General features: G+C 54.2%; 87 protein-coding genes, 1 tRNA gene, 1 other RNA gene, 2 pseudogenes and 1 riboswitch (1 of these 92 running past the window's edge). Of the genes and pseudogenes, 39 read left to right on the top strand and 52 right to left on the bottom strand.

Going from position 1 to position 97,978, the window contains the following annotated elements; all coding sequences use genetic code 11:
• Positions 1-745: 745 nt before the first annotated feature.
• Positions 746-1,126: a transfer-messenger RNA gene (ssrA, locus tag DCH402_RS21635) on the bottom strand.
• Between the two features lie 50 nt (positions 1,127-1,176).
• A complete protein-coding gene (smpB, locus tag DCH402_RS16445) occupies positions 1,177-1,659 on the bottom strand; it encodes an SsrA-binding protein SmpB (RefSeq protein ID WP_040002292.1) in 483 nt (160 codons plus the stop codon).
• Positions 1,660-1,814: 155 nt separating this feature from the next.
• Here smpB and DCH402_RS16440 point away from each other — a divergent pair, with 155 nt between their 5' ends.
• Positions 1,815-2,249, top strand: coding sequence for a type II toxin-antitoxin system RatA family toxin (locus DCH402_RS16440; RefSeq protein ID WP_040002291.1), 435 nt, complete (start codon positions 1,815-1,817; stop codon positions 2,247-2,249).
• Positions 2,242-2,535, top strand: a complete 294-nt coding sequence (locus tag DCH402_RS16435) for an RnfH family protein (RefSeq protein ID WP_040002290.1) — start codon at positions 2,242-2,244, stop codon at positions 2,533-2,535. Before DCH402_RS16440 ends, DCH402_RS16435 begins: the two co-directional genes overlap by 8 nt.
• Positions 2,536-2,590: 55 nt before the next feature.
• Here the strand turns inward: DCH402_RS16435 and bamE are convergent, their stop codons facing one another.
• The 3 genes from bamE to nadK form a co-directional block, all read right to left on the bottom strand.
• Positions 2,591-2,935 carry an outer membrane protein assembly factor BamE gene (gene bamE, locus DCH402_RS16430; RefSeq protein ID WP_012770966.1) on the bottom strand — a complete coding sequence of 115 codons (345 nt, stop codon included), beginning with the start codon at positions 2,933-2,935 and terminating at the stop codon, positions 2,591-2,593.
• Positions 2,936-3,046: 111 nt separating this feature from the next.
• On the bottom strand, positions 3,047-4,708 hold the full coding sequence (recN, locus tag DCH402_RS16425) for a DNA repair protein RecN (protein ID WP_040002289.1): 1,662 nt from the start codon (positions 4,706-4,708) through the stop codon (positions 3,047-3,049).
• 83 nt (positions 4,709-4,791) lie between these two features.
• Positions 4,792-5,670, bottom strand: a complete 879-nt coding sequence (gene nadK, locus DCH402_RS16420) for an NAD(+) kinase (RefSeq protein ID WP_040002288.1) — start codon at positions 5,668-5,670, stop codon at positions 4,792-4,794.
• 153 nt (positions 5,671-5,823) lie between these two features.
• On the opposite strand from nadK, the gene grpE reads away from it, so the two are divergent.
• From grpE to nudK, 3 genes are all read left to right on the top strand, one after another.
• Positions 5,824-6,411: a nucleotide exchange factor GrpE gene (gene grpE, locus DCH402_RS16415; RefSeq protein ID WP_040003675.1), complete on the top strand. Its 588-nt coding sequence runs from the start codon at positions 5,824-5,826 to the stop codon at positions 6,409-6,411.
• A gap of 355 nt (positions 6,412-6,766) precedes the next feature.
• Positions 6,767-8,002: an Nramp family divalent metal transporter gene (locus tag DCH402_RS16410; protein WP_071604729.1), complete on the top strand. Its 1,236-nt coding sequence runs from the start codon at positions 6,767-6,769 to the stop codon at positions 8,000-8,002.
• Positions 8,003-8,150: 148 nt separating this feature from the next.
• The gene (nudK, locus tag DCH402_RS16405) at positions 8,151-8,735 is read left to right on the top strand and encodes a GDP-mannose pyrophosphatase NudK (protein ID WP_040002286.1); all 585 of its coding nucleotides are present in this window, start codon (positions 8,151-8,153) and stop codon (positions 8,733-8,735) included.
• Positions 8,736-8,801: 66 nt separating this feature from the next.
• On the opposite strand, the gene tal is transcribed toward nudK, so the two are convergent.
• Complete coding sequence (gene tal, locus DCH402_RS16400; protein ID WP_040002285.1) at positions 8,802-9,752, bottom strand: transaldolase; 951 nt, start codon at positions 9,750-9,752, stop codon at positions 8,802-8,804.
• Positions 9,753-10,158: 406 nt separating this feature from the next.
• Between tal and maeB the strand changes: the two genes are divergently transcribed.
• A complete protein-coding gene (gene maeB, locus DCH402_RS16395) occupies positions 10,159-12,438 on the top strand; it encodes an NADP-dependent oxaloacetate-decarboxylating malate dehydrogenase (RefSeq protein WP_040002284.1) in 2,280 nt (759 codons plus the stop codon).
• 66 nt (positions 12,439-12,504) lie between these two features.
• On the opposite strand, the gene DCH402_RS16390 is transcribed toward maeB, so the two are convergent.
• Together DCH402_RS16390 and hemF are read right to left on the bottom strand one after the other, a co-directional pair.
• Positions 12,505-12,957: a YaiI/YqxD family protein gene (locus tag DCH402_RS16390; RefSeq protein ID WP_040002283.1), complete on the bottom strand. Its 453-nt coding sequence runs from the start codon at positions 12,955-12,957 to the stop codon at positions 12,505-12,507.
• Complete coding sequence (gene hemF / locus DCH402_RS16385; protein ID WP_040002282.1) at positions 12,954-13,892, bottom strand: oxygen-dependent coproporphyrinogen oxidase; 939 nt, start codon at positions 13,890-13,892, stop codon at positions 12,954-12,956. Before hemF ends, DCH402_RS16390 begins: the two co-directional genes overlap by 4 nt.
• Positions 13,893-14,092: 200 nt before the next feature.
• Between hemF and DCH402_RS16380 the strand changes: the two genes are divergently transcribed.
• From DCH402_RS16380 to DCH402_RS16350, 7 genes are all read left to right on the top strand, one after another.
• Positions 14,093-14,518 (top strand): GNAT family acetyltransferase, encoded by a 426-nt coding sequence (locus DCH402_RS16380; RefSeq protein ID WP_012770957.1) that lies wholly within the window; start codon positions 14,093-14,095, stop codon positions 14,516-14,518.
• Positions 14,519-14,868: 350 nt separating this feature from the next.
• A complete protein-coding gene (locus tag DCH402_RS16375; protein WP_226053221.1) occupies positions 14,869-15,732 on the top strand; it encodes a TonB family protein in 864 nt (287 codons plus the stop codon).
• 59 nt (positions 15,733-15,791) lie between these two features.
• On the top strand, positions 15,792-18,362 hold the full coding sequence (locus tag DCH402_RS16370) for a TonB-dependent receptor plug domain-containing protein (protein ID WP_040002280.1): 2,571 nt from the start codon (positions 15,792-15,794) through the stop codon (positions 18,360-18,362).
• Between the two features lie 99 nt (positions 18,363-18,461).
• On the top strand, positions 18,462-21,236 hold the full coding sequence (locus DCH402_RS16365) for a M16 family metallopeptidase (RefSeq protein ID WP_040002279.1): 2,775 nt from the start codon (positions 18,462-18,464) through the stop codon (positions 21,234-21,236).
• A complete protein-coding gene (locus tag DCH402_RS16360; RefSeq protein ID WP_040002278.1) occupies positions 21,233-22,894 on the top strand; it encodes an ABC transporter ATP-binding protein/permease in 1,662 nt (553 codons plus the stop codon). Before DCH402_RS16365 ends, DCH402_RS16360 begins: the two co-directional genes overlap by 4 nt.
• Before the next feature lie 243 nt (positions 22,895-23,137).
• Positions 23,138-23,731 carry an RpoE-regulated lipoprotein gene (locus DCH402_RS16355; protein WP_040003673.1) on the top strand — a complete coding sequence of 198 codons (594 nt, stop codon included), beginning with the start codon at positions 23,138-23,140 and terminating at the stop codon, positions 23,729-23,731.
• 427 nt (positions 23,732-24,158) lie between these two features.
• On the top strand, positions 24,159-25,433 hold the full coding sequence (locus DCH402_RS16350; RefSeq protein ID WP_200864858.1) for a glycosyltransferase: 1,275 nt from the start codon (positions 24,159-24,161) through the stop codon (positions 25,431-25,433).
• Positions 25,434-25,522: 89 nt separating this feature from the next.
• Here DCH402_RS16350 and DCH402_RS21630 read toward each other — a convergent pair whose 3' ends face one another.
• Positions 25,523-25,810: a helix-turn-helix domain-containing protein gene (locus DCH402_RS21630; protein WP_071604728.1), complete on the bottom strand. Its 288-nt coding sequence runs from the start codon at positions 25,808-25,810 to the stop codon at positions 25,523-25,525.
• A 295-nt stretch (positions 25,811-26,105) separates the two neighbouring features.
• Here DCH402_RS21630 and DCH402_RS16345 point away from each other — a divergent pair, with 295 nt between their 5' ends.
• From DCH402_RS16345 to cysM, 4 genes are all read left to right on the top strand, one after another.
• A complete protein-coding gene (locus tag DCH402_RS16345; RefSeq protein ID WP_040002277.1) occupies positions 26,106-26,783 on the top strand; it encodes a helix-turn-helix transcriptional regulator in 678 nt (225 codons plus the stop codon).
• Between the two features lie 14 nt (positions 26,784-26,797).
• Positions 26,798-28,093, top strand: a complete 1,296-nt coding sequence (locus tag DCH402_RS16340) for a cytosine permease (RefSeq protein WP_040002276.1) — start codon at positions 26,798-26,800, stop codon at positions 28,091-28,093.
• A gap of 234 nt (positions 28,094-28,327) precedes the next feature.
• Complete coding sequence (locus DCH402_RS16335; RefSeq protein ID WP_012770946.1) at positions 28,328-29,227, top strand: Dyp-type peroxidase; 900 nt, start codon at positions 28,328-28,330, stop codon at positions 29,225-29,227.
• Between the two features lie 88 nt (positions 29,228-29,315).
• Complete coding sequence (cysM, locus tag DCH402_RS16330) at positions 29,316-30,197, top strand: cysteine synthase CysM (RefSeq protein WP_040002275.1); 882 nt, start codon at positions 29,316-29,318, stop codon at positions 30,195-30,197.
• 169 nt (positions 30,198-30,366) lie between these two features.
• On the opposite strand, the pseudogene DCH402_RS22920 reads toward cysM, so the two are convergent.
• A pseudogene (locus tag DCH402_RS22920) lies at positions 30,367-30,597 on the bottom strand (HlyD family efflux transporter periplasmic adaptor subunit); the annotation flags it as partial.
• A 234-nt stretch (positions 30,598-30,831) separates the two neighbouring features.
• Here DCH402_RS22920 and DCH402_RS16320 point away from each other — a divergent pair.
• Both DCH402_RS16320 and DCH402_RS16315 read left to right on the top strand, forming a co-directional pair.
• Positions 30,832-31,512: a response regulator transcription factor gene (locus tag DCH402_RS16320; protein ID WP_040003670.1), complete on the top strand. Its 681-nt coding sequence runs from the start codon at positions 30,832-30,834 to the stop codon at positions 31,510-31,512.
• A gap of 2 nt (positions 31,513-31,514) precedes the next feature.
• A complete protein-coding gene (locus DCH402_RS16315) occupies positions 31,515-32,912 on the top strand; it encodes an ATP-binding protein (protein WP_040002273.1) in 1,398 nt (465 codons plus the stop codon).
• A 104-nt stretch (positions 32,913-33,016) separates the two neighbouring features.
• On the opposite strand, the gene DCH402_RS16310 is transcribed toward DCH402_RS16315, so the two are convergent.
• A complete protein-coding gene (locus DCH402_RS16310; RefSeq protein ID WP_040002272.1) occupies positions 33,017-33,982 on the bottom strand; it encodes an enoyl-CoA hydratase-related protein in 966 nt (321 codons plus the stop codon).
• Positions 33,983-34,461: 479 nt separating this feature from the next.
• On the opposite strand from DCH402_RS16310, the gene DCH402_RS16305 reads away from it, so the two are divergent.
• Positions 34,462-35,022: a winged helix-turn-helix transcriptional regulator gene (locus tag DCH402_RS16305; RefSeq protein ID WP_040002271.1), complete on the top strand. Its 561-nt coding sequence runs from the start codon at positions 34,462-34,464 to the stop codon at positions 35,020-35,022.
• 179 nt (positions 35,023-35,201) lie between these two features.
• Here the strand turns inward: DCH402_RS16305 and crr are convergent, their stop codons facing one another.
• From crr to cysZ, 5 genes are all read right to left on the bottom strand, one after another.
• Positions 35,202-35,711, bottom strand: a complete 510-nt coding sequence (crr, locus tag DCH402_RS16300) for a PTS glucose transporter subunit IIA (RefSeq protein ID WP_012770940.1) — start codon at positions 35,709-35,711, stop codon at positions 35,202-35,204.
• Between the two features lie 41 nt (positions 35,712-35,752).
• Entirely contained in the window at positions 35,753-37,480 is a 1,728-nt protein-coding gene (gene ptsI, locus DCH402_RS16295) for a phosphoenolpyruvate-protein phosphotransferase PtsI (protein ID WP_040002270.1), read from the bottom strand.
• A 47-nt stretch (positions 37,481-37,527) separates the two neighbouring features.
• Positions 37,528-37,785 (bottom strand): phosphocarrier protein Hpr, encoded by a 258-nt coding sequence (gene ptsH / locus DCH402_RS16290; protein ID WP_012770938.1) that lies wholly within the window; start codon positions 37,783-37,785, stop codon positions 37,528-37,530.
• A 405-nt stretch (positions 37,786-38,190) separates the two neighbouring features.
• Complete coding sequence (gene cysK, locus DCH402_RS16285; RefSeq protein WP_040002269.1) at positions 38,191-39,159, bottom strand: cysteine synthase A; 969 nt, start codon at positions 39,157-39,159, stop codon at positions 38,191-38,193.
• A gap of 175 nt (positions 39,160-39,334) precedes the next feature.
• Complete coding sequence (cysZ, locus tag DCH402_RS16280) at positions 39,335-40,105, bottom strand: sulfate transporter CysZ (protein WP_040002268.1); 771 nt, start codon at positions 40,103-40,105, stop codon at positions 39,335-39,337.
• Between the two features lie 223 nt (positions 40,106-40,328).
• On the opposite strand from cysZ, the gene zipA reads away from it, so the two are divergent.
• Both zipA and yjeH read left to right on the top strand, forming a co-directional pair.
• Positions 40,329-41,273 (top strand): cell division protein ZipA, encoded by a 945-nt coding sequence (gene zipA, locus DCH402_RS16275; RefSeq protein WP_040002267.1) that lies wholly within the window; start codon positions 40,329-40,331, stop codon positions 41,271-41,273.
• A 162-nt stretch (positions 41,274-41,435) separates the two neighbouring features.
• A complete protein-coding gene (gene yjeH, locus DCH402_RS16270; RefSeq protein WP_040002266.1) occupies positions 41,436-42,689 on the top strand; it encodes an L-methionine/branched-chain amino acid transporter in 1,254 nt (417 codons plus the stop codon).
• Between the two features lie 56 nt (positions 42,690-42,745).
• On the opposite strand, the gene ubiK is transcribed toward yjeH, so the two are convergent.
• On the bottom strand, positions 42,746-43,030 hold the full coding sequence (gene ubiK / locus DCH402_RS16265; protein WP_040002265.1) for a ubiquinone biosynthesis accessory factor UbiK: 285 nt from the start codon (positions 43,028-43,030) through the stop codon (positions 42,746-42,748).
• A gap of 160 nt (positions 43,031-43,190) precedes the next feature.
• Positions 43,191-43,351: riboswitch (FMN riboswitch) on the top strand.
• 128 nt (positions 43,352-43,479) lie between these two features.
• On the opposite strand from ubiK, the gene ribB reads away from it, so the two are divergent.
• Positions 43,480-44,133 (top strand): 3,4-dihydroxy-2-butanone-4-phosphate synthase, encoded by a 654-nt coding sequence (gene ribB, locus DCH402_RS16260; RefSeq protein ID WP_040002264.1) that lies wholly within the window; start codon positions 43,480-43,482, stop codon positions 44,131-44,133.
• An 85-nt stretch (positions 44,134-44,218) separates the two neighbouring features.
• Here ribB and tehB read toward each other — a convergent pair whose 3' ends face one another.
• The 3 genes from tehB to DCH402_RS16245 all read right to left on the bottom strand — a co-directional run bounded on the left by tehB (position 44,219) and on the right by DCH402_RS16245 (position 48,261).
• Positions 44,219-45,091, bottom strand: coding sequence for an SAM-dependent methyltransferase TehB (gene tehB, locus DCH402_RS16255; RefSeq protein WP_040003669.1), 873 nt, complete (start codon positions 45,089-45,091; stop codon positions 44,219-44,221).
• 221 nt (positions 45,092-45,312) lie between these two features.
• On the bottom strand, positions 45,313-46,956 hold the full coding sequence (gene fumA / locus DCH402_RS16250; RefSeq protein WP_040002263.1) for a class I fumarate hydratase FumA: 1,644 nt from the start codon (positions 46,954-46,956) through the stop codon (positions 45,313-45,315).
• A 438-nt stretch (positions 46,957-47,394) separates the two neighbouring features.
• Positions 47,395-48,261 (bottom strand): LysR family transcriptional regulator, encoded by an 867-nt coding sequence (locus tag DCH402_RS16245; RefSeq protein ID WP_040002262.1) that lies wholly within the window; start codon positions 48,259-48,261, stop codon positions 47,395-47,397.
• Positions 48,262-48,367: 106 nt separating this feature from the next.
• Here DCH402_RS16245 and DCH402_RS16240 point away from each other — a divergent pair, with 106 nt between their 5' ends.
• The gene (locus tag DCH402_RS16240) at positions 48,368-48,832 is read left to right on the top strand and encodes a multidrug/biocide efflux PACE transporter (RefSeq protein ID WP_040002261.1); all 465 of its coding nucleotides are present in this window, start codon (positions 48,368-48,370) and stop codon (positions 48,830-48,832) included.
• Between the two features lie 68 nt (positions 48,833-48,900).
• Here DCH402_RS16240 and DCH402_RS16235 read toward each other — a convergent pair whose 3' ends face one another.
• Complete coding sequence (locus DCH402_RS16235) at positions 48,901-49,575, bottom strand: DNA-3-methyladenine glycosylase family protein (RefSeq protein ID WP_040002260.1); 675 nt, start codon at positions 49,573-49,575, stop codon at positions 48,901-48,903.
• Positions 49,576-49,673: 98 nt separating this feature from the next.
• Here DCH402_RS16235 and alkB point away from each other — a divergent pair, with 98 nt between their 5' ends.
• Positions 49,674-50,327, top strand: coding sequence for a DNA oxidative demethylase AlkB (gene alkB / locus DCH402_RS16230; RefSeq protein WP_040002259.1), 654 nt, complete (start codon positions 49,674-49,676; stop codon positions 50,325-50,327).
• A 63-nt stretch (positions 50,328-50,390) separates the two neighbouring features.
• Here alkB and DCH402_RS16225 read toward each other — a convergent pair whose 3' ends face one another.
• The 6 genes from DCH402_RS16225 to DCH402_RS16200 all read right to left on the bottom strand — a co-directional run bounded on the left by DCH402_RS16225 (position 50,391) and on the right by DCH402_RS16200 (position 57,228).
• On the bottom strand, positions 50,391-51,962 hold the full coding sequence (locus DCH402_RS16225; protein ID WP_040002258.1) for an FAD-dependent oxidoreductase: 1,572 nt from the start codon (positions 51,960-51,962) through the stop codon (positions 50,391-50,393).
• A gap of 62 nt (positions 51,963-52,024) precedes the next feature.
• Positions 52,025-52,369, bottom strand: a complete 345-nt coding sequence (locus DCH402_RS16220) for an FMN-binding protein (RefSeq protein ID WP_027712966.1) — start codon at positions 52,367-52,369, stop codon at positions 52,025-52,027.
• Between the two features lie 56 nt (positions 52,370-52,425).
• Positions 52,426-53,799 carry an MFS transporter gene (locus DCH402_RS16215; protein WP_040002257.1) on the bottom strand — a complete coding sequence of 458 codons (1,374 nt, stop codon included), beginning with the start codon at positions 53,797-53,799 and terminating at the stop codon, positions 52,426-52,428.
• 2 nt (positions 53,800-53,801) lie between these two features.
• The gene (nrfD, locus tag DCH402_RS16210) at positions 53,802-54,758 is read right to left on the bottom strand and encodes a cytochrome c nitrite reductase subunit NrfD (protein WP_040002256.1); all 957 of its coding nucleotides are present in this window, start codon (positions 54,756-54,758) and stop codon (positions 53,802-53,804) included.
• A complete protein-coding gene (locus DCH402_RS16205) occupies positions 54,751-55,449 on the bottom strand; it encodes a 4Fe-4S dicluster domain-containing protein (protein WP_040003667.1) in 699 nt (232 codons plus the stop codon). Before DCH402_RS16205 ends, nrfD begins: the two co-directional genes overlap by 8 nt.
• An 804-nt stretch (positions 55,450-56,253) precedes the next feature.
• Entirely contained in the window at positions 56,254-57,228 is a 975-nt protein-coding gene (locus tag DCH402_RS16200) for an alpha/beta hydrolase (protein WP_040002255.1), read from the bottom strand.
• Positions 57,229-57,419: 191 nt separating this feature from the next.
• On the opposite strand from DCH402_RS16200, the gene DCH402_RS16195 reads away from it, so the two are divergent.
• Positions 57,420-58,322, top strand: a complete 903-nt coding sequence (locus tag DCH402_RS16195; RefSeq protein WP_040002254.1) for a LysR family transcriptional regulator — start codon at positions 57,420-57,422, stop codon at positions 58,320-58,322.
• Between the two features lie 59 nt (positions 58,323-58,381).
• On the opposite strand, the gene DCH402_RS16190 is transcribed toward DCH402_RS16195, so the two are convergent.
• From DCH402_RS16190 to DCH402_RS16160, 7 genes are all read right to left on the bottom strand, one after another.
• A complete protein-coding gene (locus DCH402_RS16190) occupies positions 58,382-59,368 on the bottom strand; it encodes a LacI family DNA-binding transcriptional regulator (protein ID WP_040002253.1) in 987 nt (328 codons plus the stop codon).
• Positions 59,361-60,128, bottom strand: a complete 768-nt coding sequence (locus DCH402_RS16185) for an MBL fold metallo-hydrolase (protein WP_040002252.1) — start codon at positions 60,126-60,128, stop codon at positions 59,361-59,363. The genes DCH402_RS16190 and DCH402_RS16185 overlap by 8 nt, the downstream gene beginning before the upstream one ends.
• Positions 60,118-61,206, bottom strand: a complete 1,089-nt coding sequence (locus tag DCH402_RS16180) for an ABC transporter ATP-binding protein (RefSeq protein ID WP_040002251.1) — start codon at positions 61,204-61,206, stop codon at positions 60,118-60,120. The genes DCH402_RS16185 and DCH402_RS16180 overlap by 11 nt, the downstream gene beginning before the upstream one ends.
• A gap of 9 nt (positions 61,207-61,215) precedes the next feature.
• Positions 61,216-62,043: a carbohydrate ABC transporter permease gene (locus DCH402_RS16175; RefSeq protein ID WP_081642175.1), complete on the bottom strand. Its 828-nt coding sequence runs from the start codon at positions 62,041-62,043 to the stop codon at positions 61,216-61,218.
• On the bottom strand, positions 62,040-62,912 hold the full coding sequence (locus tag DCH402_RS16170; RefSeq protein ID WP_040002250.1) for a carbohydrate ABC transporter permease: 873 nt from the start codon (positions 62,910-62,912) through the stop codon (positions 62,040-62,042). The genes DCH402_RS16175 and DCH402_RS16170 overlap by 4 nt, the downstream gene beginning before the upstream one ends.
• A 58-nt stretch (positions 62,913-62,970) precedes the next feature.
• Positions 62,971-64,266, bottom strand: a complete 1,296-nt coding sequence (locus tag DCH402_RS16165) for an ABC transporter substrate-binding protein (protein WP_040002249.1) — start codon at positions 64,264-64,266, stop codon at positions 62,971-62,973.
• A gap of 143 nt (positions 64,267-64,409) precedes the next feature.
• Positions 64,410-65,603: a multidrug efflux MFS transporter gene (locus DCH402_RS16160; protein WP_040002248.1), complete on the bottom strand. Its 1,194-nt coding sequence runs from the start codon at positions 65,601-65,603 to the stop codon at positions 64,410-64,412.
• Positions 65,604-66,709: 1,106 nt separating this feature from the next.
• Here DCH402_RS16160 and azuC point away from each other — a divergent pair.
• The 3 genes from azuC to DCH402_RS16150 all read left to right on the top strand — a co-directional run bounded on the left by azuC (position 66,710) and on the right by DCH402_RS16150 (position 67,971).
• Entirely contained in the window at positions 66,710-66,796 is an 87-nt protein-coding gene (azuC, locus tag DCH402_RS23425) for a stress response protein AzuC (RefSeq protein WP_152486968.1), read from the top strand.
• 204 nt (positions 66,797-67,000) lie between these two features.
• Positions 67,001-67,711 carry a hypothetical protein gene (locus DCH402_RS16155; protein ID WP_233276291.1) on the top strand — a complete coding sequence of 237 codons (711 nt, stop codon included), beginning with the start codon at positions 67,001-67,003 and terminating at the stop codon, positions 67,709-67,711.
• Complete coding sequence (locus tag DCH402_RS16150) at positions 67,711-67,971, top strand: type 2 periplasmic-binding domain-containing protein (protein ID WP_040002247.1); 261 nt, start codon at positions 67,711-67,713, stop codon at positions 67,969-67,971. Before DCH402_RS16155 ends, DCH402_RS16150 begins: the two co-directional genes overlap by 1 nt.
• On the opposite strand, the gene queF is transcribed toward DCH402_RS16150, so the two are convergent.
• The 5 genes from queF to DCH402_RS16125 all read right to left on the bottom strand — a co-directional run bounded on the left by queF (position 67,946) and on the right by DCH402_RS16125 (position 73,396).
• Positions 67,946-68,788, bottom strand: coding sequence for an NADPH-dependent 7-cyano-7-deazaguanine reductase QueF (gene queF / locus DCH402_RS16145; protein WP_040002246.1), 843 nt, complete (start codon positions 68,786-68,788; stop codon positions 67,946-67,948). The two genes, DCH402_RS16150 and queF, sit on opposite strands and share 26 nt — an antisense overlap.
• Before the next feature lie 5 nt (positions 68,789-68,793).
• On the bottom strand, positions 68,794-69,663 hold the full coding sequence (locus DCH402_RS16140) for a queuosine precursor transporter (RefSeq protein ID WP_012770904.1): 870 nt from the start codon (positions 69,661-69,663) through the stop codon (positions 68,794-68,796).
• Positions 69,664-70,278: a helix-turn-helix domain-containing protein gene (locus DCH402_RS16135; protein WP_040002245.1), complete on the bottom strand. Its 615-nt coding sequence runs from the start codon at positions 70,276-70,278 to the stop codon at positions 69,664-69,666.
• A 502-nt stretch (positions 70,279-70,780) separates the two neighbouring features.
• Entirely contained in the window at positions 70,781-71,527 is a 747-nt protein-coding gene (locus tag DCH402_RS16130) for an SDR family oxidoreductase (protein WP_040002244.1), read from the bottom strand.
• Between the two features lie 126 nt (positions 71,528-71,653).
• Positions 71,654-73,396, bottom strand: a complete 1,743-nt coding sequence (locus DCH402_RS16125; protein ID WP_040002243.1) for a polysaccharide lyase family protein — start codon at positions 73,394-73,396, stop codon at positions 71,654-71,656.
• Positions 73,397-73,727: 331 nt separating this feature from the next.
• Here DCH402_RS16125 and DCH402_RS16120 point away from each other — a divergent pair, with 331 nt between their 5' ends.
• Positions 73,728-74,261 (top strand): TIGR00645 family protein, encoded by a 534-nt coding sequence (locus DCH402_RS16120; RefSeq protein WP_040003662.1) that lies wholly within the window; start codon positions 73,728-73,730, stop codon positions 74,259-74,261.
• A 75-nt stretch (positions 74,262-74,336) separates the two neighbouring features.
• On the opposite strand, the gene DCH402_RS16115 is transcribed toward DCH402_RS16120, so the two are convergent.
• Positions 74,337-76,598: a molybdopterin-dependent oxidoreductase gene (locus DCH402_RS16115; protein ID WP_040002242.1), complete on the bottom strand. Its 2,262-nt coding sequence runs from the start codon at positions 76,596-76,598 to the stop codon at positions 74,337-74,339.
• A 511-nt stretch (positions 76,599-77,109) separates the two neighbouring features.
• On the opposite strand from DCH402_RS16115, the gene DCH402_RS16110 reads away from it, so the two are divergent.
• Complete coding sequence (locus DCH402_RS16110) at positions 77,110-77,934, top strand: hypothetical protein (protein ID WP_040002241.1); 825 nt, start codon at positions 77,110-77,112, stop codon at positions 77,932-77,934.
• 119 nt (positions 77,935-78,053) lie between these two features.
• On the opposite strand, the gene DCH402_RS16105 is transcribed toward DCH402_RS16110, so the two are convergent.
• Together DCH402_RS16105 and DCH402_RS16100 are read right to left on the bottom strand one after the other, a co-directional pair.
• Positions 78,054-79,163: an SDR family oxidoreductase gene (locus DCH402_RS16105; RefSeq protein WP_040002240.1), complete on the bottom strand. Its 1,110-nt coding sequence runs from the start codon at positions 79,161-79,163 to the stop codon at positions 78,054-78,056.
• Between the two features lie 458 nt (positions 79,164-79,621).
• On the bottom strand, positions 79,622-80,407 hold the full coding sequence (locus DCH402_RS16100; RefSeq protein WP_027712943.1) for a MipA/OmpV family protein: 786 nt from the start codon (positions 80,405-80,407) through the stop codon (positions 79,622-79,624).
• A gap of 154 nt (positions 80,408-80,561) precedes the next feature.
• Between DCH402_RS16100 and DCH402_RS16095 the strand changes: the two genes are divergently transcribed.
• The 4 genes from DCH402_RS16095 to DCH402_RS16080 all read left to right on the top strand — a co-directional run bounded on the left by DCH402_RS16095 (position 80,562) and on the right by DCH402_RS16080 (position 86,753).
• Entirely contained in the window at positions 80,562-81,257 is a 696-nt protein-coding gene (locus tag DCH402_RS16095; protein ID WP_040002239.1) for a response regulator, read from the top strand.
• On the top strand, positions 81,254-82,423 hold the full coding sequence (locus DCH402_RS16090; RefSeq protein WP_040002238.1) for a sensor histidine kinase: 1,170 nt from the start codon (positions 81,254-81,256) through the stop codon (positions 82,421-82,423). Before DCH402_RS16095 ends, DCH402_RS16090 begins: the two co-directional genes overlap by 4 nt.
• A gap of 122 nt (positions 82,424-82,545) precedes the next feature.
• Entirely contained in the window at positions 82,546-83,691 is a 1,146-nt protein-coding gene (locus DCH402_RS16085; protein WP_081642174.1) for an efflux RND transporter periplasmic adaptor subunit, read from the top strand.
• Positions 83,691-86,753: an efflux RND transporter permease subunit gene (locus DCH402_RS16080; RefSeq protein ID WP_040002237.1), complete on the top strand. Its 3,063-nt coding sequence runs from the start codon at positions 83,691-83,693 to the stop codon at positions 86,751-86,753. Before DCH402_RS16085 ends, DCH402_RS16080 begins: the two co-directional genes overlap by 1 nt.
• A 51-nt stretch (positions 86,754-86,804) precedes the next feature.
• Here DCH402_RS16080 and DCH402_RS16075 read toward each other — a convergent pair whose 3' ends face one another.
• Entirely contained in the window at positions 86,805-88,052 is a 1,248-nt protein-coding gene (locus tag DCH402_RS16075) for a conjugal transfer protein TraF (RefSeq protein ID WP_040002236.1), read from the bottom strand.
• Positions 88,053-88,863: 811 nt separating this feature from the next.
• On the opposite strand from DCH402_RS16075, the gene DCH402_RS16070 reads away from it, so the two are divergent.
• Positions 88,864-89,259 carry a winged helix-turn-helix transcriptional regulator gene (locus tag DCH402_RS16070; protein ID WP_040002235.1) on the top strand — a complete coding sequence of 132 codons (396 nt, stop codon included), beginning with the start codon at positions 88,864-88,866 and terminating at the stop codon, positions 89,257-89,259.
• Between the two features lie 330 nt (positions 89,260-89,589).
• On the opposite strand, the gene DCH402_RS16065 is transcribed toward DCH402_RS16070, so the two are convergent.
• From DCH402_RS16065 to DCH402_RS16055, 3 genes and pseudogenes are all read right to left on the bottom strand, one after another.
• Positions 89,590-90,117, bottom strand: a complete 528-nt coding sequence (locus tag DCH402_RS16065) for a P-loop NTPase family protein (RefSeq protein ID WP_040002234.1) — start codon at positions 90,115-90,117, stop codon at positions 89,590-89,592.
• Positions 90,118-90,348: 231 nt separating this feature from the next.
• On the bottom strand, positions 90,349-90,567 hold the full coding sequence (gene ccdA / locus DCH402_RS16060) for a type II toxin-antitoxin system antitoxin CcdA (RefSeq protein WP_040002233.1): 219 nt from the start codon (positions 90,565-90,567) through the stop codon (positions 90,349-90,351).
• A gap of 58 nt (positions 90,568-90,625) precedes the next feature.
• Positions 90,626-90,913, bottom strand: a pseudogene (locus tag DCH402_RS16055) (MobC family replication-relaxation protein); the annotation flags it as partial.
• 457 nt (positions 90,914-91,370) lie between these two features.
• On the opposite strand from DCH402_RS16055, the gene DCH402_RS16050 reads away from it, so the two are divergent.
• Entirely contained in the window at positions 91,371-92,513 is a 1,143-nt protein-coding gene (locus DCH402_RS16050; RefSeq protein WP_040002232.1) for a Fic family protein, read from the top strand.
• A 534-nt stretch (positions 92,514-93,047) separates the two neighbouring features.
• Here the strand turns inward: DCH402_RS16050 and DCH402_RS16045 are convergent.
• The 5 genes from DCH402_RS16045 to DCH402_RS21620 all read right to left on the bottom strand — a co-directional run bounded on the left by DCH402_RS16045 (position 93,048) and on the right by DCH402_RS21620 (position 96,415).
• Positions 93,048-93,455 (bottom strand): hypothetical protein, encoded by a 408-nt coding sequence (locus DCH402_RS16045; protein WP_040002231.1) that lies wholly within the window; start codon positions 93,453-93,455, stop codon positions 93,048-93,050.
• A gap of 289 nt (positions 93,456-93,744) precedes the next feature.
• Positions 93,745-95,043: a DUF3644 domain-containing protein gene (locus DCH402_RS16040; protein ID WP_040002230.1), complete on the bottom strand. Its 1,299-nt coding sequence runs from the start codon at positions 95,041-95,043 to the stop codon at positions 93,745-93,747.
• Positions 95,044-95,147: 104 nt separating this feature from the next.
• Positions 95,148-95,735, bottom strand: coding sequence for a hypothetical protein (locus DCH402_RS16035; protein WP_040002229.1), 588 nt, complete (start codon positions 95,733-95,735; stop codon positions 95,148-95,150).
• A gap of 55 nt (positions 95,736-95,790) precedes the next feature.
• Positions 95,791-96,051, bottom strand: a complete 261-nt coding sequence (locus tag DCH402_RS16030) for a helix-turn-helix domain-containing protein (RefSeq protein WP_040002228.1) — start codon at positions 96,049-96,051, stop codon at positions 95,791-95,793.
• Between the two features lie 103 nt (positions 96,052-96,154).
• Positions 96,155-96,415, bottom strand: coding sequence for a helix-turn-helix domain-containing protein (locus DCH402_RS21620; protein ID WP_071604726.1), 261 nt, complete (start codon positions 96,413-96,415; stop codon positions 96,155-96,157).
• Positions 96,416-96,535: 120 nt separating this feature from the next.
• Between DCH402_RS21620 and DCH402_RS16020 the strand changes: the two genes are divergently transcribed.
• Positions 96,536-96,778, top strand: coding sequence for a helix-turn-helix domain-containing protein (locus tag DCH402_RS16020; RefSeq protein WP_040002226.1), 243 nt, complete (start codon positions 96,536-96,538; stop codon positions 96,776-96,778).
• Positions 96,779-96,851: 73 nt separating this feature from the next.
• Here DCH402_RS16020 and DCH402_RS16015 read toward each other — a convergent pair.
• Positions 96,852-96,927: transfer RNA gene (locus tag DCH402_RS16015), tRNA-Phe, on the bottom strand.
• Positions 96,928-97,585: 658 nt separating this feature from the next.
• Here DCH402_RS16015 and DCH402_RS16010 point away from each other — a divergent pair.
• Positions 97,586-97,978: the 5' portion of an ornithine decarboxylase gene (locus tag DCH402_RS16010; protein ID WP_040002225.1), read on the top strand. 1,761 nt of this gene lie beyond the right edge of the window; the window shows 393 of its 2,154 coding nt (coding positions 1-393); the start codon lies at positions 97,586-97,588; its stop codon lies off the right edge, out of view.

Here is a 97,978-nt window from a genome sequence, read left to right as displayed (position 1 = left end):
AGTCTTGCTCCTTGTTGTTGAACGGTTAGTGTGACTTCACCGTTTACAAAGCAATGACTGTGCCAGTTTTTATTCTATTGTTTTTAAAGAAAAAATAATATCGCCATTTTCCCTAAGTCAAACTTGAGCAAAAAATTGCGCAGACCTCCCGAAAAAACGGCATCCATTGCGCAAACAGGGATTTATGCTGGAAAGTGAGCAAGAAATTGCGCAGATTTTGCATTTATTCTGTTGGTGGTTGTTTTATGAGCGGGGTGTGTTTGGTTTTTTGTGATTTTTATCACGTTTTTGGTTTTTGCGACCGCTGTGGGTGGAGTGAAACAGAAAGCGGGGAGCAGGGCATTCCACGCCGTTACAGTTATCGGGTAACGGTGAAGTTTTGCTGCTGAGGTAGGAAGAGCGGCCGGTTAATCCTGAATAAACCGGTAGGGGGAAATGATGATGCCAGTGTGTTTAGCACATTGTTGTGCCGTGAGATATCCCGCCAATAGTTAGAGGAGGGCTAGCCGTCATGGGAAAACAGCACCTAACTAACGCTAGTAATCATCGAGGAGCGGGATTTCTTATTTCATTTTCTTACAAACAGAAAACCCCTGATGGTGATTCAGGGGTTGTCGGGAGAGACATGAAATGCACGTGCAGTTCACGTGCATAATTTAGTCCTTTTATAGTCCAGTCGCTGTCAGGCTTGTGTCTTTAACTGATTGTATTTAAAGACGCTGTCCTGCTGCTGTCCTATCAAATGTGGTGGAGCTGGGGGGATTTGAACCCCCGTCCGAAATTCCTACACCGTCGGTACTACATGCTTAGTCTGGTCTTTACATTCGCTTGTCAGCTGCGGACAGACACGCCACTAACAAACTAGCCTGATTGGATTTAACGCTTCAACCCCAGGCAGGGCATCCACGCGATCTCTTTTAGGTTTGACCTCTCTTGATCCCCGTCCTAAGAGCGGAGGCTAGGGAGAGAGGACACCTTCAGTTTCTTAGGCTGATTAAGCTGCTAAAGCAGCAGGTGCGAAGTTTTCGTCGTTTGCGACTATTTTTTTGCGGCTTTTTACGAGGCCAACCGCCCCTCGGCATGCACCTTGGGTTTCGCGAATCCCGTCGAATCCAGAATCAGCCCCAAGATATTGTGCCATTATAACAGAAAGAGGGTTCGCTATGCTAGCAACTGTTAGCGTGAGGCCTTTTTCATGATGCGCGCTTTATCCAGCTTCCATTCACGCTCTTTGATGTCTTCACGCTTGTCGTGTTCTTTTTTGCCTTTTGCTACGCCAATCTTGACCTTGCACCAGGCGTTTTTCCAGTACAACGATAGCGCAACTACCGTATAACCTTCACGGTTAACGCGACCGTAGAGTGAATCCAGCTCGCGCTGATTCAACAATAGTTTACGGGTTCGGGTCGGGTCACACACGACATGGCTGGAAGCACCGTGCAGAGGCGTGAATGTGGCACCGAACAGGTAGGCTTCACCGTCACGCATCAGGACATAGCAGTCACTGATGTTGGCTTTGCCCGCACGCAGTGATTTGACTTCCCACCCCTGAAGAGCCAGCCCTGCTTCAATCTCTTCTTCTATGAAGTATTCATGGCGGGCGCGCTTGTTGAGCGCAATGGTCGCTGAACCGGGTTTATGTGCTTTTTTCTTTGTCATAGTGTCGTCATTATACTGGTTGTTGCTGTGAATGAAATCCCTCGTTGGTGTTGATGCCGTTCTTTGTGAACGGGTGCGATGTTCCTCGCAGAATGGTTGTCTGACTGCTCATCGATGGTATGATTTTGCGCGTTTTATGAATCACGGAAAATTGTATGCCTAAAATCAGCCGGTCTGCGCTGGTCCCATTCAGTGTCGAGCAGATGTATAAATTAGTGAATGATGTTTCCTCTTATCCAGCTTTTTTGCCAGGGTGTACCGGTAGCCGGGTGCTGTCTTCCTCCGAAAATGAAATGACCGCCGCGGTTGATGTATCCAAAGCCGGTATTAGCAAGACATTCACTACCCGCAATACGCTCATTGATAACCAATGCATTTTAATGCAGTTGGTGGATGGCCCGTTCCGTAAACTGCGCGGGGACTGGCGTTTTACGCCGTTGAGCGATGATGCCTGCAAGGTGGAACTGAATCTGGATTTTGAGTTCAAGAATGCACTGATTGAACTGGCATTCGGTAAAATTTTCAAAGAGTTGGCCAACAACATGGTGCAGGCATTCACCCAACGCGCCAAAGAGGTCTACTGTGGCTGATATTCATGTTGAAGTGGTTTACGCATTGCCGGATCGGCAGTATTTACGACCACTAACGTTGGAAGCCGGGAGCACGGCAGAGCAGGCCATTCAGGCATCCGGCTTGCTAGCGTTGCGACCGGATATTGATCTGGGCGTCAATAAAATCGGTATTTTTAGCCGACCGGCGAAATTAAGCGATGTACTCAATGATGGCGACCGGGTGGAAATTTATCGGCCGTTGTTGGCTGATCCTAAAGAGCTGCGGCGTCAGCGAGCGGAGCGTTCAAAAAATAAGGCACGGTGACGTGCCTTATTTTTTGTGCCGATCATTTGGGAATAACAGTGGCGAGCTTATTCACTTACTGCGCTTGCAACGTGGGTTTGTTATCCACATTAGCCAGTACACCTTGACTGTTGAAAGTCAGTGTCAGCGTTTGTTGCTTCACGGCTTGATGGCCCGGTTGCTGACGGAAGACGTAATACCAGGTATCTGATCCAAACGGATCCTGCAGCATGGGGGTGCCCAGCGTGTAGATGACTTGCTGTTTGGTCATTCCGTTATGAATTTTGGCAACGTCAACGGAGGAAAGGTAATTCCCCTGGTTGATGTCAGGCCGATAGACGACTCGCTCCAGTGTGGAACAACCGGCAGTCAACATAACAACAACCACCGCAGCGACGACAGTCAGCGTTTTACAGCGCATAGTGATTACATTCCTTAAGGGCATAGGTTGCAGATGATAATAGACCTTGCCTGACTTGAAAACCTGCAAGACGTCTGTAAGACCGCGGGAATTCGAAAAAGTTGACCTCCACTAAGCTGCGAGCAATTCTCTGGCGTTTGCCAGGGTATTTTTGGTAACGGCTGAGCCGCCAAGCAGACGCGCCAGTTCCTGCAGTCGTTCACGTTTAGCTAATGGCTGCATCAGGGTTTCCGTGGCGGCGCCATCGGTGTGTTTGCTGACAAAGTAGTGGTGGTGACCACATCCGGCCACTTGCGGAAGGTGGGTCACGCACATGACCTGAGTCGATTGCCCAAGTTGGCGCAGCATTTTGCCGACAATCGCCGCCGTCGGGCCGCTGATACCCACGTCCACTTCGTCAAAAATAAGCGCTGGGGTATCCATCTTGCGGGCGGTGATCACCTGAATGATAAGTGCGATGCGTGACAGCTCGCCCCCCGAAGCCACTTTTACCAGTGGCTGGTGAGGTTGACCGGGGTTGGTGGTGACACAGAATTCAATGTGATCAGCACCGGTAGCGGTCAGTGAGTCTGGAGAGAAGGTCACCTCAATCGTGAAATGGCCGTGCGGCATCGCCAGTTCATGCATATTGGTGGTGATCAGTTGCGCCAGCTCGATGGCGTGCTGGCTGCGCCGGATGTGAAGCTGTTCGGCCACATGCAGCGCCTGTTGATGAAATTCCTGTACTGCGCGGCTCAGGGTTTCATGATCGCTTTCTTGCTGCTCCAGCAGTTGTTGTTCCTGTAATAACTGTTGATGAAACGCGGGAAGTTCTTCCGGAGTGACGTGATGTTTACGTGCCAGCGTTAATTGACGCGACAGGCGCTGTTCCAGTTCGTACAGTCGGATTGGGTCCAAATCCATACGGTCACAGTAATGACGCAACTCGTCGCCGGCTTCGCTGATGTGAATGCTGGCTTCTTCTAGCATGGAAAACACGCCGGAGAGTTTTTCATCCATGCTGACCAACTCCGATAACTGATGTTTGGCGTTGTGTAACATGCCAAGCACATTCTGGTCTTCGTTTTCGCTGAGAATCTGCAGCGTCTGCTGGCTGAGCGACATCAGTTGCCCGCTGTTGGCGAGCCGCTTGTATTCGACGTCGATTTGCTCGTATTCACCCGGCTGGGGGGCGAACTCGTTAAGCTCCTTGAGCTGATACTGCAGCAATTCCCGACGCGCTTCCCGCTCGATGGTCGCTTGCTGGTGTTGCGCCAGCTCACGGCAACTCTGGTGCCATTGCTGCCAAACCTGACGCATGGCGCAAAGCAGCTGAGATTCGTCGGCGTAGGCATCCAGCAGGTGGCGTTGATGTTCTGGTTTGAGCAACAACTGGTGAGCGTGCTGACCGTGGAGTTGAATCAGGTGCTGACCCAGTTCACGCAGTTGCGACAGCGGCACCGCCGTCCCATTGATGAATGCACGGGAGCGGCCGTCTGCACCGATGACGCGACGCAACAGGCATTCGTTGTTGTCATCAAGCTGATTGTGCTCCAGCCAGCGCAACGCGGCTGGCGTATCCGCTAGCGAGAAACGAGCGCAGATGTCGGCGCGACCGGCGCCGGGACGCACCATGCTGGCATCGGAGCGGTTGCCGAGACAAAGACCCAGAGCATCGATAGCAATGGATTTCCCCGCCCCGGTTTCACCGGTAATGACGCTCATCCCTGCCTGAAAATCAATTTCCAGTTCGCGCACTATGGCGAAATTACTGATTGTGAGTTGCGCCAGCATGATAATTTCCTGTATGTAATAACACCTGTTATTGCATACAGTATAGACTGGTTTTTTGTACAGTAAAGTAGCCAGCGCGACTTTCAGAATAATTTTTTAGACCAACCGAGCTTGCTGCTTAATGTATTGAAATAGCTATAATTTTCAGGATGAATGAGATTCAGGTGATACTGGCTGCGCTGAATACACACCTCTTCACCTTCCTGAACCGGCAGAGCAATCTGGCTGTCGCAGCTGATTTCCAGGTCCTGGGTGATATGGGAAAACTTCAGCCGGATGGAGCTGCTGCTGTTGATCACCAGCGGCCGTGCCGACAAGGTGTGCGGGAACATCGGTACCAGTGCGATCGCATCCAGCGATGGGGTCAGGATCGGGCCGCCGCCGGATAGCGAATAGGCCGTGGAGCCGGTGGGGGTGGAAATAATCAGGCCGTCGGAGCGCTGGGAGAAAGCGAACTTGTCATCAATATAGACTTCAAATTCAATCATGTGCGCCACTTTACCTGGGTGCAGCACCACTTCGTTGATGGCGGTGCTGCTGCTGTTGGGATGGTTGGCGCGGCACACTTGTGCTTCCAGCATGAAACGTTGTTCACGGATGTAGCGGCCGGCCAGCACTTCGCTCAGTTGCTGCTGGGTGTGATCCGGGTCGAGATCGGTGAGAAAGCCGAGATTACCGCGGTTGACGCCAATCACGTTGATATTGTATCGCGACAGGACGCGCGCGGCACCCAGCATGTTGCCGTCGCCGCCGACAACCACCGCCAGGTCGGCCTGTTGGCCGATTTCCGACAGGCTGCCGGTATCGGCCTCTGTCAACTGCAGTTCGCGGGCTACTTGTTGTTCAACCACCACGCGGTAACCCTGGGCGCGTAGCCAGTGATACAACATTTCATGGGTGGTCAATGCATGCGGGTGACGCGGATGGCCAACAATGCCAATGCAGTTAAACGGTCTGTTCATTTGGGTGCTTTATCCTCATGAGAACACCGGCCGCTCACGGTTTTCGGACCGAAAATCGGACCAACAATATGTGAGTGGTTCCCTTGAAACCCCGGTTTTGATCCCCATAATAAGCGAACTAGCGAGATGAATGCGAAAAACGCGGAGAATTTCATGAGTAGTAAAGAACAGAAGTCGCCTGACGAGCAAGTCTTGGATCAAAAGGAAACGGAGCAAGGTCAGCAAGCGGGTGCCGTGCCGGAGACGACGGATCTCGCTGACCCGCGTGAAGAACGTATCGCCGAATTGGAAGCGCAACTGAACGATCTCCAGCAGCGTGAACGTGAAAACGCATTGCGTGCCCGCGCCGAGATGGAAAACGTCCGTCGCCGTGCCGAACTGGATGTGGAAAAAGCGCATAAATTCGCCCTGGAGAAGTTTGCCGGTGAAATGCTGCCGGTGATTGATAACCTGGAGCGGGCGCTGGAAATGGCGGATAAATCCAACGAAGCGCTTTCCGGCATGATCGAAGGGGTTGAGCTGACGCTGAAGGCGATGCTTTCCGCGGTGAGCAAGTTTGGCATTGAGGTTGTGGCTGAGGTGAATGTGCCGTTTAATCCGGAGATTCACCAGGCGATGACGCTGATCGAATCAGCCGATCATGAACCGAACCATGTGATGATGGTAATGCAAAAAGGCTATACCCTGAACGGCCGCTTGCTGCGTCCTGCAATGGTTGCCGTTTCCAAAGCCAAAGAGTAATGCTTTGGATTACCTCGGGGAGTCGTCTGCGGACGCCTTCCCGGCGGATTCAGCGGCTCTTCTTTTTTCTGCTTTATTTTCGCCTCGTTACGCTCAATAAACAGTTATGCCTGCCGTGTAAGCCTTCTTTTCCCTGCGTCGTCCTGTAAAGCGGTGAGTTAGTCCGTTATTTATTGTTCGTTTTTATGTTTATATTTTGTTAATCTTTATGTGTCGAAACATGTGTCGCTTGTCAAGCAGATGCATCATTATCATTACCTATCAGAGCAATCATTTCTTTCACTCCAAATGCACTTGATAATCATTATCAACTTTGCGAGAGTAATAAAACAATAGCGTTAGAAGGGTTACTCATATGCCGGGGAGTCGTGTAGTGGAGTCAGTCAGCCGAACATCAAGAAAGCTCAAGCTTTCGCTGATGGGGCCGGCCTTTATCGCGGCGATCGGTTATATCGATCCCGGTAATTTCGCCACCAATATTCAGTCGGGCGCATCCTATGGCTACCAACTACTGTGGGTGGTGGTGTGGGCTAACCTGATGGCGATGTTGATCCAGTTACTTTCCGCCAAACTGGGGATTGCGACGGGTAAAAACCTGGCAGAGCATATTCGCGATCGCTTTCCTAAACCCGTTGTCTGGGCTTATTGGGTACAGGCTGAAATCATCGCCATGGCGACGGACCTGGCGGAGTTCATCGGCGCGGCGATCGGCTTTAAATTATTGCTGGGGGTATCGCTGCTGGAAGGGGCGATCCTCACCGGTATCGCTACATTCCTGATACTCATGTTGCAACAACGTGGGCAAAAACCGCTGGAAATGGTGATTGGCGGTTTGTTGTTGTTCGTGGCGGCGGCGTACATCGTCGAATTGATATTTTTGCGGCCTGAACTGGTTTCTCTGGCCAAAGGCATGGCGATGCCCAGTTTGCCGAATTCCGACGCCGTATTACTGGCGGCCGGCGTTTTGGGCGCCACCATCATGCCGCATGTGATTTATCTGCATTCGTCGCTGACGCAGCAGCAGAGCCACATAACCCGTGCCGAGCGCTATTCCGCCACCAAGGTGGATGTGGCGGTGGCGATGACCATTGCCGGGTTTGTCAATCTGGCGATGATGGCGACGGCAGCGGCGGCATTTCACTTTAGCGGCAACACTTCAGTTGCCGAACTGGACGAGGCGTATCTGACGCTGAAACCACTGCTGGGGCAGGCCGCGGCGACCATTTTTGGCCTGAGCCTGGTCGTGGCAGGGCTGTCTTCCACGGTGGTGGGGACGTTAGCCGGGCAGGTGGTGATGCAAGGTTTTGTGCGTTTCCATATTCCGCTGTGGGTTCGCCGAGTGGTGACCATGCTGCCGTCGTTTATCGTGATTTTGTCCGGCATGAATCCTACCCGCGTGCTGGTGTTAAGCCAGGTGCTGTTAAGCTTCGGTATCGCGCTGGCGCTGATCCCGCTACTGGTTTTTACCGGTAATCGTGAGTTGATGGGAAATCTGGTGAATAGTCGCCGGGTGCAGAATACGGGTAAGGTCATTGTTTGTCTGGTGATTGCTCTCAATTTGTATCTGGTGCTGGATACGCTGTTGGGATAAGTGCCGCCTGCTTTTCGTTGCGCCTCCGCTGGTCGGGGGCGTTTGTTTTTTTATGGTTTCGACTTGCCGCCTTCATCGTTTGATCACGTGCAATTCGACGGTGCCCGGCCTATTATCTGAAGCTGATTTTTGATACAGAGATGCAATTATGTCGGCGCCGATTACTATCGTTGAGAAAAAGCTGTTATCCGATCACTGGTTTGTCTTGCATAAATACGTGTTCGATTTGAAGCGGAAGAATGGCGGCACCGTGCGTCAGATGCGGGAAGTGTATGATCGTGGCAACGGTGCGACCATCTTGCTGTACAACCGGGTAAAAGGCACGGTTGTTCTGACGCGTCAGTTCCGGATGCCGACGTATCTGAACGGTAATGAAAGCGGGATGTTGCTGGAGGCTTGTGCCGGTCTGCTGGACGATCAATCGCCGGAACAGTGTATTCGTAATGAGGCGATTGAAGAAACCGGCTACCGGGTCGGCCAGGTGGAGAAGTTGTTCGAAGCCTATATGTCGCCGGGCGGAGTGACCGAACTGCTGCATTTCTTTGCGGCGGAATATGATGAGGCGCAAAAACGGACTTCCGGCGGTGGCGTGGAAGACGAAGATATCGAAGTGTTGGAATTGCCGTTTAGTGAAGCGATGGCGATGGTCAAAGATGGCCGTATCAAAGATGGTAAAACCATCATGTTGTTGCAGCATGCACAGATTAACGGCTGGTTTGCCGATGCACGCTAACCGCGTGATAAAACCGTAGATGACAAGGGGCCGACAGGCCCCTTTTTGCTGAGGGCGAAACCGTGGTTAAAGCTGAGCGGCTAACAGATCTTCCTGTTTCTGTTGGTCTGCCGCAAACAAGCGGATGCCCTCAGAGAGTTTTTCCACCGCCATCGGGTCCTGATTGTGCTGCCAGCGGAATTCGGTTTCCGACAGCGGCGTCGGCTGATGGAAGCCTTCGGTCGACGGGCTGAGAATGCGCTTCACCGGTGCGGTGCTGTTTTTCAACTGTTCCAGTAGCGGTGGGGCGATAGTCAGGCGATCGCACCCGGCCAGCGCCAGAATTTGTTCCACCTTGCGGAAGCTGGCGCCCATCACGATGGTGCGATAGCGATGCTGTTTGTAGTATTCGTAAATACGCTGCACCGACAGTACGCCGGGGTCCTGTTCGGCATCGTAGTTGGCGGAAGGTTGCCTGGCTTGATACCAGTCGTAGATGCGGCCGACAAACGGCGAAATCAGATAGACGCCGGCTTCCGCGCAGGCACGAGCCTGTGCAAACGAAAACAGCAACGTCAGATTGCAGTTGATCCCTTCTTTTTCCAGCTCTTCAGCGGCGCGAATTCCTTCCCAGGTGGCGGCCAGCTTAATCAGAATACGCGAGCGATGTACGTCTTTTTCCTCATACATCGCGATCAGTTTGCGGGCTTTTGCCACACACATGCCGCGATCAAACGACAAACGGGCATCCACTTCGGTGGAGACTCGCCCAGGAATGCTATTGAGTATTTCCGTACCGATGTTGACCGCTAGGCGGTCGCTGGCATTGATGAGCTGGGTTTCTCTGGAGCCGCCTTGTTGACGGGCATACGCCAGCGCATCGGTAAACAGCGGCTGATAAGCGGGCAGGCTGGCGGCTTTCAGAATGAGTGACGGGTTAGTAGTAGCATCCTGCGGTAAAAAGTGGCGAATCGACTCGATGTCGCCGCTGTCTGCCACTACCACGGTAAATTGTTTCAATGCGTCTAGCTGGTTCATGGCCTGGCTCCCTGAAGAGAAATTTAGCGGAATCACACTGCAGGATTTTGAGGTGGAATGACATGCGTTTTTTCTGATTGCGCAGTCATCAGCAGGTGTGATCCTCTATGCTGTCATAAAGGCTAAGCATAGCTAATTTGTCATAAGTCTGCCGTTAAGGCGGGATAAATAGAGACAGTCGTGCTTATTTCCCGGCATTTTTCTCTGCGTGCTGCTTTGTGTTTTTCCGGTGTTTTCGCCGGAAAGCGGGCGTTGCGGTGAGTGATTTTCACTCTCATTAATTAACTATATTAAGCGGTATTCCGTTGCGGATTTTGTAATGCTTCATGGTTTCGCAAATCACAGACACGATAAACTGGGTGGCCCGCTACCCTACTAACAAAGCGATAAGACAAGGTAATTAGCTATGGATGAACAACTGAAACAAAGCGCACTGGACTTCCATCAATATCCGGTGCCGGGAAAAATCCAGGTCTCCCCGACCAAGCCTCTGGCCACGCAGCGCGATCTGGCGCTGGCTTATTCTCCAGGCGTCGCCGCACCTTGTCTGGAAATTGCTGAAGATCCGCTGGCCGCTTACAAATATACCGCGCGCGGTAATCTGGTGGCCGTCATTTCCAACGGTACTGCGGTGCTGGGGCTGGGTAACATCGGCGCACTGGCCGGTAAACCGGTAATGGAAGGCAAAGGGGTACTGTTCAAGAAGTTTTCCGGCGTCGATGTGTTTGATATCGAAGTGGATGAACAGGATCCGGACAAACTGATCGACGTGATCGCGGCGCTGGAGCCGACTTTCGGCGGCATTAACCTGGAAGATATCAAAGCGCCGGAGTGCTTCTATATTGAGCAGAAGCTGCGTGAACGCATGAAGATTCCGGTCTTCCACGACGACCAACACGGCACCGCCATCATTTGTACCGCCGCGGTGCTAAACGGTCTGCGCGTGGTGGAAAAACAGATTTCCGACGTCCGGCTGGTGGTGTCGGGTGCGGGTGCCGCATCCATTGCCTGTCTGAACCTGCTGGTGGCGCTCGGTTTGAAGCATGAAAACATCGTGGTATGCGATTCCCGCGGCGTGATTTACAAAGGTCGTGAAGCCAACATGGCGGAAACCAAGGCGGCGTACGCTATTGATGATAACGGCAGCCGTTCGCTGGCCGATGTCATTCCGAACGCGGACATTTTCCTCGGCTGTTCCGGCCCCGGCGTGCTGACGCAGGATATGGTGAAAACCATGGCGCCGCGTCCGCTGATCATGGCGCTGGCTAACCCGGAGCCGGAAATTCTGCCGCCGCTGGTAAAAGAAGTGCGCCCGGACGCCATCGTGTGTACCGGTCGTTCCGACTACCCGAACCAGGTCAACAACGTACTGTGCTTCCCGTTCATTTTCCGCGGTGCGCTGGATGTAGGGGCGACGACCATCAATGAAGAGATGAAGCTGGCCTGCGTGCATGCGATTGCCGACCTGGCGCTGGCGGAGCAGAGTGAAGTGGTGGCGTCCGCCTATGGCGATCAGGATCTCTCCTTTGGGCCGGAGTACCTGATTCCGAAACCGTTTGATCCGCGTTTGATCATCAAGATCGCGCCGGCGGTAGCGAAAGCGGCGATGGAGTCCGGCGTGGCGACCCGCCCGATTGAAAACTTCGACGATTACATCGAGAAGCTGACGCAGTTCGTCTACAAAACCAACCTGTTCATGAAGCCGGTCTTCTCTCAGGCGCGCACCCAGCCGAAGCGTGTGGTGCTGGCGGAAGGGGAAGACCCGCGCGTGCTGCACGCAACGCAGGAACTGGTTTCGCTGGGGTTGGCGTTCCCGGTGCTGATCGGCCGTCCTGGAGTGATCGAGAAACGCATTCAGAAGCTGGGCTTGCAGATAGCCATCGGCAAGGATTTCGAGGTGGTTAATAACGAATCCGATCCGCGCTTCAAAGCCTACTGGACCGAATACTTCGAGATGATGAAACGCCGCGGCGTATCGCAGGAACAGGCGCAGCGCGACATGCGTGCCAACCCGACACTGATTGGTTCTATCATGGTGCATCGCGGTGAAGCGGATGCGATGATCTGCGGTACGGTCGGTAATTATGAAGAGCACTTCGGTGTGGTGGAGAAAGTGCTCGGCTACCGTGAAGGCGTACATGTCGCGGGGGCGATGAATGCACTGCTGCTGCCGAGCGGCAACACCTTTATCGCTGATACCTATGTCAACCCGGACCCGACGCCGGAACAATTGGCGGAAATTACCCTGATGGCAGCCAGCACCGTGCGCCGTTTTGGTATTGAGCCTAAAGTGGCGTTGCTGTCGCATTCCAGCTTCGGCACCTCCGATTCGCCGACAGCGAAGAAAATGCGCGCCACGCTGGCGCTGGTTAACAAGATGGCTCCGGATCTACAGATTGATGGCGAGATGCACGGCGATGCCGCGCTGGTGGAAGCCATTCGTCGTGAGCAGATGCCGAACAGCCCGCTGAAAGGGGCGGCTAACATCCTGATCATGCCGAACATGGAAGCAGCGCGTATCAGCTATAACCTGCTGCGCGTTTCGTCTTCCGAGGGGGTGACCGTCGGGCCGGTGCTGATGGGTGTGGCGAAACCGGTACACATTCTGACGCCGATCGCCTCTGTGCGCCGTATCGTCAACATGGTGGCGCTGGCCGTGGTGGAAGCACAGACAGCACCGCTGTAATGGCGTTGATTGTCGGCAAAATTGCGGGCAAAAAAACCAAACCGGCAGATCTCTCTGCCGGTTTTTTTACGCCTGTTGCTGGCGTAACCACTTTTCCAGTTCGTTGGCGAACTGCTGGCGGTCACGCTGGTTTAATGCGGCCGGGCCGCCGGTTTGCACGCCGCTGGCGCGCAGCGTATCCATGAAGTCCCGCATGGTCAGCCGCTCACGGATGGTATCCGGGGTGTAGCGCTCACCGCGCGGGTTGAGGGCGATGGCTTGTTTTGCCAGCACTTCTGCGGCGAGTGGAATATCGGCGGTGATCACCAGATCGCCCGGCTGAACACGGCGCACAATTTCGTTATCCGCCACATCAAACCCTGCTGCAACGCGCAGGCTGTGGATGTGTGGTGAAGGCGGCGTTCTGAGCGGCTGGTTGGCAACCAGCGTCAGGCGGGTTGCGGTACGGTCGGCGGCACGGTAAAGCACCTCTTTTATGACGTTGGGGCAGGCGTCGGCATCCACCCAGATGGCGGTCATTCGCGCGGCTCCGACGGCGTATTCAGGCCCAGCCAGTCTCGCGGCGGCAGGAAGTCGCGGTAGAGCGCCGCTTCCGGGCTATCGGGTTCCGGCTGGTACTGGTATTCCCAGCGCACCAGCGGCGGCATTGACATTAGAATCGATTCGGTACGCCCGCCGCTTTGCAAGCCGAACAGCGTGCCCCGGTCCCATACCAGATTGAATTCCACATAACGCCCCCGGCGGTAAAGCTGGAACTGGCGTTCCCGTTCGCCCCATGGAATGTCTTTGCGGCGATTGACGATTGGTAAATAGGCATGTTGGAACCCTTCGCCCACCGCACGCATGAAAGCGAAACTGGTGTCGAAATCCGGCGTGTTGAGATCATCGAAGAACAGGCCGCCGACGCCGCGTGCTTCATTGCGGTGTTTGAGGAAGAAGTAATCGTCGCACCATTGCTTGTAACGTGGGTAAACGTCATCGCCGAATGGCCGACATAAATCAAATGCGGTTTGATGCCAGTGAACGGCATCCTCTTCAAAACCATAAAACGGCGTGAGATCAAAACCACCGCCGAACCACCATACGGCCGGCTCACCCGGTTTTTCGGCGATGAAAAAGCGAATGTTGGCGTGGCTGGTCGGCACATATGGATTGAGCGGATGGATAACCAGCGATACGCCCATCGCCTGAAAACTGCGCCCTGCCAGTTCCGGGCGATGAGTACTGGCTGACGGCGGCAGCGAGGCGCCGGAAACGTGAGAAAAATTCACGCCTGCCTGTTCAAACACCCGTCCCTGACGCAGAACACGGCTGCGTCCGCCGCCGCCGGATGCGTGTTGCCAGGCATCTTCGATAAACGTTGCGCTACCGTCGGCCAGTTCCAACTGTCGGCACAGGGTGTCCTGTAGCTTGAGCAGGAAGTGCTTGATCGCGTTGATATCAGGTGAGCTCATAATGTCCCTTATGATGTTGAAAGGCGGTTGGGCTTATTTCTGCCCTAGTATATCGGAATTCGGCAGGTCGCCCATTGCCCGAAGATGTCGCGGGCGTGAATCGCCAGTCATTGCGGAAAAGTGTATGACGGAGATATTGCGTCTGCGATGAATCACGGGATAATCAGGGATGACCGATTGACTCTAGATGGCGAGCCGTGATGGAAATCCGCATATTCAGGCAAGATGACTTTGAAGAAGTGATCACCCTTTGGGAACGCTGCGATTTGTTGCGCCCCTGGAATGACCCGGAAATGGATATTGAACGCAAGCTCAACCATGATCCCGACCTGTTTCTGGTGGCGGAAGTGGGCGGTGAAGTCGTCGGCTCGGTGATGGGCGGATATGACGGACATCGCGGTTCCGCTTACTATCTGGGGGTTCACCCCGACTATCGCGGACGCGGCATCGCCAATGCGTTGATCAGCCGTCTGGAGAAAAAACTGATCGCGCGCGGTTGCCCGAAGATCCACCTGATGGTGCGCCAGAGCAATACCGCCGTTATCAGTATGTATGAAAAGATGAATTACGATATGGTCGATAGTATTACGCTGGGCAAGCGGTTGATTGAAGACCAGGAGTATTAAACCCTGCTGATACGCCGCCGGCTGATGACGGAGAGACCCCGCCTCGCCTCCGTCTGAACCCGGTGTCTTACTCCGGCCCATCGGCCATGTTTTTCCTTTCCGTTGCTGTATACGCATCGTTGCGACCTTTCCCAACAGTCGTTTTTCCACCTGTCCAAAAGATCAGGTTTGACTGACGCCATGTAAATATTTATTGATAATGGATATCATTTGTAAAATAATTCTCATTATCTGGAAAAGGATGTTTCCGCTTGTTTGGATGGGTAGGGGATTACGGCGGCTTTACCGTGGTCCCGTCCATGATTTGATACTTATTTTTATAAATAAAACATGGTATTACTTTGAAAGTTATGCATTCTTTCCTGTTGTCCGTCGTGGTGCATCTGTCGGTAATCTGGGCCTTATTGTGGGGGTTCTCACCTCGTGAGCAGATGCTGCTGCAGGCCGGACGTGCCGGGGAAAGTACGACGGGTATGCATGTCACGTCGTTTTCCGCCCATTCTGTGCGGCTGTTTTCCGCACACACTGAAACACCTTCTGTTGTTGAACCTGTTGCGGCTCCCAGAGAGACACCTGTTGCTGTGGCACCGACGGCGATGCCCGCGCTGCCTGTCAATGAGCGGGCGGTAGTGACGACGGCGTCTTCCGATTCAACGACGAAAACACGCCCGCCAAAACCCGCAGAAAAACCCCGTGAACTACCGCGTACGCCAAAAGAGCCCACGGCGGTGCGAACGAACGAAACAGCAGACGTCAGAAAAATATCAACCGCACCACGCAGCGAAACCCGTGATGCGCCGGCGGCAGACGAGGCTCGCCCGGCGGAGCAGGGAAATAGCGCGATGGCGTCGGCGTCCGCCAGTGCGTCGGCAGGCGGTCAGGCTGCACCGGCGGGTGAAAGCGTGCAAGGGCAGGCTAGCCGCGGCGCGGGAAGTAGCCAGAGTGATGTGCTCAAGGCGTTGCAACGGCGAGTGAATTATCCGGTTCGAGCACGTTCGATGGGTGTGGAAGGACAGGTGCGATTGCGCTTTGACGTCACGGCCAGCGGTACGGTGACCAACATTCGGGTACTCGCGGAAAATCCCGACGGCATGTTCAGCAGCGACGTTCTCAAAGACATGGCGCGCTGGCGTTATCAGGCAGGATCACCTGCCGTCGATCAGACCGTGTCCGTCATTTTTCGGCTGAATGGCCATATTGAACTTCAAAATTGATTGAACTTCAAAATTGATTGTTTTCTTTTCAATATCTCAGGGATACAGGAAATAACTGCATGAATAAGCATCTCTATTTGATGATGATACTTAGCGTATCATCAACGGCTACGGTTGCCGGGCAGACAGATCAAACAGAAAATACTGCTACCGATAAACCGGCGACGGCAGAAAAGAAACACGCCGATGAAGATACCATTCTGGTCCGTTCTACCCCCACCAGCCAGAGTATGGGTACGCAGATTATTAACAGCGAGCAGATTCAGCGTCGGCCGACCCGTAACGGCAGCGTTACTGAATTATTGCGCTCCAACCCAAACGTCCGTTTCTCAAATGATCTTGACAGCAGTATGACGCCGGGTGAATTAGCGCCGGAAAATGTGTCTTTTCATGGTGAAAAGTTTTACCAGAATAACTACATGATTGACGGGCTATCCAATAATAATGTGATTAACCCCGGAGCCAATAACGGCCAATTGACTAATACGCCGGACGGTTATTCCCCAACAGACCTGCCCGCCGGCGGTGCGCAATCATTCTGGATTAACTCAGAGTTGATCGAGCAGTTACAGGTATTCGACAGCAATATCTCCGCGAAATATGGCGATTTTACCGGCGGCGTGGTTGACGCCAAATTAAAAGACCCAAAATTGGATCGCGCTTCCGGCAAGATTTCTTACCGCACCACCCGCGACAGCTGGGCCCGTTATCATATTGACGACGATATTGAAGGCGATTTTTATTCCGCCAGCCAGCTCTATTATCAGCCGAAATTCCGTAAGAATTTTTATTCCGCAACCTTTAATCAGCCATTAAGCGACAAGGCCGGATTTATTTTTGCCTATAACCGTCAGCAGTCGACCATTCCGTTTTACAACAGTGTGATGGATGAATGGGTAAAACAGACCCGTGAAGCGGAAACCTACTTGCTTAAAGGGACTTATCTGGCCGATAACGGCGATATTTTTCGCCTGACCGGGATGTACGCACCGCATGAATCCGGCTATTACAAAAAAGACATTAAAAACGGCGGTTATACCAATACCGGCGGCGGCTATCGCGGCAATATCGAATGGGAACACAACGCAGACTGGGGGAAAGTCAGCAGTCTGGCGGGGTATCAGTTTGAGGAAAACCGCATTGAACACGAATCGGATACTTATCAGTCCTGGTATCGCTATAACCGGACATCCCGGTTTGTGTCCAATGTGGTGGATTGGGGAACCGGCGTGGCGGGAAATACCTCGCAGCTATCGGGGATTGGCGGCTATGGCAAGTATGCCACCGAGAAACGGACCTTCACCTTCAAACAGGATTATGAATTAAACCCGTTGGCTTTATGGGGAACCAGCCATCAGTTCGATATGGGCTGGCAGGTGGATTCTTACCACGCCCAATACCGCCGTTTTAGCGATGTGTATACCAGCCGCAACACGCCGACCATCAGCACCAGCGTCGTGTGCCAGACCGGCGATGCCTTCTGTATCAACCGTGAACAGTATTTCCGCAGCCGCACGCTGTATCCAGCGCGTCAGGTGGAAGGCAACTACGTGAATTATGCGGTGTATTTGCAGGATAGCGTCAGTTACAAGAATCTGGAGGTGACGCCGGGTGTGCGCCTGCAATATGACGACTACCTGAAAAACCTGAATCTCGCCCCGCGTCTGGCGGCTTCTTACGATGTGTTTGGCGATCGCGCTACCCGTGTTTTCGGTGGAGCCAATCGTTACTACGCCCAGAATATGCTGGCGTACAAACTGCGTTCCGGAATCAACGAGTCGGTGGTGCAGAATCGAACCAACGCCGGCAGCGCCTGGACTAGCAGCGCGACCAGCTATGGCAGTAATGACTACGATATTTCCGACCTGAAAACGCCGTACAGTGACGAGTTGTCGCTGGGGCTGTCGCAGCGGGTGTATGACACCGTCTGGACGCTGAAATGGGTGAACCGTCAGGGTCGCGACCAGTTTGGCCGCGCCAACAGAACCGATGACAGCGGTCAGCGTTATTACTACCTGACCAACGACGCCCGCACCGAAGGCAACACAGTGTCGCTGACGGTAGAGCCCATCAGCCCGTATAAACTGAAATACGCCGACATTCGCTGGGGTCTCAGCGCCAGCATGGCGGATAACAAGACCAGCTCACAGACTTATTACGACCAGAGCAACATGGACGACAACAAGGTGATCTTTAAAGGACGCCTGACCGATCGCCGGGACATGGACGCACTTGACTACAATACGCCGTGGTCGGTTGCGCTGAACATCAACACCTATTTCCCGGCCGTTCGTCTGAACTGGGATCATAACCTCACCTATACCTCGGGCTACAAAGGCTACCGCACCACCAGCGTGACCTGCTCCGGCAGTACCAGCAGCGTCAGCGCCTGTGGCGATTACAGTGGCAGCGCTACGTTGTATACCGAGCGCAAATATCAGGACTACCTCTCCTATGACTGGCGTTTCAACTACTCGCTGCCGACTTACAAAAACCAGTCGCTGGACCTGACGCTGGATGTGATCAACGTGCTCGACAACGTGATCGCCACCTCGCAGGAGTCTACCGGCAATACGGTGACCTACAAGCTGGGTCGTCAGTTCTGGCTGGGCGTGGCTTACAACTGGTAATGGCCTGAAGCCGGGAGCGGGCAGGTCTCGCTCCCGGCAATAACGCCATGTTTTCCTGAGATATCCCGTCTGTTTTATGTATCCATGATTGAGTGATTAATGAGAAAAATGACTTCCCGCTGGATAGGCATAATCGGTTTTTGTCTATTCAGTACGCTGGCATCAGCGCAAACCGTCACCAGCCCGTTACCGGTGATCACTGAAGGGCAACTGGACAACGGTCTGCGTTACACCATTGTGCCGCTGTCCGGGCAACAGCAACGGCTGGACATCCGGCTGCTGGTCGAATCGGGTTCGCTGGATGAGCAGGACGGCGAATCCGGCGTGGCGCATATGGTAGAGCACATGGTGTTTCGCGCGACCCGAGATTATCCGGCTGGATTAGCGAAAACGCTGGGTCAACAGGGCTGGATTCGTGGTCAACACTACAATGCCATGACCAATTACGAGCGCACGGTGTACATGTTGAGTCCGCCGGCCGGCAAGCCATCGTTGGGACTGGCTCTGAATGTTTTGGCGCAGATTGCCGGACACGCGCGTTTCGAACCGGAAGACTGGCAGCGCGAGCGTCAGGTGATTCTGGAGGAGTGGCGCGGTAAGCTCGGGGTGGCGGAGCGCATGAATCAGCAGCGGGTCGCCGCCATCAGGCATGGTTCCCGTTATCCCGATCGCCCGGTCATCGGCACTGAAGCCTCGATTCAGAACACGCCGGTGACGGTGCTGCACCGTTTTTATGACCGCTGGTATCACCCCCGCAATATGCGCTTGATGGTGATAGGCGACCTGCAGCCCGAACAGGTAAAACAGGCGATTTCGCAGGCGATGGGGAACCTGCCGGATACGCCGATCCCTGCGCGGGAGTCGTATGAGCCGGCGTTGCGCCAGCAATTGCACGTGGTGCGCTTGCAAGACAGCCAGAGCAGCGTCAGCCAGATATCGTTTGTGTTTCGCTTTGATGACGCAGCGGCCAAAGCGACGGGAGAGGAGGGCATGCGCCGTCGCCTGATTAACCAGGTAACGCTGGATGCCCTGAGCAAGCAGGTGCAGCGTCAGCCGCTCTCTTCGTCCCCGGCAGTCAGCAGTCTGGTGGTACGCAAGTCCGATATCGGTAACACCACGGTAGCGCTGGGGCTGTTTGCTTCGGTGCTGCCGGACGGCCATCAGCAAGGGGTCAACGCCGTGCTGCAGGAAATTGCCCGTCTGCAGCGCTATCCGCTCCATGAGCCGGATATCATCGCCATCAAGGAGACGCTGCGCCAATCGGCAGAGAAGCTGGCGGCGACGCCGGAACAGCGCGAGTTCTCTGATTGGGTGCGACAATGGGTGACATCCTGGGAACAAGATCGTCCTTACATCGGCAAGCAGCAGGTGGCGCAACAGGCGCTGGCCGTACTGAAAACCATCACGACCGATGATATTAACGCTTGCCTGCAGCGCTGGTTGTCGTCGCCGGATCAACTGGTTCAGTTCAGTGTTCCCGGTAGCCTGCCGTTCACGCTGCCGTCAGCGGCGGCGATTGAGCAGCAGCGCCAGTTGGCCGCGCAAAGCGAGCTGGCGCCGCTACAGCCGCCGGTGGCGCTGGTCACGCCGGTACTGCCGCCGGCCGAAGGCCACGGCGAAGTCACCGCTGTGCGTCCGTTCCCGCAACAGAAGGTAGAAGAGTGGCAACTGGCGAACGGTGATCGTCTGGTGTGGCTGCGTACGCATCAGGCCGGCAAAACGGTATCGCTGACCGTGCTGTCGCCTGCCGGTTTTATGGCGCCGGGGCGCGAGCCGTGGCTGTCTCAGCTTGCCGCCCAGTTGTTCAGCAAAAGCGGGCCGGCAGGCTGGAAAGGCCGCGATTTGAACGAGTGGGAAAAAGCACGCAAATTGGCCCTCAGTCTGGATTATCAGCCGGATGAGCTGCGCTGGAGCGGGAGCGTCAGTCCGGACAAGCTGGAAGCGTTGCTGCATTTGTATCACGTGATGAACCGCTCGGCGGGGATCGACGAAGGCGATCTGCGTGAGAGCCTGGCGGAACTGAAACGTCAGCAGGTCACTCGCGAGCAGAGCATTAGTGAGCTGCGGGAGCGGGAGAGTGCCGAATTGCAGTTTGGCAAAACCGGTATGCCTTTCCCGACCCCGGAACAACTGGATGCCGTGACCAGAGAACAGCTGACGCAACAGTGGCGGCAGACGGTGGCGGCACCGGTAACCTATTACCTGCTGGCGGACTTACCGGCAGACCAATTGCGGCCGCTGGTGGAGCGCTATCTGGCTTCGCTGCCTCGTCAGGCCGGCGGGGAAAGCCCCCAGCATCTGGCGTTGGAAGGGAAACGCGAGCGTATTTCCGCCATCAATCTGGAACCGAGGGCGGATGTTTATCTGTGGAGTTTCTCGCCGCAGACATGGACGCCGCAGCAGGCGGTGCAGGTGAATATCGCTTCCCGGCTGGCGGCGCGTTATCTCAAGGCCAGCCTGCGGGATGATGCGCAGGGAATTTATAACCTGAAAATGGAAAGCCGCCTGAATGATAAGAGCCAGCGTATCGAAACCGTGCTGCGTTTTACCACCTCGCCGCAGCGTGTGCAGGAGTTGAGACGCAATGCCCAGCAGGTGCTGGAAACGCTGGCGACACGCATCATGCCGCAGGATGTCGAACAGGAACGTAAGCAGTTTATTCACAGCGAACGTGCCCGTCAGCAGGACAGCACCACCCTGATGTCCCGGCTGATACTGAGTTACCGCCATTATCACGATCCCCGCTATCTGACCCAACTGGACAGCCTGGTGCCGGCGATCACCTTTGATGCGGTGCGCGATGCGGCGTCGCGGTTGTGGCATCCGCAAAATCAGATGTTGTATATCACGCTGCCGCAGGAGAAAAAATCGTGAGAACGTTCCTGCAGGCGTTTGCCCTGTTATGCCGTCCATTCTGGCTTGACCGGCGTTACTGGCAATGCTGGTTGTTGCTGGCGGCAATCGTGGCGATGGGCGGCGGTATTGTGTACCTCAACGTCCGCATCAATGACTGGAGCAAAACCTTTTATGATGCGCTGGGAGCATTCGATAGCGGCCTGCTTTACCGCCTGATCAAAGAATATTGCCTCTATATCCTGATTTATATCGGCATCTTTGTGTATCAGGAGTGGCTGACCAAATTGTTGATTATTCGCTGGCGTGAGCAGATGACGGCGGCGTTTATCGACGGTTGGCTAGCGAAGCGTGCCTTTTATCGCCTGTCGTTAAGCGGCCGGGTGGATAACCCGGATCAGCGTATCGCGCAGGATGTCGACCTGTTCGTCACCCAAACGGTGCGGTTGTCGGTGTCGTTTATCATCACCTTCGCCCAGTTGTGCTCGTTCCTGTTAATCCTGTGGGATTTGTCCGGGGTGCAGCAGTTTACGCTGTGGGGGCACAGCATCACCGTCAGCGGCTATCTGGTATGGGTCGCCGTGCTCTACACCCTGCTGGGAAGTTTGATTACCCAGTGGATCGGCAAACGGCTACACGGCATCAATTACCATAAACAGCAGGCGGAAGCGGATTTCCGCGCCTCGTTGCTGCGTAAGCACGATAGTGCGGAGCAGATTGCACTGTACGGCGGCGAGCGGCAGGAGAAACGCCAGCTCGGCAGCTATTTCTCTTCGATTGTCAGCAACTGGCGCTCATTGATGAACGCCGAGCGTAATCTGGGCCTGTTCACCGTCGGTTATACCCGCGTTAGCCTGATTGTACCGGTGTTTGCCGCGCTGCCGGCGTTTCTCAGCAAGACGGTCACGCTGGGCGGGTTGATGCAGATTCGCAGCGCGTTCGGGCAGGTACATAGCGCACTGAGCTGGTTTATTCGGGTGTACTACTCGTTGGTGGAGCTGTCTGCCAGTATGACGCGTCTGGATCAGTTCCGGCGGGAAATCGAGGCGCATCAGGATACGGCGATGCCGCAGGTGAGAGGAGAACGGCTACATGTCGAGCAGCTCAGTTTCTCCACGCCGCAGGGGCAACCGCTGTTGCGTAACGTCACCTTCCAGTGCGCTCCCGGCAGTTGGAACCGCCTTTCCGGTCACAGCGGGCTGGGAAAATCGACCCTGTTGCGTACGCTGGCCGGGTTGTGGCCCTATTACGAAGGCGGCTGGCAGGTTGGACGCGGTACGCCGCTGTTGTTGCCGCAGCAGAGCTATCTGGGACAGGGGACGCTGGCGGAGGTGATTTGTTATCCGCGCGCGCCGCTGGATGATGAAGCGGCGTTGCGTCAGGTGTTGGATCAGGTTGGATTAAGCGACTGGGGCGACCGGTTGCAGCAGCAGATGAACTGGGATCGGGTATTTTCCGGCGGCGAGCGTCAACGGCTGGCGCTGGCGCGGGCACTGATCAATCGCCCGGACCATCTGTATCTGGATGAGGCCACCAGTCATCTCGATCAGCAGGCTGCACGGCATTTGCTGGGAGTCATCCGTCAGGCATTGCCGGATTGCACCGTGATTGCGGTCACTCACCAACAGGAACTGGCCGATTTGTTTCACTACCACATTGATCTGGCGGCGTTTCGCTGATCGTTCACCCACTGGCCGGCGGCGTTTTTATCTGACGAACGTTTTATTCAGGAACGTTTTATTCAGGCGGAAATGGTCCCCGGCCAGCCTGAACAATGGTAATCTTGGCGCCCATCTGTGCGCCGTGGCGTAACCCGCGCAAATTTTCACGGCACTTTCTGCCTGAGGCGGACTCAAACAGCCGGCGTGATGATCGCGCCGGCCCAGGGTGAGTCGGCACCGTTTTATGTTGAGGAGTCGAGAGTGACAAAAGTGCGTCCGTTGTTTCTGGTTTTCCCGCTGTTGCTGGCAGGGTGCAGCACCCTTTCCAGTTTTTCCTGGTCCAGTTTGTCGCCGTTCAACTGGTTCGGTCATCGGTTGACGGTGTCGGATGCGGGCGTCGGCGAGATTAATGCCGCAACACCGATGCTGGAGTCGGCATTGGAGCAGGCGCTGGACGGCGATTATCGCCTGCGCGGCGGCATGGAAACCCGCAACGGCAAACTGGTCTCGATCTATGAAGCGCTGAAGGATGACAGCGTTCGGCTGGAAATCAGCGGCGCGCCGAAGGGCCAGGTAAAACAGGTGGCGGTGATGGACAAGGCAATCGCCAGCGAGTGGGGCGTAAAAATCGGCGATGAGTTCAGTTCGCTTTACAGTAAGGCGTTTGGCGTTTGCCAGCCGGGGCAAGGGTTAGCCGATGCCCGCAGCGTAGAATGCGTGGCGCCGCAAGGGAAACACGTCAGTTACCTGTTCTCCGGCGACTGGAACGGCCCGGAAGGATTGATGCCGCCTGATGACATTCTCAAGAGCTGGAAGGTCAGCAAGATTGTCTGGCACGCGCAGGGACGGGAATAATTCATAAGAATCATTTTTAAATTCAGGAGCCGGTGTGAGGCTATCCCGGCTCCCGTTACCATTCTGTTCTGCTTGCAATGCAATGTTCATCAGATTTATTGTTGAATTTTGTTAAAGAATTTGGTGCTTTATCTGTGCTGGGTTACTGAAAAATTTCCTGATCATTCACTGCTTTTATGACTTATCGTCATCGTTTTATCCACTCTTCCCCTGCTGATTTTTCATTTCTTCTGAATATGATCCGGATCGTATCCGGTACTGTATCTGTGCCCGCCTGACGCTAACATAGCAATATGCATACAGATTTGTGTGTGGCAGGCAGCCGATGGCGGCGCTGTTGGCTGCGAATATCATTTGTACAGGAAGTTTGGTGTGTACATCCGTAGGGGGTTTGGGTCCACGCCGAGATGATCTATAAGGAGTTTTAATGTCCCATATTCTGATGGCCGCGGTGGCAACGCCGGGGCATGTTTATCCTATGCTGACCATCGCTCGTCATCTGCTAACCAAAGGGCACCGGGTAACCCTGTTCAGCGGCGCGCTGTTTCGCGAGCAGGCGCAGGCCGCGGGTGTTGGTTTTATCGCCTTCGACGAAGAGATCGATTTTGACTACCGTTATCTGGAACGCCATTTTCCCAAACGCGCTACCCTGCCGCCCGGCAACGCGCAGATGGCGTTGGCATTGCGTGAATTCTTCTCTGCGCCTATCCCGTTAATCGACCGCCAGTTACGTCAGGTGCTGGCGCAAACTCAGGCGGACGTGGTGATGGCGGAAAACTGTTTCTACGGCATTCTGCCGTTGTTGGCCAGTGAAGATCGCCCACCGGTGATCGGCATCGGCGTGACGCCGCTGTCCTTCTCTTCCCGCGATTCGATCTTTTACGGGCCGCGTATTCCGCCGGCGTTGTTGCCGCCGGATTTGACCCGCGAGCAACTGATCGATAAGGAAACCCGCGAGCTGATCGCCGGCGTGAAAGAGGCGTTTGATACAGTGATGGTGCAGTCGGGGAAACCGCCGCTAACCGTCCCCTTTGCCGACGCGCTGATCAGCGGCTGTGACCGTTTCCTGCAACTGTCTACCACCGAACTGGAATATCACCGTGATGATTTGCCGTCGTGTGTACGCTTTGTGGGGCCGTTACCGCTGAAAGTGACCGAAGAGGAGGCGGAACAAGCGTGGTGGCCACCTCAGGATACCCGGCCGTTGGTTATTGTGTCGCAGGGAACGCTGGCGAATGTGGACCTACAACAGTTGATTGGCCCGACGTTGCGCGCGCTGGCCGACCTGCCCGTTCGGGTGCTGGCGACCACCGGCGGCCGGCCGGTAGAAGAGCTGGCCGCTTCGGCACCGGAAAACGCACGGGTGTGCCGTTTTGTTTCGCTGGAGCACTGGTTACCGCGGGCGGCGCTGCTGATCACCAATGGGGGATACGGTTCACTTAACGCGGCCTTGTCTCACGGTGTGCCGTTGATTGTGGCCGGTACGGGAGAAGACAAGCTGGAAACTGCGGCAAGAGTGGTGTTTGCCGGCTGTGGGCTCAATCTCGGCACCAGCACGCCGGGCGAGCAACTGATTGCCGACGCGGTGATGCGCATCCTCGAACAACCCGGCTATACCCAGCGGGCAGGTTGGGTTCAGGCGGATTGCGCGCGTCATGATGCGCTGGAGGCGATCGCAGAGGAGGTTGGGGCCATTAAGTAAGCGTTTTTACACTGCAATGTATACCCGTCATACCTGCAACGTGAAGTATGACGGGGATAGCGAATTATCGAGTCGGCATTGACGAATATTCAGGCGGGTACTCGGGATTTGCCGGCTGAATTGCGCATCAGTTTTTTACGGTCAACCAACGTATTAGTTTGAGGGTCATAATAACGGCTTGGCCATATTTCTTCCGCATTAACGCCTAATGCAGCGGCGATCAGCAATTCTCCTTTCGGCCAGGGGCGATATAAGGCGTTTGCCAATGTACTGGAACTTAATCCGGCTTCTCGCGAAACCGCTGAGAGTGATGTCCCTTTCTTCCTTAATGCAGCGATAATGTCGGCTGAGTGCCAGTCTGTTCTCCTTACGCGCATTTTCTATCCTCGGTAGTTGTGACTGATTGCTATTTTTTGTGACAGATACTTACTATTACATATTTATATAGGTAAAAAATACTCTTGAATTAAAAATTATTTTATAAATTTTCGTTATCATGTGGTTTTCTATGATAAGTGAAGGGATTGGGTTTCTTAATAACCGATCTTATTAATAGTTTTTGATGTTATTATTTTTGTGTTTTATTTTATTTTGTGAAATTACAATATGAATTTAATTCCCTTGTTGATTTTTATATTTAATTGAGTGTTTTATATACAGGATGTTTTTGTAATGAATAATACGCAGGATTATCTTCGCTCGTTAATTCCCGTTCTGGATGGGCTCAATGAACCGTGGGGAATCAAGGATCTGGCGTCTCGTCATGTGTATATGAACATGCCCGCGTACAGTTACACCAATACGCCGGTGCGTTTTGATATTGAAGGCAAAGCCGATGAGGAGTTTCCGCTCGCCTGGGCGGAATTGTCCGGTGATTTTATTGAGCACGATCGTCGAACGGAGACCTGTGCCGAGCGGGTTACCGTCATTGAAACCCATTACTGGTTTGGCAAAACAGAACTGTCGCCGTATATCAGTGAAAAAATTCCGCTGTTTAATCCAGAAAAAGAGTGCGTGGGCATTTTATGGAATGCCCGGCCGATGACCACATTGTCGCCGCTGGTTCATATTGACCGGCGTAAACCCACGGTACTGAAAACCGACATAACGACCGAACTGTTCACCCGCGCTGAACTGGATACGCTCTTTCTGGTGTTGCGGCGTTTTTCCAGCAAGGAAATAGCGAAGAAGTTCAACCTGTCCAACCGGACGATCGAAAACAGGATCCAAAATATGTATCAAAAAGCTGGCGTACATTCGTTCAATCAGTTTGAAGAGTTTTGCTATCAACAAGGACTGGATGGCTTTATACCTCACTCATTGCTGACCAAGGGCATCTTATTCATCTAGCAAGAGACGGGTATATGGAAAACCTTGAGGATTATCCGGTAAGCCGGGTGCCGACATCGGTTCGGTTGCCGTTTTTCACTGTTGCGTTGGTGCATATTGGTATGTTGACCGCGCTGGACCAGTTCATGCTGGGAGCGGTGCTGGGGCATTCGATGACGCTCGGCGACGCGTTTCTGGCGATTACCATCGGCAGTGCGATTTTTGGCGTGGTGACGCTGGGGCTGGGTTATGCGGGCATGAAGGAAGGGCTATCCGGTAGTTTGCTGGCGCGCTGGTGTGGTTTTGGCCGGCTCGGCGCGGTATTTATCGGTGCCATTATCGCCGTCAGCCTGCTGGGGTGGTTCGGCGTACAAAACGCGGTGTTTGCCAAGTCACTGAATTTTGCGTTGGGCGATCGCCTGGGGTTCGGCTGGTCCGCGGCCCTTTCCGGTTGTGCGTTGACGCTTCTGGTCACCTTTGGCTTTAGCGCCTTGCGTTATACCGCCAGAATTGCGGTGCCGCTGTTTATCATGGTCGTAGGCTATATTTCGACCATGACGCTCACCGGGCACAATATTACCGACTTACTGCAAACCGGGGGAGCGGGCGAGGCGATTTCGGTGAGCGCCGGGGCGACTATGGTGGTAGGGGGATGTATTGTAGCCAGCCTGATCACGCCTGATATGACGCGTTATTCCCGTCGCGGACGGCATGTTTTTTGGGTAACGATGCTGTCGATAATTATCGGCGAGTTCGTCGTTAATGGGCTGGCGATTTTGATTGCCAGAGCGCTGAATACGGCGGATATCGTCACCATCATGTCGCAGACGGCAGGGGGAATCGGGCTGGTTACCGTGATTTTTTCCACCTTGCGCATCAATGACATTAATCTGTACTCCTCGTCATTAGGTATCGCCAATGCCGTAGAAGGCGTCACCGGCAGAAAACTCAGCTACAAAGCCATCACGTTGTTGATCGGGCTTATCGGTACCTTTTTATCGGTGATCGGCATTCTGGATCGGTTTGTGGATTTTCTGACTTTACTGGGCGTGTTTTTCCCGCCGATCATCGGGGTGATGCTGGTGGATTACTATATCTTGCGTACCAGCCGGGCGCAGTTGGACGAAAGTCGCCGACGTGGCGAACTGCCGGATGCAGATAGCACGCCGGATGTCGGGTGGTCTGCGATATTGGCAAGTCTGGTGGGAAGTGCGGTCGGATTATTCACCGCATGGGGGATCCCGGCATTGAATTCGCTGCTGGCGGCCAGTGTGCTGTACGGGCTAATCATGGTGACATTCCCGGCCATGAAAGCGAATCGCGGCGAGTGATGTGCTGCAGGTAAGCTTGTATCCGGTTACTCAGGCGTTGCCAAAACAGTCGCCTGCGCTTTCCACCTTTATTGGTAAGGTTATCCTGTTATCGTCAACATCGTTTGATATCATGTGAATCCAATTGGGGCGTGGTGACCACGCCTCGCGTTTTTATTGATATCGCAGCATTGAGATAGCAGCCCGGCATCATTGCCGGGGTGGAAAAAACTGCACCGAGTGAGGAAGCAACAGATGACACAAATTCAAAGCGGTATTTTGCTGGAGCATCGCCGTTTTGCCATTTTCATGGAGGCTATGGTACAGGGTGAATTTGATGCCATCCGCCAGGGGTGCAAGAAGTTTTGCCAGGCGCTGAGCGAGTTGCAGCAACGTTTCCCCGATGCGGGGCTCGGTGCGGTGATTGCTTTTGGCTATGACGTTTGGTGCGAGCTGGATTGCGACCACAGCGCGCAGGAGCTCAAACCCTTCACACCGCTGGGTAACGGGTTGGCGCCGGCAACGCAGCGCGACATGCTGATTCATATCCAGTCGCTGCGCCATGACGTCAACTTTTCGCTGGCGCAGGCGGTGTTGGCGTCGTTCGGCAATACCATCAACATCGAAGAGGAAACCCACGGTTTTCGTTGGGTTGAAGATCGCGATTTGAGCGGTTTTGTCGATGGCACTGAAAATCCGCAGGGCGATGCCCGACATGGTGTCGCCATCATCCCGGATGGCGAGGCGGGAGAAGGCGGCAGTTACGTGTTTGTTCAGCGCTGGGAGCACAATCTGCGCCAGTTGAATCGCATCAGTGTGGAACAGCAAGAGCAGATGATCGGCCGCACCAAGCAAGACAATGAAGAGCTGTCGTCTGAGTCGCGGCCGGTGACCTCGCATTTGAGTCGGGTTGATCTTAAAGAAGACGGCAAAGGCTTGAAAATCCTGCGTCAGAGCCTGCCTTACGGCACCGCCAGCGGTAAACACGGTTTGTATTTCGCGGCGTATTGCGCCCGTCTTTACAACATTGAACAGCAATTGCTAAGTATGTTCGGCGATCGTGACGGCAAACGCGACGATATGCTGCGCTTTACCCGCGCCGTCAGCGGCAGTTACTTCTTCGCGCCGTCGCTTGATCGTTTGCTATCGCTATAACAGAATCCGGTTTAGCTACAGACAGACAGGCACTGCACCGCGGTGCCTGTTTTTTTGGTGACGCCCGGCGTCGTGCGGAGAGAAGAATGTGACCTCGCTTGAACACTGCATCGGCAATACGCCGCTGATTAAATTACAACGTCTGGCTGCGCATACCGGCAGCGAAATCTGGCTGAAGCTGGAGGGCAATAACCCGGCCGGTTCGGTGAAGGATCGGGCGGCGTTGTCGATGATCCGGCAGGCGGAGCGTCGGGGCGAGATTGCGCCGGGCGATACGTTAATTGAAGCCACCAGCGGTAATACCGGTATTGCGCTGGCGATGGTCGCCGCCATGAAAGGATACCGTTTGAAGCTGCTGATGCCGGAAAATATGAGTCTGGAACGGCAAGCCTCAATGCGTGCCTACGGTGCGCAGCTGCTGCTGGTCAACCAACAACAAGGGATGGAGGGCGCGCGTGATCTGGCCCGGCAGATGGCGCAGGCGGGCGAGGGCAAACTGCTCGACCAGTTCAACAACCCGGACAATCCGCTGGCGCACTTCACCACCACCGGCCCGGAAATCTGGCGACAAACGCAGGGCCGGCTCACCCATTTTGTCTCCTGCATGGGCACCACCGGCACTATCACCGGTGTGAGCCGCTACCTGAAAAGCCAGAGCGATACGGTCTGTACCGTTGGCCTGCAACCGCAAGACGGTAGCCAGATACCGGGGATCCGCCGCTGGTCGCCGGATTATCTGCCGGGTATCTTTCAGCCGCAACTGGTGGACCGGATTATGGATATGTCGCAGCAGGAGGCGGAAACGACCATGCAGCAACTGGCGCGGATGGAAGGGGTATTCTGCGGCGTCAGCTCCGGCGGTGCGGTAGCGGGGGCGTTGCGCGTTGCCGCCGAACAGCCCGGCAGTCTGATCGTTACCGTAGTGTGCGACCGCGGCGATCGTTATCTGTCTACCGGCGTGTTTGGCTGACGCGCCCGCCAGCGGCGCGCCGACGGCCATACGCACGCCGATCTCCCACGTACGGTCAGTTACCGACACCAGCATGATGTTCATGACGCCGAAGCCGAACTATTTACGGGTGGCGACGCCGATGATGATCCCCTGCATGGTCAGAGAAGGTACGTATCCGCTGGGCGCTCATGGCGTGCAGCACCGCCTGATAACACTTATTCGGGGCGCCGAGAATAGTAAACCACACCGGCATGCCGGTTCTGACGTTGATAACGTCGGCTTTCGAGATTTTGGCTTCAATGGTCATAGTATCGAAAGTGGCGACTTTAGCTTTAGCGATAGTCGGCGTGCTCTGCACCGCGTTAACGGTTTGCCCCTGTTCGACCGGCAGAGCGACCACCGTTCCCGCTATCGGCGAGATCGAAAGCGGAATTTCATCAAAACGAAAGCATCCTTGACTGAATAAATCACCAAAACAAACATGCGGCGTAGAGCGAAGAGTGAAACAGGGGCCGCGTATATTTATACCCGTCATCCGGCTTTGCATGAGTTATGTTTTGAACAGTAAAAGGTAAGGATTCCGTAAATGGTGCTGCGCAGATTGCTACCAGCCCTGACAATAGGAGTGGTAACAATGTATGGGAATGAAAGTATGAAAATTTTACTGGTAGACGATGACGCTGAACTGGGGCACATGCTGTGTGAATACCTCACGGCGGAAGGGTTCAGCACTTCACAGGTAATGACCGGTAAGGAGGGGGTAGACGGCGCCATGTCCGATCAGTACACCGCGATGATTTTGGACATTATGTTGCCCGACATGAGCGGGATTGACGTTCTGCGACAGGTACGCCGCAACCGCTCGATTCCCATCATTATGTTGACGGCCAAGGGCGACAATATTGATCGCGTGATCGGGCTGGAAATGGGGGCAGACGATTATGTGCCGAAGCCCTGCTATCCACGTGAGTTGGTGGCGCGCCTGCGCGCGGTGTTGCGTCGTTATGAAGACAAGGTGGAAAAAAGCGAGGATGCCGGGACGATAAACTATGGTGAGCTGGCGATCAGCCCTTCCGCCCGCAGCAGCGAGTGGCGCGGCAAGGCGTTTGATCTTACTGCGTCGGAGTTCAATCTTCTGGAGCTGTTGATGCGCTCGTCCGAACGGGTGGTGACCAAGGATGAACTGTCGGAGAAATGCCTGGGACGTCGCCGTGAAGCGTATGACCGCAGCGTGGATGTGCACATCAGCAATATTCGTCAAAAACTGGCGGCGCTGGATGGATGTAGCCTGACCATCGAGACGGTGCGCAGCGTCGGATACCGGATCCGTTAATTATGCATGGACGGTTGTTCTGGAAGATCCTGCTCGGTTTGTGGCTGACATTCTTCGTTATTTCACAACTATTGTGGGTAGGGTTCTCATTTTACGGCGAACACCCCGAGCCGCCGGAAGTGCGTCAGGGAAAACATACTATGTCGTTGCAAATGGCGCTGGCGGCACAGGCGCTGCGTCAGGGGGGAATGGCTGAGCTGGGGCGTACCCTGGGTGAATGGCCGAAGAACGAACGTGTTTATATCAACGTTTCGATTATCGGCGATAACGACGATATGGCTGGGAATACCTCGCTACCGGGAATCGGGATGCCGGGTGGACCGCCTGAGCGGCCAGAACCGCCGGGGATTGGGCCGGGTGGATTACCGGATCAACTGGAGCAGGCACCGAAGCAGGTAGTGGAAGGCCCCGACGGGCAGCGCTACCGGATTAGCTTCGATACCACTCGCTGGCGGCATGATGTCATACCGAAGGATGTCCCGGTACCGCTGCCGTTTTTCCTGCATTTGCCACCGCCGATGATCTGGATCGGCGCACTGGGCGGCTTGTTGTTCAGCGGTATGCTGGCCTGGAATCTGGCGCGCCCATTGAGCCGGTTGCGGGCCAGTTTCGAGCGGGTTGCGCAGGGCGACCTGTCGGTACGGCTTTATCCGTCGATGCGTCGCCGCCATGATGAGATAGGCGACGTGGCGCGCGATTTTGACGCCATGGTTGGTCGTTTGTCGATATTGGTCAGTGCGCGCGAGCAACTGCTGCACGACGTTTCCCACGAATTGCGATCGCCGTTGGCCCGGCTGCAACTGGCGATAGGGCTGGCGCGGCAGAACCCAGACAACGTGGAAAACGCGTTGCAACGCATCGAGCGTGAAGCGGAGCGGATGGATAAGATGATCGGCGAAGTGCTCACGCTGTCCCGTGCCGAAAACAACGCAGTCAACAACGAAGAGTATTTCGACTTGCTCGGGCTGGTGAACGCGGTCGTTAACGATGCACGTTACGAAGCGCAGGTGCCGGGGGTGGAGATCGCGCTGAGTAGTGGCGATTACGACGATTACACCGTCAAAGGCTCAGCGGAGCTGATGCGACATGCGCTGGATAACATCGTTCGCAATGCGTTGCGTTTCTCTTCGCGTGGTCAGCAGGTGCTGGTTACGCTGTCCCGGGATGAAAAAGAGTGGTGCATCGGCGTGGCGGATCGCGGGCCGGGCGTGGAGGAAAGCAAGCTTTCCAGTATTTTCGACCCTTTCATGCGCATTGATTCGCCGCAGTCGGGCAAAGGCTATGGTCTGGGGCTGGCGATTGCTCGCAAGGCGGTAGTGGCGCATGGCGGCCGTATTGAAGCGGAAAACCGCGAGCAGGGCGGGTTGCAGATCGATATCTGCATTCCTCGCTGGCAGTAGCCTGGCTTACTGATTCCTGTAGCGAGTTGACGCCAAAACAGCCGCTGCCCTGTGGCGATTTGGCGTCCTGAATCATTAATCAGGCGGTGATACTCACCGCCTGATTAATGGCCATGAAATAGGGGGGGACGGCCTTCGGCTTGTGCAGCCATGCCTTCGATAAAATCCTTGGTGCGATAAAGCGCGCTGTACTGTGCGCCGAGTTGGGCGAAGGCTATGGCCTCACTGGAATCAATGGCCAGATGCGCCGATGCCAGCGTGGTTTGTATGCCGATTGGGCCGCATGCCGCGATTTTGTTGGCGATAGCTATGGCTCTGTCTAGCGTTGCCTGGGGCGTTTCGGCGATCTCTTGCAATATTCCCATGCGATAGGCATCCTCCGCTCCCCAATGGTCCCCTGTCAGCATGAATCGCATGGCATTGCCCCAGCCGGCCTCGCGTACGAATCGAACGGTTGAGCCTCCTCCGGGGAAACGTCCGTGGGAGTTTTCATCCTGACCAAACTTGGTATTGGCTGCTGCAACCCGGATATCTGCTGACAAGAAGAGCTCGTGAGCCATATTCCATGTGTCGCCGTGCACGGCGGCGATGAGCGGTTTGGAACGCCGGATCGGGCCATAATTAAGCGGACTGATGACGTGAGTCAGGCCCGCCAGAATATTTCCGTTGTTATTGACGGTTGCTTTATAGGCATCCACATCAATACCCCGAGAAAAATTGTCGCCGTGACCGAATAAGATAGCCGCTCGCAGAGAGGGATCATGATCGTAGTCGTATATGGCTCTTGCCAGTGCCTGAAATGTTTCAGGATCGATGCGGTTTTGGATGGCAGGGCGATTGAGCCCCAATAACACCACTTGCCCCCGGCGTTCGATCGATAATTTTGTGTTTGGCCCAGGCGGAACTTCAGCGAGGGTTGTTGGTTGCGTCGCTGTTTCTGTCGCGGGGGAGGGTGTCTGTTCTGCACCAAGTGCTGCGGATGTCGCCATCGCTATTGTCGGTACGGCGGCGGCGAGGGTAGCGGTTGCCTTAATCAATGTACGGCGCGTTAAATCAAGTTTTTCTTCCACTTATGACGCTCCAGTTTGGGTTGCCTGCCGTGCCCGCTCAACATCACACTGACAACGCCACCGAATGCCCGGGTTCAGCCTATCCACTCAGTGACATGCTGACGGTGACCCGGTGAACAGCATCAGACGGTCGACGCGTCGTATGACGCTGACAGGTAAACCCGAATATTAAAAAGCCCTGGCGTATGGCAAACAATCACCAGGTAGTCCTGAGACTGGGAATGACGTTGGTCGTCTTGTGCGACAGCAAGTGTGAACGCCTCTGTCTGGGGCGTTGCCGTGATCATGGTGAGACAGGATCACTTTATGACTTCAACCTGCCGAAGCATCAGTGCGCATAGTCAATCTTATAATAAGAGTGAGTGGCCGCGCAAGCACCTGCCCGAATGCTGGATCTGCGGTGATCACACCTGCAACTTGAAGTATGACGGGTATATAATTAATGGTTTATGCAAGGTGCCGGATTGGGGATAGGGCTTATGCGATCGAAAAGTTTTGATGGGATGGTGTGTTCAATTGCCGGCGTTATGGCCGCAATTGGCGATCGTTGGGGGCTGTTGATCCTGCGTGATCTTGTCTTCGGCATCAGCCGATATGACGAGCTACGTCAATCATCCGGCGTCACCAATGCGACACTGAGCAACCGACTCAAACACCTCGAGGCCAATGGTCTGGTTGAGCGGCGGCGCTATCAAGTCAATCCTGAACGATTTGAATACCTCTTAACTCCGCATGGTCGGCAACTTGCACCGATCATGGTGATGCTCTCTCAGATTGGGGATCGCTTGGGTCTATCCGGCGCTTCAGCGCCGCCGTTAAAATTCGTGAATCGAAAAACCGGTGCCGATGTGCGGTGGAGCTTCATCGATCAGAACACCGGTGAGCTGCTAAGCGGTGAGGATATTGCCTTTGAAGAAGGGCCAGGTGCGGATGATTTGGTGCGCTGGCGACTTTCTCACACCAATCGCCGATATGAGGGCGATACTACGACGCGTTTGGAGGACGACTCAGTCTCCGAACCTAAGAGCCTATCTCATTAGGGCTTCCCGAGTCCAAACTGGCTGCGCCAATAACGCCTACTGGGATAGTCTCTAGGACTAAATGAGCAAGATACAGCTATAAAACAAGCCGCAAAAAAGAAGCCGCAACATTTATTTGTCGCGGCGTTCTTAAAGGATTAATGCGTTACGCATTGCACCTACAGGTGCATGAGATTCGCTTACTTCTTGATGCGGATAACCGGGGTTTCCCCAACGACTACGGTGCCGTTCAGTTTGATCAGCTCTTTGATCTCATCCATGTTAGAGATCACGACCGGAGTCAGAGTGGACTTGGCTTTCTCTTCCAGCAACGGCAAATCAAACTCGATCACCACATCGCCTTTTTTGACGCGTTGCCCTTCTTCGGCGATACGCTTAAAGCCTTCGCCTTTCAGTTCAACGGTATCAATACCGAAGTGAACGAACAGCTCAATGCCCGTGTCTGATTCGATAGAAAACGCATGGTTGGTTTCGAAGATTTTACCAATGGTGCCGTCTACGGGTGCAACCATCTTGTTACCGCTAGGTTTGATAGCGATACCATCGCCAACGATCTTCTCAGCAAAGACGACATCAGGCACGTCTTCGATATTGACGATTTCGCCAGATAACGGGGCAATGATTTCGATGCTGCCGGTTTCTTTCTTGTCGTCAGAAACCAGAGATTTCAGTTTATCGAACAAACCCATGATTTTCTCCTAAGCATTAATATTGGGTCAGCACAGCGGTATCAGCAAAGCGTCTTTTCTTTAATGAACCGGCTTACCAGACTGCTTAACTCTTCTGCTGTCGGCTTGGCTAATGCCTGCTCCGCCAGCGCTTTCGCATCTTCGTAGTTGGCATTGCGAATAATTTTCTTGATGCGAGGAATCGAGATGGCACTCATGCTGAACTCATCCAGACCCATTCCCAGCAGCAGTAGTGTAGCACGTTCATCACCTGCCAGTTCACCGCACATGCCGGTCCATTTGCCTTCGGCATGGGAAGCGTCGATTACCTGCTTAATCAAGGTCAACACGGCCGGAGACATCGGGTTATAGAGATGAGAAATCAGCTCGTTCCCACGATCTACCGCCAGAGTATACTGGGTTAAGTCATTTGTCCCAATACTAAAGAAGTCAACTTCCTTCGCCAGGTGATGGGCGATGGCCGCCGCGGCCGGGGTTTCCACCATCACGCCGACTTCGATGGTTTCATCAAATGTTTTGTTTTCGGCACGCAACTGGGCTTTGAGCATCTCCAGTTCGGCTTTCAGCGTACGCACTTCTTCTACCGAGATGATCATCGGGAACATGATGCGCAGTTTGCCGAACGCGGAGGCACGCAGAATAGCGCGCAACTGCGAATGCAGAATCTCTTTGCGATCGAGGCAGATACGAATCGCGCGCCAGCCGAGGAACGGGTTCTCTTCTTTCGGCAAATTCATGTACGGCAGGTCTTTGTCGCCGCCGATGTCCATGGTACGCACGATCACGGCCTGAGCGCCCATCGCTTCGGCGACGGCTTTGTACGCCTGGAACTGCTCTTCTTCGGTCGGCAGGGCATCGCGGTCCATGAACAGGAACTCGGTGCGATACAGACCCACGCCTTCGGCACCGTTACGTTCAGCCCCTGCGATATCGCGCACGGTACCGATGTTGGCGCACACTTCAACCTGATGACCATCCAGCGAGATGGCAGGCAGATCTTTGAGTTTGGCGAGCTCGTATTTTTCGGTGTTGTACTGCTCCTGAACGGCTTTGAGCTGGTCAATCGTCGCCTGATCAGGATTTTGATAAATCTTGTTGTTCACCCCATCCAGAATGATGAAATCGCCATTCTTGATTTTTTGGGTGGCGTCGGTAGTACCCACGATGGCGGGCAGTTCCAGCGAGCGCGCCATGATCGAGGTATGGGAGGTACGGCCGCCGATATCGGTAATGAAACCCAGCACTTTTTTCAGGTTTAACTGTGCGGTTTCAGACGGGGTCAGATCTTTGGCTATCAGGATCGCTTCGTCCTGAATGTCGCCCAGATCAACGATATGCAGGCCCAGGATGTTCTTCAGCAGGCGCTTGCCGATATCGCGCATGTCTGCGGCGCGCTCTTTCAGGTATTCATCATCCAGTTCTTCCAGCGCTTTCGCCTGGGTCTCGATGACGGAAAACGCCGCCGCGTCCGCAGACGCATGCTCGTCTTTAATCAGGGAGATGATTTCCTGCTCGAATTCCTCATCTTCCAACAGCATGATGTGCCCTTCGAAGATGGCTTCTTTCTCTGGCCCCAGCGTTTCAGCGGCTTTTTGCTTGATGGCTTCCAGTTGCTGTGACGCTTTGGCGCGGCCGGTCAGGAAAAGCTCGATTTCCTTCTCGACCTGGTCTGCAGAGATTTTTTTCCGGTTGACGACAATTTCGTCATCTTTCAGTAGCAGCGCCTTACCAAAAGCAATACCCGGTGATACTAATATGCCTGAAATCATAACCCTACCTTACTTGATTCTGATGTTCACTAAAGATAGCGGGCCGTTTACTCAAGCTCAGCCATCAGTTTAACCAGATGTTCAACGGCTTGCTGCTCGTCTTCACCTTCGGCAGAAATCGTTACGACAGTCCCTTGAGTCAGACCCAGAGTCTGCAGTTTGAACAGGCTTTTCGCGCTGGCGCTTTTACCGTTGGAGGTGACGGTGATTTCAGAGGTAAAGCCTTTAGCTTCTTTCACGAACTGTGCGGCAGGACGAGTGTGCAGACCATTTGGCGCGGTAATCGTTACTTCTTGCTTGAACATTCTGTTTTCCCCAACTTGTTGGATTAGGTTCATGTTGTGGAACTAAAGTTTAGTGTATGTGCTGAACTTTAGCTTGCTTGGTTGCCCTGACTGGTTCAGGACAGGCCGGGATGCGGTAAGGGAAACGGAGTGCGTTTACCCCTGGTTAAGTCGGTAATGCCCCTTGCTCGTTGTTCCTGCGGTAATAAAGCGTCCGGCCCTGCAGCTTCATGTCGCAAGAATGATATCCGTATGTGGGGGCTCTGCCGGATATTAATTTCACGCATCAAAATAATTGTCCGGTTAAATACTAAACCTGGCGCGGAAAAGCAATGTGCAAGTAACAGAAAGTTTGAACTCTGCCACAAAAAAGCACCCGGAAGGGTGCTTTTTTAACTTTTGAATCACACTCGCGAGAAGGATGACTTACTGCTGTAATTCCTGCTCGGTGAACAGATCGGCAAAGAGTGCGGTACTGAGGTAACGCTCACCGGAAGAAGGCAGGATTACGACGATGGTTTTGTTGGCAAATTCCTCTTCTTTCAACAGGTTAATCGCTGCTGCTACCGCTGCGCCGGAGGAAATCCCTGCCAGAATACCTTCTTCTTCCATCAGGCGACGAGCCGTGTTGATCGCCTCTTCGTTGGTGATACGCTCGACACGATCGACCAATTTCAGGTCCAGGTTGGCTGGAATAAACCCTGCGCCGATCCCCTGGATCTTGTGCGGACCGGGTTTGATTTCTTCGCCGGCCAGCGCCTGGGTGATGACCGGCGAGTCGGTCGGCTCAACGGCCACGGAGATAATCGCCCTGCCTTTGGTCTGCTTGATATAGCGGCTAACGCCGGTCAATGTGCCGCCGGTGCCGACACCTGCGATAAACACATCGACTTCACCGTCGGTGTCTTCCCAGATTTCCGGACCGGTGGTTTTTTCATGAATTTCCGGGTTGGCCGGGTTGCTGAACTGCTGCAGCAACAGATAATGCTGCGGGTCGCCGGCCACGATTTCTTCGGCTTTGGCGATAGCGCCTTTCATGCCTTTGGCGCCTTCAGTCAGCACCAGATTGGCGCCCAGCGCTTTAAGTAACTTACGGCGCTCAAGGCTCATGGTTTCCGGCATGGTCAGCGTCAGTTTGTAACCGCGCGCCGCCGCTACATACGCCAGCGCAATACCGGTATTACCGCTGGTCGGCTCTACGAGTTCGACGCCGGGCTTCAACACACCGCGTTTTTCGGCATCCCAAATCAGGTTGGCACCGATGCGGCATTTGACGCTGAAGCTCGGGTTACGTGACTCCACCTTAGCCAGAATACGCCCATTGCCGATGCGATTCAGACGAACCAGCGGCGTATGGCCGATAGTGAAAGAATTGTCTTCGTAGATCTTACTCATAGCCCGTCCTTAATAACTGTATGAAATTTTTGCGAACCACAGAGAGAATACCTGTTCGGGAAAACCAGTGAAGGAAAGAATCGCTATATCGATATGTTCTGAGGAAATATGTTTTTCCCAACATCCAGTTATAGAACATCGATACTCCGACATTTTTCCCGCTCAAGGTTCCCGGTTACGCCCGTGGCTGCGTACCGGAAAGATGACGGTAACGATCGACCCATAAGGCCGTCGCGCCGCAGACGGCGACCGGCATGATTAACAGATTCAGCACCGGCACCATCGTGCACAGGCTGACCAGCGCGCCAAATTGCAGATTGGTCAGTTTGTTCTGCCGTAATGCCTCTCGCATGGTGACGAAACCGACCTTGTGATTGTCGAACGGATAATCGCAGTATTGGATTGCCAGCATCCAGGCGCCAAACAGAAACCATACCACCGGTATGATCGTCTGGCCGACGCCGGGCACGAAATACAGCAGCAGTAGCACCAGTACACGGGGTAAATAATAGGCCAGTTTTTGCACTTCGCGCCGCATAATGCGCGGGACGTCTTTGGCGATATCAAGTATTCCGCTGGCCGGCAGCGGCTGACCGGTTAGCCGGGCTTCCAGTTGCTCTGCCAGTAACCCATTAAACGGTGCGGCAATCAGATTGGTAAGGGTGCTGAAGAAATAGCTGAACACCAGCAATACGGAGAGGGTCACCAGCGGCCAGAGCAGGTAACTCAGCCACTGTAGCCATTCCGGTACATGGGTCATAAGTTGCGGAACCCAGTTTCCCAACTGGCGAAATAGCCACCAAAAAGCGCCGCCCATCAGCAGGATATTCATCAGCATAGGAAGAATGACAAAACGGCGAATGCCGGGTAACGACAGCAGTTGCCAGCCTTTCAGAAAATAATGCAGGCCGCTGTGTTTGGGATCAAGGTGTTGCGTGTAAGACATGGTGCGGTTTCTCACCTTAGGATATGCAGGTTACGGCATCATATCGGGATGGTTTTCGACTGGCTAGTTGCGATTTGCATGAAAAAACGGCAAAAAAATGCCCGCAGTCGATCTTTATTATCATAAACTAGTGCATGGACTTGCACTTGGGTACACAGGCAAATACAGTTAGAGGTATGTGTATTTGCCGTAGTGGCAATGTATTGGAATAACTGGGATAGCAATGATGCAGGACCTGCGTCTGATCTTGATTGTCGTTGGCGCGATCGCAATTATAGCACTGTTACTGCATGGTCTTTGGACAAGCCGTAAGGAGCGCTCGTCCCTTTTCCGCGATCGTCCGGTAAAACGCCTGAAGCCAAAGCGTGATGACGCCCCGCTGGAGGAGCTTGACGACGGGGTTGGTGAAGTGCGGGTAACCTCTTCCCGCAGCCAGAAAAATACGCCGTCCGGCGATTATGCGCCTTCAGGCGAGCGTCCAGAGCCCGCCTTCAGGCAGGAATCGCCGGTGTATGACCCGTTACTGGACGATGTTGAACCACCAGCGCCGTTGCGCCAGCCTGTTACGCCACATGCAGAACCGCAGCCTCGCTATCAGCAGCCGCCATCCCAGTCGGCAGAGCCTGTACAAGCGGTTAATGAGCCGGTGCCGGAAACCTATCACCGGCAACCTGATCCTGTGCCTGACGCGCCGGCAACGGTACAACATGAGCCACAGGTGCAACATGAACCACCGCAAGAAGCGGTGCTGGTCTTGCACGTAGCGGCTCATCAGGGCGGCGTGATTGGCGGCGAGTTGCTGTTGCAAAGCGTGTTGCAGGCGGGGTTCCAGTTCGGTGAAATGAACATCTTCCACCGCCATGTTAATCCGGCCGGCAGTGGGCCGGTGTTGTTCAGTCTGGCTAACATGGTTAAACCCGGTTCTTTCAACGTGGAAGCCATGTCGGAATTTACCACGCCGGGCGTGTCGATTTTCATGATGGTGCCTTCGTATGGCGATGCGAGTCAGAATTTCAAGCTGATGCTGCAATCCGCTCAACGTATCGCCGATGATGTCGGCGGCGTGGTGCTGGATGACGAGCGTCGCCTGATGACGCCGCAGAAGGTGGAAGCGTATAAAGCCCGTATTCGCGATGTGCTCAAGGCGAACAGCGCTCAGGGCGAATAACGCTCGGGGCGAATAACGGTAGCGTATCGTTAATGCTCTCTCTTTTCACAAGCCTCCGTTCTCGGGGGCTTTTTACTTTCACCGCAATCGTTCATGCAGCGATCGCGTTCAGTATGTCGGTGTCGGGCAGTAAACCTGTCGGCTGGCGGCAAGGTGCAGACAGTGAGCGGTAAGAATACCTTAAGACAGGAGTTGGGGCTGGTTCAGGGCATCGGGTTATTGTCGACCTCGTTGTTGGGAACCGGCGTGTTTGCTGTGCCCGCATTGGTGGCGGAGCAGTCGCGGGGCGATAGCCTGTGGGCCTGGCCGCTGCTGATTGGCCTGGTGTTTCCGATTGCGATTGCTTTTGCTTCGTTGGGCCGACACTTTCCGAATGCCGGCGGCGCGGCGCATTTTGTCCGGCTGGCGTTCGGCCCCCGTTTAGCCAGAGTGACCGGCTGGTTATTCTTATCCGTAATCCCGGTTGGCTTGCCCGCGGCAATGCAGATTGCGTCTGGTTTCTGGCAGGCGGCCTTTGGGTTGAGTGCCGGTGGCTTACTGTTGGTGCAATTGTTGACGCTGGCGGTGATTTGGCTGCTGGGAATGCGTAGCGCCGGTTCCAGCGCGACGGTGCAGACGCTGATTGCGCTGCTGGTGGTGTTGCTGGTGGCGGCGATCTGGTGGAAGGGACAGATAACGTTGTCTCAGATACCGTGGCCCGCACTCGCGGAGATTAACGGTGTGAAGATGCTGGATGCGCTGGCGGTGATGTTCTGGTGCTTTGTCGGACTGGAGGCTTTTGCGCATCTGGCGACTGAATTCAGGTCACCCGAGCGTGATTTTCCACGCGCGTTGCTGATCGGTATGTTGCTGGCCGGCGCCGTCTATTGGGGATGTACCGTCGCAGTACTGCATTTCGGCGCTTACGGCCCCCGTCAGGCGGCCACCGCATCGCTGCCCGGCGTGGTGGTGCGGCTATTCGGCGACCATGCATTGTGGCTGGCCTGCATCGTGGGTTATCTCGCCTGTTTCGCCAGCGTGAATATCTATACTCAGGGTTTTGCCCGGCTGGTGTGGTCGCAAGCACCGGAAGGGAGCCGTCTGGCACGTTTATCCGCATCGCGTGCGCCGGTGAATGCGTTATCGCTGGTAGTGGCCTGCTGCCTGATCTGCTGTCTGCTTATCTATTGGCTGCAACTGCCGTTGTCTGAACTGATCGTTTACGCCAACGGCATTTTTATTTTGATTTATCTGCTGTGCATGTTGGCGGGATGGCGGCTGCTGCATGGCCGTTCGCGGGTGATGGCGGGCGTTGGAAGTGTATTGTGCGTAGCGTTGTTGCTGACGCTGGGCTGGAAGTCGCTGTATGCGTTAGGCATGCTGGCGGTGCTGTGGCTGATGCTGCCTGCAAAACACGAGGCTGTTGCGACCGGTTAGCGCCGGACAACCAGACAGGGGCCGAGGCCCTGTCTGGCGTAGCGCCGCCGTGGGGATTACTGCGGGTCGGCGGGCGGTTGCTGCCCGGCTTCGCTGCCGGCGGCTTTTGCTTCCAGTGCGCTCACGCGCTGTTCCAGCAACGCCAGTTTCTCACGAGTACGCAGCAGCACCTGGGTTTGTACATCGAATTCCTCACGGCTGACCACGTCCAGCTTGCCCAACTGCGACTGTAAAATCTGACGGATTTTCTTCTCCATATCTTCGCCAAATTCCCGGATGCCTTTCGGCATGGATTCTTGCACCTGACGAGCAATTTGCTCTAACTTTTTCGGGTCAATCATGACGCTTTCCTGAACTGTTTGACGAAACGGTGGATATGTTCTCAGTGTAATGCCAGACCTGCTCGGTATAAACAAAAAGTGATTTGTATCTTATGAATTTTGCGATCTATCAGTAGGGTTAGCGATTGCCCCTCTCTTCGGTTAGCGTTATAGTAACTCTGCTTATTCTCAGGGCGGGGTGCAATTCCCCACCGGCGGTAAACCAGTTTGCGCCTAAGGCCGACTGAAAGCCCGCGAGCGCTCAAGCGGTATCGTTTGAGGTCAGCAGATCCGGTGTAATTCCGGGGCCGACGGTAATAGTCCGGATGGGAGAGAGTAACGGTTTCTGACAGGTTAGCGCCTGCCCGCGTTATTTTTGCGCTTTTGCCGCTGTTTTTCAGCTTGCATCAGCGACTCCTCAAGTTCGCCCTGGTTCTGGTAATCCATATTAACAATGAGGTTTTTTTACCATGAATCAGACTTTACTTTCCGAATTCGGTACCCCTGTTGAACGCGTTGAACGTGCGCTGGATGCGTTGCGTCAAGGCCGCGGCGTGATGGTGCTGGACGATGAAGACAGGGAAAACGAAGGTGACATGATTTTCCCGGCCGAAACCATGACCGTTGAACAAATGGCGCTGACCATTCGCCATGGCAGCGGCATCGTGTGTCTGTGTCTCACCGAAGAACGTCGCCAGAAGCTGGAACTGCCGATGATGGTGGAAAACAATTCCAGCCATTATCAGACCGCGTTCACCGTCACGATTGAAGCCGCTGAAGGCGTCACTACCGGCGTCTCCGCCGCCGATCGCCTGACGACGATTCGCACGGCGATTGCCGATGATGCCCGTGCGAGCGATCTGAATCGCCCTGGTCATGTGTTCCCGCTGCGTGCGCAACCGGGCGGCGTGCTGGCGCGTGGTGGTCATACCGAAGCGACGGTGGATTTGATGCGTCTGGCGGGGTTCAAACCGTTCGGCGTGTTGTGCGAACTGACGAATGACGATGGTTCTATGGCGCATGCGCCGGAAGTGATCACCTTTGCGAAACAGCACAATATGCCGGTGCTGACTATCGAAGATCTGGTGGCTTACCGTCAGGCGGCTGAGTGTAAAGCCAACTGATTGTCGCCAGACAACATCGCATCGCCACAGGGCCGGTTTTCCGGCCCTGTGTTTTTTCAGGCATGGTGTTTTTGGGGTGTCAGGTTCAGGCGGGTTTGCGAGCCAGCAGCGTGGCAAAGCGCAGTTTGATGCGGTTGCCGTCGGCGTCGGTTTTGTGCAATTCCCCGACATCTTCGTTGTATTTTACGATCTCCCAGTCTCGGTAATAGTCGTGTAATTCGTTGTGCCCAAAGGTAAACGAGAACGGCAGTGGGCAGGGGAAATCGTCGGTGGACATGGCGGCGACAATCAGATTATAGCCACCGGCAACCGTGTGCTCCTGCATGTTGCTGACGATAGCCGGGATGCAGGCCCGCTCCAGAAACATGAATACTACCGTCGACAGGATAAAATCGTACTGATGACGAACATCGGCCTGATTGATGTCGTGGACGAACGCCTCAATCCGGCTGAGTGATTCATCGGCAATGATGTGATTGAGCTTATCAATACTCATGGCGTTCTTGTCACAGGCGGTGACGTCAAACCCTTTCAGGTTCAGGTAGAGCGCGTTACGCCCGCCGCCACAGCCCAGATCCAGCGCTTTCCCCGGTTGCACATAACGCAGGGCGTTGATGACTTCCGAGTGGGTGCGCGTCAGCTCATATTTTTTGTGGTAATAGTCTTCCGCCGTGCAGTAAAAGCCCAATTGACATTCCAGATCGTCTGAAAACGAGACAATGCGGTGCCAGCACTGCGGTTCGATATAGGGGGGTTGTTGTTGCGGCGAGAACTGGAAACGCTCTGTGGTTTCACCTTGTTCCGTCAGCAGGTCGAACGTCATCTCGCCTTTTATAATATCTAGCTTCGCCCAGGTGCCTTCTTTGGTGTTGTGTTTTTCCTGGAATGCCGCAGGCAGCGTACTGCTGTTCCATACCGGCATCTGTTTATAGCACAGCAAGTCTTGTGTTTCTTGCATAGTGGTTTCGTGCATAGTGGCCTCGTTGATTCAGTTTCTGACGCCATTTTATGCGTTGTTTAGCGGGATATCTATAAGTTGCATTTATAATGCATTAAATTATCGTGATAATGCGCCATCGGTGTGCCGGGCGCAATAGGACTGAATAGAGCCGAAGCGATGTGATAAAAAAGGGGATGGCATCAGCCATCCCCTTGGTCAGCATCCGATAGGCGATAATCTTAGCCGCAGCGGGTGCATTTCTGCGACTGGATCACCTGGAAGAAGTCGTTGCCTTTGTCATCCACCAGGATAAAGGCCGGGAAGTCTTCCACTTCGATTTTCCAAATAGCTTCCATACCCAGTTCCGGGTATTCCACGCATTCCAGGCTCTTGATGCTGTTCTGCGCCAGAATCGCCGCCGGGCCGCCGATGCTGCCGAGATAGAAACCGCCGTGTTTCTTACAGGCGTCGGTGACCTGCTGGCTACGGTTGCCCTTGGCCAGCATGATCATGCTGCCGCCGTGGGATTGCAGCAGGTCAACATAGGAGTCCATTCGGCCAGCGGTCGTCGGACCGAGCGAACCAGAGGCATAGCCTTCCGGCGTTTTGGCGGGGCCGGCGTAATAGATCGGATGATCTTTCACGTATTGCGGCAGTTCGCCGCCGTTGTCCAGCAGTTCCTTCAGCTTGGCGTGCGCAATGTCGCGCGCCACGATGATGGTGCCGTTCAGCGACAGGCGAGTGGAAACCGGGTACTGCGACAGCGTTTTGAGAATGTCGGCCATCGGGCGGTTCAGGTCGATACGCACCACTTCGCCTTCGCCGGCCTGACGCAGGTGTTCCGGGATGTATTTGCCGGGGTTGGTTTCCAACTGTTCCAGCCAGATGCCCTGACGGTTGATCTTGGCTTTGATGTTGCGGTCTGCCGAGCAGGACACGCCCATGCCGACCGGGCAGGAAGCACCGTGACGCGGCAGGCGGATCACCCGCACGTCGTGGGCGAAGTATTTACCGCCGAACTGGGCGCCGAGCCCCAGATTACGGGCTTCTTCCAGCAGTTCCTGTTCCAGCGCTACGTCGCGGAACGCCTGACCATGCTCGTTGCCTTCGGTCGGCAGTTCGTCGTAGTAGTGGGTGGAAGCCAGTTTCACGGTTTTCAGGTTGGTTTCCGCCGAGGTGCCGCCGATGACGAAGGCAATGTGGTACGGCGGGCAAGCTGCGGTGCCCAGCGTACGCATTTTTTCCACCAGATAATTGGTCAGCTTGCCCGGTGACAACAGCGCTTTGGTTTCCTGATACAGATAGGTTTTGTTGGCGGAACCGCCGCCTTTGGTGACGAACAGGAATTTATACTCATCGCCTTCGGTGCTGTAGAGGTCTATCTGCGCCGGCAGGTTGGTGCCGGTGTTGACCTCTTTGTACATATCCAGCGCCGCGTTCTGGGAATAGCGCAGGTTGTCTTCGATAAAGGTGTTGTAAACCCCGTGCGACAGCGCTTCGGCATCGTTGCCGTTGGTCCACACGCGCTGGCCTTTTTTACCGACGATAATGGCGGTGCCGGTATCCTGACAGGTCGGCAGGATGCCTTTGGCGGCGATTTCGGAGTTACGCAGGAACTGCAGGGCGACATAACGGTCGTTTTCGCTGGCTTCCGGGTCGTGCAGAATATCGGCGACTTGTTGCTGGTGTGACGGGCGCAACAGGAAAGAGGCGTCGTGGAATGCCTGCTGAGCCAGCAAGGTTAGCCCCTGTGGGTCGACTTTGAGAATATCCTGGCCTTCAAACTGGCTGACGGAAACAAAGTCGCTGCTGATTAAACGGTATTCGGTTTTATCTTTCGCTAATGGAAACGGATCTTGATAATAAAACGGTTTATTCGACATTTTCTTCTCACTTGCAGCCGCATAATTGAGTGATGTATCGGGTCTTATTTCCGCCTAAGGCTTTTGTGCCGGTCTTATTGTTGTGTCCATCGTTGTGGTGTCAATCGCCTCTGGCACGACGACAAAAGCAATAAACGTGGGTGATATTCCTTAACGTGCGCCGGTTGCGCCCCTTGAGGGATACCGCCTCACATACTATGGCTTTATGACAAGGAGTACCACGCTGACAAGTCACATTATTTTTATCTTCGTCATGTTTTCGTTGAAAATATATCTCAGATAGAAACAGGATGTTGATATTGATAAACGTGACATGACGGGCGCCATATTAAGTTATTTATTTAAATTAATTAAGCACAATGTGCATCAGCGATTAATGCCCATTAAATAAATAAGGTTTAACCCGCCATACTCCACGTTGCCGGTGCGTTGGTTTTATTATTCACGCTGTTCCAGCAGAGTATCGATAAGCCATAGCCCTGCCGGGCCGGGAGGCGACGGGCGCGACCAGGCGATATCCACTTCAATTTGTCGCGGCCAGCCCGACAGCGGCAGTTCCACCAGCCGGTTTTGGGCGTATTCGTCTACCAGCCAGCGCGGCAGGATGCTCCAGCCAAAACCCTGCTCCGCCATTTCCAGCAACATCAGATACGACGGCGTTGACCAACCGGTGCCTTCGGCAGGTGGGCGCTCCCGTTGACTGTAGGTATGCAGGCAGAGCTGACGCACTGTGGCGAGTTGTTCCTGCGTCACCTGTTTCTGTTGCGCCAGCGGGTGCGTGCGGGCGACATACACCGCCATTTCGGTTTTCACCTGCAACCGGGATACCGCAATGTCGATGGGGTAATGTACCTGCGCCTGCAACACGCCGACGTGGGCGCGCTGCGACTGCAACAACTCCACCACGTCTTCGTCTTCCGCAATCAGGCACTCGAACTCGACATCGGGAAAGCGCCCGGCGAAGCGCTGCAATACCGGGTAATAGTGGCGGCACTGCCAGGTGTCCGACAGCACAAAGGTCAGCCGCGGTTCGACTTTATCCGCCAGACGGATCGCCAGTTCGTCCAGCGCTTCGCTGGCGGAAAGAATCGCTTTGACATGGCTGAGCACCTTACGCCCTTCCTCCGTCAGCACCGGCTGATGACCACCTCTGTCGAACAACTGCAATCCCAGGTCAGCTTCCAGATTCGCCACCGCCGTGCTGACGGTGGATTGGCTCTTTTGCAGGTGGCGTGCCGCCGCGGAAAACGAGCCGGTATTCACGGTGGCGAGAAATGCCAGCAGGGATTCAGGAGAATAGCGCATCGCTGCCTCTATCGATTTTCTAGATGGATTCTAATTTAGAACTATTGATTATTTAGATGAAAATGGCAACCCGTTAGCGTCGCTGCATCATCAGAAGGAGGAAAGCATGCAACAGAAAACCCGGCAGACAGTGCATCATCAGCAAAAAACATTCCGTGAGCGGATAGCACATGCTATCGGCTTCGAGGTGATGGCATTGCTGATTTGCGCCCCGATCGGCGCCTGGGTGCTTGAGCGCTCGATCTTGCAGGTGGGGGCGCTGTCGGTCATGTTATCCAGCGTGGCGATGGTCTGGAACGTGGTGTACAACAGCCTGTTTGATCGCTTGTGGCCGGTCAGCCGCATGAAACGCGGTTGGTGGGTACGAGCTGGACACGCTCTGGGCTTCGAAGGCGGTTTTATTCTGATCGGTTTGCCGCTGGCCGCCTGGATGCTGAATATCACGTTGTGGCAGGCGCTGATGGTGGAGATCGGTTTCTTCCTGTTCTTCCTGCCGTACACCATGGCTTATAACTGGCTATACGATGTGCTGCGCGAACGGCTGCTGACCACCGTTATACAGGGGCGTTAGCCCGGCATCCGAAGCAAGAGCGTGAACGATTGCCTGCTCCTGGCTTCGGGCTTGTTTTCATACGCCGTTTACTGACGTAACGATGCCCGGTATTCGGCGTAATCCGGCATATGGGGAATGCGCCACAAATACCAGGCCGCCAACGTGCGGTAGGGGCGACAGGGTTCGCTCAGCGCCAACATCGCTTTACGCGTCGGGTCCTGCGGCAGACGATACAGGTAACGAAACCCTTGTTTGATGCCGAGATCGTCCACCGGCATGATGTCCATCCGCTCCAGCGTGGAGATCAACAGCATTTCTACCGTCCAGCGACCGATGCCTTTCAAGGTGCAAAGCCGTTCGATCAGCGTGTCGTCATCCAGATGTTCGGCTGCCGCTCTATCAGGTACCAATCCGCTCAGTACGCCCTGTGCAATGCCTTTCACCGTGTCGATTTTACGGGCGGAAAAACCACACTGGCGTAGGATCTCCGCTTCACATGTCGCGAGTTGTTCGGCGGCGGGAAAACCGTTTTCCCCTACGGCAAAACGTTGCTGTAGCTTGCTGATGATCGCGGCGGCGGCGCGGTTGCTGAGCTGCTGGCTGGCGACTGCCCGGATCAGCGCCTCGTAAGGTTCCCGCGCCGGGCGGCTCTCAAAGCGAATATGACCGACGCCGTCGATCAACCGCGCCCAGTGCGCATCAATCGCGGACAAATGGGCGAGAGCCTGAGGTTCGTCGAACGGGAGGGAAGATGGCGTCATTGATTGGCATCCTTAATGATTGGCGATTGATTTCAGCAGGCAATGCTCTGTGAAGAGATATATACTCAATTCTACTGGTTATTTGAACAGGTTTGTGCATGAATTTCGAACTGTTTACCGATGAGCCGCCGGAACGCCGCAATGAAACGCTGGCACCCGGTGCGATGTGGTTGCGCGGCTTTGCCTGGTCACAGGCCGACGAGCTGCTGGCCGCGCTGGAAACGGTGACGCAACAAGCCCCTTTCCGGCAGATGGTGACGCCGGGCGGGTACACCATGTCGGTGGCGATGAGTAATTGCGGGCCGCTAGGCTGGGTGAGCGACGAGCTGGGGTATCGCTACAGTGCGCAGGATCCGCTGACCGGCGAACCGTGGCCTGCCATACCGGCGTGCTTTTTGCGCTTGTCGCAGGCGGCGGCGCACGAGGCCGGGTATGACGGGTTTGCGCCCGATGCCTGCCTGATTAACCGTTACGCCGTTGGTGCCAAGCTGTCGTTGCATCAGGACAGGGATGAGCGGGATTTGCGCCAGCCGATCGTCTCTGTTTCGCTGGGGTTAGGCGCGGTGTTTCTGTTCGGTGGGAGGAAACGCAGCGATTCGTGCCGGCGCTTGGCGCTGATGCACGGCGATGTGGTGGTGTGGGGCGGTGCGTCCCGGCTGAATTATCACGCGATTTTGCCGCTAAAACGCGGGCCGCTGCCGATGGGAATGTCCGATGAGGTGCGCCTGAATCTGACGTTTCGTAAAGTGTGAAGACGTTTCGTAAAGTGTGAAAGTCCCCCACGGCGTGGGGGACGACAGGTAGGATTTCAGGCGTTACTTCGCGCTGAAATGAATGTAATCGAGAGCGTTTTCGCCGGCCATGCGACCAGAGTTGAGCGCAAAGCCGAACGTTCCGCCGCCCAACAGCAAGTCATAGGTGTCGCCGTACATACCGGCGGCATCGTTACCGGTGACGTACAGGCCAGGCACCGCGCTGCCAGTCGGGCTGACGGCTTCCATTTTCTCGTTAATCTTCACGCCGCCGAGCGTACCGAGCGCGGCCGGCATCATCTTCACGGCATAGAACGGACCGGTTTTCACCGGGCGCAGATAGTCCATGTTTTTGTTGAAGACTTCGTCGCGTTTCTGCGCCGCATAGCGGTTGTTGTCTTCAATGGTGCGTTTCAGCACGGCCGGGTCGACGGCCATCTGTTTGGCCAGGTCTTCAATACTGTTGCTTTTGAAGACAAAGCCCCGGTTTTTCTGGCTCTCTTTGGCGAACTCGTCGTCAAATTTCACCAGCTTGGTATTGGCGATGACCCATTCGCCGATCGGCACATCGATACCGTCGTTGACCACGTGCTTGCGGGTTTCCTCGTCAAAGACGGAATACATCACGCCGCCCGCTTTCGCCAGCGCGTTACCGGCGTGCGGCCAAATGATGACGATGGATTCATCGGTGAAGCGGCGTCCGGTTTTGTCTACCCACAGGTACGGCTGGCGAGCCGCGGCCAGCATCTGGGAGTTAGGGGCATACTCCGGCAGACCAGGGCGATAAGACTGCACCACGCCCATGCCTTCTTCTTTTGCACCGGCTTTCCACGCCATTTTGATGCCGTCGCCGTCTTTACCAATGTTGCCCACCATGATGGTGTCGGGCATGGCGACGTATTTTTGCAGCATCTCTTTGTTGTTGGCATAGCCGCCGGTGGCGACGATCACCGCTTTGGTGTCGATCTGGAACGGTTTACCGTCGCTGCCTTCAGCGATCACGCCGGTAATTTTGCCGTCTTTCATCACCAGGTCTTTACCCGCGGTTTTCACCAACGTCGTAACCTTCATGTTTTTAAACTGCTCATGGAAGGTTTTGATCAGGTAACGACCGTGGCCGGGGCCGTCGATAACGTGCCAGGTCAGCATTCCGCCCGGCCCGCCGGGGCCGATGTATTCAAACTTGATGCCTTTGGATTTCACCCATTCGATGGTGTCGGCGGAGCGATTGACGAAGGTGCGAACCACATACGGGTTCGCCATCCAGTGGCTGTATTCCATGATGGTCTTAAAGGCCATATCAGGCGTAACCACGATACCCTGGCGTTTCTGCATCGAACTGTTGGCCGCGAAGATACCTTCCGCGAAATTGCCGGTACCGCCGACGGCGGGCTGTTTCTCCAGCAACACCACGCTGGCGCCTTTCTCGGCCGCCGCCATAGTGGCCGCCGTACCCGCAGCGCCTGCACCGATCACGACCACGTCGGCGCTCTTGGGGATCTCGACCGGTTTGGCCGATTCGGCGTTTTTAGCCGGCTCGGCGGCAGGCTCGGGTTGCCCTGATGCCTGAGCGGACGTGATTCCCAGTACCGAGAGGCACAGAGCCGCAAGGAGTTTTTTTCGGTATTGAACCATATTATTTTCCTTTTATTTTACGCGTGGAATGACGCGTCGGTGTTCGGCGCGTCGTCCGGTATTCAGTTCGCTTTGGCTTTGGCGTAGGCCGCCTGTGAGGCCTCATGCACCGCGCCGCTGGTCATGGTGGCGCCGGAGACGCCATCGACGCTGATGGTCTTTTTCTCCGTCATGGTTTTCTCCAGTTCTTTGGCCGCTTCCCCGCCGACTTCCGGGGTTTCGTTCGGTGCATCGATAGTGGCTTTTTGCACCACGCCTTTGGCATCGATATCCAGAGTGACCGTCACGTCACCGCCGATGCCTTGTCCGGTCGCAGAGTAGGTTCCGGCTTTAAACTGGTCTTCGGCGACGGCCGCCCCGGCGATCAGCAACAGGCAACCCAATAATTTGATGGAACTTTTCTTCATAACGTGCATTCACTCTGTTTGGTTGACATCATCAATAAACAGGAACCCGCAGCAGGCTAGCGCGCCAGCAACGTTTTCCCTTCTTCATGGCTGAGGTGGCGAAACAACAGGCAACTCAGCGGTAATCCGGTTCCGAGCAGTAACAGCAGCAGGCTAAAGTGGTTGATGTTCAGCAGCGGTTCCCATTGAGAAAACAGGCGTAGCGCCGGGAAAGTCAGCGCCATGCTGAGCATGACGGCAATCAACTGGCTGAGAATCATGATGTTATTGCCGCTGTTGTAGGTGTCGCTGTTCAGGTGGCAACAGGCCAGCGTGCTTTCCGCCGAGTGCAACAACGCGGTCATCAGGCCAATAGCGACGGCGCAGAGGCCAATCACCGGCAGTAAGCGGTGCTGGATGGCCAGACCCAGCAGCAGGACCAGTGCGGAGGCCAGCAACGTGCCGTACATCAGCACGTTACGGTAACCCAGCCAGCGAATCAGCGGTTCGAACATCAGTTTGGCCAGCAGCGCGCCAGCCGAAAACATCAGCATGATCAGCCCGGCGGTCGCGGGCGGCAGGCCCAGCGACGTCTGGATTACCAGCGACATCACCACCGGCAGCGAAGCCAGCAGTAACCGGGTCAGCACGCCGCCCCAGACGCCGACATAAAAGGAACGAATGCCGAACAGCGAAACCGGCAGCAACGCTTCACGCCCCGGCGGATCGCTACGCAGGTAGCACAAGGTGCACAGGATGCCGGCCAGACCCAGCAGCACCATGACCGGCAGCGACAACAAATGGCGCGGCGCCGCCGCCAGCAGCAGGGTGACCGTGAGCAGAATGCCGACCAGCGGCAGCAGGTTGCCCATCGAAACCCGGCAGCGACTGGCGTGGGTATCCGCCGGCAGGATGCGCCACGCCAGCCACAGGCACAGCAGCGCCAGCGGAACCGGCGCGATAAAAATGGCGCGCCAGGATAATCCGTCGGTCAGCAGGCTACCCAGCAGCGGCCCGGTCAGCGTGCCGAACATGCCGAGCAAGGTCATACGGTTGAGGAACGACAGCCGGGTGTCGGCGGGGGTGTATCGCAGAACTTGCGTGCGAATCACCGGCAGCAGCAACGCGCCGCCGGCGCCCTGAATAAAACGGCCCAAACCCAGTTGAAACGCGGTGTCGGCATGGAAGCACAGCAGCGCGCCGCCGGTGAAGACAGTCAGGGCGGCGAGACAAGTGCGGCGCTCTCCCAGATGCTGGCTCAGCCAACTGTTGATGGGGGTAAAGGCCACGACGGTGATGACATACGCCATGACGATCGGCTCCATACGCAGGACCGGCTGGTGTAACGAGCGTGCTATCGCCGGTACGGCGACGTACAGCATGGTGGTGTCCAGCGCTTGCATGAAGAACGCCACCGAAGCCAGCCAGAAGAGTGCGCGTGGGCCGGTCATGGTCAGGCTACCGTCATCTGGCCGGCATACAGCACGAACAACCGCAGCAGGAACACGCCCAGCAGCGTCAGGCCGGCGGCGATGCGCGGCAGGGCGGTGATACGGCGTTGCATTGCAGGCAGGCTGCCCGCCGCCAGCGGCGCCAGCATGCCGAGGCCGATAATACCGATCCAGAATACACCACCCCAGAATCCGCTCAGCGCAACCTGCGCCGCCACCGCTTTCTGGCCGCCGCCCAGCATCAGGCCGATGAAGAAAGCAAACAGCAGGAACAGCTCGATCAAGGCGACCGGTTTTTCCAGGTGGTGCAACAGGTGCAGAGTCTGCGGGCAATCACGTCGGCTACGCGCCGAGGTGCCGACCATCATCAACACCGCGATGCCGGACGTGACGCCGGACACCAGAAACAGCACCGGCAACACCGGGTTATTCAGCAACGGGAACGATTTCAACGCCGAGAGCAAAAAGCCGGTGTAGCAGCCGAGCAGCAACGCCAGCACCAGCAGCACATTTTCCACCGGACGTATGCCGCGGGTGACCAGGGCGACCACCCGGTTTAGCAACGCGTGCAATGCTGCCGGCAACCGGTGTTCGCTCCAGGCCAGCAGCGGTTGGCGATACAGGCTGGCAAGCCACAGGAACATCACCAGCATGTACACCTGAAACAGCATTACCCCCAGCGACATGATGGAATGGGGATTATAGAAAATCATCAAATACCAGAAGGTGATGGGGCGGGCGAGGTGGAAAATCAGGATAACCAGCCCGACTACCACCGACAGCGGCGCGACGATCGCCGTGGCGGTAATCAACGGGTTGGCGTGTTGATTTTCCGCAGGCAGGTAGCGGCGAAACAGCAACGTCAACACCATCATCCCGGATGAGATCCCCACCAACAGCAGGTAAACGGCGATCGGCCAGTCCCACACCAGCGAATGAAAATGAAAGGCATCATGCATGATCGCTCTCTCCGTATTTACCCGGTATGCGGTAAAGGTTGGGGCCGGTGCCCAGGTAGACTTTGCTGCGGTAGATAGGATTGCTTTTGATCATTTTCGAGATATCGCTGTCCGGATCGTTGAGGTCGCCGAATACCAGCGCCTTGGTCGGGCAGATCTCGACGCAAGCCGGTCTTTTGCCGGCCGCCAGATTGGTTTCCCGACAAAAATTGCACTTATCCGCGGTATTGGTTACCGGGTTGATAAAGCGTACGTGGTACGGGCAGGCGGCGATGCAGTAGCGGCAGCCGACGCAGCGTTTGTCGTTGACGTCGACAATGCCGGTCAGTGCGTCTTTGAACGACGCGCCGGTCGGGCAAACGGACACACAGGGCGGGTTATCGCAGTGCTGACAAGACTGACGAAAGAACTGTTTGACGGGTTTACTGGTGTCGGTGGCGGGGATATCGACGGTTTGTATGATATCCAGCCGGGTGACGCCCTCCGGCACCTGGTTGGTTTTACGGCAGGCGGTCATACAGGCTTTGCAGCCGATGCAGCGCAGCTCGTTGTGCAGTATGCCGTATTTGACGGGGCGCGGGCCGACGGAAGGCGCCGTGGTTTCCTGCGCGGCGGCCGGCAAACCACTGCCGGAAACGGCCAGCGCACTGCCCATAATGGCAATAAAACGGCGTCGGGTGTAATTTTCCATAAAATAACCTTTCAGAAATCGAATATCGGTTTGCAGCAACGACTCTCTGCTCTGCAATAAATCTCTTTTTATTTTCTTATTCACCCGTCATGAGTGCGCACAGTGAATAACAACAATTCTCATATATTAAAAATAAGAGGTGTTTGAAAATAACGCGTGTCGGAAAATAAAATATCTTGATGGGAATAATTGGAACACGCGCACCAGACGGGATATGTGGCGCGCTTCACATTTAACTTTTTGTATATCCGGATAAAAATAATTGCAAAATACGATAACTGGCCAAAATAATGTTATTATTGTCGTGAGTTTTATTATTAATGTTATTTTTGTTGTTTGTTTTTGTTGTTAATATGTCTTTTTGATTTGTATAATAAAACCCTTTTCTGGCCAAAATGAATAAAAATGATGTGGCGCAATAGTTCAATCGCGCGGTACGTTATTTTTGTCTATACCCTTCATACTTCAAGTTACAGGTGCGTTGGCTGCCCTCACTCACCCCAGTCACTTACTTGTGTAAGCTCCTGGGGATTCGCTCGATTGCCGCCTTACTGCAACTCGAATTATTTAGGGTATATACCCGTCATACTTCAAGTTGCAGGTGCGTTGGCTGCGTTCGTTCACCCGAATCACTTACCTGAGTAAGCTCATCGGGATTCACTCACTTGCCGCCTTCCTGCAACTCGAATTATTTTGTGTATATACATAAAAAGCGAAGAATAAAAAAACGCCTCTAACGAGGCGTTTCAGCGAAATGGCGATCAACTGATTAATGACTATCAGCCATTAATGACGATCAGCCGGTTATGGCTTCAACTGACGGTCCAGAAACTGAATCACTTTCTGCATGATTTCCGGTTGCATCCAGTAAACGCCGCCATGCTCCGCACCTTTCACCACGTAATAGGTGCTGTTAATACCTTGGGCTACCAGCGCCCGGTGCAGGATTTCGGTTTGACGCGGGGAAACCAGCGTATCGGCGCTGCCGTGCATGATTAAAAAGGGCGGCGTGTTCTTGCTGATATAGTTGATGGGGTTGGCGGCGGCGGCTTTCTCCGGGAAGCGGGTAATCGGGCCGCCCTCGTTGAATACCGCGGTGCCGTTGACCCAAATCGCTTCGGTGGCGGACGGCGAGGTGTGTTTCTGCACTACCTCGTCCGGGAAGCCTTCGCCGACGCGGGTCAGGTCCGACAGGCCGTAGAAGTCGATCACCGCTTGAACCTGGCTGCTTTGATCGAGGTGTTCGCCACGGTCAAATTGCTTGTTGCCGCTGGTCGTGCCGGCGAATGCCGCCAGATAGCCGCCGGCGGAAGCGCCGAACACCGCCACATGACCGGCATCGATGCCGAATTTACCGGCGTTGGCGCGCAGATAGCGAATGGCGGATTTCACGTCTTCCAGCGGTGCCGGGAATAGCACGGTGGGTGCGACGCGGTATTCCATGCTGGCGACCACGTAGCCGGCTTCCGCCAGTTTCAGCCGTTGCTGGATGTAGTTGTCTTTATTGGCGTTAACGAAGCCGCCGCCGGTAATAAACAGCACGGCGGGCTGTGGTGATTTGGCTTCCGGCTGCAGGATATCCATCTTCAACGCGACGTTGGGGTAGCCACGAATCGGCACCTGGGCGTAAACCACGTCGGAAATCAGTTTAACCGACGGCTGGCGCGGGGTCAGGGTCAGTTCATGGATGTTGTCTGCTGCCATCGTACTGGTAACCTGAGCGGCTCCGGCGATCATAACGGAAGATAACAGTATCATCTTGAGTGGCGGGGTACGCATGAATTATTCCTTAAAAAATTATTATCCAAGAATTGTTTTTTGAATCAATATGCAAGTAGGTAGACGAACGCAGGAAAAGTCATCATGCAGGCTATCATAGCTGGGATTAATGCAAATGTGCTTAATCTCACATTAGTATTTTTGCAAGTTAATATAATTAGTATTCGGTAAGGTTATAAATAAATATAATCATGATAAGTATAAAACGAGCACTCTATTACCATGAGCTGGTACGGAAAGGGAGTTTTACCCGTGCGGCTAAATCACTCAATATCTCACAGGCTTTTCTTTCTCAGGAAATATCCCGACTGGAGCAGGAGCTGGAACGAAAACTGATTAATCGCACCACCCGGCAATTTGCGTTAACGCCATTCGGCGAGGCGTTTGACGAAAAAATCAAGCCGTTGATTCGCGAGTATTATGATGTAGAACAATTTGTGCAATCGTACGAAGAAAGTCAGGATGGCGCCCTGATGGTCGGGGTGATTCCTATCTTCAACCGGTTGACATACTACGATGTGTTTACGCTATTTCAGAAACAGCACCCGAATATCGAGTTGTCTTTTATTGATGGCGTGAGCAGCGACCTGTTGGAAAAGGTTCGAAACGCCGAGATTCACGTGTCGCTCTCTACGCCGTTTGATGATTATTTGCAGGATCCGCTGTTTAATCACACCATTTTCCAGGATGACAATCTGGTGGCGGTGATGGCGGCCGGCCATCCGCTGGCGGAGCACCCCAGCCTGACGCTGGAGCAATTGGCGCTGGAGCGGCCGATTGTGCCGCAGAAAGGCACCGGCGAACATGCGGCGGTGTCGGCGGCGTTCAGCCGTGCCGGGCTGGCGGATACCTGCTTTCGCGAGTGCAGCAATCTCGACATCATTATGGATTTGGTGATGCATCACGGTGGGGTGGTGTTTCTGTGCACCTCGGTGGCAAACAGCCTGAAGGGGTACGATATCGCCATTCGTCCGGTCGCTACGCCGATCACCCGTACCTTTGCCGTAAGCTACCTTAAACGCAGCGCCAGCATTCCGATGGTGCGCCGTTTTCTGGATTTTATGGAACACAATCATCCGATACGGCGTGAATAATGGCTGATGGAAAAGGAGCACGGTTCTCGGGCGACGATGCGTGCCCGATAACCGCGAGTCTAACGGACGGTAAGCGTTGGTTGAATACGAACGGTTTCCCCGCGTTGCGCTTCGCCGCTCAGCACCCGTTGCAGATGGCTTATCACCTGTGCCACCAGTTGCTCCACCGGTTGGCGTACCGTGGTTAACCGGTAGCCTTCCCAGGCAGCTTGCGGTGTATCATCGCATCCCACCACCGTGCAGGCCGGGCCGCCGTTTAGCCTGAGCGCATCCAGCGCGCCGAAGGCTAACGCGTCGCAGGCGCAGAATACGCCTTCCACCGTCGGGTGCCGTTGCAGCAGGCGGCACATAGCACGGTAGCCGCTGTGGTAAGCGTAATCCGGGTTATCGGCTACCATCGGTTCCGGCCGACCACGGCTGACCAGACGCTGACGAAAACCCGCCAGCCGTTCCAGCGAAGCCTGCCCATCCTGACGACCGGCGATATAGGCCAGCCGGGTCAGCCCCAGCGAAATCAGATGGTCGGCCGCCAGTTCGCCGGCCAGCCGGTTATCGGACAGCACCGCGGTAACGGTTTCCCGCTGGTCTTCCCGGCCCATCAACACCATCGGCAGCGACAGCTCCAGACAGCGCTCGGTGGTTTCCCGCGACAGGCTACCGGCAGAAATGATCGCCGCTTCCACCTGCCATGACAGCGCTTGCTGCAACCGGGCGCGGATATCGCACTGTTCGGTGACGCTGACCAGCATCGGCACCAGACCGTGTTGTTGTAGCGCCTGCGTCAGCAGATTAAACAGCCAGGGCTGGAACGGATTATCGAATTCGCCCATCACCACCGCCACGATGCCGGAGCCGTGTCGCCCGGAATTGACCAGCGCCCGCGCCAGCGCATTGGGACGATAGCCCAGCGCATCCGCCGCCGCCAGCACCCTTGCACGGGTCGCCTGGCTGACCTTGCCCGGCGCAGAATACGTGCGCGACACTGCCGATGGCGAAACACCGGCGCAGCGAGCGACATCAATCGAGGTGATGCGTTTTTTATTCATGTCCGGCTTCCTTGATGATGTGCCAGCTACCGTTGCGGCAGTGCGCCCGGTCGCCCTGTTCCGGCAGAAATACGCCGGACGAGGCCGCGATAACCTGTTGCAGCGCCGCTTTTTGCGACTGTTGTACGTGGTACAGGCCCAGCCGCGCACCCGGTTTGCGCGCCAGCGTCTGTACCTGCGGCCAGTTACCGTGCCCGGTGTTGTTCATGGCTTGCAGTGAAAAACATTCCACCAGCGCCAGATCCGCCTGCGCCAGCAGTGCGGCACCGGCCGTGGTGACCTGACCGTCGCCGCTATAGAACAGCGACCCCTGTTCGCCACTGAGATACAGCGAACGGTTGGGCACCGAGTGGCGGGTCGGTGCGGTCTGGCAGCGCCACGGCCCCAGTTCGCTCAGGCTTTCGCTGTCCTGCCAGTCAAGGGTAAACAGCGGCCGACCGGCGGGCCAGAAGGCGAAATCCGCCAGACGCTGCAACTGCGGCCGTTGCTGACGCGGCGCGATAAGGGTCAGCGGCGCGGTGCGCCCGCAGGATTCGCACCAGTTAAGCCAGGTGGTCAGGCCGAGTACGTGGTCGGGGTGGGCGTGAGTCATGTAGATGGCGTGAATGTCGTCCGGCGCGGTCTGGCGCTGCCACAGCGCCTGCGGTACCGTCGGGCCGCAATCTACCAGCAGTTGGAATCCGCCTTCGCTGACCTGTATCGCGGCGTTGACCCGCTGGCTGTCGTAGGCTTCGCCGCTGCCGAGGATGTCAAGCTCCATGCCTGTGCTCCTGTTGCCCGGCGTGAGGCGACGACGGTAAACGCCGGCCGTCGGCATCAAACCAGTGGCAGTGTTCCGCTACGACCTGTAGCGCCAGCTCCTGACCGAGGCGCGCCGGGGTGCGGCTTTCCACCACCAGTTTCATACCGGGTTCATGGATGAAGTGACCATGCAGGTGATACTGCGCGCCCAGATTTTCCACCAGATCGACCTGAAAGGTTGGGGTACCCTCGGCAATCTCGAAGGCGTCCGGGCGAATGCCGAGGGTCACGGCACGCTCATCATGTACCAGCCGTTGCAGCCACGGCGACAGTGTTTGATTGGGCGACGGCATTTGGCCGGGCGACAGCGGAAAAAAGTTCATTTCCGGCGTGCCGATAAACCCGGCGACAAAGGTCGTGGCAGGCTGGTGGTACAGCTCTTCCGGCGTTCCTACCTGCGCGATGCGGCCTTCGTGCAGCACGACGATGCGGTCGGCCAGCGTCATCGCCTCCACCTGATCATGGGTGACGTAAATCATGGTGGCGGCCAGTTGCTGATGCAGCGCCTTCAACTGCACCCGGGTGTGGGTGCGCAGTTTGGCGTCCAGATTGGACAGCGGTTCGTCGAACAGAAACAGGCGCGGTTTACGCACGATGGCGCGGCCAATCGCCACCCGCTGGCGCTGGCCGCCGGAAAGTGCGCCGGGTTTACGGTGCAGCAACGGCGTCAGTTGTAGCCTCTCCGCCACCTGTGCCACTTTTTCGTCAATCACCTGACGTCGTTCTCCCGCCATCTTCAGCGCGAAGCCCATGTTTTCCGCCACGGTCATGTGCGGGTACAGCGCGTAGGATTGGAAGACCATCGCCATTTCCCGTTGGCCCGGCGGCTGGCGCGAAATATCCTCGCCGCCCAGCAGGATCTGCCCGCTGTCTTGTTGTTCCAGCCCGGCGATAGTGCGCAGCAGCGTTGATTTACCGCAGCCGGACGGGCCGACGAACACCACCAGTTCGCCCTGTCGGATATGCAGGTCGATGCCGTGCAGCACCGGTTGACGACCGTAGCGTTTGGCGATTTGATGTAAGCGTAATTCACTCATCCGCGAGTCCTATTTCTGGCTGACGGCAAAGCCGCGCAGCAAATAACGTTGAACAAAGCCCGCCACCAGCAGCACCGGCAGTGAAGACAGCAACCCGATGCTCATCAGTTCTCCCCAGTAGATCTGGTTTTCGGTCATAAAGTTGGCGATAAATAGCGGCAGCGTGAACTGCTGCGGGGTTTGCAGGTACAGCAAGGCGAACAGAAATTCGTTCCACGCCATGATCAGGGTGAAAATCGTGGTGGCGACCAGACCGGGAGCGCACACCGGCAGCACGATGTAGCGCAGCCGCCGCCACAGCCCGGCACCGTCCATCGCGGCGGCTTCTTCCAGCGACAGCGGCACATCGCGGATAAAGCTGAGCAGCATCCAGATACAAAACGGCAGGGTATAGACCTGATACGCCAGCATCAGCCCGGTCAGGCTGTTAAGCAGATGCAGCGACTTGAGCAACGAATACAGCGGGATAGCTACCACCATCGGCGGCATCATTTTGACAAGCAGCACCAACAGCAGGAACAGGCTGTCCAGCCGTGCCGGGAAGCGGTGGCGCGCCAGCGTATAGGCGGCCAAAAAACCGGTCAGCAGCGAGAGCGCCGTGGCGCCGGCGGCGACCCACAGGGTATTGAACAGCCGTGCGCCAACGCCGTTGTCCAGCAGGCTTTTGAGGTGAGTGAGCGTCCACTGTTGTGGCCAGAACGGGCTACTCAGACTGGAAAATTCCGCGGTAGATTTAAACGCCGTCGCCGCCATCCACAGGATCGGCAGGGTGAAAAACAGCAACGCGACGGCCAGCGCAAACGCACGCAGCGCCATCAGCCAGTAGGGGAGTCTCATGCGTTTTTCCCTCCGCGCAGCAACTGCCAGGCGTAGACCAGGCTCATGGCGGCGGCGAACAGCAGCATGATCACCGCGCCGGCGCTGGCGAGCCCCAGATTGAAGAACTTGAAGCCCTGCTGATAGATATACAGCGACAGCGTTTCGGTGGCATAACCGGGACCGCCGCCGGTCAGGGCGTACACTTTGTCGAACAGCTTGAAGGTGTCGATGGAGCGCAGCAGCAGCGCCAGCATAATCGGCTGGCGAACCAGCGGCAGCGTGACGTACCACAGCCGTTTCCAGCCGCTGGCGCCGTCGCTCTCGGCGGCTTCCAGCAGGTCTTTGGGGATGCCCTGCAACCCGGCGAGAATGATCAGACAAGCCATCGGCGTCCATTGCCAGATATCCACCAGCATCAGCGACCACAGCGCCAGATGCGGGCTGGACAACCACGGTTGCGGCATCAACCCCAGCGCGCTCAGGCAATTATTCAGCAGGCCGACATCGTAATGAAACCACAGGCGCCAGATAGCCGAGCACACCAGCGTGGAGATCATCATCGGGTAAATCAGCAGGCTCAGCACCCACTGGCGACCGGGAAAATGGCGGTACAGCAATAACGCCAGCGCCAGCCCCAGCAGCACTTGCAACAGCGAACTGCCGAACGAGAACAGCAGGGTGTTTTTCAGGCTGGTGGTGAAAAACCAGTCGGCGAACAACTGGCGGTAGTTTTCCAGCCCGACCCAACTGCGGCTGGCGGCGGCGTAATCCACCTTGCTGAACGAGTAGAGCAGCATCTGGCCGATGGGATAGAGCGTCAGCAGTAGCAGCAGCGTGGCGGCGGGCATCAGCAGCAGCCAGCGTTGCCAGCGGGAATCAAAATGCATGGGATGTCCTTGCATGGGCAGGCCGTAGCCCGCCCGACAACAGTGATTTCAGTGCGGGTTACTTCAGTACTTGCGCGATCTTCTGATTGGCCTGCTGCAACGCGACTTGCGCCGGCATTTGATCCATCAGCGCCAGTTGCAGGTAGTCGCCGAGGAGGCTTTCCACTTCCTGCCAGTTGCGGATACGCGGGCGCGCCTTGCCTGCTTCCAGCGCCGCCAGTTGCGCCGGATACCAGCGGTATTTCTGCACCACCTGCGCATCCTGATAGACGCTGCGGCGAGTCGGCGGTAACCCCAGTTCCAGCGCCAGCGCTTTCTGGTTTTCCGCGCTGGTGAGGTAGCTCAGGAATTGTTGCGCCAGTTCGTTGTGCCGGCTGTTTTTGGCGATCGCCATCTGCCAGATGCCCAGCATCGGCGACGGGCCGGCGTTCTGTCCCGGTGCCGGTTGCAGCGTCATGTTGCCGACCACTTTGGATTTGGCGGCGTCGTCCAGCGTTGCGGCCCAGGCCGGCCAGACTTCGATTGCCATCGCCGCTTTGCCCTGTTCCATCGCCTGGCGCACATCGGCGGCGTTGTACACTTCAACCCCGGTAGGGGCGAAGGCTTTCAGCGCTTTCAGGGTATTGAGCGCCTGTAGCGCTTGCGGGGAATCCAGCGACGCTTTGCCGTTGGTGACAACATTGCCGCCGTAGGCCCATAACATCGGCATAAAGCCGGAAACGATCGGGTTGCCTTTCATGCCGCGGAACACTACACCGGAGACGCCCGGCTCCTGCTGTTGCAGGGTGTTGGCATCGTTCAGCACCGCGTCCCAACTGGCGGGCGCCTTGAGCTGGTGTTTATCGAACAGATCCTGGCGATAAGCAAACATCGCCACGTTACCGACCACCGGCAGGCTGTACGCCGGGCCGCTGTTCTCCGGCACGCGCGAGACGTTCAGTACCGCCGGAATGAAGTCACTGCTTTGCAGGTTGTCTGGCAACGGTTGTAGCCAGCCGTTACCGGCGAATTCCGGGCTCCAGCTGTCGTCCATCAACATCAGGTCGTAGGCCGAGGCGTTTTCCCGCAGGGAAATCACCAGCTTTTCATACAGATTGGCGTAGGGCAGTTTCAGCAGTTCGATCTGCTTGCCGGGGTGCTGCTGCTGAAAGCGAGCCAGTGTGCTGTCGAGCGCTTTGCCGTAAACGTCGTCGCGCCCGGCGATGATCAAATCAGCGGCCTGCGATGCCATGCTGCACGCCAGACCCACGGCGAGCAACAGACGGGAAAGGGAAGTCTTACTGTGTGAGTGAGTGGTGTTGCCAGATGTTTTTTGTTCAGACTCGTTTTTGCCAAACATATTCTTGCCAAACATAGTGAGCGCCTTTTGTCAGGAGTGCATACGTTTGCACCGGCGCTATCTTTGGCGACGAGGATGACAGAAACATGAAAGCAGGATGAACAATCCGAGATGGGGTGACGACAACGGGAAGCCGTTATCGGGCTTCCCTGATCCCGTCAGGCTTTCTTGGGCTGACGGGCGAAACTCACCATCAACTGAATGCCGTTAATCAGCACCAGCAACGCAGTAACCAGAAATACCCAACGGTAACCCAACGTGGCGGAAACGGTGGAGCCGAGCAGCGGCCCGACCACGTTACCCAGATACATACAGGATTGGTTATAACCGAAAATGCGTCCGGTGACTTGCTGGCTGCTGTATTTCACCAGCAGAGCCTGTACCGCCGGCATCAATGCACCATCGGCGAACCCCAGCGCAAAGCGTAAAATCCCGAGCTGGACTGAGCTTTGTACCGCCGACATCAGGAAGAACAGCAACGCACACGCGAATAACGCCACGATCAGTATCCGCTGGGAGCCGATGCGATCACCCAGCCGGCCAAGGTGCGATGCGGATAAAAGCGCGGATACCCCCGGCACGGCGGCGATAACGCCGCTGACGAAGGCGATGTTATCAATATTGGGCGAGAGGTCGCGGATAAACAGCGTCAGGATTGGGCTGATGGAGCCGTTCGCCATCTGAATCATCATGGTGGTGAAACACAGGCTGATAATCAGCAACGGATAAGGCAGTGAGGCGAACACCGCCCGGCCGCTGAGCTGTGCTTTTTTGCCGACGCTAATCGCGTTTTCACGAATGGCGAACAACGTAATCAGAAAGCAGATAAACAGCAGGGCGGAGGTGATGAAAAATACCATGCGCAGGCCGATGGTATCGGCCATGAAACCGCCAAGCAGCGGGCCAATCAACACGCCGGCGACCTGCCCGGTAGAGAGTGTGCCGAGCGCCCAACCGCTGCGGCTGCGCGGCACCTGCGAGGCAATCAGCGCCATGGCATTGGGAATGTAGCCGGAAGTGAGCCCCATCAGCGTGCGCAGAATAAACAGTTGCCAGACGTTGGTGGCCAGGCCTTGCAGCGCCATGACGATAGACATGCCGAGCGCGGCGCGCAGCAACATCAGCTTGCGCCCCTTGCGGTCGGCCAGACTGCCCCACAACGGCGCGACAATCGCGGAAACCAGAAACGAGGAACTGAACACCAGACCCGACCACAGATTGAGGGCGGTATGATCGCTGACCCCCAGATGTTCGATATAGAGCGGCAGAAACGGCAGTATCTGACTCATGGCCATGCCGGTAAAAAAGCATCCCAGCCAGGCGGAGAAAAGGTTGAGTTTCCAGGTTTCCATAGGGCAGGTTTTACGTCGTCAGTGAAAGGCCGGGGCGCCCCGCGCCAGTGTCGCGCTGAATTGCGCGGCACCGCCTAGTATGGCCGCTTTTGTCTTAGCCGGGAAATAATTTTATAGATCAAAGTATCATGCATTGCCGACAATGGATCGGCTTTTGGGGCAGGCGTACTGATTACGCGGCTTGATTTTGGATTTATAGGAATTTAACAAAAAAAGCCGCCCTGAAGGACGGCTATAAACTTTGCAGTTTTACCTGTTCAAGCTTGCGCCTTCGCAGGTTCCAGCCCTATTAAAGGAACCAGTTGATCAATTGCAATATTTCAGCAATCAAGTTCAGAATCGCAATAATAAGCTTCATCATCCCCCGCACCTCCATCTCTGTGGCGCGTAGGTTACTAAGCGGTCCCCATACCTCTATTCCGCCCTTCCGGTTACGCTATTCACTTTGCTAAAAGAATAATTTCACCACGCTGCCGCCCAGGCTTCCGGGTGCGAATCCGGGAGAGGGCTATACTTTTACCACCTGCTTGCCGATGGTTCAGGTATTCTGTTTATATCCAAATTCGGTTTGAAGAGCTTGATCTGGCTACGCTCAGGAGCGGTTTCACGGTTTAGCTGAGGAGCATTATATACCCGTCGTACTTCAAGTTGCAGGTGCGTTGGCTGCGTTCGTTCACCCGAATCACTTACCTGAGTAAGCTCATCGGGATTCTCTCTCTTGCCGCCTTCCTGCAACTCGAATTATTTTGGGTATAGACAGTAAACTAGGCTAATCAAACGTCGGTTTGATAGAATATTCAACATGTCGTATAATCAATTTGCTAAAAGAAGAATTTCACCATACTGTAAGCCTGACGCCCGCGAAGCTGCTGGCTACAGAGCAAATAACCCGCCACTGCGCGGGTTATTTGCTTTATGAGGGCAGTATTCCTGATTCTGGCTTATGGGGAAAAACACTATGTGTCAGCCACATAGCATGTTGCGGCGTAAAACTGGTGAACCTCAAACCCTCTTTTTTGTGATTTGAGTCACAAAAGTATTGCATCAGGATTCAACAAAACGTACAATCTTTTACCAGAAAGTTCACAAATCATTCATGAGTCAAGGTGATCGACGTGCGTAAATTACTGAAAAAACTTCTGGTCGCTTATGTTAATGCTTACAAAGACATCCCGCCGGGTGCCATGCATTAATTGCCCAGAGCAAACCAGTATTAAACAAGAAGGCCGCTATAACAGCGGCCTTCTTGTTTTCGTCGGTTATGAACGACTCGTTTCGTGGGCATAATCCTGGGGTATTGTGTTAGGGCCGGAGTAAGAGTTAACACGTACAGAGTCAGTGACGGCAAACCGGTATTATCGCCTAAATACTATCGCTTAAATGGCTGATAGGTACGCATGATGTTTGATATTATCAATTCCAACAAAGTACAACAGGCTATGCTTACAATGTCACCAGTCCTCAACGATAGCGGGAGTTTTGATATGGCGATTCTTCCAATGTCATATAGCCCTGCCACTATGGCGCGGGAATACCGGAAAATTGGCGAAACGAGTGTAAACGGTCGTGCTGTTGATATTTATATTCACAATGATCAACACCATGCGGTTGCCATCTATGGTGAACCCGATGACGTTGCTGGTGATTTACGGCATGTTGTAGTAGCAAAGATTGACCTGAAATCCCGTAATAGCGACGACGAAACCGAAACTATTCTGGCTGTCATCGGTTATTACGAGAATCTGCAACCGATGAATGCACATTCTGTGCAGGTTGAAGGTGTGATTGTCACCAAACGCGAACGAAACGCCAATGTCGCCAGCGCCATGTATAAGGCACTCATTCATGACGGTATTGTGCTGGTGAGTGATAACCTTCAATTCCCTGGCGGGAAGGCACTGTGGGCGCGTATGGCACGTAAAGAGATGGGTATTGATGTGTTTGTATTCGACTCAGAACGGCGTACTTTCTGGCCGTATGACGGTGAACGGATCCGATACGATGGCCGAAGTATCCCAGAGAGCGACATCTGGAGTCTTGCGCCGAATGAATCGCGAAAAGGGGTAGTGCTGGTAGCTGAACGCAAACGAGACGAATCAGCCGCTTAATGTCACTTCAACCTGCGCAAAAACTTGCCGTGTCTGTGGGATGTGCGCCCCTGGCTGGCGGTGATCTGGTGGCGCTGTTGCCGGATTACACCATGCCGGAAGCGGATATTTACGCGGTTTACCAGCAGCGTCGGCATGTGCCGGCGCGTATTTCGGCGTTGATCGCCTGGCTGAAACAGTATTTACCGCAAGGTGAGGGGCGGTGCCTCCCCGACGACGGAGAGGCGCCAGGTCTTACTGACGAACCAGACGGCCGGTAGCGGCTTCGGTTTCGAAGTCGCTGCGGAACGGGTTGATGTCCAGACCGCCGCGACGGGTATAACGGGCGAACACGGTCAATTTTTCCGGCTGGCAGTAATGTTTGAGGTCATTGAAGATGCGCTCGACGCACTGCTCGTGGAACTCATTGTGCTGGCGGAACGAGATCAGGTAACGCAGTAAGGCTTCCCGGTCGATCTGCCGGCCTTCGTATTTGATGACCACGCTGCCCCAGTCCGGCTGGTAAGTCACCAGACAGTTGGATTTCAGCAGGTTGGAACACAGCGTTTCGGTGACAAGCGGCGCATTATCGCGCACGGCGTGCTGCAAATAATCGGGATTGAAGCCGTAATCGTTCACTTCGATGTCCAGCTCGTCGATGTTGATGCCGGGCAGGGTATCGATCTGCGACGGGTAACCGGTCAACCCCGGGTACAACGTGACCTTGACGTCACCGTTGGCGGCGGCGGACAAATCCTTGATAAGCGTGGCGTGTACTTCGCCGATATCCTGAAAACGGGTCTGGTTGAAGCTGTTAAGGTACAGTTTGAACGATTTGGATTCGATCAGGTTTTCCGAGCTGGCCGGGATGATGAATTCGGCGATCCCCACCAGTGGTTTTCCTTTGCGGTTAAGCCACGACAATTCGAAGGCCGTCCACAGATCGTAGCCGTCAAACGGCAGGGTTGAGCCGGTCAGGCCGATCAGATCGCGGCCACGGGCGCGCGGCAGCGCTTCCAGCAGCGTCGGATCGTATTTGTCCGGGTAGCTGGAGCGCACCCCCAGATGGGTAATGCTATCGTTTTCTGTAATATGCATATCGCTCAGTTCCTTGCTGGTACGGCATGAATGTATTTTCTGAACAGTCTGCGGGTTCCGTAAATCGGGCCGACGCCCAACACCGCATACACGACTTTGATCAGAAATTGCGACAGGATCATCGTGCGGATCACGTCAAAGCTCAGCACATTATAAAACGCGATGGTGCAGAAAATCACACTGTCGACGGCGGAAGCGGTGACTGTACTGGTGATCACGCGGATGAACAAGTAGCGGGACTTGGTCATGATCTTGATCTTATGCAGTACCCAGGCGTTGATGTTTTCGGAAATCAGGTAAGCCAGCGATGAAGCCACCAGCACTGCCATCATGCTTTCCACGATGCCGCTGTAAGTGTTGCTGTATTCCCATTCCGGCAGGCCGGGGATCAGGCTGGTAACCCACAGCCCGAGCACAAACGCCAGATGGAAGAAAAACGCGATGAGGATGGTACGGCGCGCCAGCCGTAGCCCATAAAATTCATTGAGGATATCCACCAAAATAAAGGTCAACGGGTAGACAAAAACGGCAGGCGGCACGACCAGATTCAGTGCCGGAATAAATATCGGCTTTACGCCGCTGACGGTGGAAAAAATATAAATAACGCAGAGTGCGGCGGTAATCATCAGGTAGGCCAGCCAGGAGCGTTCGTTCCTGTCGCTGATGTCGTAAGCGGTAGTGATGTCTTTGCCGGCGTAGAGTTTTTTGTACAATGCATTGAGTTCGTGCCGGCTCAGGTCATCAGAGATTTCGCTATCGACCAGTTCCTTGAGATCCATGTGGATCATTTTGCCGGTCGACAACACCATGATATTGGCTGATAACTCGCCGCTGTGGTTGAACCCCAGCAGCTTGAATTTCTTGTTTGCATCCATTTATATCCTTTCCTCTATGATATATCCCAACAGGACGACGTCCTCCGGGCGTTTTTTATCCGCTGCGTCCGGCGCATCGGGGATGTCGACGAAAAATCCCGAGGCAGGAGAGTGGTAGAGCATCGGCGTATTCGGCATCAGTGCCGGCGGCCGACGGATAAGCAGCAACGCGCCGGGGTAGAAGGCATCGCCGATTTGCGATTCCACCTTCACCGCCACCATGTTGGCTTCTTCTCCAAAGAACCAGGTCAATGGGCATTGCACGGCTAACTGCCCAATCTTGTGCTGCCGTACCGACAGCAGTTGCGACTGCGGGATAATCGGGATTGCCGCTGGATTTTTATTGCCGTCGAACGAGACGGTATTGTTCAGGCGTTCAACCTTTTCCAGATCGTAATCTTCGATTTCTTCACAGGAAACGCCGAAGAAATCGGAAATGCGATTGATGGTGGATTGCTGAACTTTATTTACCCTACCTTCAAGAATTTTGTAGATAGTGGTACGCGTTACCCCGGTACGATTGGAAAATGAGGCTTTGGTTTCACCTCGGGTACGCATCAGATATTCAATATTTTTAATGATATTAGTTTTGCGCTGAGCATTCGTTGTTTTCATGGTCATCCCTTCTCAGGTCAGTTCTCAGACTGGTTCATCTTACGATAACGCGTTACTTTCACCTATCCCCATTGTGTAGAAAAATCTCAGGTAATTCGGCTTTTTTCGGAGGATTAAAACGGAAAAACCGCATGAAACAGTGTGGATTTATTCAATGGATTGGAGGGGGTTGTAACATCATCATTAAAAATGAACATTAAAGATCATAAAGTGTCTATTAATGTGTTGACTTAAGTGTTTTTATTGCTATAACGTTTAGATAAATTAATTAATCTGTGCTAAGCAGATAATCCATTATAAGTAGATTTTATAGTTGAACTGCTAATTGATTGTCGCCGTCGTTATTGACGCAGACAATCATGCATCCGACACCAGGGAACCGAGAACGGATGCGATCACGGTGAGGTTACAGGATTATACCGTCGCTCACCTTCATGACGCTGCGCTATTATGGTGCAGCGTTTTTGTTTTTATCAGCCTGCGGTCGGGCTGAGTGCCATGGTTATTTTCCGCCGGCCAGATCGATAAAGCTACCGGTGACATAGCTGGCTTCATCCGACAGTAGCCAGGCTATCGCGTTTGCGACTTCTTCCGGCTGGCCGCCGCGCTGCATCGGGATCGCCTGGCTGAGCCTGTCGACCCGGCCCGGTTCACCGCCATCGGCGTGAATATCGGTATAAATAAAGCCGGGACGCACGGCATTGACCCGGATCCCTTCTGCGGCCACTTCCAGCGATAAACCTTTGGTCATCGAATCGAGTGCGCCTTTAGACGCGGCGTAGTCCACATACTCATGAGGGGCACCCAGTCGCGAAGCGGCGGATGAGACGTTCACGATTGCGCCACCACGTCCGCCATGACGATGAGACATACGTTTAATGGCCTCACGGGCGCATAAAAAGCAACCGGTGATATTGGCGGCAAACATCGCGTTGAGGCGGGCTGCATCCAGTTCTTCAAACCGGGCTTGCGGGTGCAGAATACCCGCGTTGTTGACCAGACCGGAGAGAGGACCTAACTCGCGATCAATATTGGCAAACAGCGCGACGATTTGTTGTTCGTCTGCGACGTCGGCCTGGATAGCGATGGCTTTACCGCCGAGCGCGGTAATCTCTTCAACCACACGTTGCGCCTGATGGTATTGGCGCAGATAACTGATGGCTATCCAATGCCCTTGCCGGGCCAGACGTAATGCGGTCGCCCGACCGATACCTCGTGAACCGCCGGTGATGAGGGTGATGTTCTGCATAGGCTGGTACTCTGGTGTGTGCGGAAAACCGACAGAGTAAGCGATGGTCCAAACAGAGTCCACTTGATGCCCATACCGGCATCCATCCGGAACAGGCATAAAGTGAGGGACATCTGTAGTGACGTTTCAGGGTTGCGTGCGTGACGGCGTTTCCGTCAGCGTGATGGCATCGTACATCACCATCCCGCCCTGCAACTCCAGCGTAATGCGGTTGCTGCCTGGTTGCAGTATGCCGGCTGGCAATGGAATATGCGCTTCATGGTAACGGCCGCTTTGCATGGCTCCCCGATAAATCGCTTTGTCGTTGTCGTACTTCAGCGTCGTCAGCAACTGATCGTTGAGCTTCACCGCCAACTGTGGCGAGCTGGCGGGTGTCGTCATACCGCTGTTGCTGGCGGCGGCGAGCGCAATATTCAGGGTGTAAGGCTGCTCAGGCGTGCGGGTAGTAAACTGGATATGCCAGCTACCCGGTTGAGTCTGGGCGTAGTACCAGTCTTGGCGTTCGCGGCTTTTACCGATGTCGAACGTCAGGTTGGCCGGTACTTCGGTTTGCCAGTGATATTGGCGTAGTTTATCGCCGAAGCGGAACTCTTCAGCGCGTCGGTCAGCCTGGCCGATGGCCCATACCAGCGGGGCGGGGCGTTGGGCGTCAATCTGGCCGAGCCGGGTTTTCTTGCCTTCCACCCTGACGGTTTGCTGCGCCAGCAGGCCGATTTGCGTGCCGCCATCGGCGTAAGCCGACAACCGGTACTCACCCGGCGGCACGTTGTCCAGGTTAAAGCGGCCATCCCGATGGGTTCGCGTGGTGTACAGATAACCGGTCGTCTGGACGTCGAAGTCTTCCTTGCTGCTGTTCAACACCACGGTAGCGTGCGGCGCTTCGGTGCGCAGGCGGCCGCTGACGGTAGCGCGTGCGCGGGGATAGCGCGAATCATCCAGCCAGCGGTAAGGCCAACTGGCGCGCTCATGTTCAGCCCGGCGGCTGACATCCGCCACCAGTTCCCGGTCGTTGCCCTGATTGATGTACAGCAGCCACGGGCCGTAGAGTTTTTCAAAGCCCGGCTGCGCCACCATATCCGGCGTGCCGAAGTGCGAGCCGGTAAGGTAGTTCAGGATAATCGCATCCTGATGCACCAGCAGTTCCTGTTTTAAGGCATCGCCCGAGAAGTACTCACCGCTGGCGGGCACCATCCAGGCGCCGTAACCGTTACCCATCACCCCCCAGTAGCGGCTTTCGCGCTGATAACCGGCAAAGTCGTATTTGGAGTAGACATTGCCGTCAGGCAGCCGCCAGGTTTCATCCTGCACTTTGGGTAACTGCTCCAGTTCTTCATACAGCAACGGCGTGCCGCGCCGGATGCTATTGAACAAGGTATCCAGCCGGGTGGCGTCAAAGCGATAAACGTTGCGCAGTTCGCTGATGGTTACCGGCGCAGCGCCGGTATTGGCGGCCACCACGTAGCTGTAAAGTCCGCTGACGCCGCTGGTCATGATCAGGTGATATTCCAGCCGCAGCTTGCCGTTCTGGTCATCGATATAGGCCAGATGCACCATGTCCGGCGTCTGTTTAATGACGTTCAGCTGTTCCGGTACGAATTCGTTGACGCCGCCGGAGTAGTAATCGAGATAAAAGCTGCGATTTTTATCCGGGTCGCGCGCCGCGCCGGAGAGGCGAGAAATCAGGTTGGTACCGCCTTTCCATACTTCTTTTGCGCTGCCGTCTGCGCCAAAGCGCACTTTCAGCAACCCGTTATCCAACGTGCTGTTCATACCGTCCAGCGTTAGCTGTACGGCGCCTGTCGCCGTCAGCGGCAACACAAATGCCAACGTCAACAACGGGGTACGCCATGTCTGTAGAGGTTTCATCATGATGCATCGTCCATTTGTCTTGTGATGAGTGGTGCGTTGTAGGGAAAGCTATACCGAAATACACAGACTGGCACAGCGGCGGACGATACTCCTTTGCCGGATGGTCATGTGTGACGCAACAGTGGCAACCGCGTGAAGATTGGCGCGATCAGGATCATAGTTGTTGATTCTGCTACGACGTGCGCCGGCGTCGGCTATTGGCGATATAATGCAGTGAAATAGGGTGAAATTTTTTTAAAATCAATATGCTATATCGAAAAACAATTCAATAACACTCCGGTACGGTTTTTCGCTATCATGCACCTCTCTGAAACCTGTACTGATGGGCGCTATGGAACGTTTTCTGGAAAATACGATGTACGCTGCGCGGTGGCTGTTGGCTCCGGTTTATCTGGGGCTATCGTTGGGGTTACTGGCGTTGGCCATCAAGTTCTTTGAAGAAATTTGGCATGTCCTGCCGAACATTTTCTCCATCGCGGAATCCGATTTGATCCTGACCTTGCTGTCGCTGGTGGATATGACGCTGGTGGGCGGGTTGCTGGTGATGGTGATGTTCTCCGGTTATGAAAACTTTGTGTCGGCGCTGGATATCGGCGAGGACAAGGAGAAACTGAACTGGCTGGGGAAAATGGATGCCAGCTCGCTGAAAAATAAAGTGGCGGCATCGATCGTGGCGATTTCGTCCATCCACCTGCTGCGGGTATTCATGGATGCCAAAAACGTGCCGGACAACAAGCTGATGTGGTATGTGATCATCCACCTGACGTTTGTGTTGTCCGCTTTTGTGATGGGGTATCTGGATTGGTTGTCTCGTCACGACCACCACGCTCATCATGACAATGAGAAACCGCACCCGAAACCGTAATCCATAATACGGCGCCGGCGTAAACGATGCCCCCGCTTGCCGGGGGCGTTTTTTTGTCTACAGTTCAGCCAGGCGTCAGAGCGCCAGCACGTCCACCAGGCAACTCATTGCGTTGGGGCCTTGCGTCAGCGGCGAAGTACCCATATCCCGCGTCAACACGTTGGCATTGCCGGATTGTTCCACCGCGTGCCATTGCGCCTGACCAAAGCCGGGATCAAACCAGGCGCCGGTCGCCATCATCACCACACCCGGCGTAACGCCATCGGTGATTGCGGCTCCGGCGTAGATACGCCCGCGATCGTTGCGAACTTCCACCCGTTCACCATGGCGGATGCCGCGTGCGGCCGCATCTTGCGGGTGCATGTACAGGGTTTCGTGTCCGGCGGTTTGGTTGGCGATGACTTGCGGTGTACTGCCGAGCTGGCTGTGCAGCCGATCGGCCGGTTGGATCGAGATAAAGTGCAGCGGCCAGCGTTGTGTGGCTTCAGCGCCCAGCCATTCCACCGGCGGTTGCCATTGCGGATGCGGCGCGAAATCCGGGTAACGGTAATCGGCAATGGTGCGGCTGAATAGCTCGATTTTGCCGCTCGGCGTGTTCAACGGGTGACGCTGCGGGTCGTGGCGAAATTCTTCGAAAAACACGAACGGCTGCTCATCCATCGGAACATCCACGAATCCTTGCTGCCAGAAACCGTCGAAATCAGGCCAGCTTTCACCGGCGCTGCCCTGACGCTCCCGACAGGCGAGGTACATCGATTCCAGCCACTGGCGCTCGGTACGGCCGCCGTGCGTGAAGGCGTCGCCGTAACCCAGGCGTTGGGCCAGCTCGCTGAAGATGTCGTAGTCGTGACGGGCCTGATGCTGCGGCGCAATCGCCTGATGCATGGCGAACACGAAGCGGTCGCGCGAGGAGCCGCCGATATCGTTTCTTTCCAGCGAGGTGGTGGCGGGCAGCACGATATCCGCCATCTGCGCCGCGGCGGTCCAGACGATATCCTGCACGATAACCGTATCCGGACGCTGCCAGCCTTCCACCAGCCGGTTGAGCTGCTGGTGATGGTGGAACGGATTGCCGCCGGCCCAATGAATCAGATGGATATCGGGGTAAGTTCGCTGCTCGCCGCAAAACGTATAGGGCTCGCCGGGGTGCAGTAACATATCGGCGATGCGCGCCACCGGAATCGACTGGCCGGGATTGGGCACCGACGGTGAGGCGGGGGCCGGCGAAGTGATGCGTTCGTTGCCGACGCTGTTCATCGAGCCGTGACCAAACGAGAAGCCGCCGCCCGGCAGACCTATTTGCCCGAGCATCGCAGACAGCGCGATCATCATCCAGTAAGGCTGTTCGCCGCGGTGAGCGCGTTGCACCGAATAAGAACAGGTCATAAAGCTGCGTACGCCGATCAACTGCCGAGCCAGCTTTTCGATACGTTCAGCCGGAATGCCGGTGATGGCGCTGGCCCACGCCGGGGTTTTGGCGATGCCATCGCTGCGGCCGTTGAGATAGTCGCGCAGCGACGGGTAACCGACGCAGTGGCTGTCGAGAAAATCACGGTCTTCCGCTTCCCGGCGCTGGATCTCGTAGCCCAGCGCCAGCATCAGCGCTACGTCGGTGTTGGGGCGGATAGGGATCCACTCCGCGTTAACGAACGCCGGGCAATCATCCCGCATCGGGCTGATGTTAATCACCGGAATACCGCGTGCCGCCAGCGTCTCCAGCGCCGGTTTCAGCGTGTGGTGACCGGCGCCGCCGGAAGCTACCTGAGCATTTTTCAGCGCCAGCCCGCCGAAGGCGATAAACAGCTCGCAGTGATCCGCCACGCTGCGCCACTCGGTGACTTTGCCGGTTAGCGGGTGGAAGGTGCCGATCACATACGGCAGGAAGAATTGCGCCGCCCCCCAGCTGTAGTTGCCGGTTTGGTCCACCGCGCCGCCACCGGAGAAATAGAAACGCCGCACCTGCGATCGGGCATGATGAAAACGTCCGGCGGAAGACCAGCCGTATGACCCGGCGAACAGGCCGTCGGCACCATAGCGGTCGCGTACCCGGCGGTTTTCTTCCGCCACCAGATCCAGCGCCAGATCCCAGTCCACCTCGATGAACGGTTCCTTGCCGCGCAGCGTGCGGTCGCTGTGTTCGCGTTTCGCAAGCCAGGAGCGGCGCACTGCCGGTTTGCGAATACGCTTGTCGGAATAGACCAGCGGTACGATCGAATCGAGCATTGGCGATGGATCAGGATCGTCGGCAAAGGGTTCGCAGCGAATAAGCCGGCCATCCTCAACGACGGCGGTGAACGCGCCCCAATGGGCGAGGTGTGGATAACGCCTGATTGTCATAGCATCCTCGGTAAATAGGCTGGGTTCCGTGCAGGTTGGCGGTGACGAGCCCGGCAGGGTTTCGTAAAGGACTCTGCCTTAATGAGATAGCCTGAATGAGATAGCCTGTTATTTATCTGGTTTGCCATCATACAAGCCTGCTACGGGGCAGGCCAGCCGGCACTTATGCCAATCGGGCATGTGTTATATCGGGCGATAACGGCCTGATTGCCGCACTGATCGAATCAGGAGGATTATGTGCAGGTCGAGTTTCTCTGTGCAGCAGCAAGCTGGCGGGCCTATCTGTGTGATGTATGACTATCTTTGACGAAAAAATCACACATACGTGAGTTAAATTCACACATTGACGGGGCTGGCGGTAAAGGCCGCAAACGTCTTGACAGCCCATCTTTCGCTCCATAGGGTGGAAAAGCAGGCGCGATGGTCGGGCGATGTTCGGCCAACCGGCGCGGCGGCTTTACACACAGCCTGACGTATCGGGTAACGAGAAGAATAAATAAGGTGCTGCAACATGAGTCTGACGACGTATCTGGGTAAACAGGTGCTGGGGGTGCTGGCCTGTTACCAACAAGGAAATGTGGTAATTCATATCTGCGGGGTGTATCCGCGTGCCGACAACAGCCTGCGGGTATTTTTCCCGAAAGGGCACAGTCTGATGGTGGGCGACCTGGCGACGGTACACCTCGACAATCGCACCGGCGTTGATGAGTTTGACGCCAATATCTCGGTGTATCGTGCGTCGTATAAAGGCCGGGTGGTGAGTGTAGATGAAGACTGGGTGATTCTGGCGCCGCGCGAGTGCCAGTTGTTGCACGGTTTCACGCCGGTGGTGGACATCCATGAACCGGGTTATGTGTTCCCGACCGACAACCGGCCGGAACGGCCTGTGCCGTTGACTTCCATGACCGCTCTGCCGGACACCGAGCGCAAGGACTTTACCAATAAAGTCGGCGTGCTGGTGACGATGGCGGAAGAGCAGCCGCATACCACGGTGCTGGCGTTTCTCTCTTCGGTCGAGGACGATATTTTCCTGATTACCTTTCCGGAAACCTTCAAATCCAAACTGCTCAAACGCAACCCGCACTGCTTTTTCGCGATGGATGAGCGTTCACATTACACCTTTGAGCGCTCAATTGAATGGAATTACACCCTGATCGAAGGCGACGCGCATCTGATTGACCCGGCAACGCCGTTGTTTGAGGAAGTCCGCCATGCGTTCATCAACAAGAACCCATGGGAAATGGCGTTTTTCCTGCGTCCCAATCTGGAAATGTATCACATCAAGAGTCGTCAACTGGTGTGCCCCGGTTCGCGTCGGCCGATTAATCAGGCATGAATGAATTTGAATGAATTTGAATGAATTAGCCTGGTCCGATAACGCATCGGATGGATTGCGGAACATTGTCTTGACCCTGCCATCTTCCGTGGCGATGGCAGGGTGGATGAGCTGCAAGGCTATTTGAAATCGACCGTCATCAGTTCCGGTACGCTGAACTGACGGGTGGTTTCCACACATTTCCCTACGTATTCGGTAAAGCGCGGCGGGGTTTTCATGCCCAGTTGCAGCAGTTTGCGGTTGCTGAACTTCACATTGAGCTGAGCGAACGATCCGTACAGACGCATCGCACGCAGCATCAGGCGTTCATTGCATGGGCCATACAGATCGCTAAAGCGGCTGCGCAGTTTGATCAGGTCGTGGTAGCTCACCTGACGATAGTCTGCTCCCATCGGAGGGCGCGCCGCCGCTTGCGCCATTGCCTGATCGACCTCGTTAAAGCTGACGCTGGAGGCTTCGCCGGCGGAAATATGATAGATATCGTTAACCGCCTGCTCCGTATGCAGCAGCATCATGATGGCTTCGGCGCAGAAATCCACCGGAATGACGTCGATTTTGTCATCCAGCGAGCACATGAAGCGCTGAAGTTTCATCGCCATTTCGAATACCCAGTAGATGCTGCTGGAGGGCTTACAGCCCAGGTGCGAATGACCGACGATAATCGACGGGCGCACAATCAGTAACGGCATGGCCGGGCAGTGTTCACGCATCAGGTTTTCGATGGTGGCTTTGGACAGGGTGTATTCGACGATATGCGATTTTTCCGTATCCAGTTGTCCGCACTCTTCGACCACCTGGTCTTGATCCGGTACGCAGGACATCGCAGTGCCGATCTGAATGAATTTTCGCAGCGATGTAACCTGACTCATGCGTTTGGCAAAGGCCAGTGTGCCTTCTACATTGACTTTCCAGATCAAGGGATTATTGCCAAATGAGGCGATTGCCGCACTGTTAATGACATGAGTGATGCCGTCCAGCACCGGGTGATGAATAAATGATTCGGGGTCGGCTAAATCACCGATAATAATATTCTCTTCCGTTAAACAAGATAATCGTGATTCTGAAATATCAAATTTACGCAGGTTATTGAGAATTCGTTTAAGTCCATCCTGTCTGGTGGTGGCTCTGACCAGCATATATATTTTTTCAATCTGCTTGTCCTGTAGCGCTTTTTCCATAATTGCACCGCCCAGGAAACCTGTGGCCCCGGTGATGAAGACTCTTTTCATGACGAGATAACCCTGATTTATTGTCGAAAGGCCAAAAGCGAATGCTGTCTGAATTACGCTCAGGAGCAGTATAGCCATTCTATTTCACCCGGTTTTCGGTTTTCAATTTTCCCGGCGTTTATTCTTATTCTGTTGTCAGTTCGTTTAGCTTTTTGTGCTTTTATTATTTTTTCTAATTATTCCGATGGCTATTCTGTGCGAATAGCGCGTTGTTTAGATATTTCGTTAATGTGGGCTGAATATTTTGGTTGTTTAAACACAAAGAAAAAAGAAGGAGAGACGACAGTGACAAACGCTATTCGAGATAATTTGAACCGCAGAATAATTGTGTCGGGTATTTAAAACGTCATTGCCGGGTGCGCCAGGCGGAGGCGCTTACGACTGCATCCTCCACCCGGTTATACCGCTGCATAACGACAAGTCCACCGTGGTCGCCCATGTAATGGGCGAGGCCCGGCTTAGAAGGCGTAAGTCACGGCAAAAGTCCCTTCGCTCTGATTGGCGCGGAACACGATCGGGCTATCCGCCGCTTTATCGTTCAGGTGGGTATAGCTACCGCTGAGCGTCGCGGCCCAGTGCGGATCAAACTGGTGTGTCCAGAACAGCGAGATGGACTGGCCGTACAGGCCGCTTTCTGCCTGATAAGTGCGATAGCCGGAGTTCTGGCTCTGCTGCTGATTCACACCGTAAAACAGATTGTTATAGCGCGCATCGCCGAACAGCAATGTGCCCTGGGCGCCCAGCGTATCCGATTTGTCCTGGAACAGAATGCTGGTGAGCGAGGTCTGGTATTGCACGCCCTGGCTGTCGGTCAACGGCAGAATCGCTTTCGCTTCCACCGACAGTTGGTCGGTGAATTGCCAGCCGAGCGCTACGGCGGTGTTCAGCACGCCGTCGATGTTACCCATACCGCGTAACTTGTCGGAGCCTGCCCGGAAAGAGGATTTCTTATCGGTACGTCCGGGCGCGTAGCCCAGCGTGTGCTCAAGATAAAACTGGCCGAACTGCAAGTCATAGCCGGCGCCTTTGGCGGTATCGAAAAAGAAGGCGCCCTGACGCGCCTGAATCACCGGCAGCATAGCCCAGGCGCGTTCGTCTGAACCGCTGTAGCGAGGCGCATTGTGGGCGGCGAGACCGAGAGTGACGCCATCTTGTTGACCGGGCGCGGTATCGTCGGCCCAGCTCAGGTTGCTGACGGCGAAGAAAAGAGTCGCTATGTAAAAGGGTCTGTGTCGCACTATCATCCTGTCGGAACTCCTTAAAGCGGGAAAGAAAAGCGGGAAAGAGGTGTTGCCTTGTACTGGCGTAGCCGTACGTGCTGGTACGAAACACCGGAGTATACACATCGGCATCAATGCCCGGTCGGGAAATTATTAAGAAATTGTCAAGAGAGCCATGATGAGTCCGAAACGCATTCTGATAATCGAAGATGACGCGGATGCCGCCAGCGTGCTGGAGGCTTACCTGAAGCGCGATAATTTTCAGGTGTTGCTGGCGAGTGACGGCGTCAGCGGGCTGGAAATGGCGCTGCGAGCCAAGCCGGAGCTGATTCTGTTGGACGTGATGCTGCCGGGCATGAACGGCACCGAAGTGCTGGCTGCTTTACGCCGTAAAAGCGATGTGCCGGTGATCATGGTGACCGCCATGGGTGACGACACCGATAAAATCGGCGCTTTACGCTACGGCGCCGATGATTATGTGACCAAACCCTACCATCCCGGCGAAGTGGTGGCGCGGGTACAGGCGGTATTGCGGCGCACGTGCGGCGCGATGACGCCCGGCAGGCCGCTGAGTTTTGGCCCGCTGGTGGTGGATCAGGATGCCATGCTGGCGGCGGTGACCGATGCGCAAGGGGGCTGCCGGCCGCTGGATCTGACGCCGACGGAGTTCAGCCTGCTGACGACCATGCTGCGCGCCCAGACCCGTGCGTTTTCCCGCCAGGAACTGCTGGAAGCCTGCCTGCCGGACAGCGACGCGCTGGAGCGGGTGGTGGATACTCACATCTATAACCTGCGCAAAAAACTTGAAGCGGTCGGTATCGGCGGTGTGCTGCTGACGGTACGCGCGGTGGGCTACAGGTTTCGTCAACCATGAAAAATATGCCTCCTCTCTCGCTGTGGCGCTGGCTGTGTATTCGCATTCTGTCGCTGGCGATTGGTACGGTCGTGCTGATCGCCACCTGCATGTGGCTGCGCTTTATTGTCTGGAGTCTGTGGGTGGTTCACAACATGCCGGAAGCCGTGCGTAACGAATTCGAAGTATTACGCGCTAATCCTGAGCTGAACCGTGCCCGCTACTACCACATTCTGGAGACCTGGTACGGCCCCAAACTCTTCGACCTCTCTATTGCCTCCGAAGACTGGCTGATCCTTGGGATGTTGGTGCTGGTCGCTATCCCGTTGATTGTGATGTTGGGGTTGTGGGCAGCCCGGCCGTTGTCGGTACAGTTTAGCCAACTGGCGATGTCGGCCCGTGCGGTGGCCCGCGGGCAGTTCGCCACCCGAGCGCGTACCGTACCGGGCGCGCCGGCTGAGCTGACCTTGCTGACCCAAAACTTCAATGCCATGACCGCGCAACTGGAACGTTACGAGCGTGAATTACATGCCTCGCATGTGGCGATGGCGCATGAGTTGCGATCGCCGTTGACGGCGGCGATGGGGCGATTGCAAGGGATGCTGGATGGCGTTTTCCCGCCGGATACCCGGCAGTTACAGATGGTGATGAACCAGATGCTCAACCTGAATCGGCTGATTGAGGATCTGCATTTGCTGTCGATGGCCAGCGCCGGTCAACTGGCTATCGACAAGACCCGGATGAACCCGGTGGAACTGCTGCGTGACCGTATCGCCTGGCTGAAGCCGAATGCGGAGGCGGTCGATTTCAGCATAACGCTGCACGCCGATGAAGAAGGGGATTGTCTGGCGGATCCGATCCGGCTCGGGCAGGTGTTTACCATCCTGATGGATAATGCCTTGCGTTATGCGCAGGAGGGCAAGACGCAGCGAATCGAGGTAGTACGGCGGCAGGATCACTGGCTGATTCGCTTTCGTGACTACGGCCCCGGCGTCAGCGCGGCATTCCTGCCGCATATTTTCGAGCGTTTTTCCCGGGCCGATACCTCACGGGCACGCCATTCCGGCGGCAGCGGGCTGGGGCTATCCATCGCGCAGGCGATTTGCGAAGCGCTTGGCGGCACGCTGACGGCGGAAAACCATCCGCAAGGCGGCATGTGTTTTACCCTCACGCTGCCGACGGCGTGACGTTGATACAGACGTGAAATAAACGCGTTTTTTCAGCGTCCTTGACCGTTTCTTGATGAAGCGTGGAAACAATCTGGAAATGTGTGCGCTGTAATGATGATGACGGGTAACAGGAAATCATCATGACACTGGCAGCATCCATGCTTTGTATTTTTCATCATCTGAGTCGCCATAGCGGCGGCGTTATTGTGCGGGTCGGCGGGATGTGGACGTTATTGCTGCTGCTCGCCGGTGCGCTATCCGGCTGTGATAATCCCACCGATGCGTCAGCCTCCTCGCCGGTGCGCCCGGTCCGCACGGTGACGGTACAGCCGTCGGCCGTCGGCGACGTGTTCTCCCAGACCGGCGAGATCCGTCCGGCGGAGGAAACCGCGCTGGCGTTTCGTCTGGATGGGCGGCTAGTGTCGCGCGCAGTCGATGTGGGTTCGGTGGTAAAGCAAGGCGAGGCGATCGCTACACTGGATGGCCGCGACAGTGAAAACCAACTGCAAAGCGCAAAGGCGGATTTGGCGCGAGCGATGGCCGCAGAACGGCTGGCGGAACAGAACCTCAACCGAATGAGGCAACTGGCGCCCAATGGCGCGATTTCCCGCTCGCAACTGGATGAAGCGCAGTCTAACTGGGCATCGGCGGTGTCGGTGCGTGAAAGTGCGCAAGCCGGTGTTAAAAGCGCGCAGGACCGTTTGGGATATACCCGCTTATCCGCTCCGGTCGCCGGGGTGATCACCGCGGTCAGCGCCAATCCCGGCCAGGTGGTGAACGCCGGTCAGGAAGTGGTGCGTCTGGCGACGTTTGCCGGCCGCGACGCCGTATTTAATGTTTCCGAACGTCTGATTACCCGCGGCCTGACGGACCCGGTGGTCACGATCTCTTTGTTGTCCAACCCGGCGATTAAAACCCAGGGGCATGTGCGCGACGTCAGCCCGCTGGCTGATGCGGAAACCCGTACCTGGCGGGTGCGGGTTTCGCTCATCGACCCGCCGCCGGACATGGTGCTGGGGGCGACGGTCGAGGGCGAAATCACGCTGCCTGGCGGCAGTGTTATCGCGTTGCCGGCTTCGGCGTTGACCCGTCAGGGCGATAATCCGGCCGTGTTGGTGGTTGACTCGCAGACTCAGACGCTGCGGCTGCAGCCGATCACCCTACGTCATTACAGCGATACGCAGATCATTGTCGCCGATGGTCTGGCTGCTGGCGATAAGGTGGTCACCGCCGGCGTGAGTAAATTGCGGGTCGGCGAGCAGGTCGCGCTGACGGAGGCGCCATAATGTCATCCGGACCCAAACCAAAATGGAACCTTTCTGCCTGGGCGCTGGCCCATCAGCAACTGGTGGCTTTTTTCATGCTGGTGATTGTGGCGGCGGGGGTCATGAGCTATGAACGGCTTCCGCGCAACGAAGACCCGGCCTTTACCATCAAAACCGCGGTGGTATCCGCCGGTTGGCCGGGCGCGACGGTGCAGGATACCGTCAGTTTCGTCACCGATGTACTGGAAAAGAAACTGCAGGAAACGCCTTATCTCGACGTTCTTGAAAGTTACAGCCGACCCGGCGAGGCGGTGATTTTCGTCAATCTGCGCGACAATACGCCGCCGTCCGAGGTTCAGGGCACTTGGTACAGCGTTCGCAAAAAGATGAAGGATATCGCCCCCAGTCTGCCGGACGGCGTGGGCGAGCCGGCGGTCAACGATGAGTTTGACGATACTTTCGGCACCCTGTATGGCTTTACCGCCGACGGCTACTCGCCGCGTGAACTGCGCGACAAGGTGGACGACATTCGCACCGAGCTGCTCGCCACGCCGGATGTCGGCAAAATCGATGTGTTGGGTGCGCAGGAAGAGCAGATTGTCGTCGCGTTCTCGCCAAGACAACTGGCCGGCATGGGGCTGGACCTGCAACAGGTGACGGCAGCGCTACAGGCGCAGAATGCCGTCAGCCCGAGCGGTACTATTCGAACCGGGAATGACCAGGTGGCGTTGCGGGTCAGCGGCGCGTTTGTGTCCGAAGAGAGCCTGCGTCAGGTGACGCTACGCATCGGCGGCCGTTTTGTCCCGCTGACGGATATCGCGACGGTTCACCGCCAGGCGGCGGAACCACCGGCGCCGGCGTTTCGCGTCAACGGGCAACCGGCCATCGGGCTGGCGGTGTCGATGGCGCCGACCGGCAACATGCTGGCCTTCGGTCAGGCGCTGCGCGACAAGATGGCGACGATTAGCGCGTCGTTGCCGCACGGTATTGAAGTCACTAACGTGGCGGACCAGTCCGCGGTGGTGACCTCGTCGGTTAACGGTTTCGTCAGGGTGCTGCTGGAAGCGGTGGTGATCGTCCTGGCGGTGTCGTTCCTGTCGTTGGGCAGCCGCGCCGGGCTGGTGGTGGCGGCCTCGATCCCGATTGTGCTGGCGATGACCTTCACCGGAATGGAGATAGCCGGTATCGGTTTGCAGCGTATCTCTCTGGGGGCGTTGATCATCGCACTTGGCTTGCTGGTGGATGACGCGATGATCACCGTAGAAGCGATGGTATCCCGTCTGGAGAAGGGCGACGCGCGTGAACGCGCCGCCACCCGCGCTTACGAAACGACGGCGTTTCCGATGCTGACCGGCACGCTGGTGATGATAGCCGGTTTTATTCCGGTGGGGTTTGCCGCTTCCAGCGCCGGCGAATACTGCTACTCGTTGTTTATTGTGGTGATGATTTCGCTCATCAGCTCCTGGGTGGTGGCGGTGCTGTTCTCGCCGCTGATTGGCGTCTGGCTGCTGCCGAAGGCGATGACAGGCCATGAACATCACGCCGGCCGGCTGTCGCGCCTCTATCACCGTTTGCTGTCGGCGGCGTTGCGCTACCGCGGCCGTACACTGTTGCTGGCGGTAGCGCTGTTGGCACTGGCCGTGGTGGCGTCGGGGCGGCTGGAGGGGGAGTTCTTCCCGGCGTCGGACCGGCCGGAACTGCTGGTCAGCCTGACGCTGCCGAATAATGCGTCGCAGGAGGCCACCGAGCGAGAGGCGGTGCGGCTGGAACAGTCGCTGAAAGGCGATCCGGATCTGGACCATTTTTCCACCTATGTCGGTTCCGGCGCGGTACGTTTTTATCTGCCGATGGATGTGCTGTTGCAGAATGAAAATATCGCGCAACTGGTGGTGGTGGCGAAAGGGTTGAAAGCGCGCGATGCGTTGCGGGCCCGGCTGGAAAAACGGCTGCAACAGGATTTCAGCCACCTGGTGGCGCGCGTATCGCCGCTGGAATTAGGGCCGCCGGTGGGCTGGCCGCTCAAATATCGGGTCAGCGGGCCGAATATTGGCAAGGTGCGCGAGTATGCCGCCGGTTTGGCTACGCTGATGGGGAACACTCCCGGTGCACAGGAGATCAGCCTGACGGCCGGCGAACCGGAGCGCGCCATTCGCGTTGACGTCAATCAAACGGAGGCGCGGGCGGTGGGGATCAGCTCGCAGGATGTCGCCAGCGCGTTAGCGACCATTTTCTCCGGCACCGCCGTCACCAGTGTGCGCGACCGTAACCGCATGGTGAACGTCATCGTGCGTGCCCGTAACGAGGAACGGCGAGATCTGGATACCGTCGCCAGCCTGCAATTGCGTGCGGCGAACGGCCAACGGGTGCCGCTGGGGCAGATTGCCTCCGTCGGGTACGGCGTTGACGAGCCGATCATCTGGCGCCGTCAACGCCTACCGTTTATCACCGTGCAGACCGATTTGATGCCGGGGGTTCGCGCTCAAACCCTGTCGGCGACGCTGGCGCCGAAGGTGGCGGCGTATCAGGCGTCATTACCGGCCGGGTATTCCATTGAAGAAGGCGGCTCGGTGGCGGAATCCAATAAGGGTAACGGCTCGGTCTATCAGGTGTTGCCGGTGACGCTGCTGGTGATGCTGATTTTGCTGATGGTGCAGTTGCAGCGCTTCTCACGCATGATGCTGGCGTTGCTGATGGCGCCATTCGGATTGATTGGCGTGGTGGCGGCAATGTTGCCGACCGGGACGCCGATGGGCTTTGTCGCCTTGCTGGGGGTGATCGCGCTGGCCGGAATGATTATCCGCAATGCGGTGATCCTGATCAGTGAAGTGGATACCAACACGGCGGCGGGAATGGCGATGAACGATGCCATCATGCAGGCTGCTCATCACCGCTCGCGTCCGATTCTGTTGACTGCGCTGGCGGCGATTTTAGGGATGATCCCGATCGCCACCCAGGTCTTCTGGGGGCCGATGGCCTACGCCATTATCGGTGGGTTGATCGTCGCCACATTGCTGACGCTGACGGTGCTACCCGCGGCGATTAGCCTGGTGATGCAATGGGAAGGACGTAAAAAGAGAGTGTAAGCAATAACGGCGGGGGGTGTCCCGGCATCACGACGATGCCGGGAGCGAACATCAGAAGGTAAAGCTCAGTTTGGCGGCGGCACCGTAGGTGTGTTTGCTTTCGGTGCCGACCATGCCGGTCAGGTCGAGGTGTATACCAAACGGCGACAGGCCGAAACCGGCCGTGACCTGATTCTTATCGCTGTCGCGCATATTGGCGCGGTAACCGACGCGCAACTGCGCCCAGGACAGTGCGCGGTATTCTGCGCCGACCCCGGCGTACTGATTTTTCGTCTCGCCGTTAAAGCCGCTGGCGGGCGTCAGGTCGATATCGGTGGCCAGCGTCAGTGTTTCCGTATTCCAGGCGGTGCCTGCCGTGACTTGCGGACGAACAGTGAAGGTGCGCTGGATGCCTTGTACCTCTTTGGTATCGATTCGGCGGCCAATCAGGTTCTGCGCCACCAGCCCGGCGCTCCAGCGCGACGTCAGGTCGGTACTGAACCCCAGATCCAGGTTGGCGCCGGAACTGGATTTCTTGAATTCCGAATTACGGAAATCAGACGCGCTGTAGTTATTGATTGACGCAATATAGTTATAAGTATCAATTCGTTGCAGTTTTGGCGTGATACCCACGGAAACTGACTGACCGGCGATATCGACCTGTTTCGCCATCGCGACGCCGTATTCGGTGACCAGTGCACCGACGCCTTCGGCCCGAGACGTAAAGTTGTTCAGATCCGCCGAGGTGGGGATTGTCGTACCTGCCGCCACGCTATCCAGATAAGCCAGATCGCGGTCGGTGACGACGGCTTTGGCGTTGGCGATGCCCCAGCCTTTCACCACAAACGCCAGGGGCAGCGTGTCGTTAGGAATTGCCACCACGGTGGCGGCGGCCGCGTCGCCGTAGGCGCTATCGCCGTTGATGTTTTGTAGTTCGTCCCGCAGCGACTGGAAGGAGGCGATGCCTTGCTGCAACGCCAGTCGGCGTAACAGCGGATTGCTGATGCCGCTGCTGGCATTCAGGGTGTTGCTAACGCTGTCCCAGCTACTTTTGATGAGGTCGAACTTGTCTTCCACTTTGTCCGGGTCGGCAATGAAGACGCCCACGGAAGGCAAAATCAGGCTCACATGGTCGCCGGCTTGCGCTTTGGTCAGTAATGCCGGGTTGATCAGTGCGGCGGAACCGTAATGCGACGAAGCGACGCCGGTGCCGCCCATGGCGTCGTTCCTGGCATCTGACCAGGTGCCGGCGGCAAAGGTTATGACGGGAGAAAACAGACCGGCCACCGTCATGGCGCGGACGAGGTATTTTTTGTACATACGAGCATTCCTTTATTCAAGAAGGTATTGAGGAAAATATTTCCTTTTTTGCTGTGTGCTCGTAGTGTTCTTGTATATATACCCGTCATACTTCAAGTTGCAGGTGCGTTGGCTTTATTACTCGGCCCATCCTTGGGCCTCGCCCTTTCAGGACCGCAGCGAGCTGCGTTCAAATCTGCTCCCGGCAGATTTGTCGCTCACTCCGGTCACTTACTTGAGTAAGCTCCCGGAGATTCGCTGCGTCGCCGCCTTCCTGCAACTCGAATTATTTTGGGTATAAACGCGGTAATAAAAAATAAGTAAAAGAAAAAGCATTCCTGTGGTAACGGGAATGCGTGTCTCGCATCAAAACGAGACTGCTTTTTCGGCGTGTCATGACGAAAATAACGCGGCACAGCCTAGCATTTTCATTTCTGGCGGCGATAGCCTTTTGCCCGGCTTCAGCAGTGCTGAAGCACAGTAATTTCTTAGTTAATTGAATTTATTAGCTTTATTGATTGGCTGAATAACGGGCTTTAATTTACGTTATTTGAAGGAATGAATTTCTTGAATTGCTGAAAGTCTTATGCCTATTTGTTAAGACAGCCTCCCATTAGATAAAGAGAAATATTCCATTCTGCGATAGTCTGACTTTCTCCGTATTTTTCCACCTACACATTTGGCATGATTTAATCAATCGTTATTCCATTGGGTTCTTTTCTGTCTATGCCCGATGCCCTCGAAAAGGGGGACGAATGAAAGCGATTGCTTATTTTTAGTGCGCTCCTTACCCTAAAACCGGTGGTGCCACAGAATCAATTGGGGGTGAGGGATGGGAACAATCGAAAAGTTTCAGCGCGGTGATTTGCTGGTGGCGGTGTGCCCGTCACGGGAAATATTGCAACATATCACCAGCCGTTGGGGTATTTTGATCCTGGTGGTGCTGGAATCGAAAACGTTGCGTTTCAGTGAGCTGCGTCGTCTGATTCATGGCATCAGCGAGCGTATGCTGGCCCAGACGCTGCAATGTCTGGAAGGAGATGGCCTGATTAATCGGGTCTCCTATGACGTGGTGCCGCCTCATGTCGAATACAGCCTGACGCCGTTAGGAACAGAAGCGGCGGAAAAGGTGCAGGTGCTGGTGGACTGGATAGAAGAAAGTATGCCGCGCATCGTCGAGCACTGGAACGCCTCGGGAACAAGCCGGTCACGGAAAACATCGGCCTGACGCCGGATATTTGACTCATTTATACCCGTCATACTTCAAGTTGCAGGTGCGTTGGCTGCGTTCGTTCACCCGAATCACTTACCTGAGTAAGCTCATCGGGATGAAATGAGAGACATCCTGTCTCTCACCGGAGGCCAGCCGTTGGCTGGTCAAATTCGTTCCCAACGAATTTGTCTCTCTCTTGCCGCCTTCCTGCAACTCGAATTATTTTGGGTATATACCGAATACCCACTTTTGTGGGCAAACAGCAGGCATGAACAGCAGGCATAAACAGACAATCCTGTTCCTGATATTTCCTGGCGCGTCGACCCGCGTTGCGGGCGGCCGGAATTATCTTGTCAGCCCCCATTCATCAAACTGTTTATTAATCTCGTTAATCGAAGCGAGCCTGATTTTGGGGAGCGGGACCGTTTCAAACAGCTCGGCATAATATTTCCTGTTCTTGGGCGTGGCGGCGATAATATGACGAAACATTTTCCCGTTCAGCCGGTCTGTGCCGCCTGCCAGCCCGCCATATCGTTTGTGTTGAAATAGTGTTCGGTTGATATAACGCAGCACGCTCGATAGCGTGGAGACATCCAGCAGAATAAGCCCCGTCGCCCGGGATAAACGTTGCGGCAGACATCGTTTGTAATTGCCGTCCATGACCCATTTTTCCCGTTTGATGGCTTCATCATGTAATTGTAGAAATTCATGCAACGGGCGTTCCTGCCAGTTTGAATAGGGAATATGGAAAAGCTGATCCAGATGGATCACGTCCAGATTGCATTTCTTCGCAATCGCATTAGCAAGAGTAGACTTGCCGCTGTTCGATGGCCCCATAATGCAAATTCTGTCGCCTAAATCTGAAAGTTTCATTGCATGCTCCGGCGGCTATCGCATCTTGCCTGATTACGCTCAACGCCATGGTGACAAGATCTATCACTACGTTGCTCAGACTGGGTTTTCTTTATCACAACGCAGGAAAACTATCATGACTAAAATGAGTAACAAAGCCTTGGATATCGCACGTAATTATATCGCTTTGCACATCGATAAATATTGTGTAGTGACTGGCGCGTTTATATTCATAAACAATGAATTGCATGATCACCAGTTCCTGTTTTCATCCGCAAAGGAGCCATTCTGCGCAATAAATCGGGCGACTTCTTCCATCCCTTCTCGGTTTTCCTGCTTCCACGCTTCGGCTTTGATGCGGCGGGCTTCTTTGCCAATGGCATCATTCACCAGACCGGAAATATTGACCCCGGCAGCACTCAGAACCTGATAATTGTCTTTGTCTACGGTAACGCTGACGCGGTATTTCATGATAGTGATCCTCTCTTATGCATACTGTGAGTATATACTTCACATGGTTGTTCAAAAATTAGCCAAAATTCAACGCCGACCCTTTCAACGCCGACCCTTTCAACGCCTCAAGCGTATAAACCCGAAAAACATGGCGATGTCGTGTTTTCAAATGGATATGCTGATGATTCACGATAACGTGTTTGATGCTATTGAACAGCAGTTCGATAGCTCGTTTTTTCTGTGGGTCCGGCACGATGTATAAACCGTACATCCAGTGCTGCTGAGTGCGCACCAGTAAATGGTTGGCGATAATTGACAGGTAATCGGGTTTTGGTTTGCGGGTAGCGGCGGTTTCAATTGCAATTCTTGCGCTGACCCAAAAGGCGAACTATCGAACGTAATTCGGTGAAAGGCTGTCATCTGAAAAGCAAAACCCGCCTTGTGAGCGGGTTCTTTAAATAAGTGGAGGATTCAGGATCGTATCCACGATTAACATGCTGTTTACCATTGGTGTTATTGGTACTTATCGCAAACAGCGCCCCCACTAAAGCACCCACAAGAAATCGCTTTGGTTTTGTGAAAGTTGTCACGATGAATGGGCGTTTTGCGGTTAACGGCGCTAAAAACGTGGTTTCATCTCCTATGCAGGCAACGGCCTGTTTCTCTCCATATTGAACATCGTTTAAACGTAGATTTGATATGTTGGATTTGTGGTTTTTGAGATAAGCAAAAATGGTGTGATCTGTAATTTATGGATTATATTGGTATTTTTGCTATTATTTTGAGATGTCTTCATGCTGGGTTTGAGATAACTACATATCATGGCTCAATTTAATCACTTTGAACTCTCGCTTCTGAACCCCAGTTTTGACTCCCCTTTGGTCGATGCGCTGACGGAACTGGAGTTACTCCGGCATCTGAGGCTGGAAACGGATGTTCATCCTATCCTGTTTGCGCAGTTGAAAGCCGTTTTCCACATGCTGGAGAGTCTGGGCTCTGCGAGAATTGAGGGAAACCACACCACGCTTGCCGATTATGTGGAAAGCAAAGTTGAAGGAACCCAAAACTCGACGGATCAACTCAAAGAAATCAACAATATTGAAGCCGCGATGGAATTCATCGACGAGCATCTAAATAATGGTGATGAGATAACGGAATATTTTATCCGCGAGCTACATAGTCTGGCGGTTGTCGGGTTGCAACAGGAAGGCGACAGAACGCCCGGTGCCTATCGACAACATAACGTCAGCATCGCTCAGTCTGACCATTTACCGCCGGATCATATTCATGTTCCTGACTATATGTCAGAACTGACCGCCTTTATTAACCGTGCTGATAAACCAAAATATGATCTGATGAAGATTGCGCTGGTGCATCACCGTTTTGGCTGGATACACCCCTTTGGCAACGGTAATGGCAGAACGGTCAGACTGCTGACCTATGCGTTATTGATCAAGTATGGTTTTAATGTTCAGGCAGGTGGCCGGGTTCTTAATCCGACAGCGGTATTCTGTAATGATCGCGAGCGTTATTACGCCATGCTGTCGTTAGCGGATAAAGGAAATGAGCAGAGCTTAGAAGAATGGTGTTTATATGTACTTTCGGGAATTTCATCTGAGTTGAAGAAAGTCGATCAACTGACAAATCATGCTTTTTTGAGTACGAAAATACTGTATCCGGCACTCGACTTTTCATCTGAAAGAGGGCTGATAAACCCGCTGGAATCTAAAGTACTGAAACGCGCTGTCGAGCTAGGGACGATAAAAGCGGGTGATCTACGCACCGCTTTACCTGATATGAAACCGGCCCAAGTGACTTATCAGCTCGGTAAGTTGATCGACCGGGGACTGCTCCAGCCAGTAGAAGAGGGGGCTCGTTCCTATACGGCGAAGTTTTCTAACTCATATTTGATACGTGGGGTGATTAAGGTTCTGAGGGAGGAAGGGGTTATTCCTGATTTGTAAAATAGGCATTAATTTTAGAATAATTACTCTAAGGTATATTATATATCAATGATGTGAAGTATAGATTTGTTATATACCACATAGTAACCACGTGGTATATAACAAATTTTCATGTTTTTAATGTGTATTAAGTCCGGATTGGACTGGCCGTGTTCTCTTATTAGAACATGACTAAAGATTGATAATCTGCAACGAGCGAAGTGTGGGCTTAGCATTGTGGTGTGTTAATCAATGGGAATATGTTTAATAGGTAAATTTATTCTTATTTTTATGCACTTAGATCAAGCCAGACGTGTTTGTCATCATTGCTTTTTAACTTAATGTCGGGATCTTTTAAAATCAGATCATCTAAACCACTTTCAATATTAATGATGTAGGGGGTTGTCTCAATAACAGAGCATTCACCAAAGATAAAACGATATTCTCTTTGGTAAGAGTATTCAAGTGATTTACAAGTGTTTCCCCATAAAGAACTCTCTCCAGTATATTTAACTTCAGAAGATGAAAACGGTAATTTACTATTTTTTTTAATCGCTAAAGCAACTCCTTTAAATTCAGTGGAGTAATAAATGCATAATGCTCTCCGAATTGAGATTTCATTTTTTTTATATCTTGGATTAGCTGGTTTAGTGAGTTTTCATCTTTAGGTAACCTTAATGTGAACCAACAGTGCATCCATGCATCTCTCTGTTGGGCATTATGCACGGTAAGCCCATGTATGTCTGTCAATTCTATATCATTGATTTTTAATTTAATATCATCGTCACCTCTTGACTTTCTATAGGAAAATGAGCAACTTTCAAATTTATCAGACACACCTTCTTGTTTATCTAATCTGTGAACTTCGGGAGGTGTACAATGAAAGCATCCTTCTATTAATTTTTCTAAAAAATCTTCATTTATAAAAAATTTGATCAATCCTAAAAATTGATTTTCTTTCATTTCGCTACATCCTTATCACAATAAAAAAGTTATTCTTCAACTTAAATTATTCTTTAAAGTCATTGAATTTATATACAAGTCTCCATTGGCTGGAATATATAACTAATATGAAAACACAGAAGGAATTTTTCTAACATACTATAACAGCATAATTATCTATTAGAATAAATAGGTCAAAATCTATTGACCTGCAATGACCTTTTTGTTTGAGGAATGCGTTATATCGACCAGTTTAAATTAAAGATAAAATATTCTCCAGCACATTTTTGAAATTTATTTTGATGGTTTTTTATTTTCTTCTATTATATGATTCTTTAGCTTTCACCAGATATCCTTCATGCTCCATGATCTTTTTTATAAATATTTCAATTAAATCAATGGAATAGTAGTGGTATTCTGGATTTTCATTTTTATGATGATATTTGTTATTACTATTTTTCCATGAATTTTTGCATATAACAGCATCGAAGCAATTTCTATTTATTACATACCTACCTTCTCTATTTTTAGAAATAAGACATTTTGACAACTTATCTTCACTATATCTGGAATGCAATCTGTCATTAATTTCTTTTATAGCATTTTTTTGTAGAAATGGATGCGTTTGAGAGCGATCAACAGCTTGTTTGATAACAAGTGCTTTCTTTAGTCCTTCCATACCTTCTTCTGCTTTAGCAAGAATAATGGAATTCCCATCCTCTGAGTCTTTCACGAAGACGAGCTTTACATTTAAGGGAATTGCGAATTCAATATCATCATTATTTTCCATCACATTATATAAAGATGATGTTAGGTTAAGTATGTCATCAGCAATATTTCCATATGTTGATTTCATCATTGCAACTGGAGGAGATTTAAATTCTCCAACTAATGAAATCATTCCCACATGGGAGTTTTTTAAAAATGATATCTCAGTAAATTCTTCAAAATGAGATGTGAAATTCAAAACGCCCGACTGAAATATTCTCGATATAATACCTTGAACTTCTGGCATTAACAAATGAACAGCTTGATCTCTGAAATAGGCTATTTGCTCAATGTTCTTTCTGACTTTTGACTCGACAGGATAAATCCTGTCCAAACACTCTCTGAGAGAAATTGTTTCTTTAATTCCTTTTTTATTAGTTTGTTTAAATATTGTTTTTTCGCCATACTTCTCAATTATTTTTGCTTTGAGAAATTGCTCCCATGCTGTACAAAAACACATAACAAACGCATCCATTTTATTTTCTAATGATGGTCTGTTATATAGCTCTAATGCTAATATCATATTATCTCTTGATTTTTTCAATAACGCCTTTGCTAACTTTGATTTGCAGTTATGTCCTAAAGCTATTATATGTTTACTCTGAGATAATTGTTTGGCAAATTCTATCAGAGAAATACTTAGTGTATTTGAAGACTCAAATGAACTATTCCCGCTTTCACTGATAAATTCAGAAAGTTGACCTTTTCCATAATAAGTTTTAAATGTTGCTGGCTTCCAGCCTGTAGCGCTTAGAATATCAAACTCACCAAATATCTTATTGTTTTTTTCTGCATCTTGTAAAAAAATATAAAGTGCAGAAATGCTCTTGTTAATTTTCATACTATAAAGCCTTATCTTGAATTTATTATTTTCGAATAAATGTATTTTAAGTTTAATATAATAACTTGAATGTTGTATTTATATTGATTTTTATTTCTCGATAATTATCTTTCTCGAAAATATGTTATTAGTTTTTTAAAGCTAAACCCAATGCCAGATATATTAGGTTCTAGTATTATTGAATCTACGATTGCAGAACCAACTCCTTTCTTTATTTCTTTTGCTATTACAAAGTCAGAAAGATCTTTTTCTGACTCAATATCTGAAAATATTCTTCCAATGAGAGATATAACTTCAGTCGTGTTTGTGCAAAACTTTTTTATAGGAATTAATACTAGTTTAAGGTCACCTGAATTGGATTCTTTATATAACCCTTTTCTCTTATTATATCCGGAATTGTTTTCCTTGAAATAGGATGGGTGAGCATTGGTTATTAAAATAGCTGGGAGAATGCTATCTCCTTTTTCATTATTTATCTGATGCCATGAAAATACTTCATTTTCAAAATGAGCAAGTTCGGTTCCTTTTATCACAACAGCCCTATTTTTTGCAGCTATACTTGCCATTTTATCAAAATTATCATTTATAGCTTTTGCTAATGGTTCATGCCATCCGTAATCGAGCAAATATATTAGATAATCTCTGTTTTCACTTTTAGGGATATTATTAAGTGAGTGAACATAAAGTCCCATATTTTCCCTCCAAATATATCATCTGTGCACACTATGATTTCTATATTTAAATATATTAAAGGTTATTTGACCATTGATTATGTACTTTCAGTACAACCTCAGCAAAATCATCATCAACCGTATAAAAATAACACTCCGGCACATTAAGCACCTTAGCAAATGCGCACATCATCTCAAATGTTGGGCGATGTATACCGCTTTCATATTGGGATATGCGTGATCGTGCGGTGGCTTCTTCAATACCCGCCAGGACGCCTAGCTTTTCCTGAGTGAGATTGGCTCGTAGGCGAGCAGTTTTAAGGCGAATGGGCAGCATAATGGCACCATCAATAAGGATATTGATAGCATGTTTAGCACTACTTTACATGAGTGGTGCTTAGACTTCCTGAACAATAGAGAGGGGGACTTATTTGCATTCATCAGGAATGGCGCTGATGTTTAAGGTAAAGCTCCAGAATCATGTCAGCCAAATCATCGTTTACCGTATAAAAGTAACATTCCGGCACATTAAGCACCTTTGCAAATGCGCACATCATTTCAAACGTTGGACGATGTATCCCACCTTCATATTGAGACACGCGGGAACGTGCAGTTTCTTCTTCAATGCCAGCAAGAACTCCCAATTTTTCCTGAGTGAGATCTGCCCGTAGTCGGGCGGTTTTGAGACGAGCAGGCAGCATTCATTACACCATCAATGATCATAGATTGACTTAGTGTTTAGCATTACTTAACATCGTGGTTGTTTAGACTCTCTGAACAAATGGTGTTTAATGTGAGGCTAGAGAATAAGGAACATGGGGATGGTTGATAAGGACTGGCATCCGGCAGATATCATTGCCGGGTTAAGAAAACGAGGAACAACACTGGCGGCGGTATCAAGAGCATCTGGATTAGCGTCTTCAACACTCGCTAATGCACTGATAAGACATTGGCCGAAAGGTGAGAGATTAATTGCTGGTGCAGTGGGAAAGCAGCCGGAGGATATCTGGCCGTCACGCTATCAGGATATGAGCCAAAATCATGGGGAAGGGGAGGCGCAATAGTCCCTTCGTAGAGAATCGAACTCTGTTTCCCAAAAGCAAAAAACCAGCCCGTAGGCTGGTTTTTCTGAATAAGTGGTGCCCGGACTCGGAATCGAACCAAGGACACGGGGATTTTCAATCCCCTGCTCTACCGACTGAGCTATCCGGGCAACGGGGCGCATTAAACCGTATATCACGAAGAGCGTCAACGAGTTTCTGTCATAATCGCTGCGGTTGCTCTATTTTCAGTCAGCCGGTGCTGTTTTCGGTGGGTTCGACGGCGCGGTAATAGCGACGGCGGGCCCGATGGCGTGCGGCATGGCGTCGATAAATACTGTCACATTCGTTGTCTTGAATTCGCTGAAAAATAATGCCACTATTGCGCGGTTTTTAGCTTACCTTCCACCTGCGGTTATTTAGAGGATTGCGGATATGTTGGATTCAATGCTCATGGTACAGACACCGTGCGCCGGATCTCTGCTGCTGTCGCCGCATCCTGAACGTATGGCGTTCACCCCGTCTCTGTTTTCCCGATTATCCCTTGCCACTATGCGGTGAGGCGTACTTACGCCCCCTGTTAGGCATGATTAAAAATAGAGCCGACCGGTCTCTGATTTTACTGATGTCTATCGGCTGGTGCTGGTCCCAGATGATACGTATTTCCCTGTGCCGCTGGCGCGGGTCATACATTTGTCGTGGTTAGCTGGCATGCTGTTCGTCGTTTTGGGCAGTAGTTGATGGGGTACGTTACGCTTAAACCGTAGCGTTATCTCTGCGTGGTGTCTTTCCGGCACGTACACTCATTCTTGACCGTTTGGGTTTGGGTACATGAAACAGTTAAAAATTGCGGCTAATGCGGCGGTTGCCTCCCGTCTAATCACCTTGCGTCCGATTGTGGCGCTCAGTCAGACCGATTTTACCGACATCGCGGCCGTTGTGGTGTCGGTTGAGGAGGCACGTAGCGGCATCCTGTCGGTGATGCATCATTCCGGTTTCGGTATTCCGGCATTCGTGGTGCGAGAACCGTGGCACACCAGTGAGGAACTGCTGCCGCCGGGCAGCGAGTGGCTGAGTCTGGATAAAGGCGGAGAACACGCGCTTCAGTTGGAAAAAGCCGCGGCGGAGTATCAGGCTCGTTTACTGCCGCCATTTTTTGACACGTTGTCTAAATACGTCGGTATGCAAAACACCACGTTCGCCTGTCCTGGGCATCAGGGCGGG

The organism is Dickeya chrysanthemi NCPPB 402, from assembly GCF_000406105.1.
In the GTDB taxonomy this organism is placed as follows: domain Bacteria; phylum Pseudomonadota; class Gammaproteobacteria; order Enterobacterales; family Enterobacteriaceae; genus Dickeya; species Dickeya chrysanthemi.
The sequence above is the reverse complement of the archived record's forward strand: the minus strand, read 5'-3'. Positions and strand labels throughout refer to the sequence as shown.

Excerpts from the sequence above, each read along its gene's own strand:
- DCH402_RS16345 (WP_040002277.1), top strand. The coding sequence starts at position 26,106 with ATGAATAATACGCAGGATTATCTTCGCTCGTTAATTCCCGTTCTGGAT.
- zipA (WP_040002267.1), top strand. The coding sequence starts at position 40,329 with ATGATGCAGGACCTGCGTCTGATCTTGATTGTCGTTGGCGCGATCGCA.
- grpE (WP_040003675.1), top strand. The coding sequence starts at position 5,824 with ATGAGTAGTAAAGAACAGAAGTCGCCTGACGAGCAAGTCTTGGATCAA.
- DCH402_RS16110 (WP_040002241.1), top strand. The coding sequence starts at position 77,110 with ATGAGTCTGACGACGTATCTGGGTAAACAGGTGCTGGGGGTGCTGGCC.
- DCH402_RS16190 (WP_040002253.1), bottom strand. The coding sequence starts at position 59,368 with ATGAATAAAAAACGCATCACCTCGATTGATGTCGCTCGCTGCGCCGGT.
- DCH402_RS16040 (WP_040002230.1), bottom strand. The coding sequence starts at position 95,043 with ATGAAAATTAACAAGAGCATTTCTGCACTTTATATTTTTTTACAAGAT.
- DCH402_RS16185 (WP_040002252.1), bottom strand. The coding sequence starts at position 60,128 with ATGGAGCTTGACATCCTCGGCAGCGGCGAAGCCTACGACAGCCAGCGG.
- DCH402_RS16045 (WP_040002231.1), bottom strand. The coding sequence starts at position 93,455 with ATGAAAGAAAATCAATTTTTAGGATTGATCAAATTTTTTATAAATGAA.
- DCH402_RS16340 (WP_040002276.1), top strand. The coding sequence starts at position 26,798 with ATGGAAAACCTTGAGGATTATCCGGTAAGCCGGGTGCCGACATCGGTT.
- DCH402_RS16105 (WP_040002240.1), bottom strand. The coding sequence starts at position 79,163 with ATGAAAAGAGTCTTCATCACCGGGGCCACAGGTTTCCTGGGCGGTGCA.
- DCH402_RS16030 (WP_040002228.1), bottom strand. The coding sequence starts at position 96,051 with ATGCTGCCCATTCGCCTTAAAACTGCTCGCCTACGAGCCAATCTCACT.
- DCH402_RS16315 (WP_040002273.1), top strand. The coding sequence starts at position 31,515 with ATGCATGGACGGTTGTTCTGGAAGATCCTGCTCGGTTTGTGGCTGACA.
- bamE (WP_012770966.1), bottom strand. The coding sequence starts at position 2,935 with ATGCGCTGTAAAACGCTGACTGTCGTCGCTGCGGTGGTTGTTGTTATG.
- DCH402_RS16070 (WP_040002235.1), top strand. The coding sequence starts at position 88,864 with ATGGGAACAATCGAAAAGTTTCAGCGCGGTGATTTGCTGGTGGCGGTG.
- DCH402_RS16240 (WP_040002261.1), top strand. The coding sequence starts at position 48,368 with ATGCAACAGAAAACCCGGCAGACAGTGCATCATCAGCAAAAAACATTC.
- DCH402_RS21620 (WP_071604726.1), bottom strand. The coding sequence starts at position 96,415 with ATGCTGCCTGCTCGTCTCAAAACCGCCCGACTACGGGCAGATCTCACT.
- DCH402_RS16165 (WP_040002249.1), bottom strand. The coding sequence starts at position 64,266 with ATGTTTGGCAAGAATATGTTTGGCAAAAACGAGTCTGAACAAAAAACA.
- DCH402_RS16035 (WP_040002229.1), bottom strand. The coding sequence starts at position 95,735 with ATGGGACTTTATGTTCACTCACTTAATAATATCCCTAAAAGTGAAAAC.
- nrfD (WP_040002256.1), bottom strand. The coding sequence starts at position 54,758 with ATGCATGATGCCTTTCATTTTCATTCGCTGGTGTGGGACTGGCCGATC.
- DCH402_RS16335 (WP_012770946.1), top strand. The coding sequence starts at position 28,328 with ATGACACAAATTCAAAGCGGTATTTTGCTGGAGCATCGCCGTTTTGCC.
- DCH402_RS16020 (WP_040002226.1), top strand. The coding sequence starts at position 96,536 with ATGGTTGATAAGGACTGGCATCCGGCAGATATCATTGCCGGGTTAAGA.
- DCH402_RS16380 (WP_012770957.1), top strand. The coding sequence starts at position 14,093 with ATGGAAATCCGCATATTCAGGCAAGATGACTTTGAAGAAGTGATCACC.
- ptsI (WP_040002270.1), bottom strand. The coding sequence starts at position 37,480 with ATGATTTCAGGCATATTAGTATCACCGGGTATTGCTTTTGGTAAGGCG.
- alkB (WP_040002259.1), top strand. The coding sequence starts at position 49,674 with ATGAATTTCGAACTGTTTACCGATGAGCCGCCGGAACGCCGCAATGAA.
- DCH402_RS16225 (WP_040002258.1), bottom strand. The coding sequence starts at position 51,962 with ATGGTTCAATACCGAAAAAAACTCCTTGCGGCTCTGTGCCTCTCGGTA.
- DCH402_RS16115 (WP_040002242.1), bottom strand. The coding sequence starts at position 76,598 with ATGACAATCAGGCGTTATCCACACCTCGCCCATTGGGGCGCGTTCACC.
- DCH402_RS16120 (WP_040003662.1), top strand. The coding sequence starts at position 73,728 with ATGGAACGTTTTCTGGAAAATACGATGTACGCTGCGCGGTGGCTGTTG.
- DCH402_RS16390 (WP_040002283.1), bottom strand. The coding sequence starts at position 12,957 with ATGACCGCCATCTGGGTGGATGCCGACGCCTGCCCCAACGTCATAAAA.
- DCH402_RS16135 (WP_040002245.1), bottom strand. The coding sequence starts at position 70,278 with ATGAAAACAACGAATGCTCAGCGCAAAACTAATATCATTAAAAATATT.
- DCH402_RS16200 (WP_040002255.1), bottom strand. The coding sequence starts at position 57,228 with ATGCGTACCCCGCCACTCAAGATGATACTGTTATCTTCCGTTATGATC.
- ccdA (WP_040002233.1), bottom strand. The coding sequence starts at position 90,567 with ATGAAATACCGCGTCAGCGTTACCGTAGACAAAGACAATTATCAGGTT.
- DCH402_RS16220 (WP_027712966.1), bottom strand. The coding sequence starts at position 52,369 with ATGAAGAAAAGTTCCATCAAATTATTGGGTTGCCTGTTGCTGATCGCC.
- recN (WP_040002289.1), bottom strand. The coding sequence starts at position 4,708 with ATGCTGGCGCAACTCACAATCAGTAATTTCGCCATAGTGCGCGAACTG.
- DCH402_RS16320 (WP_040003670.1), top strand. The coding sequence starts at position 30,832 with ATGAAAATTTTACTGGTAGACGATGACGCTGAACTGGGGCACATGCTG.
- DCH402_RS16350 (WP_200864858.1), top strand. The coding sequence starts at position 24,159 with ATGTCCCATATTCTGATGGCCGCGGTGGCAACGCCGGGGCATGTTTAT.
- DCH402_RS16075 (WP_040002236.1), bottom strand. The coding sequence starts at position 88,052 with ATGTACAAAAAATACCTCGTCCGCGCCATGACGGTGGCCGGTCTGTTT.
- crr (WP_012770940.1), bottom strand. The coding sequence starts at position 35,711 with ATGGGTTTGTTCGATAAACTGAAATCTCTGGTTTCTGACGACAAGAAA.
- DCH402_RS16095 (WP_040002239.1), top strand. The coding sequence starts at position 80,562 with ATGAGTCCGAAACGCATTCTGATAATCGAAGATGACGCGGATGCCGCC.
- ubiK (WP_040002265.1), bottom strand. The coding sequence starts at position 43,030 with ATGATTGACCCGAAAAAGTTAGAGCAAATTGCTCGTCAGGTGCAAGAA.
- ribB (WP_040002264.1), top strand. The coding sequence starts at position 43,480 with ATGAATCAGACTTTACTTTCCGAATTCGGTACCCCTGTTGAACGCGTT.
- DCH402_RS16195 (WP_040002254.1), top strand. The coding sequence starts at position 57,420 with ATGATAAGTATAAAACGAGCACTCTATTACCATGAGCTGGTACGGAAA.
- maeB (WP_040002284.1), top strand. The coding sequence starts at position 10,159 with ATGGATGAACAACTGAAACAAAGCGCACTGGACTTCCATCAATATCCG.
- hemF (WP_040002282.1), bottom strand. The coding sequence starts at position 13,892 with ATGAGCTCACCTGATATCAACGCGATCAAGCACTTCCTGCTCAAGCTA.
- ptsH (WP_012770938.1), bottom strand. The coding sequence starts at position 37,785 with ATGTTCAAGCAAGAAGTAACGATTACCGCGCCAAATGGTCTGCACACT.
- DCH402_RS16245 (WP_040002262.1), bottom strand. The coding sequence starts at position 48,261 with ATGCGCTATTCTCCTGAATCCCTGCTGGCATTTCTCGCCACCGTGAAT.
- tal (WP_040002285.1), bottom strand. The coding sequence starts at position 9,752 with ATGAACCAGCTAGACGCATTGAAACAATTTACCGTGGTAGTGGCAGAC.
- DCH402_RS16155 (WP_233276291.1), top strand. The coding sequence starts at position 67,001 with ATGATGTTTGATATTATCAATTCCAACAAAGTACAACAGGCTATGCTT.
- DCH402_RS16175 (WP_081642175.1), bottom strand. The coding sequence starts at position 62,043 with ATGAGACTCCCCTACTGGCTGATGGCGCTGCGTGCGTTTGCGCTGGCC.
- DCH402_RS16080 (WP_040002237.1), top strand. The coding sequence starts at position 83,691 with ATGTCATCCGGACCCAAACCAAAATGGAACCTTTCTGCCTGGGCGCTG.
- DCH402_RS16365 (WP_040002279.1), top strand. The coding sequence starts at position 18,462 with ATGAGAAAAATGACTTCCCGCTGGATAGGCATAATCGGTTTTTGTCTA.
- DCH402_RS16050 (WP_040002232.1), top strand. The coding sequence starts at position 91,371 with ATGGCTCAATTTAATCACTTTGAACTCTCGCTTCTGAACCCCAGTTTT.
- DCH402_RS16170 (WP_040002250.1), bottom strand. The coding sequence starts at position 62,912 with ATGCATTTTGATTCCCGCTGGCAACGCTGGCTGCTGCTGATGCCCGCC.
- DCH402_RS16160 (WP_040002248.1), bottom strand. The coding sequence starts at position 65,603 with ATGGAAACCTGGAAACTCAACCTTTTCTCCGCCTGGCTGGGATGCTTT.
- DCH402_RS16140 (WP_012770904.1), bottom strand. The coding sequence starts at position 69,663 with ATGGATGCAAACAAGAAATTCAAGCTGCTGGGGTTCAACCACAGCGGC.
- DCH402_RS16440 (WP_040002291.1), top strand. The coding sequence starts at position 1,815 with ATGCCTAAAATCAGCCGGTCTGCGCTGGTCCCATTCAGTGTCGAGCAG.
- nudK (WP_040002286.1), top strand. The coding sequence starts at position 8,151 with ATGTCGGCGCCGATTACTATCGTTGAGAAAAAGCTGTTATCCGATCAC.
- nadK (WP_040002288.1), bottom strand. The coding sequence starts at position 5,670 with ATGAACAGACCGTTTAACTGCATTGGCATTGTTGGCCATCCGCGTCAC.
- DCH402_RS16150 (WP_040002247.1), top strand. The coding sequence starts at position 67,711 with ATGTCACTTCAACCTGCGCAAAAACTTGCCGTGTCTGTGGGATGTGCG.
- DCH402_RS16410 (WP_071604729.1), top strand. The coding sequence starts at position 6,767 with ATGCCGGGGAGTCGTGTAGTGGAGTCAGTCAGCCGAACATCAAGAAAG.
- DCH402_RS16305 (WP_040002271.1), top strand. The coding sequence starts at position 34,462 with ATGCGATCGAAAAGTTTTGATGGGATGGTGTGTTCAATTGCCGGCGTT.
- DCH402_RS16065 (WP_040002234.1), bottom strand. The coding sequence starts at position 90,117 with ATGAAACTTTCAGATTTAGGCGACAGAATTTGCATTATGGGGCCATCG.
- queF (WP_040002246.1), bottom strand. The coding sequence starts at position 68,788 with ATGCATATTACAGAAAACGATAGCATTACCCATCTGGGGGTGCGCTCC.
- DCH402_RS16215 (WP_040002257.1), bottom strand. The coding sequence starts at position 53,799 with ATGACCGGCCCACGCGCACTCTTCTGGCTGGCTTCGGTGGCGTTCTTC.
- DCH402_RS16370 (WP_040002280.1), top strand. The coding sequence starts at position 15,792 with ATGAATAAGCATCTCTATTTGATGATGATACTTAGCGTATCATCAACG.
- DCH402_RS16375 (WP_226053221.1), top strand. The coding sequence starts at position 14,869 with ATGCATTCTTTCCTGTTGTCCGTCGTGGTGCATCTGTCGGTAATCTGG.
- DCH402_RS16130 (WP_040002244.1), bottom strand. The coding sequence starts at position 71,527 with ATGCAGAACATCACCCTCATCACCGGCGGTTCACGAGGTATCGGTCGG.
- fumA (WP_040002263.1), bottom strand. The coding sequence starts at position 46,956 with ATGTCGAATAAACCGTTTTATTATCAAGATCCGTTTCCATTAGCGAAA.
- DCH402_RS16090 (WP_040002238.1), top strand. The coding sequence starts at position 81,254 with ATGAAAAATATGCCTCCTCTCTCGCTGTGGCGCTGGCTGTGTATTCGC.
- cysZ (WP_040002268.1), bottom strand. The coding sequence starts at position 40,105 with ATGTCTTACACGCAACACCTTGATCCCAAACACAGCGGCCTGCATTAT.
- DCH402_RS16125 (WP_040002243.1), bottom strand. The coding sequence starts at position 73,396 with ATGATGAAACCTCTACAGACATGGCGTACCCCGTTGTTGACGTTGGCA.
- DCH402_RS16180 (WP_040002251.1), bottom strand. The coding sequence starts at position 61,206 with ATGAGTGAATTACGCTTACATCAAATCGCCAAACGCTACGGTCGTCAA.
- DCH402_RS16205 (WP_040003667.1), bottom strand. The coding sequence starts at position 55,449 with ATGGAAAATTACACCCGACGCCGTTTTATTGCCATTATGGGCAGTGCG.
- tehB (WP_040003669.1), bottom strand. The coding sequence starts at position 45,091 with ATGCAAGAAACACAAGACTTGCTGTGCTATAAACAGATGCCGGTATGG.
- DCH402_RS16235 (WP_040002260.1), bottom strand. The coding sequence starts at position 49,575 with ATGACGCCATCTTCCCTCCCGTTCGACGAACCTCAGGCTCTCGCCCAT.
- cysK (WP_040002269.1), bottom strand. The coding sequence starts at position 39,159 with ATGAGTAAGATCTACGAAGACAATTCTTTCACTATCGGCCATACGCCG.
- DCH402_RS16085 (WP_081642174.1), top strand. The coding sequence starts at position 82,546 with ATGACACTGGCAGCATCCATGCTTTGTATTTTTCATCATCTGAGTCGC.
- DCH402_RS16100 (WP_027712943.1), bottom strand. The coding sequence starts at position 80,407 with ATGATAGTGCGACACAGACCCTTTTACATAGCGACTCTTTTCTTCGCC.
- smpB (WP_040002292.1), bottom strand. The coding sequence starts at position 1,659 with ATGACAAAGAAAAAAGCACATAAACCCGGTTCAGCGACCATTGCGCTC.
- DCH402_RS21630 (WP_071604728.1), bottom strand. The coding sequence starts at position 25,810 with ATGCGCGTAAGGAGAACAGACTGGCACTCAGCCGACATTATCGCTGCA.